The organism is Xanthomonas sp. SI (assembly GCF_014236855.1).
Lineage (GTDB): Bacteria > Pseudomonadota > Gammaproteobacteria > Xanthomonadales > Xanthomonadaceae > Xanthomonas_A.
This window is the reverse complement of the sequence record NZ_CP051261.1, coordinates 4004846-4115901: the sequence shown is the minus strand read 5'-3', so window position 1 is coordinate 4115901 and position 111056 is coordinate 4004846. Positions and strand designations below refer to the sequence as shown.

106 protein-coding genes and 2 pseudogenes (2 of these 108 running past the window's edge) are annotated in these 111056 nt (G+C 69.7%); 49 read left to right on the top strand and 59 right to left on the bottom strand.

Annotated features, from left to right (window positions below; all coding sequences use genetic code 11):
* The 4 genes from HEP75_RS17455 to HEP75_RS17440 all read left to right on the top strand — a co-directional run.
* Positions 1-175: the 3' end of a hypothetical protein gene (locus HEP75_RS17455; protein ID WP_185824349.1), read on the top strand. It extends 932 nt beyond the left edge of the window; the window shows 175 of its 1107 coding nt (coding positions 933-1107); its start codon lies beyond the left edge, outside the window; the stop codon is at positions 173-175.
* Positions 168-1232, top strand: coding sequence for a DNA methyltransferase (locus tag HEP75_RS17450; RefSeq protein ID WP_185824348.1), 1065 nt, complete (start codon positions 168-170; stop codon positions 1230-1232). Before HEP75_RS17455 ends, HEP75_RS17450 begins: the two co-directional genes overlap by 8 nt.
* 78 nt (positions 1233-1310) lie before the next feature.
* Entirely contained in the window at positions 1311-2042 is a 732-nt protein-coding gene (locus tag HEP75_RS17445; protein WP_185813857.1) for a DUF2242 domain-containing protein, read from the top strand.
* A gap of 142 nt (positions 2043-2184) precedes the next feature.
* Positions 2185-2553 (top strand): glycine zipper 2TM domain-containing protein, encoded by a 369-nt coding sequence (locus HEP75_RS17440; RefSeq protein ID WP_179567333.1) that lies wholly within the window; start codon positions 2185-2187, stop codon positions 2551-2553.
* 266 nt (positions 2554-2819) lie between these two features.
* On the opposite strand, the gene HEP75_RS17435 is transcribed toward HEP75_RS17440, so the two are convergent.
* Positions 2820-3707, bottom strand: a complete 888-nt coding sequence (locus HEP75_RS17435; protein WP_185824347.1) for a TIGR01777 family oxidoreductase — start codon at positions 3705-3707, stop codon at positions 2820-2822.
* Between the two features lie 214 nt (positions 3708-3921).
* On the opposite strand from HEP75_RS17435, the gene HEP75_RS17430 reads away from it, so the two are divergent.
* Together HEP75_RS17430 and gnd are read left to right on the top strand one after the other, a co-directional pair.
* The gene (locus HEP75_RS17430) at positions 3922-5235 is read left to right on the top strand and encodes a hypothetical protein (RefSeq protein ID WP_185824346.1); all 1314 of its coding nucleotides are present in this window, start codon (positions 3922-3924) and stop codon (positions 5233-5235) included.
* 69 nt (positions 5236-5304) lie between these two features.
* Positions 5305-6246: a phosphogluconate dehydrogenase (NAD(+)-dependent, decarboxylating) gene (gnd, locus tag HEP75_RS17425; RefSeq protein ID WP_185824345.1), complete on the top strand. Its 942-nt coding sequence runs from the start codon at positions 5305-5307 to the stop codon at positions 6244-6246.
* Between the two features lie 11 nt (positions 6247-6257).
* On the opposite strand, the gene HEP75_RS17420 is transcribed toward gnd, so the two are convergent.
* Complete coding sequence (locus HEP75_RS17420; RefSeq protein ID WP_185824344.1) at positions 6258-7301, bottom strand: oxidoreductase; 1044 nt, start codon at positions 7299-7301, stop codon at positions 6258-6260.
* 152 nt (positions 7302-7453) lie between these two features.
* Between HEP75_RS17420 and HEP75_RS17415 the strand changes: the two genes are divergently transcribed.
* From HEP75_RS17415 to HEP75_RS17395, 5 genes are all read left to right on the top strand, one after another.
* Positions 7454-7843: a BON domain-containing protein gene (locus tag HEP75_RS17415; RefSeq protein ID WP_185824343.1), complete on the top strand. Its 390-nt coding sequence runs from the start codon at positions 7454-7456 to the stop codon at positions 7841-7843.
* Between the two features lie 325 nt (positions 7844-8168).
* Complete coding sequence (locus tag HEP75_RS17410; RefSeq protein WP_255423892.1) at positions 8169-8408, top strand: hypothetical protein; 240 nt, start codon at positions 8169-8171, stop codon at positions 8406-8408.
* A 202-nt stretch (positions 8409-8610) separates the two neighbouring features.
* Positions 8611-10422: an ATP-binding protein gene (locus HEP75_RS17405; protein ID WP_185824341.1), complete on the top strand. Its 1812-nt coding sequence runs from the start codon at positions 8611-8613 to the stop codon at positions 10420-10422.
* A complete protein-coding gene (locus tag HEP75_RS17400; protein ID WP_179567317.1) occupies positions 10419-10859 on the top strand; it encodes a response regulator in 441 nt (146 codons plus the stop codon). The genes HEP75_RS17405 and HEP75_RS17400 overlap by 4 nt, the downstream gene beginning before the upstream one ends.
* Before the next feature lie 6 nt (positions 10860-10865).
* Positions 10866-12380, top strand: a complete 1515-nt coding sequence (locus HEP75_RS17395; RefSeq protein ID WP_185824340.1) for a hybrid sensor histidine kinase/response regulator — start codon at positions 10866-10868, stop codon at positions 12378-12380.
* 191 nt (positions 12381-12571) lie between these two features.
* On the opposite strand, the gene HEP75_RS17390 is transcribed toward HEP75_RS17395, so the two are convergent.
* Positions 12572-13411, bottom strand: coding sequence for a 20S proteasome subunit A/B (locus HEP75_RS17390; RefSeq protein WP_185822207.1), 840 nt, complete (start codon positions 13409-13411; stop codon positions 12572-12574).
* Positions 13412-13506: 95 nt separating this feature from the next.
* Between HEP75_RS17390 and folK the strand changes: the two genes are divergently transcribed.
* Positions 13507-14028: a 2-amino-4-hydroxy-6-hydroxymethyldihydropteridine diphosphokinase gene (gene folK, locus HEP75_RS17385; protein ID WP_185824339.1), complete on the top strand. Its 522-nt coding sequence runs from the start codon at positions 13507-13509 to the stop codon at positions 14026-14028.
* Positions 14029-14130: 102 nt separating this feature from the next.
* Here folK and HEP75_RS17380 read toward each other — a convergent pair whose 3' ends face one another.
* Positions 14131-14865, bottom strand: a complete 735-nt coding sequence (locus tag HEP75_RS17380; RefSeq protein ID WP_185824338.1) for a pteridine reductase — start codon at positions 14863-14865, stop codon at positions 14131-14133.
* 54 nt (positions 14866-14919) lie between these two features.
* Between HEP75_RS17380 and HEP75_RS17375 the strand changes: the two genes are divergently transcribed.
* The 3 genes and pseudogenes from HEP75_RS17375 to HEP75_RS17365 form a co-directional block, all read left to right on the top strand.
* Entirely contained in the window at positions 14920-16104 is a 1185-nt protein-coding gene (locus tag HEP75_RS17375) for an SAM-dependent methyltransferase (RefSeq protein ID WP_255423891.1), read from the top strand.
* Positions 16104-16511 carry a VanZ family protein gene (locus HEP75_RS17370; protein ID WP_255423890.1) on the top strand — a complete coding sequence of 136 codons (408 nt, stop codon included), beginning with the start codon at positions 16104-16106 and terminating at the stop codon, positions 16509-16511. The genes HEP75_RS17375 and HEP75_RS17370 overlap by 1 nt, the downstream gene beginning before the upstream one ends.
* Positions 16512-16852: 341 nt before the next feature.
* Positions 16853-17449, top strand: a pseudogene (locus HEP75_RS17365) (expansin EXLX1 family cellulose-binding protein); the annotation flags it as partial.
* Between the two features lie 363 nt (positions 17450-17812).
* Here the strand turns inward: HEP75_RS17365 and metK are convergent.
* Positions 17813-19024, bottom strand: coding sequence for a methionine adenosyltransferase (gene metK / locus HEP75_RS17360; RefSeq protein ID WP_185813843.1), 1212 nt, complete (start codon positions 19022-19024; stop codon positions 17813-17815).
* A 205-nt stretch (positions 19025-19229) separates the two neighbouring features.
* Here metK and HEP75_RS17355 point away from each other — a divergent pair, with 205 nt between their 5' ends.
* From HEP75_RS17355 to HEP75_RS17345, 3 genes are all read left to right on the top strand, one after another.
* Positions 19230-20948 (top strand): lysophospholipid acyltransferase family protein, encoded by a 1719-nt coding sequence (locus tag HEP75_RS17355; protein WP_185824335.1) that lies wholly within the window; start codon positions 19230-19232, stop codon positions 20946-20948.
* Positions 20945-21754, top strand: coding sequence for a UDP-2,3-diacylglucosamine diphosphatase (locus HEP75_RS17350; RefSeq protein WP_185824334.1), 810 nt, complete (start codon positions 20945-20947; stop codon positions 21752-21754). The genes HEP75_RS17355 and HEP75_RS17350 overlap by 4 nt, the downstream gene beginning before the upstream one ends.
* A 579-nt stretch (positions 21755-22333) precedes the next feature.
* Positions 22334-23407 carry a metal-dependent hydrolase gene (locus HEP75_RS17345; protein ID WP_185824333.1) on the top strand — a complete coding sequence of 358 codons (1074 nt, stop codon included), beginning with the start codon at positions 22334-22336 and terminating at the stop codon, positions 23405-23407.
* A 172-nt stretch (positions 23408-23579) separates the two neighbouring features.
* Here HEP75_RS17345 and HEP75_RS22315 read toward each other — a convergent pair.
* The 6 genes and pseudogenes from HEP75_RS22315 to HEP75_RS17320 form a co-directional block, all read right to left on the bottom strand.
* Positions 23580-23708, bottom strand: a pseudogene (locus HEP75_RS22315) (tRNA dihydrouridine synthase DusB); the annotation flags it as partial.
* A gap of 9 nt (positions 23709-23717) precedes the next feature.
* Complete coding sequence (gene dusB, locus HEP75_RS17340) at positions 23718-24716, bottom strand: tRNA dihydrouridine synthase DusB (RefSeq protein WP_185824332.1); 999 nt, start codon at positions 24714-24716, stop codon at positions 23718-23720.
* 100 nt (positions 24717-24816) lie between these two features.
* Positions 24817-27165, bottom strand: a complete 2349-nt coding sequence (locus HEP75_RS17335; protein WP_185824331.1) for a glycoside hydrolase family 98 domain-containing protein — start codon at positions 27163-27165, stop codon at positions 24817-24819.
* A 486-nt stretch (positions 27166-27651) separates the two neighbouring features.
* Positions 27652-28257 carry a DUF4893 domain-containing protein gene (locus tag HEP75_RS17330; protein ID WP_185824330.1) on the bottom strand — a complete coding sequence of 202 codons (606 nt, stop codon included), beginning with the start codon at positions 28255-28257 and terminating at the stop codon, positions 27652-27654.
* A gap of 100 nt (positions 28258-28357) precedes the next feature.
* Positions 28358-29311: a ribokinase gene (locus tag HEP75_RS17325; RefSeq protein WP_179569391.1), complete on the bottom strand. Its 954-nt coding sequence runs from the start codon at positions 29309-29311 to the stop codon at positions 28358-28360.
* 43 nt (positions 29312-29354) lie between these two features.
* Complete coding sequence (locus HEP75_RS17320) at positions 29355-30653, bottom strand: nucleoside transporter C-terminal domain-containing protein (RefSeq protein WP_185813833.1); 1299 nt, start codon at positions 30651-30653, stop codon at positions 29355-29357.
* Positions 30654-30854: 201 nt separating this feature from the next.
* Between HEP75_RS17320 and HEP75_RS17315 the strand changes: the two genes are divergently transcribed.
* The 5 genes from HEP75_RS17315 (at position 30855) to HEP75_RS17295 (ending at position 36188) form a co-directional block, all read left to right on the top strand.
* Positions 30855-31826 carry an aldo/keto reductase gene (locus HEP75_RS17315; RefSeq protein ID WP_185824329.1) on the top strand — a complete coding sequence of 324 codons (972 nt, stop codon included), beginning with the start codon at positions 30855-30857 and terminating at the stop codon, positions 31824-31826.
* A 188-nt stretch (positions 31827-32014) separates the two neighbouring features.
* Positions 32015-32215: a hemin uptake protein HemP gene (locus HEP75_RS17310; protein WP_009577197.1), complete on the top strand. Its 201-nt coding sequence runs from the start codon at positions 32015-32017 to the stop codon at positions 32213-32215.
* 177 nt (positions 32216-32392) lie between these two features.
* Positions 32393-34609 carry a TonB-dependent hemoglobin/transferrin/lactoferrin family receptor gene (locus HEP75_RS17305; RefSeq protein WP_185824328.1) on the top strand — a complete coding sequence of 739 codons (2217 nt, stop codon included), beginning with the start codon at positions 32393-32395 and terminating at the stop codon, positions 34607-34609.
* A gap of 6 nt (positions 34610-34615) precedes the next feature.
* Positions 34616-35212, top strand: a complete 597-nt coding sequence (locus tag HEP75_RS17300; protein ID WP_185824327.1) for a Hemin transport protein — start codon at positions 34616-34618, stop codon at positions 35210-35212.
* A gap of 46 nt (positions 35213-35258) precedes the next feature.
* A complete protein-coding gene (locus HEP75_RS17295) occupies positions 35259-36188 on the top strand; it encodes a DUF6607 family protein (protein ID WP_185824326.1) in 930 nt (309 codons plus the stop codon).
* 93 nt (positions 36189-36281) lie between these two features.
* Here the strand turns inward: HEP75_RS17295 and HEP75_RS17290 are convergent, their stop codons facing one another.
* From HEP75_RS17290 to HEP75_RS17280, 3 genes are all read right to left on the bottom strand, one after another.
* The gene (locus HEP75_RS17290) at positions 36282-36671 is read right to left on the bottom strand and encodes an endonuclease (RefSeq protein ID WP_185824325.1); all 390 of its coding nucleotides are present in this window, start codon (positions 36669-36671) and stop codon (positions 36282-36284) included.
* Positions 36672-36844: 173 nt separating this feature from the next.
* Positions 36845-39328 carry an FtsX-like permease family protein gene (locus HEP75_RS17285; RefSeq protein WP_185824324.1) on the bottom strand — a complete coding sequence of 828 codons (2484 nt, stop codon included), beginning with the start codon at positions 39326-39328 and terminating at the stop codon, positions 36845-36847.
* Positions 39325-39927: an ATP-binding cassette domain-containing protein gene (locus HEP75_RS17280; RefSeq protein ID WP_185824323.1), complete on the bottom strand. Its 603-nt coding sequence runs from the start codon at positions 39925-39927 to the stop codon at positions 39325-39327. Before HEP75_RS17280 ends, HEP75_RS17285 begins: the two co-directional genes overlap by 4 nt.
* A 125-nt stretch (positions 39928-40052) precedes the next feature.
* On the opposite strand from HEP75_RS17280, the gene HEP75_RS17275 reads away from it, so the two are divergent.
* The 3 genes from HEP75_RS17275 to HEP75_RS17265 all read left to right on the top strand — a co-directional run bounded on the left by HEP75_RS17275 (position 40053) and on the right by HEP75_RS17265 (position 42934).
* Entirely contained in the window at positions 40053-40718 is a 666-nt protein-coding gene (locus HEP75_RS17275) for an arylesterase (RefSeq protein ID WP_185813826.1), read from the top strand.
* A gap of 92 nt (positions 40719-40810) precedes the next feature.
* Positions 40811-41524, top strand: a complete 714-nt coding sequence (locus HEP75_RS17270; RefSeq protein WP_003481607.1) for a response regulator transcription factor — start codon at positions 40811-40813, stop codon at positions 41522-41524.
* Positions 41525-41653: 129 nt separating this feature from the next.
* The gene (locus tag HEP75_RS17265; RefSeq protein ID WP_185824322.1) at positions 41654-42934 is read left to right on the top strand and encodes a HAMP domain-containing sensor histidine kinase; all 1281 of its coding nucleotides are present in this window, start codon (positions 41654-41656) and stop codon (positions 42932-42934) included.
* Between the two features lie 114 nt (positions 42935-43048).
* Here the strand turns inward: HEP75_RS17265 and HEP75_RS17260 are convergent, their stop codons facing one another.
* From HEP75_RS17260 to HEP75_RS17235, 6 genes are all read right to left on the bottom strand, one after another.
* Positions 43049-44470: an efflux transporter outer membrane subunit gene (locus HEP75_RS17260; protein WP_185813824.1), complete on the bottom strand. Its 1422-nt coding sequence runs from the start codon at positions 44468-44470 to the stop codon at positions 43049-43051.
* Between the two features lie 4 nt (positions 44471-44474).
* Positions 44475-45647 (bottom strand): efflux RND transporter periplasmic adaptor subunit, encoded by a 1173-nt coding sequence (locus HEP75_RS17255; RefSeq protein ID WP_185824321.1) that lies wholly within the window; start codon positions 45645-45647, stop codon positions 44475-44477.
* Positions 45637-48849: an efflux RND transporter permease subunit gene (locus HEP75_RS17250; RefSeq protein ID WP_185824320.1), complete on the bottom strand. Its 3213-nt coding sequence runs from the start codon at positions 48847-48849 to the stop codon at positions 45637-45639. Before HEP75_RS17250 ends, HEP75_RS17255 begins: the two co-directional genes overlap by 11 nt.
* 133 nt (positions 48850-48982) lie before the next feature.
* Positions 48983-50437, bottom strand: a complete 1455-nt coding sequence (locus HEP75_RS17245; RefSeq protein WP_185813821.1) for a HAMP domain-containing sensor histidine kinase — start codon at positions 50435-50437, stop codon at positions 48983-48985.
* Positions 50415-51101, bottom strand: a complete 687-nt coding sequence (locus HEP75_RS17240; protein WP_185813820.1) for a response regulator transcription factor — start codon at positions 51099-51101, stop codon at positions 50415-50417. The genes HEP75_RS17245 and HEP75_RS17240 overlap by 23 nt, the downstream gene beginning before the upstream one ends.
* Positions 51102-51180: 79 nt before the next feature.
* A complete protein-coding gene (locus HEP75_RS17235; protein ID WP_185824319.1) occupies positions 51181-51891 on the bottom strand; it encodes an SGNH/GDSL hydrolase family protein in 711 nt (236 codons plus the stop codon).
* Between the two features lie 202 nt (positions 51892-52093).
* On the opposite strand from HEP75_RS17235, the gene HEP75_RS17230 reads away from it, so the two are divergent.
* The 9 genes from HEP75_RS17230 (at position 52094) to HEP75_RS17190 (ending at position 59440) form a co-directional block, all read left to right on the top strand.
* Positions 52094-52474, top strand: a complete 381-nt coding sequence (locus tag HEP75_RS17230; protein WP_185820934.1) for a diacylglycerol kinase — start codon at positions 52094-52096, stop codon at positions 52472-52474.
* Between the two features lie 39 nt (positions 52475-52513).
* Complete coding sequence (locus HEP75_RS17225; RefSeq protein ID WP_185820933.1) at positions 52514-53263, top strand: TerC family protein; 750 nt, start codon at positions 52514-52516, stop codon at positions 53261-53263.
* Positions 53264-53339: 76 nt separating this feature from the next.
* Positions 53340-53987: a LemA family protein gene (locus HEP75_RS17220; protein ID WP_185824318.1), complete on the top strand. Its 648-nt coding sequence runs from the start codon at positions 53340-53342 to the stop codon at positions 53985-53987.
* Between the two features lie 184 nt (positions 53988-54171).
* The gene (locus tag HEP75_RS17215) at positions 54172-55134 is read left to right on the top strand and encodes a TPM domain-containing protein (protein ID WP_185824317.1); all 963 of its coding nucleotides are present in this window, start codon (positions 54172-54174) and stop codon (positions 55132-55134) included.
* Positions 55134-55625, top strand: a complete 492-nt coding sequence (locus HEP75_RS17210; RefSeq protein ID WP_185824316.1) for a TPM domain-containing protein — start codon at positions 55134-55136, stop codon at positions 55623-55625. The genes HEP75_RS17215 and HEP75_RS17210 overlap by 1 nt, the downstream gene beginning before the upstream one ends.
* Before the next feature lie 303 nt (positions 55626-55928).
* On the top strand, positions 55929-56810 hold the full coding sequence (gene lgt, locus HEP75_RS17205; protein WP_185820929.1) for a prolipoprotein diacylglyceryl transferase: 882 nt from the start codon (positions 55929-55931) through the stop codon (positions 56808-56810).
* Complete coding sequence (locus HEP75_RS17200) at positions 56807-57601, top strand: thymidylate synthase (protein ID WP_185824315.1); 795 nt, start codon at positions 56807-56809, stop codon at positions 57599-57601. The genes lgt and HEP75_RS17200 overlap by 4 nt, the downstream gene beginning before the upstream one ends.
* Positions 57602-57708: 107 nt before the next feature.
* Entirely contained in the window at positions 57709-58203 is a 495-nt protein-coding gene (locus tag HEP75_RS17195; RefSeq protein ID WP_255423889.1) for a dihydrofolate reductase, read from the top strand.
* Between the two features lie 307 nt (positions 58204-58510).
* The gene (locus tag HEP75_RS17190) at positions 58511-59440 is read left to right on the top strand and encodes an IS110 family transposase (protein WP_185824313.1); all 930 of its coding nucleotides are present in this window, start codon (positions 58511-58513) and stop codon (positions 59438-59440) included.
* 44 nt (positions 59441-59484) lie between these two features.
* Here HEP75_RS17190 and HEP75_RS17185 read toward each other — a convergent pair whose 3' ends face one another.
* The 9 genes from HEP75_RS17185 to HEP75_RS17145 all read right to left on the bottom strand — a co-directional run bounded on the left by HEP75_RS17185 (position 59485) and on the right by HEP75_RS17145 (position 68825).
* The gene (locus tag HEP75_RS17185) at positions 59485-60411 is read right to left on the bottom strand and encodes a symmetrical bis(5'-nucleosyl)-tetraphosphatase (protein WP_185824312.1); all 927 of its coding nucleotides are present in this window, start codon (positions 60409-60411) and stop codon (positions 59485-59487) included.
* A gap of 10 nt (positions 60412-60421) precedes the next feature.
* Complete coding sequence (gene apaG / locus HEP75_RS17180) at positions 60422-60805, bottom strand: Co2+/Mg2+ efflux protein ApaG (protein ID WP_145705570.1); 384 nt, start codon at positions 60803-60805, stop codon at positions 60422-60424.
* Positions 60806-61020: 215 nt separating this feature from the next.
* A complete protein-coding gene (rsmA, locus tag HEP75_RS17175; RefSeq protein ID WP_185824311.1) occupies positions 61021-61815 on the bottom strand; it encodes a 16S rRNA (adenine(1518)-N(6)/adenine(1519)-N(6))-dimethyltransferase RsmA in 795 nt (264 codons plus the stop codon).
* A gap of 99 nt (positions 61816-61914) precedes the next feature.
* Entirely contained in the window at positions 61915-62892 is a 978-nt protein-coding gene (gene pdxA, locus HEP75_RS17170) for a 4-hydroxythreonine-4-phosphate dehydrogenase PdxA (RefSeq protein ID WP_185824310.1), read from the bottom strand.
* Between the two features lie 2 nt (positions 62893-62894).
* Positions 62895-64274: a peptidylprolyl isomerase gene (locus HEP75_RS17165; protein ID WP_185824309.1), complete on the bottom strand. Its 1380-nt coding sequence runs from the start codon at positions 64272-64274 to the stop codon at positions 62895-62897.
* The gene (lptD, locus tag HEP75_RS17160) at positions 64271-66664 is read right to left on the bottom strand and encodes an LPS-assembly protein LptD (RefSeq protein WP_185824308.1); all 2394 of its coding nucleotides are present in this window, start codon (positions 66662-66664) and stop codon (positions 64271-64273) included. Before lptD ends, HEP75_RS17165 begins: the two co-directional genes overlap by 4 nt.
* 61 nt (positions 66665-66725) lie before the next feature.
* On the bottom strand, positions 66726-67631 hold the full coding sequence (locus tag HEP75_RS17155; protein WP_185824307.1) for a histone deacetylase family protein: 906 nt from the start codon (positions 67629-67631) through the stop codon (positions 66726-66728).
* A gap of 34 nt (positions 67632-67665) precedes the next feature.
* The gene (locus HEP75_RS17150; RefSeq protein WP_179568257.1) at positions 67666-68220 is read right to left on the bottom strand and encodes a cob(I)yrinic acid a,c-diamide adenosyltransferase; all 555 of its coding nucleotides are present in this window, start codon (positions 68218-68220) and stop codon (positions 67666-67668) included.
* A 20-nt stretch (positions 68221-68240) separates the two neighbouring features.
* Complete coding sequence (locus tag HEP75_RS17145) at positions 68241-68825, bottom strand: hypothetical protein (RefSeq protein WP_185820920.1); 585 nt, start codon at positions 68823-68825, stop codon at positions 68241-68243.
* A gap of 185 nt (positions 68826-69010) precedes the next feature.
* On the opposite strand from HEP75_RS17145, the gene ubiH reads away from it, so the two are divergent.
* From ubiH to comJ, 3 genes are all read left to right on the top strand, one after another.
* Positions 69011-70225 (top strand): 2-octaprenyl-6-methoxyphenyl hydroxylase, encoded by a 1215-nt coding sequence (ubiH, locus tag HEP75_RS17140; RefSeq protein WP_185824306.1) that lies wholly within the window; start codon positions 69011-69013, stop codon positions 70223-70225.
* Entirely contained in the window at positions 70222-71400 is a 1179-nt protein-coding gene (locus HEP75_RS17135) for a UbiH/UbiF family hydroxylase (protein ID WP_185824305.1), read from the top strand. Before ubiH ends, HEP75_RS17135 begins: the two co-directional genes overlap by 4 nt.
* A gap of 78 nt (positions 71401-71478) precedes the next feature.
* Entirely contained in the window at positions 71479-71958 is a 480-nt protein-coding gene (gene comJ / locus HEP75_RS17130; protein ID WP_185824304.1) for a competence protein ComJ, read from the top strand.
* A 57-nt stretch (positions 71959-72015) separates the two neighbouring features.
* Here comJ and HEP75_RS17125 read toward each other — a convergent pair whose 3' ends face one another.
* From HEP75_RS17125 to HEP75_RS17115, 3 genes are all read right to left on the bottom strand, one after another.
* Entirely contained in the window at positions 72016-72417 is a 402-nt protein-coding gene (locus HEP75_RS17125; protein WP_185824303.1) for an EF-hand domain-containing protein, read from the bottom strand.
* A 48-nt stretch (positions 72418-72465) separates the two neighbouring features.
* Complete coding sequence (locus HEP75_RS17120; protein WP_185824302.1) at positions 72466-73188, bottom strand: hypothetical protein; 723 nt, start codon at positions 73186-73188, stop codon at positions 72466-72468.
* A 96-nt stretch (positions 73189-73284) separates the two neighbouring features.
* Positions 73285-74199 carry an SMP-30/gluconolactonase/LRE family protein gene (locus tag HEP75_RS17115; RefSeq protein ID WP_185824301.1) on the bottom strand — a complete coding sequence of 305 codons (915 nt, stop codon included), beginning with the start codon at positions 74197-74199 and terminating at the stop codon, positions 73285-73287.
* Positions 74200-74332: 133 nt separating this feature from the next.
* Here HEP75_RS17115 and HEP75_RS17110 point away from each other — a divergent pair, with 133 nt between their 5' ends.
* Entirely contained in the window at positions 74333-75448 is a 1116-nt protein-coding gene (locus HEP75_RS17110) for a Gfo/Idh/MocA family oxidoreductase (protein WP_185824300.1), read from the top strand.
* Positions 75449-75627: 179 nt separating this feature from the next.
* Here the strand turns inward: HEP75_RS17110 and rlmM are convergent, their stop codons facing one another.
* From rlmM to HEP75_RS17075, 7 genes are all read right to left on the bottom strand, one after another.
* A complete protein-coding gene (gene rlmM / locus HEP75_RS17105) occupies positions 75628-76668 on the bottom strand; it encodes a 23S rRNA (cytidine(2498)-2'-O)-methyltransferase RlmM (protein ID WP_179569387.1) in 1041 nt (346 codons plus the stop codon).
* Between the two features lie 34 nt (positions 76669-76702).
* A complete protein-coding gene (locus HEP75_RS17100) occupies positions 76703-77263 on the bottom strand; it encodes a nucleoside deaminase (RefSeq protein WP_179568229.1) in 561 nt (186 codons plus the stop codon).
* On the bottom strand, positions 77263-77643 hold the full coding sequence (locus HEP75_RS17095; protein WP_179568227.1) for a hypothetical protein: 381 nt from the start codon (positions 77641-77643) through the stop codon (positions 77263-77265). Before HEP75_RS17095 ends, HEP75_RS17100 begins: the two co-directional genes overlap by 1 nt.
* A 61-nt stretch (positions 77644-77704) precedes the next feature.
* On the bottom strand, positions 77705-77938 hold the full coding sequence (locus HEP75_RS22310; RefSeq protein WP_255423888.1) for an STN domain-containing protein: 234 nt from the start codon (positions 77936-77938) through the stop codon (positions 77705-77707).
* A gap of 215 nt (positions 77939-78153) precedes the next feature.
* Positions 78154-79107 (bottom strand): DMT family transporter, encoded by a 954-nt coding sequence (locus tag HEP75_RS17085; RefSeq protein WP_185824298.1) that lies wholly within the window; start codon positions 79105-79107, stop codon positions 78154-78156.
* A gap of 70 nt (positions 79108-79177) precedes the next feature.
* Positions 79178-80029 carry an AraC family transcriptional regulator gene (locus tag HEP75_RS17080; protein ID WP_345776768.1) on the bottom strand — a complete coding sequence of 284 codons (852 nt, stop codon included), beginning with the start codon at positions 80027-80029 and terminating at the stop codon, positions 79178-79180.
* An 81-nt stretch (positions 80030-80110) separates the two neighbouring features.
* The gene (locus tag HEP75_RS17075; RefSeq protein WP_185824296.1) at positions 80111-81865 is read right to left on the bottom strand and encodes a glutamine--tRNA ligase/YqeY domain fusion protein; all 1755 of its coding nucleotides are present in this window, start codon (positions 81863-81865) and stop codon (positions 80111-80113) included.
* A 98-nt stretch (positions 81866-81963) separates the two neighbouring features.
* Between HEP75_RS17075 and HEP75_RS17070 the strand changes: the two genes are divergently transcribed.
* Both HEP75_RS17070 and HEP75_RS17065 read left to right on the top strand, forming a co-directional pair.
* Positions 81964-82620 (top strand): glutathione S-transferase family protein, encoded by a 657-nt coding sequence (locus HEP75_RS17070; protein WP_185824295.1) that lies wholly within the window; start codon positions 81964-81966, stop codon positions 82618-82620.
* Positions 82621-82629: 9 nt separating this feature from the next.
* A complete protein-coding gene (locus HEP75_RS17065; RefSeq protein ID WP_010340670.1) occupies positions 82630-82857 on the top strand; it encodes a DUF2007 domain-containing protein in 228 nt (75 codons plus the stop codon).
* Positions 82858-82953: 96 nt separating this feature from the next.
* On the opposite strand, the gene HEP75_RS17060 is transcribed toward HEP75_RS17065, so the two are convergent.
* The 3 genes from HEP75_RS17060 to HEP75_RS17050 are packed head-to-tail and all read right to left on the bottom strand — an operon-like array spanning position 82954 to position 86017.
* Complete coding sequence (locus tag HEP75_RS17060; RefSeq protein ID WP_185820907.1) at positions 82954-83415, bottom strand: response regulator; 462 nt, start codon at positions 83413-83415, stop codon at positions 82954-82956.
* Positions 83412-85322, bottom strand: coding sequence for an ATP-binding protein (locus HEP75_RS17055; protein ID WP_185824294.1), 1911 nt, complete (start codon positions 85320-85322; stop codon positions 83412-83414). Before HEP75_RS17055 ends, HEP75_RS17060 begins: the two co-directional genes overlap by 4 nt.
* Positions 85319-86017, bottom strand: coding sequence for a LuxR C-terminal-related transcriptional regulator (locus HEP75_RS17050; protein ID WP_185824293.1), 699 nt, complete (start codon positions 86015-86017; stop codon positions 85319-85321). Before HEP75_RS17050 ends, HEP75_RS17055 begins: the two co-directional genes overlap by 4 nt.
* A 127-nt stretch (positions 86018-86144) precedes the next feature.
* Here HEP75_RS17050 and HEP75_RS17045 point away from each other — a divergent pair, with 127 nt between their 5' ends.
* Together HEP75_RS17045 and msrA are read left to right on the top strand one after the other, a co-directional pair.
* Positions 86145-86660, top strand: coding sequence for an SgcJ/EcaC family oxidoreductase (locus tag HEP75_RS17045; protein ID WP_179568209.1), 516 nt, complete (start codon positions 86145-86147; stop codon positions 86658-86660).
* Positions 86661-86786: 126 nt separating this feature from the next.
* On the top strand, positions 86787-87437 hold the full coding sequence (msrA, locus tag HEP75_RS17040; protein WP_185824292.1) for a peptide-methionine (S)-S-oxide reductase MsrA: 651 nt from the start codon (positions 86787-86789) through the stop codon (positions 87435-87437).
* A 69-nt stretch (positions 87438-87506) separates the two neighbouring features.
* On the opposite strand, the gene HEP75_RS17035 is transcribed toward msrA, so the two are convergent.
* The 7 genes from HEP75_RS17035 to ahpC form a co-directional block, all read right to left on the bottom strand.
* Positions 87507-88076, bottom strand: coding sequence for a type 1 glutamine amidotransferase family protein (locus HEP75_RS17035; protein ID WP_185824291.1), 570 nt, complete (start codon positions 88074-88076; stop codon positions 87507-87509).
* A 304-nt stretch (positions 88077-88380) separates the two neighbouring features.
* Complete coding sequence (tal, locus tag HEP75_RS17030; RefSeq protein WP_185824290.1) at positions 88381-89349, bottom strand: transaldolase; 969 nt, start codon at positions 89347-89349, stop codon at positions 88381-88383.
* 45 nt (positions 89350-89394) lie between these two features.
* Positions 89395-89823 (bottom strand): nucleoside diphosphate kinase regulator, encoded by a 429-nt coding sequence (gene rnk, locus HEP75_RS17025; protein ID WP_185824289.1) that lies wholly within the window; start codon positions 89821-89823, stop codon positions 89395-89397.
* Between the two features lie 98 nt (positions 89824-89921).
* Positions 89922-90716: a hypothetical protein gene (locus tag HEP75_RS17020; protein WP_185824288.1), complete on the bottom strand. Its 795-nt coding sequence runs from the start codon at positions 90714-90716 to the stop codon at positions 89922-89924.
* A gap of 103 nt (positions 90717-90819) precedes the next feature.
* On the bottom strand, positions 90820-91785 hold the full coding sequence (locus HEP75_RS17015; protein ID WP_185824287.1) for a LysR substrate-binding domain-containing protein: 966 nt from the start codon (positions 91783-91785) through the stop codon (positions 90820-90822).
* Positions 91786-91875: 90 nt separating this feature from the next.
* The gene (gene ahpF, locus HEP75_RS17010; protein WP_185824286.1) at positions 91876-93465 is read right to left on the bottom strand and encodes an alkyl hydroperoxide reductase subunit F; all 1590 of its coding nucleotides are present in this window, start codon (positions 93463-93465) and stop codon (positions 91876-91878) included.
* 201 nt (positions 93466-93666) lie between these two features.
* Complete coding sequence (gene ahpC, locus HEP75_RS17005) at positions 93667-94230, bottom strand: alkyl hydroperoxide reductase subunit C (RefSeq protein ID WP_039007575.1); 564 nt, start codon at positions 94228-94230, stop codon at positions 93667-93669.
* Between the two features lie 215 nt (positions 94231-94445).
* Between ahpC and prmC the strand changes: the two genes are divergently transcribed.
* A complete protein-coding gene (gene prmC, locus HEP75_RS17000; protein ID WP_185824285.1) occupies positions 94446-95282 on the top strand; it encodes a peptide chain release factor N(5)-glutamine methyltransferase in 837 nt (278 codons plus the stop codon).
* Positions 95283-95406: 124 nt separating this feature from the next.
* Complete coding sequence (gene pip, locus HEP75_RS16995) at positions 95407-96348, top strand: prolyl aminopeptidase (RefSeq protein ID WP_185824284.1); 942 nt, start codon at positions 95407-95409, stop codon at positions 96346-96348.
* Positions 96349-96475: 127 nt separating this feature from the next.
* Here the strand turns inward: pip and HEP75_RS16990 are convergent, their stop codons facing one another.
* The 5 genes from HEP75_RS16990 to HEP75_RS16970 form a co-directional block, all read right to left on the bottom strand.
* A complete protein-coding gene (locus tag HEP75_RS16990) occupies positions 96476-97165 on the bottom strand; it encodes a hypothetical protein (protein ID WP_185824283.1) in 690 nt (229 codons plus the stop codon).
* Between the two features lie 377 nt (positions 97166-97542).
* Entirely contained in the window at positions 97543-98436 is an 894-nt protein-coding gene (locus tag HEP75_RS16985; RefSeq protein WP_185813778.1) for a transglutaminase family protein, read from the bottom strand.
* Positions 98437-98513: 77 nt separating this feature from the next.
* Positions 98514-99314 carry an N-formylglutamate amidohydrolase gene (locus HEP75_RS16980; RefSeq protein WP_185824282.1) on the bottom strand — a complete coding sequence of 267 codons (801 nt, stop codon included), beginning with the start codon at positions 99312-99314 and terminating at the stop codon, positions 98514-98516.
* Positions 99307-99858: an NUDIX hydrolase gene (locus tag HEP75_RS16975; RefSeq protein WP_179568176.1), complete on the bottom strand. Its 552-nt coding sequence runs from the start codon at positions 99856-99858 to the stop codon at positions 99307-99309. Before HEP75_RS16975 ends, HEP75_RS16980 begins: the two co-directional genes overlap by 8 nt.
* Before the next feature lie 162 nt (positions 99859-100020).
* Positions 100021-100938 (bottom strand): LysR family transcriptional regulator, encoded by a 918-nt coding sequence (locus HEP75_RS16970; RefSeq protein ID WP_185824281.1) that lies wholly within the window; start codon positions 100936-100938, stop codon positions 100021-100023.
* 98 nt (positions 100939-101036) lie between these two features.
* Here HEP75_RS16970 and HEP75_RS16965 point away from each other — a divergent pair, with 98 nt between their 5' ends.
* Positions 101037-101870: an SDR family oxidoreductase gene (locus HEP75_RS16965; RefSeq protein ID WP_185824280.1), complete on the top strand. Its 834-nt coding sequence runs from the start codon at positions 101037-101039 to the stop codon at positions 101868-101870.
* 57 nt (positions 101871-101927) lie between these two features.
* Here the strand turns inward: HEP75_RS16965 and HEP75_RS16960 are convergent, their stop codons facing one another.
* Positions 101928-102851 carry a 5'-3' exonuclease H3TH domain-containing protein gene (locus HEP75_RS16960; protein ID WP_185824279.1) on the bottom strand — a complete coding sequence of 308 codons (924 nt, stop codon included), beginning with the start codon at positions 102849-102851 and terminating at the stop codon, positions 101928-101930.
* Complete coding sequence (locus HEP75_RS16955; protein WP_185824278.1) at positions 102848-103423, bottom strand: nitroreductase; 576 nt, start codon at positions 103421-103423, stop codon at positions 102848-102850. The genes HEP75_RS16960 and HEP75_RS16955 overlap by 4 nt, the downstream gene beginning before the upstream one ends.
* Before the next feature lie 155 nt (positions 103424-103578).
* Here HEP75_RS16955 and HEP75_RS16950 point away from each other — a divergent pair, with 155 nt between their 5' ends.
* The 3 genes from HEP75_RS16950 to HEP75_RS16940 all read left to right on the top strand — a co-directional run bounded on the left by HEP75_RS16950 (position 103579) and on the right by HEP75_RS16940 (position 109686).
* Positions 103579-105819, top strand: coding sequence for a DUF1631 domain-containing protein (locus tag HEP75_RS16950; RefSeq protein WP_185824277.1), 2241 nt, complete (start codon positions 103579-103581; stop codon positions 105817-105819).
* Positions 105820-106043: 224 nt separating this feature from the next.
* Positions 106044-108371, top strand: coding sequence for a DUF1631 domain-containing protein (locus HEP75_RS16945; RefSeq protein ID WP_185824276.1), 2328 nt, complete (start codon positions 106044-106046; stop codon positions 108369-108371).
* A gap of 235 nt (positions 108372-108606) precedes the next feature.
* Positions 108607-109686, top strand: a complete 1080-nt coding sequence (locus HEP75_RS16940; RefSeq protein ID WP_185820886.1) for an NAD(P) transhydrogenase subunit alpha — start codon at positions 108607-108609, stop codon at positions 109684-109686.
* Positions 109687-110164: 478 nt separating this feature from the next.
* On the opposite strand, the gene HEP75_RS16935 is transcribed toward HEP75_RS16940, so the two are convergent.
* The 3 genes in view from HEP75_RS16935 to HEP75_RS16925 are tightly spaced (at most 38 nt apart) and all read right to left on the bottom strand, a layout consistent with a single transcriptional unit that may run on beyond the window.
* The gene (locus HEP75_RS16935) at positions 110165-110647 is read right to left on the bottom strand and encodes a DUF3106 domain-containing protein (protein WP_185824275.1); all 483 of its coding nucleotides are present in this window, start codon (positions 110645-110647) and stop codon (positions 110165-110167) included.
* A 5-nt stretch (positions 110648-110652) separates the two neighbouring features.
* The gene (locus HEP75_RS16930) at positions 110653-111009 is read right to left on the bottom strand and encodes a hypothetical protein (RefSeq protein WP_185826637.1); all 357 of its coding nucleotides are present in this window, start codon (positions 111007-111009) and stop codon (positions 110653-110655) included.
* 38 nt (positions 111010-111047) lie between these two features.
* Positions 111048-111056: the final stretch of an RNA polymerase sigma factor gene (locus HEP75_RS16925; RefSeq protein ID WP_255423809.1), read on the bottom strand. Its footprint extends 504 nt past the window's final position; 9 of the gene's 513 nt are visible here — the last part of the coding sequence; its start codon lies beyond the right edge, outside the window; its stop codon occupies positions 111048-111050.

The window sequence follows — 111056 nt, the reverse complement described above, 5'->3', positions numbered from 1 at the left end:
GCGCATGGTCACCGCCGACGGCATGGAGGTGGTGTTCGAAACCTCCGACTATGCCGCCATGCAGGCGCGCCACGACAGCGGCGACATCTACAAGCTGGTGTTCTTCGCCGACGGCCGGCTGTGCGCGGGCTGGCAGCCGGACCGCGATCTGTTGTGGCAGGCCCGGCATGGATAGCCGCAGCTGGTGGACGCCGCCGCCGGACCCGCCCGAACACCGGCTGCCCGACGACCTGCGCCGGCGCGATCCGCTGGGCGCGCGCGATTGCGGCTGGGTCAGCCAGATGCGCCCGTTCGTGCGCCAGTTCAGTGCGCCGGACGCCTGCGTGCTGGATCCGTTCTGCGGCTTCGGCAGCACCTTGCTCGCCGCCGAACTGGAAGGCCGGCGCGGGCTGGGCCTGGAGATCGATGCCGGGCGCGCGGCGCTGGCGCGCGAGCGCTTGCAGCGGCTCGGGCTGCGCGCGCAGGTGCGGGTCGGTGCGCTGCCGCAGCTCGCGCTGGAGACACCGGTCGATCTGTGCCTGACCAACGTGCCGTACTTCGGTTGCGACTGGCCTGGCGCGACGGCACCGGGCCAGCTGTATGCCAGCCCTGACTACGCGGCGTATCTGGGCGGGCTGCGCGCGGTGTTCCATGCGGTGCGCCGCAGCCTGCGCGACGACGGCTTCTGCATCGCGATGGTCGAGAACGTGGAGGTCGGCGGCGTGTACGTGGCGCAGGCCTGGGACCTGGCGCGGGTGCTGGGCAGCCTGTTCGTGCCCTGCGCCGAACGCGTGCTGTGCTATCCGCGCGAGACCGCGCAGTCGCTGGCGCCCGGCGACACGCGCAGCGACCGCAGCCACGAGTACGCGCTGATCTTCCAGAAGCGGCGCGAACCGATCGACCTGCCGGGCAGCGCGCAGCTGCTGACCGCACTGCGCGCGGACGGGTTCGCCTACGCCGTGTACGGCAGCTATCCGGCCTGGCTCGCCGACCCCGACGCGGCCGCGCGCCCGCCCGGCGACGTGGACCTGCTGCTGCCGCGCGACCTCGGCCAACTGCAGCGGCTGATGGATTGGCTGCGCGCGCGCGGCTTCGCGCTCAGCCTGTGGGGCGAGCCGCTGGCGGCGCCGCCGACGCTGGCGCTGCTCGACGCCTACCACTACCTGCGCGCCGAACGCCGCGACTGCGGCGGCGGCCTGCTGCGGGTGGACCTGTCGCTGCAGCCGGCGCCGGGCTCGCTAACCGCGGGATGAGCGCTGGCGGCGGCATCAAGGCCGCCTCGACGCGCTTGCGGCTATCCTTGGCCGGTTCCTTCCTTTCGGTCCACGGCCATGTCCGCTTCGTCCAACGTCCTCGCCTTTCCTGCGCTCGTGCTGGTCGCGATCGGCCTGAGCGGCTGCTTCGCCCGCAAGCAGGACAACCTGGTGAAGGAGACCTTCAACTCCGACAACACCTATTCGCGCAGCTATCCGGTACAGCCGGGCCAGGCCTGCGAGTCGGCGCGGCGCGCGCTGCTGAGCCAGGGCTATGTGGTCGCCAAGGCCACCGCCGATGCGGTCGAAGGCACCAAGAACTTCCAGCCCAACCAGGATTCGCACGAGCAGCTGGAGCTTCGCGTGTCGTGCGTGGCGCACGGCCAGGACGAGTCCTGGGTGTTCGTCAGCGCGCTGCAGGACCGTTATGCGCTGAAGAAGAGCGCGACCTCGGCCAGCGTCGGCGTCGGCGTGCTCGGCTCGGTGTCGCTGCCGGTCGGCAGCAGCGACGACTCGCTGGTGCGCGTGGCCAGCAGCACGGTGCAGGACGGCGATTTCTACAAGCGCTTCTTCGAACTCATGGCGCAGTACCTGCCCAAGGCCAAGCCGGCCGCGCCGCCCGAGCCGCCGCCGGCGGCAGCGCCCAAGCCCGAGCCGGCCGCTGCGGTACCGGCGGCTGCACCGACGCCGCCGCCGGCAGCAGCGCCGCCGGCACCTGCACCCGCAGCAGTGCCGCCGACGCCGGTGGCGGAAGCTACGCCCGCGCCTGCTGCCGCGCCCGCGGTCAACGACGGCACCACGCCGCGCTGAGGCGTGCGTTCATCCGCGGCTACGGAAGCTGAATAGCGGCATTTCGCTTCACGATTCATTCGCAATCGCGGTGCAAAGGTGGCGCCGTCGGGAGTGCGATGCCTGTAACAGGTATCGGCTCCGCCACCCAGGAGCAACCAGCATGAACACTTTCAAATCCGCCGTGTGTCTCAGCATCCTCGCGATCGCCACTGCTGCCGCGCCGCTGGCGCAGGCGCAGCGCCATTACGGGCCGGAAGACGCCGGACGCCGCTTCAACGACGGCACCCGCGTGCATTGCAAGAAGGTCGCAGTGCAGAAGAACAACACCGACCCCAACCGCATCGGCGGCACTGTGGCCGGCGCGGCGATCGGCGGCCTGCTCGGCAACCAGATCGGCAAGGGCGACGGCAAGAAGCTGGCGACGGTCGGCGGCGCGGTCGCCGGCGGCGCCACCGGGCGCTACATCCAGGGCCAGCGCCAGCAGGCCAACGGCAACCGCCGCGTCGAGACGGTCTGCAAGCGCTACTGAGCCCACGCCGCGATCGGCCATCGCGGCGCGCTTTGCAAGTAAGTAAAAACGCCCTGGCGGACAGCATCCGCCGGGGCGTTTTGCGTTGGCGCAACCAGGGACTTGTGTGGACAGGTCGGTGAATGCCGCCGCGGGGCTCGCAGGCGCTTGCCAGGCCATGCCACGCTTTTCTGTAGGAGCGGCTTCAGCCGCGACAGACATCATCCGGCAAGACCCTGTCGCAGCTGAAGCCGCTCCTACAGAGGCAGGCTGCGGCGTTGCTGGCCCTAGCCGACAATGGCACTCAGTGCCGCCCCCAGCTCCGGATAGCGAAACACATAGCCTTCCTGCTGTGCGCGGGTCGGCAACACCCGCTGGCTGCCCAGCAACAGATCGGACATCTCGCCGAAGGCCAGGCGCAGCGCCGCGGCCGGTGCCGGCAGCAGCGCCGGCCGGTGCAGCGCCTGGCCGAGCTGCTGGGCGAAATCGGCATTGGTCACCGGTGCCGGCGCGGTGGCGTTGTAGGCGCCGTCGCCGCCGTGCTGCAGCAGCCACAGCAACAGGCCGACGTGATCGTCGCGATGGATCCAGCTCATCCATTGCCGGCCATCGCCCATGCGCCCGCCCAGGCCGAACCGGAACGGCGGCAGCATCCGCGACAACGCGCCGCCGTCGCGGCCGAGCACCACACCGGTGCGGACCAGGCTGGTGCGCACGCCCAGCGCATGCGCGCGCAACGCCTCGGCTTCCCAGTCCTGGCACAGCTGCGCGGAAAAATCCGCGCCGGCCGGGCTGCGTTCGTCGAGCAGGTCGTTGCCGCGGTCGCCGTAGTAGCCGATCGCCGAGCCGGACAGCAGGCAGGCGGGACGCTGCGCCGGGTCCAGTTGCGCGATCCAGTCGAGCAGGGCGCGGGTGGTGCCGATGCGCGAGGTGCGGAAGCGGCGCTTGCGTGTCTCGTTCCAGCGGCCGTCGCTGAGCGGTTCGCCGGCGAGATTGATCACCGCGTGCGCCGGCGCCGCACCCTGCAGGTCTTGCAGCGCCTGCACGCCGGGCAGCGCCCGCGTGGCGCGCGCCGCGTCGCGGCTGAGCACGCTGACCTGGTGTCCGGCCTGGAGCAGAGCGGGGCACAGTGCGCGGCCGATGAATCCGGTGCCGCCGGTGACGAGCACATGCATGACGAGGCTTCCACGAGCGGGGGAGCGGCAGTGTAGGGCCGGCCGGCATGGCAACCGAGTGAATATGCCTGCCGCTGACCGCCATGCGCATCACCGTGGCGCACGGTTTCGCAGCGCGTGCACCGCGCGCGCGTCACGCTGCGCACCCGCGTGTGCGTGCGCCGCGCGCCATGCCTCCTGCCGTGTCCTCTTTCGCATCTGCCATGCTCGTGCCATGACCGTCAGCATTCCGAACCCGCCAGTGCCGCGCCGATGCCGTTTCGCCGCGCGCCTGCTGCTGGCGCTGGCCTTGGCCGCGGGCGGTGCACTCGCCGCTCCGCCCGAACCGGCCGACCAGGCCAGCGCCGACTGCCTCGCCGCGCTGCTGCGCCAGCTCGGCTGGCGCATCGACAGCACGCCTGCCGCGCAGCCGCGGCTGCTGCCGGGCACGCCCTGCGAACGCAGCTCGCTGGCTGACGCACAGGCCCACGGCGACCTGCAGGCGGCCTTGCCGGCGCAGTGGAACCCGGCGCAACGGCGCGACGTGCTGCGCGCGCTGCTGGAGACGCCGGCCACGCAGTGCGGCTATTTCCTGTTGCTCGGCGCGGCCACCCAGCGCGCGGTGACGCGGTTGCAGGACAACCCCGGCTACCGCTTCAGCGCACTGCAACTGGGCTGGATCGGATTCGGCCCGGGCGGTGCGCGCCGGCAGGGCTGGCAGCGCTTCCGCAGCTTCGGCCGCGGCTATCGTCCGGCGCAGGGCAACGCGCGCGCGATCGAGGCGTTCTACAGCGGCCACGTGCGCTCGGAGTGCGGCGTCGGCCGGCAGATCGCGCAGCTCGCCACGCAGCGCGAGCTGTACGGCGATGCCGGCTTCGATCGCGCGTTCAGCGCCGGGGAACTGTCGATCGGCACCTTCCTCACCCTGCACGAGACCGACAGCATCCTGCTCGGCGCGCATGCCGGCGAGTTCCTCGCCGACGGCAAGGCGGCCAAGACCGCGCAACGCGGCGGCGCCGCCTTCCTCGGCGCGCCCGGTTTCATCGCCCATGTGTTCGAGCGACGCTACCTGGACGACATCAACAACCAGGCGGAGAACTTCGTGGTCGTTGCGGTCAGCGCCGACGCGGCGGCGGCGTTGCGCCGGCATGGCGGCTTCGCCCATTACGACGCCAGCAACCGGCGCATCTGGGAACTGGCGCAGGCGCTGCGCGGACCCGGCCGCGAGCGCTTCGAGAAACTGCTGTTCGAACGCGACCCCACGCTGCGCGCGACGCTGTCGCCGGCGCAACGCAGTGTCCTGGCACAGATCGACACGCTGCTCGATGATCCGTTCTACCGGGGCTTCGACGTATACGTGCATCCCAAGGGCACCAAGCCGATCGGTTACCACGTGGCGCGCCTTTTGGACCGCAATCCGCGCACGCCGTTCGCGATCGACCTGACCCTGCACAACCTGCATACCAACTTGTATCGGCGCTGGCGCGACCAGCAATTGCAGGACTGTGCGCGAGCGGCGCAGGGCGCTTCATCCGGACGCGTTCCTTAGCTGCGCGTCACGCCGCCGGCGCCGCTTCGTGCGACCCTAATGCTCCTCACTTCGAGCTAGGACAGACGCATGGAACTGGGACTTGTAGGCTTGGGCCGCATGGGCGCGAACATGGCCGAGCGGCTGGTGCGTGGCGGCCATCGCGTGGTCGGTTTCGACCTGGGCGAGGCGGCGCGCAGCGCGGCGCAGCAGCGCGGCGTGGAGACGGCGGACTCGATGGCGGCGCTGGTCGCGGCATTGCCGGCGCCGCGCGCGGTGTGGCTGATGGTGCCGTCCGGCAAGATCGTCGACGACACCCTGGCCGCCTTGCTGCCGCTGCTGACCGCAGGCGACGTGGTCGTGGACGGCGGCAATTCGTACTACAAGGATTCGATGCGCCGTGCCGCCGAGTTGGCCGCGCATGGCATCGCCTACGTCGATTGCGGCACCAGCGGCGGCGTGTGGGGCCTGAAGGAAGGCTACAGCCTGATGATCGGCGGCGACGAAGCGGCCGTGAGCCGGCTTAACCCGCTGTTCGCCACGCTGGCGCCGGCCACCGATGCCGGCTGGGGCCGGGTCGGTCCCAGCGGTGCCGGCCACTTCACCAAGATGGTCCACAACGGCATCGAGTACGGAATGATGCAGGCCTACGCCGAAGGCTTCGCGTTGATGGCGCGCAAGCAGGAATTCGAACTGGACCTGCACCAGATCGCCGAGGTCTGGCGCCAGGGCAGCGTGGTGCGCTCGTGGCTGCTGGACCTGTGCTCGGATGCGCTGGGCGACAACCCCACCCTGGCCGGGATCGCGCCCTATGTCGAAGATTCCGGCGAGGGCCGCTGGACGGTGGCCGAGGCGATCGACCTCAACGTTCCCGCGCCGGTGATCACCTTGTCGCTGCTGGAACGGCTGCGCTCGCGCGACGACGATTCGTTCACCGACAAGCTGTTGTCGGCGATGCGCAACCAGTTCGGCGGGCACGCGATCAAGCACGAAACGCCGGCCGTGCCGCCGTCCGGGACCGCGGCCGGATAAGCACAGGCGTTTCAGTCCAGCGCCAGCGTGCGGCCTTCGGCGGCGCTGCGCTGGCCGAGTTCGAGCAAGCGCATCACCGCCAGCGCCTGCGCCGCATCCACCGGCGCGGGCGCGCGTCCGGCCATCGCCTCGCGAAAGCCGGCATAACAGTGCCGATAGTCGCCGCGCTGCGTCTGCAGCGCGTGCGCGGTGGTACTGCCGTCGTCGGCAACCAGCGTCAGCTGGCCGGCGAGCGGATCCTCGCCCCACTGCGGCGCGGCCGGGGTGAGTCCGGCGCGCAACTGCGCCTCCTGCGTGTCCAGGCCGTGCTTGAGATAGCTGCCGCGCTCGCCGTGCACGGCGAAGCGCAGTCCGTTCGCCGCGACTAGCGAGCCGGCATGCAGCACCGCACGCAGCCGCGGGTAGCGCAGCACGGCGTGGAAATAATCGGTCGCCTGGGCGCCATGGCGCTGCTGCGCCAGATCGACCTGGATCGCCTCCGGCTGGCCGAACAGTTGCAGGGTCTGGTCGAGCAGGTGCGGCCCCAGGTCGAACCACAGTCCGGAACCGGGCAGCGCATGCTCGCGCCAGCGGTTGCCGACCTGCGGGCGATGGCGATCGAAGTGCGAGTGGAACTCGGCGACCTCGCCCAGCGTGCCCGCTTCCACCAGCGCGCGCAGGGTGAGGAAATCGCCGTCCCAGCGCCGGTTCTGGAACACGCTGACGATGCGTCCGGCGCGTTGCGCCCGCGCGATGAGTTGCTGCGCCTCGTCCACGTCCAGGGTGAACGGCTTGTCCACCAGCACGTGCTTGCCCTGCGCCAGTGCCGCCAGCGCCAGCGGCGCATGGGTCTGGTTCGGCGTGGCCACCACTACCGCATCGATCTGCGGATCGGCGAAGGCCTGCTGCGCGTCGGCGACGATGTGCGCCTGCGGATAGGCCGCGGCCGCCTCGTCGTGGCGACTGGAGACGATGGTGTGCAGACGCAGGCCCGGCGTGTGCGCGATCAATGGCGCATGGAACACGCGGCCGACGAAACCGTAGCCGAGCAAGGCGAGATTGAAAGTCTGATCCATGGCGTGCGGTGCAAGTGCAAGGGAGAACAGTATCCCTGCAACGTCCTTCATCTGGCGTGCACGCCTTTCACGCTGCCGCGATTTGACGGTCACGTCGCTTGTACGCCACCGCGCAGACACTCCGCCCCACACCTTCAACGGAGGAAGACATCATGAAAAAGTTAACGTCGCCCACGCTGCTCAGCGCCGCACTCGCTTTCGGTCTGACCCTGGCCGCCGGCCAGGCGCTCGCCGTCGATCCGCCGACCACCGCCGACAAGGACCATGCTGCCATGGCCCACAACGACGGCATGAAGCACGACTCCAAGGAGCCGGTCACCGACACCTGGATCACCACCAAGGTGAAGGCCGATCTGCTCGCCACCAAGGACGTCTCCGGCACCGACATCAAGGTCGAGACGCTCAACGGCACGGTCAAGCTGTCCGGTGCGGTCGGAAGCAAGGCGCAGCACGACAAGGCGGTGTCGGTCGCCAAGATGATCGACGGGGTCAAGAAGGTCGACTCGACCGGTCTGAAAGTGACTGGCGCAGCCAAGCACTGAGTCACGCCATCGGTGACGGTGGTGGGGCGCGCGACGAGGCGCGCCCCACCTCTGCACTACGACGCACTCTTCGGAGTGCGTTTTTTTTTGGCGACGCACTCGCGTGCCGGGAGCATCACGCGGCGTATTGCCGCGCTTCGCATTGCATTGACGCACGTTCAGTCATCATCCAGCCACGTTAGCTACCAGGCGAATTGCCATGTTGGATGCTTACTCTCCAGCCGCGCCAAGCCACGCGGCCACGCAACCCGCGCCGCTCGACGCGGTGGATACGGCGCTCTCCTCGACAGACGCGCCGCCGCGACCGTCCTCCCTGCTCCTGGCGATGCGCCAGCTCGAATCGAAGCTGGGCATGCTGCTGGTCACCTTCCACGACGACGCCGGGTTCTGGCGCGCCTTCGCCAGACTGATGCACGACCTGGACAAGGACCTGACCGCCGGCGAGCGCGCGCGCCTGCACAGCCATGCCGATTTCCTGCTGGTACGCGCCGGGATGTCGTCGTGGACGCTGATCGGCGCGGCGCACGACGCCGCTGCCCGCATGGCCCGGGCGTCGGCGCGCTGATCCGGGGTACGGTCGAATGGCCTGAACCGATGGGCGGCGCACAGCCGCCCATTTCTTTGTCCCCAATCGTTAAGATAAAGTCGCATTCAGGCGCCGCGATGGGGAGCTTGCGCGAAGCCTGAATAATTCATCGTGCGCTCGCGGGGATCGGCGACAATGCCGCCCCGCTGTCGCTGCCGTCTTCCATCTTCAAAGAACAGGTATGCAGATCACCGCCAAACATGACGCCTGGGACCGCTGGCGTTTGCCGCTGCTGGTGCTGGCGGTGGTCCTGATCGTGATCCTGCCCTCGTTGCTGTTGCGGCAGATGAGCGAAAGCACCTTGCGTGCGGCCGATTGGGTCAGCCATAGCCAGGAGGTCACGGCGGCGCTCAGCAGGTTGGAAGCGGACATGCGCGACATGGAGTCGGCGGCGATGGCGATGTCGCACGAGGTCGACTCGCCGATCCTGCGTGCGCGTTTCAGCGGGGCGCGCGCGGCGATCACCCCGACCATCGCGCGCCTGGTCGAACTGACCCGCGACAACCCCGATCAGCAGGTGCGCATCGGCCGCCTGCAGAGCACCCTGGAACGGCGCAGCCTGCTGGCGGCGCGCATCGCCGAGAACCGCGACCCGGAACGGATCCGCGCCTTGATCCAGGAGATGACCGCGGACAACCCGATCCGCGGCCTGGTCGCCGAACTGCAGAAGCGCGAGGATGCGCTGCTGGCCGAGCGTACCGCCGACGCCGACCAGCGGCGCATGCTGGCCTCGGCGATCAGCTGGGTGTCGCTGGCGGTGCAGTTGCTGCTGCTGGGCCTGGTGATCTGGCTGCTGCAGCGGCAGATCGGCCGGCGCCTGGACGCGGAGCGGCACATGCTGCGCGCCAATGCCCGCGCCGCGGCGGTGCTGCAGACGGTGCGCGAGCCGATCGTGCTGCTCGACAGCGAGCAGCGCATGCTGATGCACAACGCCGCGTTCGGCGAGCTGTACGGGCTGGACCCGGAGCGTCCGACGAAGATGCTGGCCGATGTCGGCGACGGTGTCTGGGAGGATCCCCTCGTACGCCAGCGCCTGGCCGACGTGCTGCTGCGCGGGCGCGAGCTGTGGGATTTCGAACACGAACAGGCCGGCGCCGACGGCGTCGGGCGGACCATGCTGCTCAACGCGCGGCGCATGCCGCTGCCGGACAGCGAGGACGAAGTGGTGCTGATGACGGTCAGCGACATCAGCCTGCAGAAGGCCTCTCAGCAGCGTATCCAGATGCTCAACCGGCAGCTGGAGGGCAAGGTGGAGCAGGTCTCGGAGGTCAATCGCGAACTGGAGGCCTTCAGCTATTCGGTCTCGCACGACCTGCGCGCGCCGCTGCGCCATGTCGCCGGCTTCGCCGACAAGCTGGCACGCCACCTCGGCGACGACGCCGACGAGAAGAGCCGCCATTATCTGGAAGTGATCGGCACCTCGGCGCGGCGCATGGCTTCGCTGATCGACGACCTGCTGGTCTACTCGCGACTGGGCCGCAGCGCGCTGCGCCTGCAGGCGGTGGACATGCAGTCGCTGGTGGCAGAGACGCGTTCGGTGCTGGACGCCAACTTCCAGTCCGATCATGCCGGCAGCGGCCACCGCATCGAGTGGAGCGTCGCGCCGCTGCCGATCCTGGTCGCCGACGAGAACATGATGCGCCAGCTGTGGCTGAACCTGCTGGGCAATGCGGTCAAGTACAGCGCCAAGCGCGAGGTCGCGGTGATCGAGGTCGGCTATCAGCTGCAAGCCGACGGCAACCACCACTTCACTGTGCGCGACAACGGCGCCGGTTTCGACATGGCCTACGCGGCCAAGCTGTTCGGCGTGTTCCAGCGCCTGCACAAGGCCAGCGAGTACACCGGGACCGGCATCGGCCTGGCCAGCGTGCGCCGCGTGCTCACCCGCCACGGCGGCCATATCTGGGCCGATGCGACGCCGGACCAGGGCGCGACCTTCCATTTCGTCTTACCTCCCGCGCTCGAAGCGCCTACCAACGAGTTGACCGCATGACCGCCATCCGCACCATCCTGCTTGCCGAAGACAGCCCCGCCGATGCCGAGATGGCGGTCGATGCGCTGCGCGACGCGCGCCTGGCCAATCCCATCGTGCATGTCGAAGACGGCGTGGAGGCGATGGACTACCTGCTGCGCCGCGGCGCCTACGCCGACCGCGAGGAAGGCCTGCCGGCGGTGCTGTTGCTGGACATCAAGATGCCGCGCATGGACGGGCTGGAAGTGCTGAAGCTGGTGCGCACCGACGAATCGCTCAAGCGCCTGCCGGTGGTGATCCTGTCGTCCTCGCGCGAGGAAAGCGACCTGGCCCGCAGCTGGGATCTGGGCGTCAACGCCTACGTGGTCAAGCCGGTGGACGTGGACCAGTTCTTCACTGCGGTGAAGACGCTGGGCACGTTCTGGGCGGTGATCAACCAGGCGCCGGACAAAGAGTAAGCGCCTATGCCTACGACCGGCACCAAGCTCGGACCGATCCGGATCCTCATGGTCGAGGATTCCCCGGAAGACGCCGAGCTGCTGTCCGACCAGTTGCTGGAGGCCGGCCTGGAGGCGACCTTCCGGCGGGTGGAAGGCGAGTCCGCGCTGCGCGTCGCGCTGCGCGAGTTCGCGCCGGACATCGTGCTGTCGGACCTGAGCATGCCGGGCTTCTCCGGACACCAGGCGCTGCGCGTGCTGCGCGAGCACAGCACCTCGGTGCCCTTCATCTTCGTCTCCGGCACGATCGGCGAGGAGACCGCGGTGGAGGCGCTGCGCGACGGCGCCAACGACTACATCATCAAGCACAACCCGACCCGCTTGCCGTCGGCGGTGGCGCGCGCGATCCGCGAGGCGCGCACCGAGCGCGAGCGGCAGCGGGTCGAGGGCGAACTGATGCGCGCGCAGCGGCTGGAGAGCCTGGCGATGCTCGCCGCCGGCCTGAGCCACGACCTGCGCAACATCCTGCAGCCGCTGCTGATCGTGCCGGAGCTGATGATCGGACGCAGCGACGACCCGCAGCTGCGGCACCTGGCCGAAGTCATCGCCGAGTGCGGCCGGCGCGGCCACGAAATGGCCGAATCGATGCTGTCGTTCGTGCGCGGTTCGCGCACCCCCAGCGAGCGGGTGTCCATCGCCGGCCTGTTCCAGGCGGTGCAGATGCTGCTCAAGAGCAGCCTGCCCGAGCGGGTCGGCCTGCAGGTGGAGGTGGCCGACGCCGAGCTGTCGATCGAGGCCAACTACACCGAGCTGCAGCAGTGCCTGCTCAACCTCGGCCTGAACGCGATTCAGGCGATGCCCGATGGCGGCACGCTGGCCATTTCGGCGGCGCCGGCGATCGGCGCCGACGGCAGCGAGCGGGTGCGGATCCTGGTCCGCGACACCGGCGTGGGCATGGACGCGGATACCCAGGCGCAACTGTTCAGTCCGTTCTTCACCACCAAGCCCGACGGGACCGGCCTGGGCCTGATCTCGTGCAAGCGCATCGTCGAAAGCTACGGCGGCAGCATCGGCGTGGACAGCACGCCGGGCGTGGGCACCTGCTTCGAACTGCTGATCCCGCTGCGCGGCCACGCGCCCTCGGCCGAGCCGGAGCCGGCGATGCCGATGGGCAAGGGCCAGCGCGTGCTGCTGGTGGACGGCGAGGCCACGCGCCTGTCGCTGCTCGGCAACGCCTTGTCCAGCCAGGGCTACCAGCCGCAGCTGGCCTCCGACGGCGCCGCGGCGCTGCGCGAGGTGCGCGAACACGGCATGCCGGATCTGGTGATCGTGGACAGCGACATCATCCTGCTGTCGGCGGTGAGCCTGCTGCTGGCGCTGCAGGATCTGGACTACCGCGGCCCGGCGATCGTGCTCGAGGATGCCGGCACCGCCCTGCAGCGCGACCACTTCCCGCGCGACATCGCCGTGCACGTGCTGCGCAAGCCGCTGGAGATGCAGCGCGTGTTCCGCGCGGTGGCGCATGCGTTGGAGAGTGGCTGAGGGGCCGGGATTCGGGATTGGGGATTCGGGATTCGTTTCAGGCAACAGCAAAGGCAACGCCGTTGCACGGACAGTAGAGCGCTTCAGCGCGGGCGATCAGAGCCTGGATGCGCTTTTGCGAATCCCCAATCCCTAAATCCCGAATCCCTGCTTCACAGCGAATCCCCAATCCCGAATCCCCAATCCCGGCTTCACTGCTGCGACGACTGGTCTTCCGGGTCGCGCCGGGCCGGCACGCGGCGTGGCGGCAGCGGCGGCAGGGTGCCGCGGGTGTCGGCGTCGCTTTCGGTGGTCAGCGCCGGCTCCCACGGGAAGCGCGGCAGGGTGCGCACCGCGTTTTCCAGCTTGCGCGACCAGGTGTCGTGGATTTCCGAATACAGCGGGGTGTCCGCTTCCAGGCGCAGGCGCTCGGTGACGCGCAGGTCGTTGCGGCGGATCACCGCCAGGTCGATCGGCATGCCGACCGACAGGTTGGAGCGGATGGTGGAGTCCAGCGACACCAGCGCGGTGCGCGCGGCGTCTTCCAACTGCATCTCCGGGCGGATGATGCGGTCCAGGATCGGCTTGCCGTACTTGGACTCGCCGATCTGCAGGTACGGCGTCTCCGGCGAGGTGGCGATGGCGTTGCCCAGCGGGTAGATCATGTACAGCCCGGGCCGCTCGCCGGCGATCTGCCCGCCCAGGATCAGGGTGGACTGCACGCTGACGCCGCTGTGCTGGGACTGGTCGGAGAGCTTGACCTGGCTGGAGACCAGCACCTCGCCGACGTACTCGGCGACCTCGAACAGGTGCTTGAACGAGCGCAGGCTGCGCGGCGCGTCCGGATCGTCCGCATCGCGTTGCAGCTTGGAGATCGCCAGCTGGGTGGTGGCCAGGTTGCCGGCCGACATCAGCACGAACACCGCCTGCCCCGGATACTCGAACACATGCAGCTTGCGATGCACGCGGACGTCGTCCAGCGAGGCGTTGGTGCGCGTGTCTGCGGCGAAGACCAGGCCTTCGTCCACTTCGATACCTACGCAATAAGTCATGTCGCTGCCGGAGTTCAATGCGTTTCGATTCTATGCGGGGGGGACGGGCTTGGCTACCCGTTGACGGTCGCGGCCGCGGCATGCGCGAATATCCCATGACCACCGTGCTCCTCAGCCTGGGCAGCAATCTGCGCCCGCAACAGCATCTGCCTGCCGCGATAGGTGCGCTGCGGCAGCGTTTCGGCCCGATCGCGGTATCCCCGACCTACCGCACCCCGGCGGTCGGATTCGACGGCTCACCGTTCCTGAACAATGCCGTGTCGTTGCAGACCGAATGGGAGCTGGAAGTGCTGGATGCCTGGCTGCATGCGCTGGAAGACGCGCATGGGCGCGACCGCAGCGGCCCGCGTTTCAGCGACCGCACCCTGGATATCGACGTGGTGTTCTACGGCGACCGCATCGTCGAAGGCCCCAGCCACCTGCGCATCCCGCGCCCGGAACTGCGCCACGCCTTCGTGCTCAAGCCGCTGGCCGACATCGCCGCCGACTTCGTCGACCCGCTCAGCGGCCGCAGCCTGGGCGCGCTGTGGCAGGCGCATGCGCAGTTCGGGGAGGCGTTCGAGGTGGTGCAGCTTGATGAAGCCGGGAATGGGGAATCGGGAATGGGGAATCGGTAAAGGCGGACGCCGGGTCGGTCTTCAGGCTGTCATGGCGCGGTAAGCAGTGGTTCCCAGCAACGACTGGCCCAGGCCCGCTTGCCTATTCCCCATTCCCAGCCTTCAAGAAAGGCCTCGGCCCCCGTCCACCCGCAACGTCTGCCCGGTGACGAAGCCGGCGTCGTCGAGCAGCCAACGCACCGCCTCGGCGATCTCCTCGACCTGGCCGATCCGCGCCAGCGGCGTGCGCGCCAGCAAGGCTTGCTGCGCGGCGCTGTCCTTGCCGGTTTCCGGCCACAGGATCGCGCCCGGGGCGATCGCGTTGACCCGCACCTGCGGCGCCAGCTCCAGCGCCAGCGAACGGGTCAGCATCGCCAGCGCCGCCTTGGCCGCGCTGTACAGCGGATGCGCGCGCAGCGGCTGTTCGGCATGCAGGTCGGTGATGTTGACGATCGCGCCGCGGTGCTCGCGCAGTTGCGCGGCCGCGGCCTGGGCCAGGAACAGCGGGGCGCGCGCGTTGACCGCGAACAGGTCGTCCCATTGCGCCGGCGTGGTCTCGGCCAGCGGGGTCGGGTAGAAGTTGGAAGCGTTGTTGACCAGCGCATCGAGCCGGCCGAAGCGCTGCACGCATTGCTCCACCAGCGCCGGCAATTGCGCGGCGTCGCGCAGGTCGGCGTGCAGGGTCAGGGTGCTGCCGGCGCGCACGGCTTCCAGTTCCTCGGCCAGCGCCTGCAGCTCGGCCTGCGAGGTATGCGCGTGCAACGCCACGCGATAGCCGGCCGCGTGCAGGTGCCGCGCGATGCCGGCGCCGATGCGGCGCGCGCTGCCGGTGATCAGGGCGACTTTGGTTTCGGTCATGTGTGCATTCCACGCTCGGCTATGCTGTGCATTGTCCACGCAATCCAGCGCCGCATGCCTATCGACTTTCCCACCCCCGACGCCGACGCGCTCGCCCACAGCGATCGCCTGGCCGCGCATCTGCGCGCCGAGATCGCCGCTGGCGGCGGCGCGATTCCGTTCTCGCGCTTCATGGAGCTGGCGCTGTACGCGCCGGGCCTGGGCTACTACAGCGCCGGCAGCAGCAAGTTCGGCGAGGACGGCGACTTCGTCACCGCGCCGGAGCTGGGGCCGCTGTTCGCCGCCACCGTTTCCAACGCGCTGGCGCCGGTGCTGCAGCAGCTTGGGCCGCAGGCGCGGATGCTGGAAGTGGGCGGCGGCAGCGGCGCGTTCGCCGAGGTGATGCTCAAGCGCCTGCTGGCGCTGGACGCGCTGCCCGAGCGCTACGCCATCCTCGAGCCCAGCGCCGACCTGCGCGAACGCCAGCGCGAGCGCCTGCAGCGCGCGCTGATCCCGCCGGTGTTCGACCTGGTGGAGTGGCTGGACCGGCCGTTCGAGGACGACTGGAACGGCGTGCTGTTCGCCAACGAGGTGATCGATGCGCTGCCGACGCCGCGCTTCACCCTGCGCGATGGCGAGGTGTTCGAGGAAACCGTGACCCTGGACGGCGAAGGCCGCTTCCGCCGCGGCGAGCAGCCGGCCGATCCGCTGCTGGCGGCGGCGGTGCGGCATGTCGAACGCTATCTGGAGAGGCCGTTCGCCGACGGCTACCGCTCCGAACTGCTGCCGCAGCTGCCGTACTGGGTCCAGGCGGTGGCCGGCGGCCTGCGCAGCGGCGCGATGCTGTTCGTCGACTACGGCTACCCGCGCGGCGAGTTCTACCTGCCGCAGCGCGACGACGGCACCCTGCGCGCGTTCTACCGGCACCGCACCCATGCCGATCCCTATCTGTGGCCGGGCCTGCAGGACCTGACCGCGTCGGTGGACTTCACCGCGCTGGCCGAGGCCGGCACCGGCGCAGGGTTCGAACTGGGCGGCTATTGCACCCAGGCCAGCTTCCTGCTCGGCAACGGCCTGGATGCGCTGCTGGCCGAGGCCGAGGCGCGCAGCGACGAACGCGGCCGCTTGCGCCTGCGCGAGCAGGTGAAACGGCTGACCCTGCCCAGCGAGATGGGCGAGCGCTTCCAGGTGATGGGCTTCGAACGCGATGTGTCGCTGGCGCCGGCGTTCCTGGTCGGCGACCTGACCTGGCGGCTGTGATGGCGGCGGTCCGCGCGTTCCGCCGGCCCTGGCTGTGGCTGGGGCTGTGGTGGCTGGGTGTGCTGGTGCTGATCTATGTGTGCATGATGCCGCACCCGCCGCAGCTGTCCGATCTGCCGGACACCGACAAGGCCGAGCATTTCACCGCCTACCTGCTGCTCGCGGCCGGTGCGGTGCAGATCTACGCCGGGCCGCGCGCCTGGCGTTGGGCGGCGCTGGGCCTGCTGCTGCTCGGCATCGGTATCGAGTTCGCGCAGGGCGCATGGACCGCCACGCGCTCGGCCGATCCGTTCGATGCGCTGGCCGATGCGCTGGGCGTGGCGGCGGGGATGGCCACCGCGCTCACCCCGCTGCGCGACCTGCTGTGGCGGTTGGAAACCGGCGCGGGGCGGCGCCGCCGCGGCTGAAGCCCGGGCGCGTTTCGCGCGCGCGGTGACGTCGGCCTGGCGCCGCGGTCTACGCCATCGGCCAAGATGCGGTTTCCCTGGTGGCGGTGCCGGTGTGTGGGCGGCGCCTGGCATAGAGTGCGTCGGCCCGCGCAGTGCCCGGGCCGATGCGCGGCGCACCGCGCACCTGGCGCATGGCCGGTGGCGGCACGCCAGCGGCCGGCGCCGCCTTCGCCGAGGAGAATCCCATGCCGACACGTCGCGCCCGCGCCTTGCGCAGCACCACCTTGTTCGCCGGGCTGTGCCTGGCCGCCATCGCCGCCCCCGCCGCTGCCGCCTGGGACGGGATCTGCAACGGCACGGCGACCTATACCGGTTCCGGCTACTCCGGCGGCGCCGTGCTGCTGGATCCGATTACAGCCGATGCGATGATCACCGCGCTGAATCCGACGCAGATGAACTACGGCGGCATTCCCGCCGCGCTGGCCGGTGCCTATCTGCAGGTGCAGGGGCCGCGCGGCACCGCCACGGTCTACGTCACCGACCTGTATCCGGAGGGCGGCGATTGCGGCCTGGACCTGTCGCCCAATGCCTTCGCCGCGATCGGTGACATCGGTGCCGGGCATATCCCGATCAGCTGGAAGGTGGTCGCCGCGCCGATCGACGGCAACGTCGTGTACCGGATCAAGGAAGGCAGTTCGCAGTACTGGGCCGCGATCCAGGTGCGCAATCACCTGTATTCGGTGGTCAAGTTCGAATACAAGAAGAACGGCGCCTGGGTCAGCCTGCCGAAGATGCCGTACAACCATTTCGTTGGCGAGCAGATGGGCGCGCAACTGCTGGAGATCCGCCTCACCGATATCCGCGGCCAGGTCGTGACCGATACGCTGTCGGCGTTGCCGAGCCAGGGCGACAAGGGCGTGTATTTCGTCGAGGGGCACGTGCAGTTCGCGAAGTGAGTGGGTCACGGCGATAGCGGCGTGTTGCGCCGTCGCCGGGCGATTCCTCGGGGTCTGGCGATGACAATGGCTCTGGCGCCAGCGACTTCGGGTAGCACGCTGTTTTGCAAGAGGGGCGTCTGCCCCGACAGCGCGGGGCATTCGCGGGTGCTCCGTGCTGTCGGTCGCGGCTGAAGCCGCTCCTTGTATTTGGACATGGCGCCTCTACAGGGGGCGGATTGCGCGCTGGATAAAGACCCTCCTTCAGCCGTCGCCGGGAATACTTTCCGGCTGCGGTGCGTGCGTCATCGCCCGCCGCCCCGAGCAACCAAAAAAAACGGGCCGCGATGCGGCCCGTTTTCGTGCAGGCGCCGAAGCGCCGGCTTACTTCAGCTTCGCGTCCGCGCGCAGCGCGTCGGCGCGGTCGGTCTTTTCCCACGAGAACGCCGTGGCGTTGTGCTGCGCGCCGGTGCCGTCGGTGTAGGTGAACGCCTTCGGGGTGCGGCCGAAGTGGCCGTACGAGGCGGTCTGCTGGTACATCGGGTGGATCAGGTCGAGCATCTGCAGGATGCCGAACGGACGCAGGTCGAAGTGCTTGCGGATCAGCTTCTCGATCTTGTCGTCGGCGATCTTGCCGGTGCCGAAGGTGGTGACCGAGATCGAGGTCGGCTCGGCCACGCCGATGGCGTAGGAGACCTGCACTTCGCAGCGGTCGGCCAGGCCGGCGGCGACCACGTTCTTGGCCACGTAGCGCGCCGCGTAGGCCGCGGAACGGTCGACCTTGGACGGATCCTTGCCGGAGAACGCGCCGCCGCCGTGGCGCGCCCAGCCGCCGTAGGTGTCGACGATGATCTTGCGCCCGGTCAGGCCGCAGTCGCCCACCGGCCCGCCGATCACGAACTTGCCGGTCGGGTTGATGTGGAACTTGGTGCCCTTGTGCAGCCACTTGGCCGGCAGCACCGGCTTGAGGATTTCCTCGCGCACGGCTTCGACCAGGTGCTTCTGCTTGACGTCCGGGTCGTGCTGGGTGGACAGCACTACCGCGTCGATCGCAGTCGCCACGCCGTCTTCGTAGCGCAGGGTGACCTGGCTCTTGGCGTCCGGGCGCAGCCACGCCAGCGGCGAGTTCTTCTTCTTGCGGACCTTGGCCTGCTGCTCGACCAGGCGGTGCGCCAGGTGGATCGCCGCCGGCATGAAGCTGTCGGTCTCGCGGGTGGCGTAGCCGAACATCAGGCCTTGGTCGCCGGCGCCCTGTTCTTCCGGCTTCTTGCGGTCCACGCCCTGGTTGATGTCCGGCGACTGCTTGCCGATCAGGTTGAGCACGCCGCAGGTCTCGCCGTCGAAGCCGACGTCGGAGCTGTTGTAGCCGATATCCAGGATCACCTTGCGGGTCAGCGCTTCCAGGTCGATCCAGGCGCTGGTGGTGATTTCGCCGGCGACGATCGCCACGCCGGTCTTGACCAGCGTTTCGCAGGCCACGCGCGCGCGCTTGTCCTGGGTCAGGATCGCGTCGAGCACGGCATCGGAGATCTGATCGGCGATCTTGTCCGGGTGGCCTTCGGAGACCGACTCGGAGGTGAAGAGATAGCTGGACATCGCGGCTATATCCTTGTATTCGGATGAAAAGATGGACGCGCATGATACACGGGCGCGCGGTGCTGTGCATTGTGGCCCCGCCGCCGTTGGGCAAGGTTAACCGGTCAGCCGGCGGGGCCGCGGGCGTCACTTTGCCGTAGTCATATTGCAAGATCGGTGTCGCCGCGGGGGCCGAAGCTGTGCGCAGTCAGCAAGGGGGCTTGCCGTGCTCGCACTCGAACGTCGTCTGCAGGATCGCTACCCGCACTGGTTCGCCGGGCGCCGCTCGCGGCTGGTGCGGCCCTTATTGCGTGGCCTGCAGAAATGGTCGGGCCTGGACGCGCTGGACGCGTTCCTGGACGCCAGCCAGGAGCTGCGCGGCTTCGCCCTGGTCCAGGCCGGGATGGATTTCCTGCAGGCGCGCTACGTGGTCGCGCCGACCCCCGCCGAGTGCATTCCGGCACGCGGGCGCCTGCTGATCGTCGCCAACCACCCCTCCGGCGCGCTGGATGCGCTGGCGTTGCTGGATTGCGTGGGCCAGGTGCGGCGCGACGTGAAGATCGTCGCCAACGACTTCCTGTGGGCGCTGGAAGGCCTGCGCGAGTTGCTGCTGCCGGTGCGCATCCTCGGCGGCGCGCCGTCGCCGGCCAGCGTGCGCGCGATCGAGCAGGCGCTGGAGCAGGAACAGTGCGTGATCGTGTTCCCGGCCGGCGAAGTGTCGCGGCTGGGCTGGGGCGGGGTGGCCGACGGGCGCTGGCGCCGCGGCTTCACCCGCTTCGCGCTGCGCACCGCCACCCCGGTATTGCCGGTGCGCATCCATGCGCGCAACTCGGCGTTGTTCTACGGCGCCTCGGCGCTGTTCAAGCCGGCCGGCACCGCGTTGCTGGCGCGGGAGATGTTCGCCCGCCGCGAGCGGCGCATCGCGCTGAGCCTGGGCCATGCCCGCGCGCTGCCGCAGGGCCAGTCCGACGCCGAACTGATGCGCGGCCTGCGCCGCGAGCTGTATGCGCTGGGCCGTGCCGGCGCCGACGCGCCCGCGCCGAGCGAGGAACCGCTGGTCGCGGCCGAGGATCCGGCCGCGGTGGCGGCGGAATTCGCCGCGCTGCGCAGCCTGGGCCAGACCGTGGACGGCAAGCAGATCCGCGTGGGCCGGCTGCGCGCCGGTTCGGCGCTGCTGCGCGAGATCGGCCGCCTGCGCGAGCTGACCTTCCGCGCGGTCGGCGAAGGCACCGGCCGGCGCCTGGACCTGGACGACTACGACACTTGGTACGACCACATCGTGCTGTGGGACGGCGCCGCCGCGCGCGTGGTCGGCGCCTATCGCGTGGCCCGCGGCGCGCCGGTGCTGGCCGAGCGCGGCCTGGCCGGCTTCTACACCGCCGGCCTGTTCCGCTACGGCGAAGCGCTGCTGCCGCGCATCGCCGCCGGCATGGAGCTGGGCCGCAGCTTCGTGGTGCCCGACTACTGGGGCAGCCGCAGCATCGACTACCTGTGGCAGGGCATCGGCGCCTACCTGCGCGACTACCCGCAGGTGCGCTACCTGTACGGCGCGGTCTCGATCAGCGCGGCGCTGCCGCGGCAGGCGCGCGAACAGATCGTGGCCTACTACGCGCGCTACTACGGCGACGCGCTGGGCGAAGCCGCCTCTGCGCGGCCGTTCGACTATTCGCAGGCGCCGCCGGCGTTCGACGCGCTGGACGCGGACACCGCGTTCAAGGTGCTCAAGGGCAACCTGGACGCGCTCGGCGCCGCGGTGCCGATGCTCTACAAGCAGTACACCGAGCTGTGCGAGCCGGGCGGCGCGCGCTTCCTCGCTTTCGGCGTGGATCCGGCGTTCAACGACGCGGTCGATGGCCTGATCGAACTGGATCTGCAGCGCATCCGCAGCAAGAAGCGCATGCGCTACCTGGAACGGCCACGTAGCGAAGCAGAGGTGACGGCATGAACAATGTGAGCAGCTTGTCTCCGCCCCCGCGCCGGGCGGTGTTCGTGTCCGACGTGCACCTGGGCGCGCCGCACTGTCATGCGCGCGAACTGGCCGATTTCCTCGGCGGCTTGCAGTGCAAGCAGCTGTATCTGGTCGGCGACATCGTCGACTTCTGGTGGATGGCGCAGCGCCGCGCGGTGTGGGGTGCGGCGCACCAGCGCGTGATCGATGCGCTGCACGCGCTGGCGCGCGGCGGCACCGAACTGATCTACGTGCCCGGCAACCACGACCGCCCGATCCGCCGCTTCTGCGGCCTGGCGCTGCCGGCGATGCAGGTGCGCCGGCGCGCGGTGCACGTGACCGCCGACGGCCGCCGGTTGCTGGTGGTGCATGGCGACGACTACGACGCGGTCACCCAGTTCGGCGGCCTGCAGGAGAAGTTCGGCGACTGGCTGTACTACCGCATCCTCACCGGCAACCAGCTGACCAACCGCGTGCGCCGCCGCTTCGGCATGCGCTACTGGTCGCTGGCCGACTACCTGAAGCGGCAGAGCAGCGCCGCCGAGCGCTACATCGAGCGCTTCGTCGACGCCGGCCTGGACGACGCGCGCCGCCGCGGCCTGGACGGCGTGGTCTGCGGCCATGTGCACCGCGCCGGCCTGTTCGAACGTGACGGCCTGGTCTACGCCAACGACGGCGACTGGGTCGAAAGCCTGACCGCGCTGAGCGAAGACCACCAGGGCCGGCTGCAACTGCTGTCGCATACCGGTCAGGTCCTCGAGACCTTGGCGCCGCGCGTGCTGCGCCTGCCGCAGGCGGCGTGATCGGGCCAGTTGCGATGGCGACATTCCCACCCGTCGCCAGGCGTTACCTGTAGGAGCGGCTTCAGCCGCGACAAACGACGCGGCAATGCTTGCCAGCCTGGATGCAGTCGGGACTGAAGTCCCTCCCACAAATGTGGGTTCGCCGCGCGGCGCTCCTTGTGGGAGCGACTTCAGTCGCGACGAACGGAGCGGTAGAACTTCCGGCGTCGTACGCCATCGGCGCCGAAGCCCCTCCCACAAGGCACCCAGCCGTCCTGCCGCACGCCCCTGTAGGAGCGGCTTCAGCCGCGACTAACGAAGCCAGAATACCTGCCGACTTCGGAACCAGTCTGGGCTGACGCCCCAAGGCCACGCAAAGCCCCTTCCCATAGTGCACCTGGCCGGCGCACCGCAAATCCTGTGGGAGCGGCTTCAGCCGCGACGAACGAAGGCGACATGCCTACCGGCTTGGGAACCGGTCGGGGCTGAAGCCCCTCCTACAGTGCACCCGGAGGATTGGCCGCAAGACCCTTGCAAGCAACAGGCGCGTGACGGTTTTCTTCAAATCGCCGATGCCCCATCGCCTGTTAGCATCGGCCGATGGATTCCCTCACCCAGATCGTACTTTGCGGCGCCATCGCCGCGGCCATCGCCCCTGCGGCGCATCGCCGCGCTGCATTGCTCGCCGGCGCCGCGCTCGGCACCGTGCCCGATCTCGATTCGCTGCTCCTGCTGCCGCTGACCCGCGATCCGGTCACGTTGATGACGGTGCACCGCAGCTTCAGCCATTCGCTGTTCGTGCTGCCGCTGCTCGGCTGGCTGATCTGGTGGCTGTACCGGCGCTTCGGCCATGGCCGCGTGGCCGCAGCGCCGCGGCGCTGGTTCTGGGCGATGCAGCTGGCGCTGATCACGCATCCGCTGCTCGATGCGTTCACCGTCTACGGCACCCAGCTGTGGTGGCCGCTGCGGCCGCCGCCGGCGATGTGGTCCAGCGTCTTCATCATCGACCCGGCATACACGCTGTGGCTGATCCTGGCCTGCGCCATCGCCTGGTGGGCGCGTGCGCGGCGCGTGGCGCAGCAGGCGCTGCTGGCCGGGCTGATCCTGAGCAGCGCCTACCTGGGCTGGTCGCTGCTGGCCAAGCACCTGGTCGATCGCGAAGCCGACCGTGCGCTGGCGGCGATGGGCCTGCAGCACGCGCCGCGCTTCTCGGTGCCGATGCCGTTCAACACGCTGCTGTGGCGGGTGGTGGCGATGACCCCGAGCGGCTACGTGATCGGCGAGCGCTCGCTGGTCGCCGACCACGGGCCGATGCGCTTCCAGGGCTATCCCTCCAACACCCAGGCGCTGGGCGAAGTGCGCGCGCTGCCGGCGGTGCAGCGGCTGGCCTGGTTCAACCGCGGCTTCATGCGCGCGCAGGTCAAGGACGGCGAGCTGATGCTCAGCGACCTGCGCATGGGCCTGGAGCCGGACTACAACTTCAACTTCGCGGTGGCGCGGCAGAACGGCGATGGCTGGCAGGCGATCGAGCCGCGCCAGCTGCAGGCGGCCTATCGCGCCCCGGTGGCGCGCGGGCAGATCCGCGCGGCGCTGGCGAAAATGTGGCGGCGGATCTGGGCCGAACCGGCCACAGCGACCCCGGTCGGTGCGCCGCCGCAGTCTGGCCCAGGCTGAGCACGGTGGGCACGGCGCAGTCCTGTCGCGCCGCTGTTCGGCAACATGCGGACCATGCCTGCTCGAGCGGAGGAACGCGTGCTTATCGCGCAAGCGCGCCTATTGCGGCAACTGCGCCGGTTCGATCCCGGAAATGCCGTCCGCGCGAATAATGCAAATTCGGTGGCGGCGCTCAGGCCGCCGTAGGCAACGCAGGCGGCACGCCGGCGATCGGCGCGTCGAAGTAGTCGGCGGTCAGCGCCAGCTGCGCCCGTGCAATTTCATCGCGGTTGACCGCCGCGCTGAACGGTCGCGTTCTCGGGATGGTCCTTCAGGCCGCGGCGGACAAGGACGGCGGTACGCCGGCGATCAGCGCGTCGAAGTAGTCGGCAGTCAGCGCCAACTGCGCCTGCGCGCTCTCGGCGCGGTTGACCACCGCGCGGAACGCCGCGTTCTCCGGGCGGTCCTTGGCATACCAGCCCAGGTGCTTGCGCGCGATGCGCACGCCCTGCGCTTCGCCGTAGAAATCGTGAAGGGCCTGCAGGTGGCCGAGCAGGGTGTCGCGCACGAACTGCAGCGGTGGCGCCGGCAGCAGTTCGCCGGTCGCCAGATAGTGCGCGATCTCGCCGAAGATCCACGGCCGGCCCTGTGCGGCGCGGCCGACCATCACCGCGTCGGCGCCGGTCGCGGCCAGTACCTGCGCGGCCTTGTGCGGCGAGTCGATGTCGCCGTTGGCGATCACCGGGATGCGCAACGCGGCCTTGATCTGCGCGATCGTGGAGTATTCGGCCTGGCCGCTGTATTGCTGGTCGCGGGTACGGCCGTGCACGGCCAGCGCGGCGATGCCGCAGTCCTCGGCAATGCGCGCGATGGCCGGGCCGTTACGGTGGTCGCAATCCCAGCCGGTGCGGATCTTCAGCGTCACCGGCACCGGCGAGGCGTTCACCACCGCGCTGAGGATGCGCGCCACCAGCGCCTCGTCGCGCATCAGCGCCGAGCCGGCCCAGGCGTTGCACACCTTCTTCGCCGGGCAGCCCATGTTGATGTCGATCAGCTGCGCACCGTGATCGGCGTTGTAGCGCGCCGCCTCGGCCAGTCGCTGCGGTTCGGTGCCGGCGATCTGCACGCTGACCGGGTCCGGCTCGCCGGCGTGGTCCATGCGCTGCAGCGACTTGCGGGTCTGCCAGAGGCGCGGGTCGGAAATGGTCATCTCCGAGACCGCCAGGCCGGCGCCCAGGCGCTTGCACAACAACCGAAACGGCTTGTCGGTGACCCCGGCCATCGGCGCCAGGATCACCTTCGGTTCGATCGTGTAGGGGCCGATGCGCATGCCGCCAGTGTAGCGGGGCGGCAACCGCGCCGCCTCCCGTGGCGCCCATGTCGAGGCGTTTCGCGGCGCGCCGGTTGCCCGGCTCGCCGCGAAACGCCCGCTAGTGCGACAGGCGGATGTTGTCCAGGTACAGCGCCGCCGGCCGGGCCGCGCTGGCGCGGAACTCGATCCGATTGCTGCCGGCATTCAGCGTCACCGGCTGCTGCAGCGTCGCCCAGTCGCTGGCCGAGGTCGTCTGCGCGAACGCCGGCGTGCCGGCCTTGATGCCGTTGACGTACAGGTCCACGTTGCCGATGCTCGCACCGGCGGTCGAATACCGGGTCTGCAGCTGGTAGGTGCCGGCGCTGGCGACGCGGACATCGTTGCGGATGCTGGCGCCGGCACCGGTGCCGAAGTCGACGTAGCCCATGCCCTGGTAGTTGCGCAGCGGGCCGGAGACGCCGTTGGCGACCAGGCTGCGGATGTTGCGGAAATCGAAGTTCTCCGCTTCGTACTGCTGCACGCCGGTGTAGGCGGGCGGCGCGTTCGGCGCCTGCAGGCTCGCGACCGGTGCGGAGGTCGCGCGGCCGCTGGCGTTGCCGGTGCAGTGCACGGTGATGTCCAGCGGCCCGTTGTGCGCCACGCTCAGCGTCAGCCCGTCCGCCGTCGCCACGCTGGTCACCTTGCTGGGTTGGTGATCGCCGCGATCGGCGAAGGTGTAGGTCGGGGTGGTGGTGGCGCCGTCGATATCGATCGTGTCCGTCTTCAACGCACCATCGGGGGAGTGGAAGTTGCTCAGGTAGATCGACAGCCTGTCGGGGAATTCCTTGATCACGCCGCTGCTGTAGGGCGCGTAGTTCACGCTGACCGCGGCGCAGCTGTTGTACTTGAGCGGGATGGTGCCGTTGGCGGCCTGGTTGGCCTTGGACGGGTTGTAGGTGACCCAGGTGTTGTCCTGCCGCCCGGCGTAGATGGTGCCGGTGTATTCCTGCGGGAACAGCGCATTGAGTTCGTCGAGCTTGGCGGACATGGTCGGCCAGCGCGTCGCATAGGCGGTCTTGGCGATCTGCACCTTGAACGACTTGGCGGTGGCGTCGGTCAGCTGCCAGACGGTGGGAATGGCCGGATAGCGTCCGGTCTTCTTGTACCAGCTGTGCTGGTTCAGGTAGGTGCCGTCGCCGTCCAGCAAGTACAACCCGGAGAACAGCGTTTCCGGCGAGGAATACAGGTTCCTGTCGTCGCCGGTGGTGGTGTCGTTGACGATCACGACCTTGGAGCGGTCGATCACTTCCTGGCGGCTGAGGATGCGCAGCGTGCCGTCCAGAATCTTGCGGTAGATGTCCAGCTGGATGTTGCGGAAATGCGGGTAGAACTCCCAGCGGCGGCTCTTGTAGCCATCGGCGGTGGTCGCGTTCGGCAGGGTGTGCACCGCATCCAGGGTGATCTGCTCGGGGCCGTCGAAGACGGTTTCGCCGGTGAAGGTCAGGTGCTCGATCAGGTGCGGCGAACCGGCCTGCACCGGATAGCTGCTGCCGTCGCTGCTGTACCAGCCGGTGCGGTCCGGGCGCGTGCCGTAGTGGCCCGCGTAGCCGGACAGGAACATGCCCAGGCTCACGCTCTCGTTGTCGTGATAGCCGTAATTGGAGGTGAATTTCTCTTCGATGATGAAATTCTTGGCATAGGCGCCGAGGGCGTTCCTGAATATCTGGTTGCGCTTGACCATGGCCAACGGATTGATGCCGGCGCCGTAGAAGCCGCCGGTGAAGCTCACGTCCAGATAGCCGCCGTACTTGTTGGTGAGCTTGAGCAGGTTGGCCCAATGTTCCCAGCGTTGCGCGGGCGAACCCGAGCAAGGCTGATCGAATCCCCAGAACTGTTCGGCGTAGTTGAAACCGATGAAGTTGGGGTAGTCGCGGAAGAATTCGCCGTAGGCCGTCGCTTCCAGGTCCGTATTCGGCGCGTAGTCGGGGAGGTGGCTGAAGCCGCCGCTGGAGGGCTGGATCATCGCCCACACGCCATTGGCCGCCGCAGTCTTGATCCAGGAGCGGGCGGTTTCCAGGCCGTTCTCCACCTGTATCCAATTGCATTGATTGCCGGTGGCGCCCTGGTGGTTGATGGACAGGGAGATCAGCAGCACGGTGTAAGGACGCAGGTCGGCCGGAATCAGGTCGATGATCTTCTGCGGATCGGCCTCGTTCCAGGTGTCGGCATGGATCAGAAACATCGGCTGGTGTGGCGACAGCGGCCGGCGCAACGACGTGTCAGGCGTGTCGCTGGTATCGGGGGAAGTGCTGCTTGGCGTGTCCGTCTTCGGGTGCGAGATCACCGACCAGGCGCTGGGCGGTGTCGTCGTCACGTCAGGCGCGGTCGCGTCGTCGCCGCCATCGATGTCGCCGCCGCAAGAACTCAACAGGACGCTGAGCAATGCGCAGGGCAACGCATACTGCTTCAATCCTCTGTACATCTTCATCGGATGATCCATTTAGGAAGAGGGGTGGTCGACGCGATCAGGCACGCAGAAGACGCTCGCCGTGCGCCAGAGGACGCGCGACTGCCGAGCGCCGGTGAATCTAGCAAGGACGCGTTGCCGCGAATGCGAATACCCGCACGTTCCGCATCAGTGTTTGCAAAATCGACCATGGATGCTTGCTGGGTAGTGCGTGGCGAGGCTGGCGGACGCGCACGAGCGTTGTGCGCAAGCGCATGCGCATGCGCATGGCAGCAATGCGATTGCGGCGAGACGACGCGTCAGCATTGCGTTGCGACGATGCGTGGGACGCCTGAATTGCGGTGGCGGCCGCACGCGACCAATGCCGCTGCAGCACGATGCCGCGATTCGATGTCAGCGCGATGTCACCGCAGTCGCGGCAGCGATGGCTGCGCGAAAAAAAACAATGCCCGGGCCATCGGACTATCGGCGCCGGGCAGGTGTTATGCGCGGCAATGGCCGCATGTTTCAGCGGATCAGCTGATACAGCTCGAAGCCCTTGGCGTTGCCGTCCAGGATCAGCAGCAGTTCGTCGGGTCCCAGCGCCACCAGGCGCCCGACACTGTTGCCATTGGTGCCGTCGGAGACGTTGCCGGGCGCGTAGTGGCCCTGCGGATCGTCGTTGACCGTGCTGGCGCCGAGAAACGCGAACTCGCGGCTGTCCTTGGCCAGCGGATACAGCGTGCCGCTGCGGCGCTGCGAGCCGCTGGTCTTGCTCAGGCGATAGCCGCACGGATCGCGCGCGATCTCGGCTTTAAAGTAGGGGTAGGCATAGGCGAAGCGCTGGTCGACCTGGATCGAGCGCACCTTCCAGCGGCCTTCCAGTTTGCCCGGCAGCTGCGGCGACTGCGCACGCTGCAGCAGCGTGCGCGCCAGTGCCGCGCCGTCTTCCTGGTCGGCATCGCCGTAGTGCGGCGCGATCGCCTGTTGCAGGCTGTCCGCGGAGACGGTCACCGCGGCGCGGTCGGCGTCGGCGGCAGTGCTGTTCCAGTCGCAGCGCTGCGCGGCGAGAGCGGACAGCGGGGCAAGCAGCACGCACAGCGCGCCGAACGACATGACGGAAAAACGGGGCATCGAAAACTCCTTGTCGAGGATGCGGGCCCGTCGCGGCGACGGGCGGTGGATTCAGTGGTCCGGGTGAACGGGAACGGATGCCGCCATCGACACGAACGGCTCAACCGGCGTCGGGCACCAGTCGCGGCATCGATGCGGCAGCGCCTTCGGCTTCGGTCGAACGCGCCGCGTAGTGATTGGCGAAGCGCACATGGGTGGCGAAGCTGGCGTTCGGCGATTGCGCCAGCGAGGCCGCCAGCGCGCCGTTGAACGCATCGCCGGCGCCGGTGGTGTCCACGGTCTGCGCGGCCTCGGCGCCGATGCGGTAATACGGCTGCGTATCGCCGCGCTGGCGCTCTTCGGGGTGCGAGATGAACGCGCCCACCGCGCCCAGCGTCACCACCACGGTGCCGCCCGGCAGCAGCTTGCGGCACAGCGCGTGCAGGCTGCCGCCATCGGTGGCGGCGACGTCGTCGGCATCCACGCGCTCGCCGACGTGGCGCGTCAGCAGTGCGGCGAACTCGGTTTCGTTCGGGGTCAGCACGTCGGCCAGCTTGAGCAGGCCGATGCTGGTCTGCGCATTCGCCGGCGCGGCGTTGAGCACGGTGGTCAGGCCGGTCTCGCGCGCCAGCGCCAGGGTCGCCTCGATGGTCTCGATCGGCGATTCCAGCTGCGCCAGCAGCACCCGCGCCGAGCCCAGCAGCGCGCGCTGCGCCTGCACGAAGCCCAGGCTCAACGCGGCGTTGGCGCCGGCGCCGATGACGATGGTGTTGCGGCCGTGGCCGTCGACGTAGATGCCGCCGGTGCCGGTCGGCTCGGTGCTGGCCTCGGCGGCCAGGTCGATGCCGTCCTGTGCCGCCAGCGCGCGCGCCATCGCGCCGCCGGCATCGTCGCCGAGCGCGCACACGAAGGTGGTGCGGGCGCCGGCGCGCGCCGCCGCCACCGCCTGGTTGAAGCCCTTGCCGCCGGGGCCTGTGCTGTAGCGGCCGGCGATGGTGGCGCCAGGGGCGGGCAGGGTTTCGCAGCGCCAGACGTGGTCGACATTGAACGAACCGACGACGATGACCGAACTCATAGGCATGTGCTGCTTCTCAACTACTGGGGAAAGGGACATCGCATCAGCCGAAGTGCGACAGCACGCCGGCGATGGTGGCGGTCATGAAGGTGGCGATCGAACCGCCGAGCACCGCGCGCAGGCCGAACCGCGCCAGGTCCTGGCGCCGCTCCGGGGCCAGCCCGCCGATGCCGCCGATCTGGATCGCGATCGAGCTGAAGTTGGCGAAGCCGCACAGCGCGTAGGTGGCGATCAGCCGGCCTTCCTCGCTCAGCTGCATGCCGGGGATCTCGCCCTTGACGATTTTCGACAGCTCGCTGTAGGCGACGAACTCGTTGATCACGACCTTCTGCCCGATCAGCGAGCCGACCGTGGTCGCATCCGCCCACGGCGTGCCGATCACCCAGGCGATCGGCGCCAGTACATAGCCGAAGATGGTGGACAGGTTGGTCGGGCGGCCGATCGCCGCAGCCAGGCCGGTGGCGTCGCCGAGCCAGGTCAGCGGTGCGTTGACCAGCGCGATCAGCGCGATGAACGCAAGCAGCATCGCACCGATGTTCAGCGCCAGGCGCAGGCCGTCGCCGGCGCCGGCGGCGGCCGCGTCGATGATGTTGCTGGTGGTCTTCTCCACTTCCATCTTGACCGTACCGCGGGTCAGCGGCGTGCCGGTTTCCGGGATCAGCAGCTTGGCCACCACCAGCGTCGCCGGCGCGGCCATGATGCTCGCCGCCAGCAGGTGCTTGGCGTAGAACGCCTGCTGCGCCGGATCGCTGCCGCCGAGCATGCCCACGTAGGCGGCGAGCACGCCGCCGGCGATGTGCGCCATGCCGCCGATCATCATCGTCAGCAATTCGGATTCGGTCATCTTCGGGATGTACGGGCGCACCGTCAGCGGCGCCTCGGTCTGGCCGATGAACACGCTGGCGCAGACGCTGGTGGTCTCCGCGCCGGACACGCGCATCACCTTGGTGATCGCCCAGGCCATCACCCGCACCACCGCCTGCATCACCCCCAGGTGGTAGAGCACGCCCATCAGCGCGGAGAAGAAGATGATCGTCGGCAACACCTGGAAGGCGAAGATGAAACCGTTGCTGGTGGTGTCCATCAGGCTGCCGAAGATGAAGTTGGAGCCTTCGTTGACGAAGCTCAGCACCTTCACGAACAGCTGTCCCAGCCAGTTGAAGACCTCGCGCCCGCCCGGCACCAGCAGCACCAGCGAGGCGAAGCCGATCTGCAGCACCAGGCCGGTCGCGACCAGCTTCCAATCCACGGCGCGCTTGTTGTTCGAGAACAACCAGGTGATCCCGATCAGCACCGCCAACCCGAACAGGCCGAAGCCGATCCTCCCCAAACCCTCGACCATCTGCTTCCCCTGGATCGCCGGACCAAAGAGAGGGAGCGTAGTGCAGGGGGTGACGGGCGGCAAGGTAAACCCCGTTCAGCGCCGGAAATGGGTTGCCGATCAAGGCGGCGCGTGGATTGCGGGCGCGTGCCGGCCGCCTCGCTACACTGTGCGGCCGCCCGCCGGCCACGTGCGCCGGCTCGCACCGCAGGAGGAATTCGCATGCATTACCGTCGCCTTGGCGCCACCGGCTTGCAGCTGTCGGCGCTGTCGTTCGGCGCCTGGATCAACTTCGGCGGACAGATCGGCCGCGACGAAGCGCGCAACCTGATCGCCGCCGCCTGGGACCATGGGGTCAACTTCTTCGACAACGCCGAGGTCTACGCGCGTGGCCGCGCCGAGCAGGTGATGGGCGATGTGATCGCCGACCTGCGGCTGCCGCGCGACGGCTATTGCGTGTCCAGCAAGGTGTACTTCGGCGCGGTCGACGCGCCGCGCCCGACCCAGCGCGGGCTGTCGCGCAAGCACGTCACCGACGCCTGCCATGCCGCGCTGAAGCGGCTGCGGGTGGACTATCTGGACCTGTACTACTGCCATCGTCCCGACCCTGACACGCCGGTGGAGGAAACCGTGCGCGCGATGGACGCGCTGGTGCGGCAGGGCAAGGTGTTGTACTGGGGCACCTCCGAATGGCCGGCCGAACGCATCCGCGAAGCGGCGCAAGTGGCGCAGGCGCTCGGCCTGCAGGGGCCGTCGATGGAGCAGCCGCAATACAACCTGCTGCATCGCGAGCGTGTGGAGCAGGAATACGCGCCGCTGTACGCAGAACTCGGCCTGGGCACTACGATCTGGTCGCCGCTGGCCTCGGGCCTGCTGACCGGCAAGTACAACGACGGCATCGACCCGGCCTCGCGCCTGGGCCAGGCCGGCAACGCCTGGCTGCACGACGAAGTGATCGGGCCGCCGGCGCAGCGTCGCGTGGAGCGCGCGCGCCGTTTCACCGCGCTGGCGGCCGCCGAGGGCGTGGCGCCGGCGGCGCTGGCGATCGCCTGGTGCCTGCGCAACCCGCACGTGTCCACGGTGATCCTCGGCGCCAGCCGTGTCACCCAGTTGCTGCAGAACTTCGACGCGCTGCCGCTGGCCGAGCGCGAAGATGCGGCGTGGTGGGCGCAGGTCGAGACGGCGGTGGCCTGAGCCGGCGGCGCCTTCGGCGCGAAGGCGGGCGCACGGTTCGCGAGAGCCGTGCGCAATAGCCGATTCGGCGGGACTGTCGAAGTTCGATTTTCTATTCGCAGCTTGAATCGCCGCAAACGAGAACGGCTCTTGCTTAATTATTGAGAATCATTATCATCCGTATCGACCCCTGTGTACGGAGCCCGACCATGACCGCTCAACCCGTCCTGTTGCGTCACCCAGAAACCCTGAGCCTGCGCGAGCGTGCGCTGCCGCGCGCGGTCCCGGTCGAAGAGACGATCAGTAGCGAAGCGCTGCTGAAGGGGCGTCGCGAAGTGCTGATCCAGCATGGCGATCGCGTGTATCGCCTGCGCCATACCAGCAACGACAAGCTGATCCTGACCAAGTAAACCGGCCGGCCGGCCGCGCAGCGCGCGGCCAGGTCACCCGCTCGACACTGCCGCCACCTGGCCGGACCCGATGGGTCCGCCGCGGCCGCCCGCAGTCGCGACCGTTTCTCTCCTCGGCCCTCGCGCCGGCTTGCGCCGGCGTGGCCGGGATTTTTTCGCGACCCACCGATGACTTCCATGATCCGTACCGCTCCGCTCACCGGCGCGCTGTGGCTGGCCCTGGCCGCCTGCGCGCATGCCGCACCCGTCGATGCCACCGATGCCGTCGATGCCGCCAGTTCCGCCACGCCGCGCGATTTCGACCGCCTGCAGGTCACCGCCACGCGCACCCAGCGCGCCATCGTCGATGTCCCCAGCAGCGTCGATGTGATCGATCGCGAGCAGATGGACCAGGAACTGGTCTACGACCTGAAGGACCTGCTGCGCTACAGCCCCGGCGTCTCGGTCACCGGCAACAGCGGCCGCTTCAGCGGCGTCGGCGGCATCCGCATCCGCGGCCTGGACGGCAACCGCGTGCTGATGCTGACCGACGGCATCCCGGTCGCGGACACCTTCAGCTTCGGCAGCTACCTCAACGCCAACCGCAATTTCGTCGACATGGAAACGCTCAAGCGCGTCGAGATCGTGCGCGGACCGGCCAGCTCGCTGTACGGCTCCGATGCGCTCGGCGGCGTGGTCGCCTACGTGACCAAGGATCCGGCCGACTACCTGGCGCCGGGCAAGAACAGCTACGTGGGCCTGAAGTTCGGCTACGAGAGCGAATGGGACGGCTTGTTCGCCGGCGCGCTGGTCGCGTTCGGCGGCGAGCGCTGGAGCGGCATGGCCGCGGTCAGCCACCGCCAGGGCCAGGAGAGCGAGACCCAGGGCGACAACCGCAGTACCGGCGCGGCACGCACCGCGCCCAATCCGCTCAGCAGCGACGGCCGCAGCCTGCTCAGCAAGCTGGTCTACGCGCCGAGCGCGAACCAGCGCTTCAAGCTGACCGTGGAAGGCAACGAGGACTATTCCAGCATCGATGCGCTGAGCAACGTCACCTCCAGCATCCTGTCGCAGCGCGGCCGCGACCATCAGACCCGCGCGCGCGTGTCGCTGACCCACGAAGTGGACCAGCTCGACACGCTGCTCGCCGACGACCTGCAGTGGCAACTGTACCGGCAGGACAGCGAGAGCCTGCAACGCACCGACGAGCGCCGCAGCAACAACACCTTGCGGCACATGGAGCACGACTTCGACCAGCGCCTGTACGGGCTTCAGGCCAACCTGCACAAGCAGGTGGACCAGGGCCGCGTGGTCCACGATGTCAGCTACGGCATCGAGCTGTCATGGAGCGACACCCACGAAAAGCGCGACGGCTACGCGCAGAACCTGAGCACCGGCGCGATCAGCAAGACGGTGGGCGTGGAGACGTTCCCGGTGCGCGATTTCCCGGTCACCGAGACCACCAAGGCCGGCGCCTACCTGCAGGACGAGATGCGCCTGGCCGACGGCCGCTTCAGTCTGATCCCGGGCCTGCGCGTGGACTACTACCGGCTGTCGCCGCAGGTCGATGCGATCTTCGCCGCCGATAACCCCGGCGTGGCCGCGGAGAAGGTCACCGACAGCAACGTCTCGCCCAAGCTCGGCGCGATCTGGCGCATCGACGATGCGTGGTCGCTGTACGCCAACTACGCGCACGGCTTCCGCGCGCCGCCGTACAACGACGTCAACATCGGCTTCACCAACCTGCAGTTCGGCTACACCGCCATCGCCAATCCGGACCTGAAACCGGAGACCAGCAAGGGCGCCGAACTGGGCCTGCGCTACACCGCGGCGGCCGGCTATTTCGGCCTGAGCGGCTACTACAACGACTACCGCGACTTCATCGAGTCCTACAGCTTCGTCGGCTACAACGCCGACGGCCTGATGCTGTACCAGTCGCGCAACGTCGACCACGTGGTGATCAAGGGCGTGGAGGCCAAGGCCGGCGTCGATTTCGGCGCGCTGTCCGCGCGCTGGGCCGGCTGGTCGCTGCACTCCAGCGCCGCCTATGCGCGCGGCGACAACAAGACCGACGCCACGCCATTGAATTCGATCGATCCGCTGCGCGGCGTACTCGGCCTGGCCTACGATCGCGAGACCTGGGGCGCGCAACTGGTCGGCAGCTTCGTGGCGAAGAAGAAGCGCCCGGCGTCGGCGACGTACTACACGCCGTCCGGCTATGCGACGCTGGACCTGCTCGCGCACTGGAACTTCACCCCCGGCGCGCGGCTCAACGTCGGCGTGTTCAACCTGGCCGATCGCCGCTACATCGACTGGAACAACCTGCCCAGCGCGACCCTGGCCAGCAACGCGGTGCTGGACCGCTATACCGGCGCCGGACGCAACGTCTCGGTCAGCCTGGCGCTGGACTGGTAGCGGCGCATGGGCAAGGCGGCGCCAGCGAGCATCGACGCGACCCGGATCGCCGCATCCGCGCCGCTGCCGCGTCCGGCGCAGCTGGCGGCGCTGGGCACCGTGCTGTGCCTGTACCGCGCGCAGCTGGGCACGGAACTGATGGGCTGGAACCATGCGCTGCGCGTCGGCGCGCAGCTCGGCGTGGACAGCGACGGATTGCTGGAAAGCCTGTGCTTCTACGATCGCCAGGAACGCTGCTGCTGGCGCCTGTACCTGCTGCCGGACAGCGATTTCGTCGCCTGGGATGCCTTGTTGTCCGCGTTGCCGGCAGTGCACAGCGGCAGCGCCGATGGGGGCGTCGCCGAACGCCTGTGGCGACGCGTGGCCGGCCGCCTGAGCGGAGACAGCTGGCGCGCGCGGGCGCTGCGCCTGCACGCCAGCGACGGCGAACTGGCGGCCAGTGTCGCCAGCGTGTCGCCGCTGGGCGCCAGCATCGCCCGGCGCATCGCGCGGCTGGAAGCGGCCGAGGGCGAAGTGCTGGTCGACGGCTGCTGCTGCGCCCGCGCCGGCCTGACAACCGCGCGCCACGATCCGCAACGGCCCTGGCCGCTGCTGCGCCTGTAGGGCGCGTTCCTCTCTTCTTCCTCAGCTACCGCAACCGACCACGACGATGAAATCACCGCTTCTGCTGCTCCTGCTCGCCGCTACCGGCCTGGCCCACGCCCAGGACGCCGATCCGCAACGCGACCGCACCAGCATCCTGGCGATGCAAGGCGAGTACATGGTGGATTTCGCCTTCGACGAGACCGTCCTGCTCAAGCCCGGCTACGAGCGCGCGCCGGCGATGCGCAGCGGCGCCAACGAAGTGGTGATCGTGGTCGAGGACAGCCCGCGCAAGGTGGTGCTGCAGCACCTGCTGGTCGACACCAAGAGCGGCCACGTGACCAAGCACTGGCGCCAGGACTGGAGCTACGAGGCGCCGCAGCGCTTCGAGTTCAGCGCCGACCAGACCTGGCAGGTGCGCCCGCTGGACGCGGCCGCGACCCGCGGCGCCTGGACCCAGTGCGTGTACGAAGTCAGCGACGCGCCGCGCTACTGCGGCACCGGCCGCTGGGACTACGCCGACGGCCACCCGACCTGGACCAGCGACCTGAGCTGGCGTCCGCTGCCGCGCCGCGAATACACCAAGCGCAGCGACTACAACGCGCTGGCGGTGATCAACCGGCACACCCTGACCCCGGCCGGCTGGACCCACGAGCAGTTCAATACCAAGGTGCTGCGCAAGCCCGACGGCAGCCAGCAGCCGATCGCGCGCGAATTCGGCTTCAACGACTACGTCAAGACCGGCGAGGTCGACTTCAAGCCGGCCTACGACTACTGGAAGGCGACGCAGGGCTATTGGGCCAAGGTGCGCGCGCACTGGGACGCCTTCCTCGGCAAGCCGCCGGGCGTGCACCTGAAGACCAAGCTCGACGGCATGGCGATGATCATGCCGCTGTTCGAGCAGGCCGAGGCGGTGCAGCAGGGCAAGCCGGTGGCCGATACCAAGATCGCCGCGGTGTTCGCGCAGTGGGTGGAGCCGGCGCCCGCCGAGCGTTGAACGCCGCTGTGACGCAGAGCCAGGGTGGGAAGGCGGCCGGGACTGGCGCCTTCCCTTTTTTGCCCGGCGCAGGCAGCGCGCCGCGGCGCCGGGCTACAGGTCGGTCACCAGGTGGTAGCTCAATCCCTTGCGCTCGGGCAGGGTGAAGATCCATGGAAAACCGACCGACAGCCCGCTGAGGTCGAGCCACTGCGGATTGAACGACTCGATCAGGCCGCGCTGCCAGCAATGGCTGAGCCGGGAGATCTCCGCGGCGCGCAGCAAGGCGGCCACTTCGTTCTCGCACTCCTCGTACCACACCGCGAGGATCGCGACCGGATCTTCGGTTTGCCCACGCACGCTGTTGCGCTCGCGCAGGGTCTTGCCCACGCCATCGAGCGCCTGCGGCGTCGGTGCGGTGGCGATGTAGTACTGGCCGCTGCGGGTCTCGGCCATGATGCAGGCCAGGTACGGCACGCCGTTGCGGGAGAGGGTGTCGCTCATCGGCCAGGCACGTTCTGCATGGGAATTGCGATTGTGCCGGCAAGCGGAGGCGGTTGCAGCATCCGTCTTGCGCGCTGTCGCCGGGTGCCGACGGTGGCGGCTGCGCACGCCTGCGGCCGCCTTGGCACTGCGCGCAGCGATTGCCACGCGCGCACCTTGGACTCAGCGCGCGCTCAGTTCTCGCGCAGCGCCAGCGCCGGCGGCGTGCGCAGGATGCGGCGCGTGCCCGACCAGCCGGCGAGCAGGCTCAGCAGCACGCCGCCGACCCCGCCCAGCAGCAGCGCCGGCCACGGCGGCGACAGCGTCAGTTGGAACGCTTGCTGCGCCACCACCACGCCGATCCCTGCCGCCGCGCCGACCGCCAGGATCGCCGCGAGCAGGCCGAGCGCGCCGAATTCCACCAGCACCGCGCCGCGCAACTGGCCGCGGCGTGCGCCCAGCGTGCGCAGCACCGCACTGTCGTAGCGGCGCTCGCCGGCGGTGGCCTGCAGCGCTGCCAGCAACACCAGCACGCCGGCCAGCAGGCTGAAGCCCATCACCAGTTGCACCGCCTGCGCCACCTGGTCGATCACCTCGCGCACCCGCCCCAGGATCGCGTCGATGTCCAGCAGCGACACGTTCGGATAGGTGCGGCTGAGCCCGCTCAATTGCGCCGCCGAACCGCGCGGCAGGTGGAACGCGGAGATCAGGTTGTACGGCGCGTCCTGCACCGCGCCGGCGTTGAGCAACAGGAAGAAATTGACCCGGAACGAATCCCAGTCGGCCTTGCGCACGCTGGTCACGGTGAAGCTGCGCTGCTGCTCGCCGAGCAGCAAGGTGATGCGGTCGCCGAGCTTGAGGCCGTAGCGCTGCGCCCAGGCTTCCTCCACCGAGGCTTCCGCAGCGGTGCTGTCGGCGGCCCAGAAACGGCCGGACAGCAGGCGGTTGGCGGCGGGGAATTCGTGCCGCCAGGAGAAGTTGATCGGTCGGTCGGCGCCATCGCCGTCGTCTTCCGGACCCTGTTCCTGGCGCTGCGGCGGCTTGCCGTTGATCGCCACCAGCTTGCCGGTGCTGAAAGGCTCAACCGCCGCGTCGGTGACGCCGAGCCCGCGCAACGTGCCGAGCACGTGCTCGGCCTGGTCGGGCTGGATGTTCATCAGGAAGTAGTTCGGTGTGTCCGCCGGCAGCCGGTCGCGCCATTGGCCGAGCAGGCCCGGGCCGATCACCGCCAGCAGCAACAGCGCACACAGCGACAGCGACAGCCCGACCAGTTGCACCACGCTCAGCGCGCGGCGCCGGGTCAGCGCGGCCAGGCCCAGCTTCCACGGCCCGCGCAGGCGCGATTGCAGCCGCCGCAGCAGGGCGAGCAGCAGGCCGCCGACCGCCGCGGCGAGCGCGGCCAGCAGGGTCAGCCCGCCCAGCACCCAGGCCGCGAGCACGCCGTCGCCGGTGGCGTACACCGCCAGCACCACGGTGGCGACCAATGCGGCGGCGTAGACCAGCAGCGAGGTCGGCGGCAGCGCGGCGAAGCTGCGGTTGAGCACGCGCATCGGCGGTACGTCGCGCAGCCGCAGCAGCGGCGGCAGGCCGAAGCCGAGCAGCAGCAACAGGCCGATGCCGGCGCCGGCCAGGGCCGGGGTCGCCTGCGGCAGCGGCAGCCGGTTCGGGATCAGGCTGCCCAGCGCTTCGACAAGGCCGATCTGCGCCAGCATGCCCAGGCCCACGCCGAGCGCGCAGGCGGGAATCGCCAGCAGCAACAACTGCAGCGCCAGCGCGCCGAGGATGTCGCGCTGGCGCGCGCCCAGGCAGCGCAGCACCGCCACGCTGTCGATGCGGCGCAGCGCGAAGCGATTGGCCGCCAGCGCGGTGGCGACGCCGGCCAGCAGCACCGCCAGCAACGCGGTCAGCGCGAGGAACCGGCCGGCGCGGTCGAACGCACCGCGCACGCCGCGCTGGGTGTCCTCGATGCCGACCAGGCGGAACGCCTTGGCGCGCGGCTTCAGCCATTCGCGCAGCGCGGCGATCTCGCCCGGCGCGCCGGCGAACATCAGCCGGTACGAGGCGCGGCTGCCGGGGCCAAGCAGGCCGGCGGCATCGACGTCGGCGCGGTTGACCAACAGCGGCGGCGACAGCTGCATCAGTTCGCCCGACGCATCCGGCTCGGCGCGCAGCACCCGGGTCACGCGCAGCGTGCCGGCGCCGAATTCCAGAGCGTCGCCCAGCTTCAGTCCCAGCGCCTCGAGCAGGCGCGGATCGGCGTAGGCCTGGCCGCGCGGCGGCGGGCCGGCGCGCTCGCTGCCGGCGCCGGCGGTGTCGCGCGCGACCCGCAATTCGCCGCGCAACGGATAGCCGACGTCGACCGCCTTGATGTTGGCCATCTGGCTGGCGTCGCCATGGAACAGCACGCTGGGAAAGCTGACCAGGCGCGTGTGGCGCACGCCGCGGCGCTGCGCTTCCTCGGCGAACGCGGTAGGGATGTCCTGGCGCCCGGTGACGCCGAGGTCGCCGCCGATCACCTCGGCGGCGCTGCCGGTCAGCGCCAGGGTGACGCGATCGACCAGGGTGCCGACCGCGGTCATCACCGCCACGCCCAGCACCAGCGCGGCGAACACGGTCAGCAGGTCGCCGGCGAACAGTTCGCGGCGCAGCGCGCGCGCGGCGTGGCGCAGCACGTTCATGCGTCGGCCACCGCTTCGGCCTGGCGCAGGCGCCCGCGGTCGAGCCGGTAGCGGTGCTCGCAACGCTGCGCCAGGCGCAGGTCGTGGGTGACCAGCACCAGGGTGGTGTCGCTGCCGGCGTTGAGCGCGAACAGCAGGTCGCTGATCTGCTGGCCGGTGGCCTGGTCGAGGCTGCCGGTGGGTTCGTCGGCGAACAGGATCCGCGGCCGCGCCACGAACGCGCGCGCCAGCGCCACGCGCTGCTGCTCGCCGCCGGACAGCTGCCGCGGGTAGTGCCGCGCCCGCGCGGTCAGGCCGACCGCCTCCAGCACCTCGCGCACCCGCGTCGGATCCTCGCGCCCGGCCAGTTCCAGCGGCAGCGCGATGTTTTCGGCGGCGGTCAGCGACGGCAGCAGGTGGAAGCTCTGGAACACGAAACCGACCTCGCGCGCACGCAGCGCGGCGCGTGCTTCCTCGTCCAGCGCATTGAGCGATTGCCCGGCGAGCACGATCTCGCCGCGCGTGGGCAGGTCCAGGCCGGCGAGCAGGCCGAGCAGGGTAGTCTTGCCGGAACCGGAGGCGCCGACGATGGCGACGCTGTCGCCTTCACCGATGGTCAATCCGACGTTGTCGAGAATGTGGACCGTGCCCTCCGGTCCGCTGACGGATTTGCCGACATCGCGTACGTCGATCGCGATGCCGGTGCGGGGAGTGGGGGCCAGACTGTCGATGAGGAAATCTCCGGATGCGTGGCAACGATACGAAAGGAACGCCTGCCTGGACGCGCAGCGCCTGGCTCCTGGCCTGTCTGGCATGGTGTCTGCTGCTGCCCGCCATCGCCTGTGCCAAAGGTGCGACGGGGCCGGTGCTGGTGGTCGGCGACAGCCTCAGCGCTGCGCACAACATCCCGGTCCAGTCCGGCTGGGTGGCGCTGCTGGAGCGCCGCCTGCAACAACAGATGCAGGCGCCACCGGCCGTAGTCAATGCCAGCATCAGCGGCGAGACCTCTTCCGGTGCGCTGACCCGGCTGCCGGCGCTGCTGCAAAAGCACCGCCCGGCGGTGGTGGTGATCGAACTCGGTGGCAACGATGCGCTGCGCGGGCTGACCCCGGCGGAACTGCGCGGCAATCTGGAGAAGATGATCGTGCTCAGCCGTAATGCCGGTGCGAAGGTGCTGTTGCTGGGGATCGACGTGCCGCCGAACTACGGGCCGGCCTACCGGCAGCGGCTGCGCGCGGTCTACGCCGACCTGGCCAAGCAATACCAGACCGGGCTGCTGCCGTTCCTGCTGGAGGGCGTGGCGCTGAACCCGGCGCTGATGCAGGACGACGGCCTGCATCCCACCGCCGCCGGCCAGCCGAAGGTCCTGGACAACGTGTGGCCCAAGCTCAAACCCTTGATCGGCGGGTAATTTTCGCGCCGCTCAGGCATATGAAGCGGTCTTCACGCGGTCACCACCGCGCTTCCGGCATGTTTCACAAAGCTGAAGACTGAGGAAGCTCTATGCGTCAGACCAAGGAAACCTCCGGACTCGTTCTGGTCGTCGAGGACAACCGCAACATCTCCGAAATGATCGGCGAATACCTGGAAGGCCGCGGATTCGAAGTGGACTACGCCTGCGATGGCTTGGACGGCTATCGCCTGGCGGCGGAGAACAGCTACGACGTGGTGGTGCTGGACCTGATGCTGCCACGCCTGGATGGCATCGAAGTGTGTCGCCGTTTGCGCAACGACGCGCGCAAGTCCACGCCGGTGCTGATGCTGACCGCGCGCGACACGCTCGACGACAAGCTCACCGGCCTGGGCTTCGGCGCCGACGATTATCTGACCAAGCCGTTCGCGATCCAGGAACTGGAAGCGCGGCTGCGCGCGTTGATCCGCCGCGAGCGCCGCCAGGTCGGCTCGGAAGTGCTGAAGGTGGCGGACCTGGTGCTGGATCCGGTGAGCATGCGTGCGACCCGTGCCGGCACCGAACTGCAGCTGTCGCCGATCGGCCTGCGCCTGTTGACCATCCTGATGCGCGAATCGCCGCGCGTGGTCACCCGCCAGGAGATCGAGCGCGAGATATGGGGCAACGGCCTGCCCGACTCGGATACGCTGCGCAGCCATCTGTACAACCTGCGCAAGATCATCGACAAGCCGTTCGACCGGCCGCTGCTGCACACCGTGCAGAGCGCCGGCTACCGCATCGCCGACATCGCCCAGCCGATGAGCTGAGCGGTACCGGCTGGCTTCGTTAAGAGGCCGGCGTTCGTTACGCAGCAGGCCCCGGCAACGGGGTCTGCTTGCACGGCGGATTCACGATTCGCCCTCCTATAATCGCGGCGACTTCACACGGAAGCTGTAATGCCGCACGGTTTGCCGCGCAAAATCCGCCTTGCCCTGATCGCCCGAATCCTGTTCGCTGGCTGCATCGTCGCGTTGGGCAGTTATCTGGTGGTCGCGGTCGTGCAGCACTCGCTGGTGGGATCGGTGATGCGCCAGGAAGCCGCGCACTACTGGCGCCTGTATGCGCAGTCTCCCGCGCAGCCGCCGCCCAACAGCCACACCTTGCGCGGCTATCTGGTGCCGGCCGGGCAATCGGATGCGGCGGTGCCGGCAAATCTGCGCGGCCTCGATCCCGGCCTGCACGAGAACCGCCCTGGCGGCGAGATGGTGCTGGTCGACGAGACCAAGGCCGGGCGCCTGTACCTGGTGTTCCTGCGCGCGCAGGCGCAGCGCCTCGCGTTCTGGTTCGGCATCGTGCCGGCGCTGCTGACCCTGATCGCGGTCGTGGTGGTGGGGTGGCTGACCCATCGCGCCTCGCGGCGCCTGCTGTCGCCGGTGAACTGGCTGGCGCGGCGCGTATCGCAGTGGGATCCGCGGCATCCGTCCACCGCCGACCTGGCGCCGGAAAACCTGCCGGCCGACGTGCAGGGCGAATCGCGGCAACTGGCCGCCGCGCTGCATGCGCTGGCCTTGCGCGTCACCGACCACGTGTCGCGCGAGCGCAACTTCACCCGCGATGCCAGCCACGAATTGCGCACGCCGCTGACCGTGATCCGCGTCGCCAGCGACATCGCGATGACCGATCCCGACCTGCCGCCGCGGCTGGGCCGCAGCCTGCAGCGCATCCAGCGCGCCGGCCGCGACATGGAGGCGGTGATCGACGCGTTCCTGATCCTGGCGCGCGAGGCGGACGTGGTGCCGCAGAGCGAGACCTTCGAGGTCGCCGACGTGGTCGAGTACGAAGCCGAGAATGCGCGCGAGCTGTTGACCAGCAAGCCGGTGACGCTGACCGTCAGCGTGCTCGCCGCCACGCGCCTGCACGCGCCGCCGCGGGTGCTGCACGTGGTGGTCAGCAACCTGCTGCGCAACGCCTGCAGCTATACCGATGCCGGCAGCATCGTGGTCGAGATCGGCAGCGACCGGATCAGCATCCGCGATACCGGCATCGGCATGTCCAGCGAAGCGCTGCAGCGCGCGTTCGAGCCGTTCTTCCGCGCCGAGCCTGACCGCCCGCAGGGCACCGGGCTGGGCCTGTCGATCGTGCGCCGGCTGTGCGAGCGCTTCGGCTGGCGGATTGGGCTGGAAAGCGTGGAAGGTGGCGGCACCACCGCCACCGTGCGCTTCGATCCGGCCAAGTGAGCTGCGGCGGTGCGAGCTGCTTGCGGCCGCGAGCAGCTCGCACTGCACGATCGCCATCGGGGCGGGTGCACGAACCGCGCGGCAGCGGGTTTGCCGAGCGCGCCTGGCGCGATGTCAGGCCTTTTGCTGCGTCGTCCATCCGCCGCCCAGCGCGCGGATCAAGGCGACGCTGGCGCGCAACTGGCGGGTTTCCAGGTCGATGACGCTGCGCCGCGCATCGAGTTCGGCGGTCTGCGCCTGCACCACGTCCAGGTAACCCGCCGCGCCCTCGCGGTAGTGGTTGAGCGCAAGATCGACCGACCGTTGCGCCGCCGCGGCCGCCGCGCGCTGATCGGTCAATGCCGTGCCCAGTTCGTGCAACAGGCTCAGGTTGTCCTCGACCTGGGCGAAGGCGGTGAGCACCACCTCGCGGTACGTCGCGCCGGCCTCGTCGGTCGCGGCCTGCGCCGCTTTCACCCCGGCCTTGCGGCGGCCGCCGTCGAACACGTTCAGCAGCAGCGTGGGGCCGATGGCCCAGAACCGGTTGGGCGCGGCGACCAGGCCGCCCCAGCGGTCGCTCTGCCAGCCGCCTTGCGCGTCGAGGGTCAGCTGCGGGAAGAATGCGGCGCGCGCGATGCCCACCTGGGCGTTCGCGGCGGCGGTGCGCCGCTCCGCGGCGGCGATGTCCGGACGGCGCTGCAACAGCGTGGACGGCAGCGCCAGCGGGATCGCCGGCACCGGCACCTGCGCAGTCTCGGCCGCGAGCTGGAAGCTGGACGCGGAATCGCCGACCAGCGCCGCGATGCCGTGCAGCACCAGCGCGCGCTGCGCCTGCGCCTGGGTGCGTTGCGACAGCGCGGTGGACAGTTGCGTCTGCGCGCGCGCCACGTCCAGGCCCGAGGCGATGCCGCCGTCGTGGCGCGACTGGGTGAGCTGCAGGGCCTTGGTGAACGCGTCGATGCTCTCGCTCAGCACGCGGATCTGGCGATCGTCGCCGTTGAGTTGCAGGTAGCTGTCGGCAAGCTGCGCTTGAAGGCTCAAGCGCGCCTGTGCGAGATCGGCGGCGGCTGCCGCCTGCTGCGCCTCGCCGGCGGCGACGGTGTCGCGTACCCGGCCCCACAGGTCCACTTCGTAATCGAGCTGGGCGCCGACGGTGTACCCGTCGTAATAGGCCGGCGAGGTGGCGCCGCGCAGCGGACGCGTGTCCGATTGGCGGTTCCGCACCGCGTTGCCGTTGAGGCCCAGGGTCGGGAAGTAGCCGGCACGCGCCTGCTGGGCGAACGCTTCGGCCTGCTGGTAATGGGCCAGCGCGGCGGCCAGCGTGGCGTTGTTGGCCAGCAGCTTCTCCTGCAGCTGGTCGAGCCGGCGGTCGCCGTAGACCTTCCACCAGCCGTCGCGGTCGATACGGTCGGCGGGCGCGGCCTCCACCCATGGCGAATGCGGATCGCCGTACTGTGCCGCCACCGGCACCTCGGGCGGGTGGTAAGTGGGCGCCAGCGAGCAGGCCGACAGGCCCAGCGACAGCAGGGCCGCCGTTACCGCAGTGCGTGCGCGCATGCGATCAGGCCTTGGCATGGTCGCCTGCCGCCTTGGGCGCGCTGATGCGCACGCGGTCGCCTTCGGCCAGGCCATCGGGCGGGCTCTCGATCAGGCGGTCGCCAGCGGCGACACCCGACCCGAGCTGCACCGTCTTGCCGAAATCGCGTGCGATGGTCACGGCCTTGAACGAGACCGTGTCGTGCGCATCGACCACGGCCACGCGCAGGCCCTTGTCGTCGAACACCAGCGCGCTGGCCGGCACGCGCAGCAGCGTGGCGTTGGCCGGAAGATCGAAGGTGACGCTGGCGTAGCTGCCCGCGAGCAGCTTGCCGTCCTGGTTGTCCACGGCCACCTGGACCAGTGTGGTGCCGGAGGCGGCGTTGATCGCTTCCGACGAACCGGTGACGACCCCGCTAAAGGTCTGGCCCGGATGCTCCGGCACCGTCAGGGTCGCACGGGCACCCGGACGCACCGACGGCGCGTAGTTCTGCGGCACGTTCACGTACATGCGCAGCTTGCGCGTGTCCGATACCACGAACAGCTCCTGGCCGCCGCCGCCGGCGTTGACCAGCGCGCCGACGTCGGTCTCGCGCGCGGTGACGGTCCCATCGAACGGCGCCACCAGCCTGGCGAACCCCTTCAGCGCCTGGATGCGCTCGAGGTTGGCTTGCGCGGCCTGCGCGAGCGCGCGCTTGGCGTCGTAGTCGCCGGTCTTCTCGTCCACTTCCTGCCTGGAAACGGAGTCGGCGTGGCCCATCGCCTGCCAGCGCTTGGCGGTGGTCTGCGCCAGCGCCGCGTTGGCGCGGGCGCTGGCCAGGTCGGCCTTGGCCTGGAGCAGCTGCTGGTCCAGGTCGGGGGTTTCGATCTCGGCGAGCACTTCGCCGGCCTTGACCTTGCTGCCGATGTCGGCCTTCCACCATTTCAGGTAACCGCTGGTGCGGGCGTAGATCGGGGCGCGGGCATACGCCTGCAGGCGTCCCGGCAGGTTGAGGTCGCCGTCGCCCTGGCCCGCTTCCGGCGTCACCAGTTGCACGGTCGGCATGGCCTGGTCGTCTGTCCATACGCGCAGCGTGCGCGCGTCGTTGGCGCGCGTGGCGACCCCGGCGACGACGATGGCCAGGACCACGATCAGCGCGATGATGCCGGCCAGGCGGAGGCGGTGCGGGGGCCGGGTGTGCGGGGTATCAGGCGACATGCAAGGACTCTCCGGAGGCGTTCGCCGGTGGGGAAGACGGATGGGCGCGGCGGCTGTGGATCATGCTGAAGACGACCGGCACGAAGAACAGCGTGGCGATGGTGGCGAAGACCAGTCCGCCGATGACGGCGCGGCCCAGCGGCGCGTTCTGTTCGCCGCCTTCGCCCATGCCCAGCGCCATCGGCGCCATGCCGATGATCATCGCCAGCGCGGTCATGAGCACCGGACGGAAACGGACGAAGCCGCCTTCCAGCGCGGCCTTCGCCGCGTCGCCGTGTTCGGCCAGGCGCTCGCGGCAGAAGCTGACCACCAGGATCGCGTTCGCGGTGGCCACGCCCATGCACATGATGGCGCCGGTCAGCGCAGGCACCGACAGGCTGGTATGCGTGGCGAACAGCATCCACACGATGCCGGCGATCGCCGCGGGCAGCGCGGTCACGATCACGAACGGATCGCTCCACGACTGGAAGTTCACCACGATCAACAGGTAGATCAGCACGATCGCGCCGAGCAGGCCGAAGATGAGTCCCGAGAACGCATTGTTCATCGTCTGCACCTGGCCGAGCAGCGCGGTGCTGGACGCCTTGGGCAGGAATTTCTGGTTGGCATCGACGATCTTCTGGATGTCGGCGGCGACCGCGCCGAGGTCGCGGTCCTGGGTGGCGGCGTAGATCTCCACCATCGAATTGATGTTGTACTGGCTGACCACCGCGCTGGTCGCGGTCCGCGACACCGTCGCCAGGCCGCCGAGGACCTGCGCGCCGCCGGTCCCGGCGCTGGGACTGATCGGCAGGTTCTCCAGGCCGGACAGGCTGTCGAGGCTGTACTGCGGGGTCTGCATCACGATCGGATACGACACCCCGTTCTGCGGATTGAGCCAGAAGGTCGGCGCGATCTGGCTGGAGCCGGCCAGGTTGACCCCCAGGCTGCTGGTGACGTCGCGCTCGGTGATGCCGACCTGCTGCGCGCGGCTGCGGTCCACGTTCACGTTGAAGCCGGGGCTGGCCTGCGATTGCTGGATGCGCGCGTCGGCCACGCCCGGCACGCGGCGGATCTCGCGCAACAGACGGTTGGCGTAGGCGTAGTTGGCCGCCAGGTTCGGGCCGCGGATCTGCAGGTCCACCGGCGCGGGCGAACCGAAGTTCAGGATCTGGCTGATGATGTCGGCCGGCGGGAACGAGAACACGACGCCGGGGAACTGCCGCGGCAGGGTCTGGCGCAGGCGCCGCACGTAGTCGGCGGTGGGCGCGTGGCCTTCGTTCAGCGCGATCTGGATGTCGCCATCCTGCGAGCCGATGGTGCCGGTGTTGTTGTAGGCGTTGTTGATGCCCGAGGACGACAGGCCGATGTTGTCGACGACGCTGGCGAGCTGCTGCTTCGGGATCAGCGTGCGCACCGCGCCGGTCACCGCGGCGAACAGGCGTGCGGTCTCTTCCACCCGCGTGCCGACCGGCGCGCGCACGTGCATCAGGATCTGGCCCGAATCCACCGCCGGGAAGAAGTTGCGGCCGAGCATCGGCACTAGCAGGAACGACAGCGCCACGCAGGCCACGAAGCCGGGCACGAACCCCCGGCGATGCGCCAGCGCGGTTTCGAGCAATGCGTGGTAGCGCGCGCGGAAGGCCTCGAAGCGTCGTTCGAAGCCGCGCTGGAAGCGCACCAGCGGATTGCGCGAAGGCGGCAGGCCGCCACCGTCGCCATGCAGGTCGGTGTGCGGCGCGTGCGGGTGCAGCAGGTACTTGGCCATCGTCGGCACCAGCGTGCGCGAGAGGATGAACGAGGCGATCATCGCAAACATCACCGCCTCGGCCATCGGCACGAACAGGAAGCGCGCCACGCCTTGCAGGAAGAACATCGGCACGAACACGATGCAGATGCACAGCAGGGAGACGAAGGCGGGCGTCACGATCTGCGCCGCTCCGTCCAGGATCGCCGTCTCGACGTTCTTGCCTTGTTCCAGGTGCCAGTTGATGTTCTCGATGGTCACCGTGGCGTCGTCCACCAGGATGCCGACCGCCAGGGCGAGGCCGCCCAGGGTCATGATGTTCAGCGTTTCGCCGATCGCCGACAGCGCGGCGATCGAACTCAGGATCGCCAACGGGATCGAGGTGGCGATGATCAGCGTCGAACGCCAGCTGCCGAGGAACAGCAGGATCATCAGGCTGGTCAGCGCCGCGGCGATCACGCCTTCGCGCGCGACCCCCTTGATGGCGCCGCTCACGAACAGCGACTGGTCGCCGATGGGGACCACCTTGAGGTTGGGCGGCAAGGCATCCTTCATCGCGGCGACGCGGTCCTTGACCCCGGCGATGATCGCCAGGGTCGAGGCCGAGCCGTTCTTCAGCACCGTCATCAGCACCGAGCGGTCGCCGTCGACGTGCACGATGTTGGTCTGCGGCGGCGCGCCGTCGCGCACGTGGGCCACGTCGCGGATGAACACCGTGGCGCCGTCGACCGCCTTCACCGGCAGGTTGCCCAGTTCCTCGATGTCGGACGGCGAGTTGTTCAGTTGCAGCGTGTATTCGTACCGGCCGATCTTCTGCGTTCCCACCGGGGTGATCAGGTTCTGCGCGGCGAGGGCGTTGGCCACGTCCTGCGCCGACAGTCCGCGCGCCTGCAGCGCCGGCGGATCGATGTCGATCTGCACTTGGCGGGTCTTGCCGCCGAACGGATACGGGATCGCCGCCCCAGCCACCGAGGTGAGCTGCGGACGGATGATGTTGAGGCCGAGGTCGGCCAGGTTCTGTTCGGTCAGGCCTTCGCCGGACAGCGCCAGCTGGATGATCGGCACCGTGGACGCGTTGTAGTTGAGGATCAGCGGCGGCGTGGTGCCCTGCGGCAACTGCCGCAGCATGGTCTGCGCGACGGCGGTGACCTGGGCGTTGGCGGTGCGGATGTCGGCGCCGGGCTGGAAGAAGATCTTGACGATGCCGAAGCCCTGGATCGAACTGGCCTCGATGTGCTCGACGTCGTTCACCGTGGTGGTGAGCACGCGTTCGAACGGCGAGGACACGCGCCCGGCCATCTGCTCGGGCGGCAGGCCGTTGTACTGCCACACCACCGCGATCACCGGGATCCTGATGTCGGGAAAGATGTCGGTGGGCGTGCGCAACGCGGCCAGCGGCCCCACGATCAGGATCAACAAGGCGAGGACGACGAAGGTATACGGTCGCGTCAGGGCGATCCGGACGATGCCAATCATGGGGGGGAGGGGTTCCGTGCGCGAATGTTGCGTCGCGGCGAATTCTGCGCCCTGGCCTGTCCTGGGCGTAGTTAAGATTTATTTAGACGTGGCGGCGGCCGGACACGTCGTTGCCGGGCCGACTGGTTGCCCGTCACTGCGCCAGCGGGCGGGCGTCCGGCAGCTGTCCGCCCGGCGCGCCGGGTTCGGCCGCGGCCGCGCGCGGTTCGGGCGGCGGGGCGGCGGCCGGGCAGATCACCGAGAACACCGCCCCGCGCGCGTCGCCGCCCACGCGCAGCGCATAGCCGTGCAGGCGCACGATGGCGCTGACGATCGCCAGCCCCAGCCCGCAGCCGGGTTTGGCGCGGGTCTGGTCGCCCCGGTAGAAGCGGCGGAAGATCGCTTCGCGCTCGCCGGGCGGAATGCCCGGCCCACTATCGGCGACGTCGATGCGCGCGTTGCCGGCCGCGTCGGTGTGCGCCGCCAGGCGGATCGTGCCGCCGTCGGGGGTGAACTTGATCGCGTTGCCGACCAGGTTGGCCAGCGCCTCGAACAGCAGATGCGGGTCGCCGCGCACGGACGGCAACCGCTCCAGCGCCAGTTCGAACACCTGCCCCCGGTCCTCGGCCAGCGGTGCGTAGAACCCGTGGACATCGTTCAGCAGCGCGCCCAGGTCCAGCGCCGCGAAGCAGGCGCTGCGCTGGCGGTCCTCCAGCTCCGACACCCGCAGCAGGGCGCGGAAGCGGGTCAGCACGGTATCGATCTCGCCGACGCAATCGTCCAATTGCTGGCCTTCGGGGCGGTCGGCGAACTGTTGCTGCAGGCGGTGCAGGCGCGTGCGCATGCGCGTGAGCGGCGTGCGCAGGTCGTGGGCGATATTGTCGGTGACACCCTTCACTTCGCCGAGCAGGCGCTCGATCTCGCCGAGCGCCTGGTTGACCGTGGCCGCGAGCAAATCCACCTCGTCGCCGCCGCGCGACACCGGCAGGCGCACGCTGAGGTCGCCCTGGCGGATGGGTTCCATCGCCTGCTGGATGGCGCGGATGCGGCGCGCGGGGCCGCGCGCGATGAGGATGCCGCCAAGCACGCCGGGCAGCAGGGTCAACGACAGCCCCCACAGCAGTCCGCGGCAGATGATCCCGCTGAGTCCGTCGATGACGTTGCTTTCCTTCGCCACCACCAGGCGCCGGCCGTCCGGCAGTTGCCGGGCGATGCCGCGCGCGCGCGTCTGGCTGCCGCGGCCGGTGTCGATCAGGCTGGCCTCGATGGGGCGGACCGTCCCGTCCTCGGCCATGCCCTTGGGCACCGCATCGATGTTGCCGGCGATGCGGCGTCCATTGGCGTCGAACAGGCCCACCCACATGAAGCCCTGGATGTCGATGGCGCTGGCCGCGGCCACCGTGTCGGCCAGGCGCCTGGGATCGGTGTTTTCCAGGTAGTGGATGCGCGCGGCCAGCATCTGGTCGACCACGTTCGACAGGTAGCGCGAGGACTCCCACTGCACCACGCCGAGCAGCACGACGCACCAGACCGCGAACAGCGCCCCGTAGATCAGGATCAGCCGCGCGGTGGCCGAACGCCAGGCGTCAGTCAGCGGGCGCAAGCACATACCCCGAGCCGCGCATGGTGCGGATGAGCGGCGGCTGGCCGTTGCCGTCGATCTTGCGGCGCAGGCGGCCGAGATGGACGTCGATCACGTTGGTCCCGGGATCGAAATGGAAGCCCCAGACGTGCTCGAAGATCATCTGCCGCGTCACCACCTGGCCGGCGTTGCGCATCAGGAACTCGAGCAGGCGGAACTCGGTGGGCAGCAGGGCCAGCGGCTGGCCGTTGCGCAGCGCGTTGTGGCGGACCAGGTCCAGTTCCAGGTCGGCCACGCGCAGGCGCGTCTGCGGCGTGGCGCTGGCGCTGCGACGGCGGCGCAGCAGCACTTCGGCGCGCGCGACAAGCTCGTCGGGCGAGAACGGCTTGGTCAGGTAGTCGTCGCCGCCGGCACGCAGGCCGCGCACGCGCTCGTCCACCTCCGACAGCGCGCTGATCATCAGCACCGGCGTTTCCACCGCGCGCTTGCGCAGTTCGGAAACGACATCGATGCCGTCCATGCCCGGCAGCATGCGGTCCAGGGTGATGATGTCGTAGCCGTCGGCCAGCGCATGGTCGAGACCGTCGCGGCCGTTGGCGATCCACACGGCGGTGAAGCCATGGGCGCCGAGCTCGGCGACGATGTCGCGGGCGGTCACTTCATCGTCTTCGATGACCAGGGCCCTGGGCATCCTGTGCTACTCCACGCGGGGGACAACGGAACGGGCCCGCCAAGGGTAGCCGGTCGGGAGCCAGGAAGGGCGCCACTGCCTACTTGCGCTGCAGATAGGGTCGCACGATGTCGCGCCACAGCGCATAGCCGGCGGCGTTCATGTGCAGATGGTCCGGGCCGAACAGTTCGCCGCGCGGTTGCCCGTCGGCGCCGAGCATCGGCGTGGCCACGTCGATGAAGTCCACCCGCTTCAGCCCGGCGGCGGCCTTGCGGATCAGCGCATTGGCTTCGGCCACCTGCGGCAGCAGCGCCGCGCGCGCCGGGCTGGGCTTGATCGAGATGTAGGCGATGCGGGTCGTGGGCAGGTCGCGGCGCACCCGCGTCACGAAGGCCAGGAAGTCGTCGCGCAGCTGCTGCGGGCTGCGGCCGCTGTTGAGGTCGTTGTCGCCGGCGTAGAACACCACCAGGCGCGGCCGGTACGGCACCACGATGCGGTCGGCATACCAGGTGCTGTCGCGGATCTCCGAACCGCCGAAGCCGCGGTTGAGCGTGTCCACGCCGGGGAAATCGCTGGCCAGCGAGGTCCAGAAGCGGATCGAGGAACTGCCGACAAACAGCACGCCGCCGGGCGTGGGCGGATGCGCGGCGTCGGCCTGGGCGAAGCGCTGCATGTCCTGTTCCCAGTCCGGACTGGAAACCTGTTCGGGGATCTTCGGTGCGGCGGCCGGAGTGAGCGCCAGGGCCGGATGCAGGCCCAGCAGGAACAGGCAGGTGGCGAGCAGCGCGGTGCGCAGCGGCGAACGGGACATGGTGCGTCTCCTGGATGCGGCGGAGCGGCGATGGTGCCGCAGGCGCGACGAGGCAGGCAAATCGGAGGCGTGCGGCGGTTCATTTCAGCGGCGAACGGGGGCTTGTGGCAAAATTGGCGCCTAGCCCGCTTCGCCATTGCCCATGACCGTTCTCTTCCGGCCGTTGCCGTTGCGTCCCCGTTCCGCAGGCCAGGCCTGATCCATGGCCGACCAATTCGGGCACCTGCCGCGCGGACCGCGCCGGATGCTGATGGCACTGCGCTGGTCGTACCAGGGGCTGCGCGCGGCCTGGCTGCACGAGTCCTCGTTCCGGCTGGAAGCGTGCCTGTTCGTGCTGCTGGCGCCGCTGGCGCTGTGGCTGGGGCAGGGGCCGGTGCAGCAGGCGCTGATGATCGGTTCGCTGCTGCTGGTGCTGGCGGTGGAACTGCTCAATTCGGCGATCGAGGCGGTGATCGAGCGCTACGGCCCCGAGCACCACGAACTGGCCGGCCGCGCCAAGGACATGGGCTCGGCGGCGGTACTGCTGATGCTGGCCAATGTCGTGCTGTGCTGGGGCCTGATCCTGCTGCCGCGCGTGCTGTGACGTCCGCCTGTCTTTTTTACCGTTAAAGGATTCGACCCCATGGCTCTCGAGTTTCTCGCCGATCCCAACACCTGGCTGACGCTGCTGACGCTGAGCGCGTTGGAAATCGTGCTGGGCATCGACAACCTGGTGTTCATCTCCATCGCGGTGGGCAAACTGCCCGAGGCGCAACGCCCGGCCGCGCGCAAGTTCGGCATCGCGGTGGCGTGCCTGACCCGCATCGCGCTGCTGGTGTCGCTGGCGTTTCTGGCGCGGATGCAGGGCGAGTTGTTCAGCGTCGCCGGCATGGGCATCTCGGTGCGCGACCTGGTGTTGATCGTCGGCGGCGTGTTCCTGCTGGTGAAGGGCACGATGGAGATCCGCGAGATGATCACCGGCGGCGAAGACGCCGATCCCACCACCAGCAAGGCCTCGGGCGTGTTCTGGATGGTGATCGCGCAGATCGCGGTGATCGACATCGTGTTCTCGCTGGACTCGGTGATCACCGCGGTCGGCATGGCCCAGCACATCCCGGTGATGGTGGCGGCGGTGCTGCTGGCGGTGGCGGTGATGCTGCTGGCGGCCAACCCGCTGGGCCGCTTCATCGACGCCAACCCGACGGTGAAGATGCTGGCGCTGGCGTTCATCCTGATGATCGGCGTGGTGCTGATCCTGGACGGCCTGGACGTGCACGTGCCCAAGCCCTACATCTACGCGGCGATGGGCTTCTCGGTGCTGGTGGAATGGCTGAACCTGCTGATGCGCCGCCGCGCCGCCGCGCACCACGTGCCCGGCGCCGGCAAGTGGTGAACGGCTGACCCAGGCGCGGCTGCGTTTTCACGGGGGGCGTGGCAAGCTGCGCCCTGTCTTCATGCCGGAGAGCGCCATGCGCCTGTTGTCCCGCTCGTTGTTCCTCGCCGCCGTGGTGGCGCTGTTGTCCGGTTGCGGCTACAACGCGATCCAGCAGAAGGACGAGGCGGTCAAGGCCGGCTGGTCCGAGGTGCTGAACCAGTACAAGCGCCGCGCCGACCTGATCCCGAACCTGGTCAACACGGTCAAGGGCTATGCCGACCAGGAGCGGCAGGTGCTGACCGACGTGACCAATGCGCGCGCGCGGGTCGGCCAGGTCCAGGTCAACGCCGACGATGCGGCTTCGCTGCAGCAGTTCCAGCAAGCGCAGGGCCAGCTGTCCAGCGCGTTGTCGCGGCTGCTGGTGGTCACCGAGAACTATCCGAACCTCAAGTCCGACCAGTCGTTCCGCGACCTGCAGGCGCAGCTGGAAGGCACCGAGAACCGCATCACCGTGGCGCGCGGCCGCTACATCCAGGCGGTGCAGGACTACAACACCTTCATCCGCTCGTTCCCGCAGGTGATCACGTCGAAGATCTTCGGCTACAAGGAAAAGCCGAACTTCTCCGTGGCCAACGAGGCGCAGATCTCCGAGGCGCCGGCGGTGAATTTCGGTGGCCAGCCGGCGCAGACTGCGCCGCAAGCGCAACCGCAGCAGTCGCCACAGCCGGCACCTGCGCAGTAAGCGCGTTGCAGCGCCTGGCGGCGTCGACGATGGCGCCGCTGCGCGCCGGCCCGCACTGCGGGGAGCTGCCAGCTTGTGCAGCCGGGCTGGCGGCGTAAGCCAGCGAACCGCTTCCCGGGCCACGCCGCCGCTGCGGTTTCTTCCCTTCGATGCCGCCGCGCGATTGCGTCGGCAGGAGTCTGCAATGCGCGATACGACCATCCGCCACTGCCGCGCGCGCCGCGGCCGGCTTGTCTGGCTCGGGATGCTGCTGGCGCTGGTGCCGCTGCTGGCCTGGGCGCAGGCGGCCAGCGAGGCGCCGATCCCGGCGCTGGACACGCCCGTGGTCGATACCACCGGTACCTTGCAGCCGACCCAGCGCCTTGCGTTGGAGCAGCAGGCGGTGCAGTTGCAGCAGCGCAAGGGCAGTCAGCTGCAGGTGCTGGTGGTCGCGACCACTGCGCCGGAGACGATCGAGCAGTACACCCAGCGCGTGTTCGACACGTGGAAGATCGGCCGCAAGGGCGTGGATGACGGTGTGCTGCTGGTGGTGGCCAAGGACGACCGGCGCGTGCGCATCCAGCCCGGCTACGGCCTGGAAGGCGCGATTCCCGATGCCACCGCCAACCGCATCATCCAGGAGTACCTGGCGCCGCGGTTCCGCGCGGGCGACTACAGTGGCGGCATCGCCGAGGCCACCGCGATGCTGGTCAAGCTGATCGACGGCGAACAGCTGCCGCCGCCGGTGAGCACGCACGCGGCCGAATCGCGTTCCGGCGGCAAGCTGCCGTTGGGTTTCTTCGGTGGCCTGTTCGCCGCCTTCGTCGCGCAACTGCTGTTCGCACGCGCGCCGCGTCTGCTGCGCGGCGTGCTGGCGGCGCTGGCCGGCGGTGGCGTGGGGCTGCTGCTGAGCCTGTCGCTGTTCGTCGCCGCGCTGACCGGCGCGATCGGGCTGGTGCTGGGCCTGCTGTCGGGCGTCTCGCCGGGCCGCTCGGTCGGCGGCGGTGGTGGCGGTGGTTGGGGCGGCGGCGGATTCGGGGGCGGCTTCGGCGGCTTCGGTGGTGGTGGTTTTGGAGGAGGCGGTGGCTTCGGCGGTGGAGGCGGAGGCGGCGGCTGGGGCGGAGGCGGCGGCAGTTCGGGAGGCGGTGGCGCCTCGGGGAGTTGGTGATGCGTCTGCTACGCCATCTGTTCGCACCGGCGGCGCGCACGCTGTTCCCCAACGCCAGCCTGGAGCGCATCGGCGCGGCGATCGCCGACGGCGAGCGGCTGCATCGCGGCCAGGTGATGTTCGCGGTCGAATCGGCGCTGGCACCGGCGGCGCTGCTGCGCGGCATGGCGCCGCGCACGCGCGCCGAGCAGGCCTTCGCGCAATTGCGCACCTGGGATACCGAGGCCAACAACGGCGTGCTGATCTATCTGCTGTTGGCCGACCATCGGATCGAGATCGTGGCCGATCGCGGCCTGCGCGGGCGCGTCGACGCCGCGCAATGGCGCGAGGTCTGCGCGCTGATCGAGCGCGACATGCGCGCCGGCCAGCCCGAGCAGGCGGTGATCGCCGGGGTGGCGGCGGTATCGGCCTTGCTGGCCACGCATTTCCCCGCGCAGCCGGGCCAGGCCGAGCCCGACGAATTGCCGAACATGCCGCAACTGCTGGATTGAGCGCCGCCGCGGCATGGTCGCTGCGATGCGGGTCGCGCTGGCCCGCAGATGAAGCGGTAGCGCCGCTGCCCGTCGCGACTGCGGCGGCAGCCGGCGCCGATGGCGGACGCTCGCGCCTGCCTGCAGATGAAGCCTAGTGCAGTCCAAGTCGACCAAGACCACGGCGGCAGCCGGCGCCGATGGCAGACGCTCGCGCCTGCCGGCAGATGAAGCGGAGCGTCATCCAAGTCGACCGAGACCACGGCAGCAGCCGGCGCCAGTGGCAGAATAGGCGACCCTCGCCCTCCGGCCGACGCTCCCCGCATGACCTATCTCCACCAGATCGACCCCATCGCCTTCTCGCTCGGTCCGGTAAAGGTGCACTGGTATGGGCTGATGTACCTGGCCGCCTTCGCCTCGGCGTGGTGGCTGGGCCGGCTGCGCATCCGCGCCGGTCGCCTGCCCGGCGTGGACATGGAGGGATTCTCCGACCTGCTGTTCTACGCGATGCTCGGCGTGGTGCTCGGCGGACGCATCGGCTACATGCTGTTCTACGCGCTGGGCGATTTCCTCGCCAACCCGCTGCTGATCTTCAAGGTCTGGGACGGCGGCATGAGCTTCCACGGCGGCCTGATCGGCGTGCTGGTGGCCGCGGCGTGGTGGTCGCGCAAGTCGCGCCTGCATTTCTTCGACACCATGGATTTCGTCGCGCCGCTGGTGCCGCTGGGCCTGGGCTTCGGTCGCGTCGGTAATTTCGTCGGCGGCGAGCTGTGGGGCAAGTTCACCAATGCCGGTTGGGGCGTGATCTTCCCGCGGACGCCGGAGTTGCAGGACTGGCCGCTGGCGCAGATCCAGGCGCAGTACGCCAGCGGTGCGCTGGACAAGTTCGCGCGGCATCCCTCGCAGCTGTACGAGGCGGTGCTGGAAGGCTTGGTGATGTTCGCGATGCTGTGGGCGTTCTCGCTGCGGCCGCGCCGGCGCTATGCGGTGTCCGGCCTGTTCGCGCTGCTGTATGGCGTGTTCCGCTTCGCGGTGGAGTTCGTGCGCGTGCCCGATGCGCCGATCGGCTACCTGGCGTTCCATTGGCTAACCATGGGCCAGATCCTGAGCACGCCGCTGATCCTGCTCGGCCTGTTCCTGCTGTGGCGCTCGCGCCGCGCGCCGGTGTTGCAGCCGGCACCGGTCGCAGTGGACGCCAAGCCATGAAGGCCTACCTGGACCTGCTGCGCCACGTACTCGAGCACGGCGCCGAGAAATCCGACCGCACCGGCACCGGCACGCGCAGCGTGTTCGGCTGGCAGATGCGCTTCGATCTCAACGCCGGCTTCCCGCTGGTGACCACCAAGAAGCTGCACCTGCGCTCGATCGTGCACGAGCTGCTGTGGTTCCTGAAGGGCGAAACCAACATCGCCTACCTCAAGGACAACAAGGTCAGCATCTGGGACGAGTGGGCCGACCCGCAGGGCGAACTCGGCCCGGTGTATGGCAAGCAGTGGCGGCGCTGGACCGGCGCCGACGGCGGCGAGATCGACCAGATGCAATGGCTGGTGGACGAGATCAAACGCAATCCCGATTCGCGACGTTTGGTGATCAGCGCCTGGAACGTGGCGGAATTGCCGCAGATGGCGTTGATGCCGTGCCACAGCCTGTTCCAGTTCTACGTGGTCGACGGCAAGCTCAGCTGCCAGCTGTACCAGCGCAGCGGCGACATCTTCCTCGGCGTGCCGTTCAACATCGCCAGCTACGCGCTGCTGACCCACATGGTGGCGCAGGCCACCGGCCTGGGCGTCGGCGATTTCGTACACACGCTGGGCGACGCGCACCTGTATTCGAACCATTACGACCAGGCGCGCGAACAACTGTCGCGCACGCCGCGGCCGTTGCCGACGCTGCGCCTGAATCCCGTGGTCACCGATCTGTTCGGCTTCACCTACGACGACATCGCGATCGAGGGCTACGACCCGCATCCGGCGATCAAGGCGCCGGTGGCGGTGTGAGCGGCGGGGAGTCGGGAATGGGGAATGGGGAATCGGAAAAGGCGGCTGTAGCGGCGGGGACGGATGTGGGCGCGTCCCACGTCCCAGGTTCCAAGCCCCGGCTCACCTTGATCGCTGCGCTCGATCGCGCCAACGCCATCGGCCGCGACAACGATCTGCCGTGGCGCTTGCCGGACGACCTGAAGCGCTTCAAGGCGCTGACCCTGGGCAAGCCGGTGCTGATGGGGCGCAAGACCGCGCAGTCGCTCGGGCGCGCGTTGCCGGGTCGCTTGAACCTGGTGATGACGCGCTCGGGGCAGGTGCCGTTCGAGGGCATGCAGGCGGTCGCCTCGCTGCAGGCGGCGATAGAGGCGGCCCAGGCCAGCGGCGCCGAAGAGCTGTCGGTGATCGGTGGCGGCGACATCTTCGCGTTGGCGCTGCCGCACGCCGAGATGCTGTATCTGACCCACGTGGACACCCTGGTCGAGCGCGCCGATGCGCATTTCCCGGCGTTCGATCCGGCGCAGTGGGAGGTCGTGGCGCGGCAGGCGCATGCGGCCGATGCCAAGCATGCGCTGGCGTTCGAATTCGTCGATTACCGGCGCAGGCAAAGCGCGCCGTAGCGGATTCGTGCGGGCGGCGCGGCGTCTGTTGTAGGAGCGGCTTCAGCCGCGACCGGGCGTTACCGGCGAGATCCTGTCGCGGCTGAAGCCGCTTGTGTCTAACGCGGGTATATCGTTGAGGTGAGAGCGGAGTGCGGCAGGCCGCTAAGTCGCAGTGCCTCACGAGCACGAGTAGGAGTCAGGACCGCCGCACTCCGATTCTCCTGCCCCAAAAGCCCGAACAGTTGCCTGAGCCGCGAGCTCGAACCTACAAGCATGGGCATCGGCAGGAGATCTCTCGTCCCTGAGTCTACTGCGGAGAACGTCTATGTCCATACAGCGCTTTGTCGGGATCGATGTTTCCAAGGCCGAACTGGCCATGCATGTCTTGCCGGACGGGCTGGCCTGGACCCAAGCCAATACGCCCGAGGGGCACGCCTGCCTGGCCGAACACCTGGCCCAGATGGGATGCGAGCGGATCGTGCTGGAAGCCAGCGGCGGCTACGAACAGGCCGTGCTGCAGGCGCTGACGCAGGCCGGTCTGCCCGCGGTCCGGTTGCCTGCCCACCGGCCCCGGGCGCTGGCGCGCGCCTTGGGCCTCAAGGCCAAGACCGATGCGCTGGATGCGCGCTTGCTGGCCATGGCGGCCCAGTGCATCCACGCCCAGCCCACCGCGGTGCTCCCTGCACCGCTACAGGCGCTGCGCGAACTGCTTCACCTGCGCAGCACCCTGGTCGCCCAGCGCGATGCGCAGCGCCGGTGCCTGGAGCACGTGACCTGCGAGGCGGTGCGCGACCAGTGGCGCGAGGTAATCGCGCTACTGCAGCAGCGCATTCGTGAGGTGTCCCGACAGATCGCGCAGGCGGGAGCGACCTGCTCTGATCTGCCCAAACTGCCCGGGCTTGGCCCGATCCTGCGCGCCACCCTGGCCGCGCGGCTTCCCGAACTGGGCACCGTGCCTGCGCGCAAGATCGTCGCCCTGGTCGGGCTGGCGCCGTTCAATCGCGATAGCGGCCGCTGGCGCGGCCAACGCCGCATCCAGGGCGGACGCGCCGACGTGCGGCGGGTGCTGTACATGGCCACCTGGGCATCGATCCGCACCGGCTCCCCGCTGGCGCACACCTACGCCCGTCTGACTGCCGCAGGCAAACCCGCCAAGGTCGCCATCGTCGCGTGCATGCACAAGTACCTGCGCTGGCTCAACGCCATCGCGCGTGATCGAGCACCGTACGCTCCTCCTGCCATTGCTGCTGCATGACAGTTGACTCCTACACGTGGCAGCCTGCCTGCCGGCAGCCATCATTAGTCTTGAGCGGGCGGCGGCGGTGTAGTGGCACCGCCACCCGCACCACGCCCACCGCCGGACCTGCGCCGCGGCGGCCGCGCACGCGGTACCGGCGGCGGCCCTTCGATCGGGCGCCCCGGCACCTGCACCACCTGCAGGTCTTCGCTGTCCAGGCGCAAGGCGGTGAGCTTGCCGCCCCAGACCGCGCCGGTGTCGATCGCGTGCACGCCCTGGGTGATGGTCAGACCCAGCGTGGACCAATGGCCGCAGACGATCTTCAGGTCGCGCTCGGCGCGGCCGGGCACTTCGAACCACGGATACAGGCCCTGCGCCTGGGTGCCCGGGGTGCCTTTCTCCTCGATCGCGATGCGCCCGCGCGGGGTGCAATAGCGGGCGCGGGTGAACAGGTTGATGATCGCGCGCGAGCGGTCGTAGCCGGTCAGCCCCGGCGACCAGGCCGGGCGGTCGCCGTACATGTTGCGGAACAGTTTGCGGTAGCCGCTGCCGTGCAGCTGCTGCTCGACTTCGCGCGCATGCTTCTCGGCCAGGGTGGTGGTCCACTTCGGCGCCAGGCCGGCATGGATCATCATCCAGCCCAGTTCGCGGTCGGCGTGCAGCAGTTTCTGCATGCGCAGCCAGGTCAGCAGTTCGTCGCGGTCCTCGGCCAGCACGATGCGCTGCAGGTCCGGATTGACCTTGCGCTGCTCGTCCGGGCTGCGCTCGCCGATCGCCAGCAGCGACAGGTCGTGGTTGCCCAGCACCACCTCGCTGTGCGCGCGCAGCGAGTGCACCAGGCGCAGGGTTTCCAGCGACTGCCCACCGCGGTTGACCAGGTCGCCGCAGAACCATAGCCGGTCCACCGCCGGGTCGAAGCGGATCTTTTCCAGCAGCCGCTGGGTGATGTCGTAGCAACCCTGCAGGTCGCCGATGGCCCACACGCTCATGCGGGCGCCATCAGTGCAGCGTCCGCGGCACGGTCAGCACGAATGGCGCGACCGGCGCGACGAAGTGGGTGCCGTCGTCGGCTTCCATGTCGTAGTGGCCGCGCATCGTGCCGTGCTCGGTTTCCAGCATCAGCCCGGAGGTGTAGCGGAAGTCCTCGCCGGGACGCAGCCGCGGCTGTTCGCCGACCACGCCGTCGCCGTCCACGCGCTCCACGCGGCCGTTGCCGTCGGTGATTTCCCAGTGCCGGGCGATCAGCCGCGCGGCGACGCGGCCGCGGTTGTGGATGCGGATGGTGTAGGCGAACGCGTAGCGTCCGTCCTCCGGCGCCGATTGGTCGTCGAGGAACCGGGGCGACACTTCGACCTCGATCCGATAGGGGGCGTCATCGTTCATGCCTCACAGTGTAAGCAAAGCCGGCGCAGGAATGGACTGCGAGTCGTCTATGAGCGCGCTGCAAGCAGCGCGTGCTGCGGCCGCTGCGCGCCGTGCCGCGTGTCGTGGGCCGGCCGCGCAGTGCGATCCGCGCTGCTGCGGCCTTCGTGTGGGTGCGTTGGCGTGCGCGTGGAGCGGAGAGATGCGGATCGCGCTGCGACGCGCGGCCCCGTGGCTCAGGCCTGCGCCACGTTGGCCAGGCGCACGAAGTCGGCGACCTCCAACTGCTCGGCGCGGGCATCCGGGCGCACCCCGGCGGCCTCGAACTGGGCCGCATCGCAGACTCCGCCCAGCGCATTGCGCAAGGTCTTGCGGCGCTGCCCGAACGCCGCGCGCACCACGTCGGCGAAGCGCCGTCGGTCGGCGATGCCGATGTCCTGCGGCGCATGCGGCACCAGCCGCACTACCGCCGAATCCACTTTCGGCGGTGGCCGGAACGCGCCCGGCGGCACCACGAACAACGAGGTCACCTCGCAGTACGCCTGCAGCATCACGCTGAGCCGGCCGTAGACCTTGCTGCCCGGCCCTGCGGCCATGCGGTCGACCACTTCCTTCTGCAGCATGAAGTGCATGTCGGCGATCGCCGCAGCATGGTCCAGCGCATGGAACAGGATCGGCGAGGAGATGTTGTAAGGCAGGTTGCCGACCAGGCGGATGCGGCCGCCGCCGGCCAGTTCGGCGAAATCCACCGACAGCACGTCGCGGTTGAGGATGGTCAATTCGCCGACCCCTTCCGCCGCGGCGGTCAGCGGCGCGATCAGGTCGCGGTCGAATTCGATCACGGTCAGGCGGCCGTGGCGGCGCAGCAGCGGGAAGGTGATCGCGCCCTGGCCGGGGCCGATCTCGACCAGCAGCTCGTCGGGCTTGGGATTGACCGCGCGCACGATGCTGTCGATGTAGTCGCGGTCGCTGAGGAAGTGCTGGCCAAGCGATTTCTTGGCCGGGGCGCTGAAGCCGGAATAGGAAGTCATGCGGGCATCTTATCGGGATGGCGCGCGCGGCGCCCTGTAGGAGCGGCTTCAGCCGCGACCGGGTGTTGCCGGTAAGTCATGTCGCGGCTGAAGCCGCTCCTACACAAGCGCGCGGCGTGCGGCCAGTTGCGCGCATTGCGCGACCGCGGCGAACAGGCTGGACGGGTCGGCGATGCCGCGGCCGGCCAGCTCCAGCGCGGTGCCGTGATCGACCGCCACGCGCGGGTAGGGCAGGCCCAGGGTCAGGTTCACCGCCTGCTCGAAGCCGCTGTACTTGAGTACCGGCAGGCCCTGGTCGTGGTACATCGCCAGTACCGTGTCGAAGCCGGCCAGTTTCTGCGGCAGGAACGCGGTGTCGGCCGGCAGCGGGCCGACCAGATGCATGCCCTCGGCGCGCAAGGCGGCGAGGACCGGCGCCATCACCTCGATTTCCTCACGGCCCAGATGTCCGTCCTCGCCGGCATGAGGGTTCAGCCCGAGCACCGCGATGACCGGCGCGGCGATGCCGAAGTCGCTGCGCAGCGCGGCGTGGACGATGCGCAGGCAGCGCTCCAGCAACGCGGGCGTCAGCGCGTCGGCGACCGCGCGCAGCGGCAGGTGGGTGGTGGCCAGGGCCACGCGCACGATGTCGTTGGCCAGCATCATCACCACCTCGCGCCCGGCGTGGCGGGCGAGCAGTTCGGTGGTGCCGGTGTAGGCGATGCCGCCGTCGTTGATCGCCGCCTTGTGCACCGGGCCGGTGACCAGGCCGGCCAGTTCGCCGCGCAGGCAGGCGTCGGCGGCCTGGGTCAGCGCGCCGATCACCGCGGCGGCATTGGCCGGGTCGGTATGGCCGAAACGGCTGGGCACGGCATTGCCCACCGCGCGCAGGCGCAGATCGCCAGGTACCAGCGCGGGGGCGGATTCGGGAAGCAGCTGCAGCGGCAGCGACAGCGCCGCTGCGGCGGCGCGCAAGGTGTCGGGGTCGGCGAAGGCCAGCAGTTGGCAGTCGCGTCGCGGCTGTTGGGCCAGCCGCACGCACAGTTCCGGGCCGATCCCGGCCGGCTCGCCCGGCACCAGCGCGAGCGAGGGCAGCACGGTTACGGCTTGGTGGCGGCCGGTGCCGGGGTCGCCGCCGGCGCGGTGGCGTCGGCAGCGGGCGCGGCGGAGCTCTCGGCACCGCCGACGCGCAGGTTCACATAGGCTTCGCCGCGCATTTCCTGCAGGAAGCGGTTGTACTCTTCCTCCAGCTTGCGGCGGCCGATGGTCTCGCGGACCTGGGCGCGCTGGGTGTCGCTGGTCACGTCGGTCTGGCGCGTGGCGACGCGCTGCACGATGTGCCAGCCGGCCTCGGTGCGGAACGGCTGCGAGATCTGGTTGTCGGTGAGGCCTTCGATCTGGTGGCCGAAGTCCGGGCCGAACGCGTCGGCCGGGAACCAGCCCAGGTCGCCGCCCTGACCGCGGCTGTTGGCGTCGTCGGAAGACTCCTTGGCCACGGCCTGGAAGTCGGCGCCGCCGGCGATGCGCGCACGCAGGGTCTCGATCTTGGCCTTGGCGGCCGCATCCGGCTGCGCCTCGTTGACGCGGATCAGGATGTGGCGGGCGTGGTACTCGGTGACCGTCTTCTTTTCCGGGTTGGCCGAGGCATCGCGGATCTCGACCAGCTTCAGCAGCTGGAAGCCGCTGGGGCCGCGCAGCGGGCCGGCGACCTGGCCCGGCTTCATGTCGCGGATCAGCTGCGCGAAGGCGTTCGGGATTTCGTCCAGGCTGCGCCAGCCTAGGTCGCCGCCTTCCAGCGCGTTGGGGCTGTCGGAATAGCGCACCGCGGCCGCGCTGAAATCGATCTCGCCCTTGTCGATCAGGGTCTTGACCCCGTCGATCTTGCCCTGCCCGGTCTTGATCTGGTCGGCGGTGGCGCCTTCCGGCAGGCCGACCAGGATGTGCGCCAGATGGTACTGGGCGCCGGTGGTGGCCTGCTGCGCCAGCGCCGCATCCACTTCGCTCTCGCTGACGTTGATGCGGCTCTGCGCGAAGCTCTGGCGCAGGCGCTGCACGGTGATCTCGTCGCGCACCGAGTTGCGGAAGTCGTCGAACGCCATGCCGTCGGCGGCGAGTTTCTTGCGCAGGCCGTCGACGTCGGTGCCGTTCTGCTGAGCGATGCTGCCGATGGCACGGTTCAGTTCGTCGTCGCCGACGCGGATCCCGGTGCTGTTGGCGCGCGCGACCTGCAGCTTGACCAGCACCAGGCGCTCGAGCACCTGGCGTTGCAGCACGTTGTCCGGCGGCAGCTGCGCCTCGCGGCCGGAATACTGCGCCTTCACGTTGCGAACGGCACGATCCAGTTCGCTCTGCAGTACGACATCCTCGTCGACGACCGCAGCGATGCGGTCCAGTGGTTGGGTTTGTTGCGCGGCAGCCGGAGCGGACACGCCGGCGATCGCCAGCAAGGTGACGAGGAAAGCAGAGAGGGTATTGGTCATGGAATCAGGTTCGGATCGTAAGCGTCCGGATCGGTCGTGGTGTTGCTGGGCGGGACCAAGTACAGGTCGTCGCGGTTGTAGCCGAGAATAGCACGGCGCAGAACGCGGTCCGTGTCCTGGCCAAGCGAGGAGAGTCCCTTCAGCACGAACTCGACCTGGAACGCGGTGTCCAGATCGCCTTCGCGGTTGCGCACGTAGCGCCGTGCCAATGCGCGCACGGCCAGGCAGCAGCTGTCCCACTGCACGCCGGCGATGATTTCCAGCGGCTTGCTGTCTTCCAGCGAATAGTAGTGGCGCCCGACCAGGCTCCAGGTCGGGTTGATCGGGTACAGCACCGACACGTCGGTCTGCTCCAGCAGGTCGCGGCGGAAGCGGTAGCTGACGTTGATGATGCCGTCGCCCGGCAGCAGATAGCGGGTGCGGAAGCTGGCCAGGTCCTTGCGCCGGTACTTGGGATCCCACTGGTAGGTGGCGCCCATTGTCCAGCGGTCGTTGATCATGTAATTGGCGTCGGCGATCCATGCCGACTTGCCCTGCTCGATGGTGGTGTTGCTGCCGGGCAGGCTGACCCTGGAGTCGTTGAAGTACAGGATCTGGCCGAGGCTGACCGACAGCTTTTCCTTGCCGTCGTCCTGGCGCAGCAGGCGCGAGCTCAGCGCCAGGGTCATCTGGTTGGCGTCGTTCTGGCGATCGGCACCGGTGTAGCGCGAATCGCGGAACAACTGGCCCCAGCTGAAGGTGAATTCGCGCGTGTCGAAGATCGGCAGGTCGTCCTGGTTGCGGTATGGCGTGTACAGATAGAACAGCCGCGGTTCCAGGGTCTGCAGGTAGCTGGTGTCGCCGAACTTGGCGTCGCGGTCGAAATACAGACCGGCATCGACGGTGGTGATCGGCAGGCTGCGCGTGGGCGAGGTGTCGCCGCCCAGCGTGGCGGCCAGATCCTTGTCCAACTGATAGGCGGTGTAACGCCAGGCCACGGTCGGCTTCAGGAACCACGCCGCGCCGGCCAGCGGCATCGAGATGTAGGGCTTGAGGTCCAGGCGGGTGCCGCCGGGCATTTCGGTGGTCACGCCGGTCCGTTCGTACTCCGCGTCCTTGGCATGCACGTCGTCGTGTACGAAGCGCACCGCTTCGCTATAGATGCCGGCTTCGAACCACTTGCCGAACGCCTGGTCCCAGTTGAAGAAGGCGCGCGGCTGGCGGTTGTAAGGCAGCGCGCCCTCGGTCAGGGTGTAGTCGGTCAGCTGCCAGCGATCGGCCATCAGTCCGGCGGTCCAGGTCTCGCCGGTGCCGTAGATGCCGACCGTACTCTGAATATTGGACACCGAGTTGCCGAGCAGGCGGTTGGAGAAGTCTTCCGTGTAGCGCTCGTCGCTGACCCAGGCGATGGAGGCACGCGCCTGCCAAGTGCTATCGAGATTGTGATAGCCCTGGTATTCGAACTTGCCGCGGTCCTTGTCGCGCAACTGGTCGTCGGGCATGTAGGTTGCCTCGATCTCGCCCTTGCCGCCTTCATACAGGTAGCGGAACTCGCTGCCGAGCATGAAGCCGCGCGAACTCATGTAGCGCGGATACAGCGTGGCATCGTAGTTCGGCGCCAGATTGAGGTAATACGGCTGCATGTAATCGAAGCCGTTGCGCCCGGACATGCCGATCGCCGGGAACAGAAAGCCGCTGGTGCGACGGTCGTCGATCGGGAACTTGAACCACGGCGCGTACAGGATCGGCACGTTGTAGATCTTCAGGATCGCGTTGCGCGCGGTGCCGAAGCCCTCGTCGTTGTCGACGTCGATCTCCGGCGCGTGCAGCTCCCACACCTGCTGCGAGGGATCGCAGGTGGTGTAGGTGGAGCGGTGCATCTGTCCCAGCGCGCCCTGCAGGTCGACCGAGTCGGCCTTGCCGTTGCCGCGGCGCTCGATCAGCTGGTAGCGGATGTTGCTGATCTTGTGGGTGTCGGTGTCCTGGTTGCCTTCGGCGCGGTCGGCGATCATGCGAATCGACGAATCCTGGTAGCGCACGTGGCCCTCGGCAATGTAATTGCCGGTCTCGGTATCCACACGCAGGCTGTCGGTGCCCATGAACTGGTCGCCGCGCTTGAGCGCGACGTTGCCGGTGTAGTTGGGAATGGTGGTGGTGCCGGACAGCTTGTCGCCGACGATGTCGGTCGGCTGCTGATCGCGGATCGCGGCCATCTTCGGGTCGACCTTGGGCGCGTCGTCGAACTTGGGCAGCACGTCCGGGGTCGGGCACAGGCCCCAATTGGGCGGCTTCTCGGCCGCCATCGCCGGCAGGCAGAGAGCGATACTGAACGGAAGGGGTAGCAGGCGGAGGGCTCGGCGCACGCGCGTCAGGTATCGGGCTAAAACGACCGCTAGCTTGCCCCATCCCATGCATGGGGGCAATGAAGACGTCCCCCGCTCGGGGGACGGGGTTCATCCGCCCGCGCCGGCCTCAGCGCAGTGCGTCGACGTGGGCGACGCTGCATTCGCGCAGCGCCTGCAGGTCGTAACCGCCTTCCAGCAGCGACACCACGCGGCCGCGCGCATGCCGTTCGGCCAGCGCGCGCAGCTCCGCGGTGAGCCAGCCGAAGTCCTCGGTTTCCAGCATCAGGTCGGCCAGCGGGTCGCGCATGTGCGCATCGAAACCGGCCGAGATCAGCAGCAGCTGCGGCTTGAACGCGTCCAGCAGCGGCAGCATCTGGTCGGCCCAGGTGTTGCGGAAGCGGAAGCCACCGCTGCCCGGCGGCAGCAGCGCGTTGTGCAGGTTGCCGACGCCGCGGTCGTGGACCCCGCCCGAGTTGGGGAACAGCCCGGACTGGTGGGTGCTCAGGTACTGCACGCGTGGGTCGCGCTCGAAGATCGCCTGGGTGCCGTTGCCGTGATGCACATCGAAGTCGACGATGGCGATCCGTTCCAGGCCGTGCGTGTCGCGCGCGTGGGCGGCGGCCACGGCGACGTTGTTGAACAGGCAGAAGCCCATCGCGGTGGCGGCGGTGGCGTGATGGCCGGGCGGGCGCACCGCGCAGAAGGCGGTGTCGGTCTCGCCGCGCATCACCGCGTCCACTGCGGCCAGGCCGGCGCCGGCGGCGCGCAGCGCGGCGGCGCGCGAGCCGGGCGAGATCACCGTGTCCATGTCGAGCATGCGCTTGCCGTCGATGTCGGCCAGGACGCTGTCGATCAGCTCGCGCTCGTGGACCCGGGCCAGGTCGCCGAGCTTGGCCAGCGGCGCCTCGCGCCATGCCAGGTCGGGAAAGGCCTCGCGCAGCGCCATGGTGACGGCCAGCAAGCGTTCCGGCCGCTCCGGGTGCTCCGGGCCGGGTTCATGGCCCAGGCAAGCGGGATGGGTATAGATCAGCATGCCTGCCGCCCGGTCCGCGCGTCGCCGCTGCCGCTCAGGCCTGGCGGCGGTCGTGGCGCCACAGCACTTCGCCCTGGCCATCGGCCCGGGCCAGCACCCGCGCCAGCACGAACAGCAGGTCGGACAGGCGGTTGAGGTAGCGCACCGCCTCCGGCCGCACCGCGTCCTGGCGCGACAGCGCCACCGTCTCGCGTTCGGCGCGGCGCACGATGGTGCGCGCCAGGTGGCAGCGCGCCGCAGCCTCGCCGCCGGCCGGCAGGATGAAATCCTTCAGCGCCGGGAGGGTGTCGTTGTAGCGGTCCAGGTGCTGCTCGAGCGCGTCGATGTCGGCGTCGTGGATCGCCGCATGGCCGGGGATGCACAGCTCGCCGCCCAGGTCGAACAACTGGTGCTGGATCGCGGTCAGCAGGGTGCGCACGTCGTCGGCCAGCGCACAGGCCAGGACCACGCCGATCGCCGAATTGGCCTCGTCGACGGTGCCATAGGCGGCTACCCGCGCCGAATCCTTGCCGACCCGGTTGCCGTCGCCCAGGCCGGTGCTGCCGTCGTCGCCGGTGCGGGTGTAGATCTTGGAGAGACGATTGCCCATCGTCGGAACCGGGCCCCGGCTCAGTGGCCGGCGGGCTGGCCGCGCTGGCCCAGCCGCGCCAGCTGCTCGACCCCGACCTGGACCGCCGCGGCCAGCGCTGTGTACAGCGCCGCGCTGCCCAGGTACGGCAGCAGCCAGTCGCTGTAGTTCTGCCACCAGCCGGCGATGGTCGGGTTGGGCACGCTGCGGCTGACCCAATAGAAGCTGCCCTGCGCGATCAGGTGGCACACCGCCACCGCCACCACCAGGCTGGCTGCGGTCAGGCCCAGCGCACGCCAGTCGGCGCCGCGGTAGCGCCCTGCCAGCCAGCTGCCGCCGGCCCACAGCGCGAAGTAGGCCGGGATCAGGCACCAGTACGCCGGCGACACGCAGTAGTGCTGCCAAAAATTCAGGCCCTGACCACGGATCACCAGGTAGTCGACCAGCACCGCCAGCGCCATCAGTCCCGGGAACGCCCAGCGGGTCCAGCCGCGCAGATAGAAGCCGCCGACGAAGAACACCGCCCAGGAGGCGTCCGGAATCGCGCCGAAATGGTTGATGCGGGTCGCGGCCAGCAGCGCGGCCAGCAGGAGCAGGGCGGGAAGGCGGTGGCTGGAAGGAGTCATGGCAGGCGGGCACCGGTACGGAGATCGCCGATTCTACTGGAAGCGGCGAGCCTGGGGCGCGGGCCGGCGGCGGGCAGCGCCAGGGCGGCGGCGACCTGGCCGCGGCGGCGCGCGGGACAAAGCGGGCGCAGCTGGCATGTCGTTGCGATCACCGACGATTCGGGCGCCGGTCGTATCATGGCCGGATGAGCAAACGACATGACGTAGTGATCGTCGGCGGCGGCCTGGTCGGCGCCAGCCTGGCCATCGCGCTGGACCGCCTGGGCGTGGACGTGGGCCTGGTCGAGGCCGCGCCGCCGGGCGCGCTGCCGCCGGTGTTCGACCAGCGCAATCTCAGCTTCGCCGCGGCCACGGTCAACGCGCTGGGCGCGCTCGGGGTGATGCAGCGGCTGCGCACGCCGACCGGCCCGATCCGGCGCATCCACGTCAGCCGCGAAGGTGATTTCGGCCGGGTGCGGCTGGAGGCGGCCGACTATGGGCGCGAGGCGTTCGGTCAGGTGGTGGTGGCGCGCGATTTCGGCGAGGCGCTGGAAGCTCGATTGGCCGAAGCGTCCCACGTCAGCCGCTACCGGCCGGCGCAGTTCCTGGCGCTGGAAGCCGGCGAGGACGCGTCGTGGCGCGGCGTGCGCATCGCCCAGGACGGCGCCGAACAGGTGCTGCAGGCGCGGCTGCTGGTCGGTGCCGACGGCAGCGCCAGCGCGGTGCGCGGCGCGCTGGGCATCGATGCCGCTCGCCACGATTTCCACCAGACCCTGTTCGTGGCGCGGGTGCGCGGCAGCCGCCAGCCCGACGGCACCGCCTACGAGCGGTTCCGCGACGACGGCCCGAGCGCGCTGCTGCCGCGCGGCGACCGCCATTACGGCGCGATCCACGCGGTCGCTGCCGAGCAGGCCGACGCGGTGGCCGCGCTCGACGAGGTCGCCTGGCTGCAGCGCCTGCAGGAGGCGCTGGGCTGGCGCGTCGGCCGCCTGCTGGGCAGTGGCGAACGCAGCGCCTATCCGATCGTGCAGGTGCTGGCCGAGCGCCTGACCGATGCGCGCGCGGTGCTGCTCGGCAACGCTGCGCAGACCCTGCACCCGCTGGGTGCGCAGGGCTTCAACCTGGGCCTGCGCGACGCGCTGACCCTGGCCGAGCTGATCGAGCGCGACCGCGCCGATCCGGGCGCGCCGGCGCTGCTGCAGCAGTACGCGCAGCGCCGCGAGCAGGACCGGCAGCGCACTGTCACCTTCTCCGGCGGCTTGGCGCGGTTGACCGCCAACCCGGCGCCGCTGTTACGCCCGCTGCGCAGCCTGGGCCTGCTGGCGGCGGCGCAGGCCGCGCCGCTGCAGTCGTTCCTGGTCGGCGGCGCGATGGGATTTCGCGGCGAAGTGCCGCAGCTGTGCCGGGAGATGACGCCATGAGTCGGCGCGGCGTGCTGGACGTGGTGGTGGTCGGCGGCGGCGTGGTCGGCGCCGCCTGCGCGTTGGCGCTGGCCGCCGAAGGCCTGGCGGTGGCGCTGGTCGAGGGTCGCGAGCCGCCGCGCTGGTCGCCGGCCGAGCCGGACCTGCGCGTGTACGCGTTCGCCCCGGACAACGCCGCGCTGCTGCAGGCGCTGGGCGTGTGGCCGCAGGTGCTGGCGCGGCGCGCACAGGCCTACCGGCGCATGCGCGTGTGGGATGCCGGTGGCGGCGGCGAGTTGGACTTCGATGCCGATGCGCTGGGCCGCGATCAGTTGGGCTGGATCGTCGAGCATGCGTTGCTGGTCGAACAATTATGGGCGGCGCTGCCGGCGGCCGGGGTGCAACTGCACTGCCCGGCGCGGGTCGAGGCGGTGGAAATGGCGGAGGAGCGCGTGCGCCTGCGCCTGGACGACGGCAGCCGGCTCGACGCGCGCCTGGCCATCGCCGCCGACGGCGCCGATTCCACGCTGCGCGGCCTGGCTGGGCTGGACGCCCCGGCGCACGACTACGGCCAGCGCGGCGTGGTCGCCTTCGTGCAGACCGACGTGCCGCACCAGGACACCGCTTGGCAGCGCTTCCTGCCCGGCGGCCCGCTGGCGTTCCTGCCGTTCGCCGACGGCCGCAGTTCGATCGTGTGGACGCTGCCCGAGGCCGAGGCGACGCGGGTGCTGGCGCTGGACGACGCCGCATTCGGCGCCGAGCTGACCCAGGCCTTCGGCGCGCGGTTGGGCGCAGTGCGCGCGCTGTCGCCGCGGGTCGGTTTCCCGCTGCGCCGGCAACTGGTGGAGGACTACCACCGCGGCCGCCTGCTGGTGCTGGGCGATGCCGCGCACGTGGTGCATCCGCTGGCCGGGCAGGGCGTCAACCTCGGCCTGCGCGACGTCGCCGCGCTGGCCGCGCAGGTGCGCCAGGCGCAGGCACGGCGGGTCGACTGGTCGGCGCCGCACCGGCTGGCGCGCTGGGCGCGCGGCCGCCGCAGCGACAACACCGTGGCCGCCTACGGCTTCGATGCGATCAACCGGGTGTTCTCCAACGACGAGATGCACCTGACCCTGCTGCGCGGCCCGCTGCTGGGCCTGGCCGGCAAGCTGCCGCTGCTGATGCATGGATTCTGGAAGCGCGCTTCGGGGGTGTAGCGCGGTACGCCCGCCGTGCGCCGGTGGAGCCTGGCAGAGCGAAGGACGCGGAGGCCGAATTTGAAACGAGGTTCATTGGTGAAAAGCAATGCGCAAACCGTCGATCTATTGATCTCCCACAGCCAGATCCAGTTCCGCGCACGGGCTTTCGACGAGGCGGCGTGCCGGTGGGGCAAGCTCAATCTGGAGCAGGGGGCGATTCTGCATCGCGACTATGTGGTGTTCGACCCGTTGCCCGAGGACGCGTTCGGCGCGAACGTGCACCTGAAACTGGAGGCCGCCTTCAGTCCCGATCCCGGCGCCCAGCGCTGCATCGTGGCGCCGTTCCATGTCGCCGATGCCGAGCACGTGGAAGTCGCATCCGCGGCCGAGCGGTTCAAGCTCGATCTCGCGCTGGAGGCGCGCGACTATGCGCTGTACTTCGAGGTCTGCGAGGGCGAAGAGATCTTCTACAGGATCACCCTGGTCCCAGCCGACGGCCACGTCGCCGCCCGATACCTGCTGGACGACCCGTGGGGCGGCGAGAAGGACAAGCCACTGCTGGAAGGGCTACGTTAGGCGCGCTGCCCGCAGCCCCGCCGCGACGGTATGGGTTGGCTACAAGTGCCTGCTTGACTACTTGAGCCAGCCGGTCAACTGCTCGCGGCTCAGGCGTCCGCGCCGTTGCGGGTCCATCGAATCGAATTCGTCGGCCAGTGCCGGATTGGCCTGCGCTTCGCTGCGGCTGATGTAGCCGTCGTGGTCGCTGTCCAGCGCGTCGAAGTCGATGCGGTAGTTGCCGGCGACGTTGTCGGGCTGGACCGTGCGCACGGTGACAGGCGCCTGGCCATGCGGGACGTCGAGTCGCACCTGGTGGGTCACCTCGCCGCTGCTCAGCGGCTGCGCCTGCACGATGCTCGCCGGCACGTCGCGCAACGGTTCGGTGACGACGCTCGAGGTGGCGTTGAGGTTCTGCGCGGCGGCCGGGACGATGGCGGCGGCGAGCAGAAAGGCGGCGAGGGACGAACTGTAGTGCATGGACACAACGGACTCCGATGGTGCGAATGATGGGACGGCGCGGCAGGTTCAGCCAGGGATGAACGGGAACGCCAGTTTCAGCAATCCCTTCAGCCCGCCCTCGGCGGTGCTGGCGATGGCCTTGGCACCGAGACTGTTGAGCGCGCGGCGCACATCCTCCCAGCGTAGCTTGCCCACGTCCTTCTTCAACAGGTCCGCCACTTCCTCGGCGGTCGGGGTGAGCTTTTCCAGCTCGCGCGCCACCTTCTCCGGCTCCGGCTGCAGGTAGCCCCAGCGCTCGGCGATCTTCAGCAAGGTGTCGAAGCGCACCGCGACCACGTCGCGGTTGCGCTCGTACACGGGCATCGCGCCCACGTCGACGATGGCCTGCTCGAAGCGCTGCTGGTCGTCCGGATGCTCGATGCGGATCGCCAGGAAGCCTTCCTTCTTGCTGCGCTCACTGACGTGCTTGGCCCCGGCGCGCAGGTTGTCTTCGGTGAGCACCGTCGCCACGATGCGCTCCAGGGCCGCGTCGCCGTCTTCGGGCACCAGCGCGCGCCAGCGCGCATAGCCGTCGCGGCGCAGGCCCTTCACCTTGGCCGGGGTCACCCGCAGGCGCAGCGCCACCGCGTTGTTGGAATCGCTGCGCGAGATCGCGCCGTCGCGTTCCAGCAACACGAAGATCAGCAACTCCAGGTCGCGCTTGGTGAGCGACTGGAATCCTTGCAACAGGGTCAGGCGCAGGAATTCGTCGGCGAAGCCGGCCGGGTCTTTCAGTTCGATCGGCTGCATGTGCGCGGCTCTCCAGTCAGTGCAGGCAGGATGCCCGATCGCGATTGCGCGGACTGAGACGACGATGCGATGCGCATCCCAGCGACATTGTATGGACTAACGCCCGTATTCGCGCCCGGGCCGATCGCTGCGGAAGGTCTCGATCGCGCCGCGATCCTGCAGGGTCACGTACACGTCGCGCCCGTCCTTGCCGCCGAAGGCCACGTTGGTGGGCTTGCCGCCCTTGGTGGCGATCGTGTGCAGGACCTTGCCGGCTGGATCGAGCACCAGCACCTTGCCGGCGTCGTAGCGGGCCAGGTACAGATTGCCGTCGGCGTCGCAGCGCATGCCGTCCAGGCCGAAATCGGGGAACGCCAGCAGCAGGCGTTTGTTGGACAGCGTGCCGTCGCCGGCGCGGTCGTAGACCCAGATCTTGCGCTGCACGCTCTCGTCGACGTACAGGCGCTTGCCGTCGGGGCTGACCTCGATGCCGTTGGTGGTGCCCATGCCGGTCTCGATCAGGTGCGCGCTGCGGTCGCGGTCGATGCGCCACAGCTGGCCACCGTTGCCTTTCCAGTCCGGGTCGCTGGCGTACAGGGTGCCGTCCGCCGCCATCGCGATGTCGTTCGGCTGGAACGCGCCGGGCAGCGTGGCGTAGACCTCGATGCGCTTGCTGTCCAGTGCGATGCGCAGGATGCGGTGCTGGGCGTAGTCGGCCACGTACATGCGCCCGGCACGGTCGAAGCGGATGCCATTGCCGATGCTGCCCGCGGGCAGGTCCACGAACAGCGCCGCCTGTGCACTGCCATCGGTGGCGAAGCTGATCCGGCCGATGCTGCCCTCGTGGCCGAAGTTGACCACGTACAGCGCGCCGTCCGGGCCGCTCGCCGGGCCTTCGATGCCGTGGGTGAACACGCCGTCGCCGATCAGGTCGCGGGCGCGGAACAGGTCGGCATTCGCTGCGGAGGCCGTGGCGCAGGCGAGCAGCAGCGCCGCGCCGGCAGCGGCAAGAAACGGCAGGCGAATGGACATGGAAAGACCCGGAGCGATGCAGGGCCGGGCAGTGTGCCAGACGTGCCGGCGCGGCCGGGATGGCGCTCACAACGGCGGGCGCTGGATGCGTTAAGGTTCGGGCGATCCGTGTCCGGCCTTCAGGGAGATCCGCATGTCGCTGTCCTCGCCGAATCGTCGCCGTGTGCTTGTCGCCGGATTGTCCGCGGCGGGCGCAGGCCTGTTGGGATCGCCGCTGTGGGCGGCGCCACGCGGCAAGCCGAAGAAACCGCTGGGGGTGGCGCTGGTCGGGCTGGGCGACTACGCCAGCAACCGCCTGGCACCGGGCCTGGCGCTGACCAGGCATTGCCGGCTGGCCGGCATCGTCACCGGCTCGCCGCACAAGATTCCGCAGTGGCAGTCGCGCTACCGCATTCCCGATCGCAACGTCTACAGCTACGACGAGCTGGAGCGCATCGCCGACAACCCGGACATCGACGTGGTCTACGTGGTCACGCCGACCTATCTGCATGCGCCGCTGAGCCTGCGTGCGGCCGCCGCCGGCAAGCACGTGTGGTGCGAGAAGCCGATGGCGATGCATGCCGACGAGGCGCAGTCGATGATCGCCGCCTGCGCGCGCAACAAGGTGCGGCTGAGCATCGGCTACCGCATGCAGCACGAGCCGAACACGCGGCGGATCATCGCGCTGGCCGGCGAGCGCCCGTTCGGCGCGCTGCGCACGGTGCGTGCCGAGGCCGGCTACAACGGCTACGGCGACACCGATCCGGCGCAGCGGCCGTGGCGGCTGCGCGCGCAGTTCGGCGGCGGCGCGATGTACGACATGGGCGTGTATTCGCTCAATGCGGCGCGCTACACGGTCGGCGCCGAACCGCTGGCGGTCAGCGCGCACCGTTCCACCGACCGGCCGGCGCTGTTCGACGAGGTCGACGAACACATGCAGTTCAAGCTGGAATTCCCGCACGAAGTGCTCGCCGACTGCGCCACCAGCTTCGGCCGCAGCATGAACCGGCTGCGCGCCGAGTGCGAGCGCGGCTGGTACGAACTGGCGCCGTTCCAGAGCTACGACGGCATCCGCGGCAGCGCCAGCGACGGCCGCGTGTTCGACGCGAAGGTGCGCCACCAGCAGGCGCTGCAGATGGACGAGGACGCGCTGGCGATCCTCGACGGCACGCCGCTGCGCGCGCCGGGCGAGGAAGGCCTGCGCGACATGCGCGTGATCGACGCGATCCAGCGTTCGGCGCGCGAGGGTGGCAAGCGGATCGTGCTGTAGCGGATAAGGTGGTTCTGTGCCCGCGGTCGAGCGATGCCTGGGCGCTTTTCCTCGCGGCTGTTTCGATTCCCTGTAGGAGCGGCTTCAGCCGCGACAGGATCTCGCCGGTAACGCCCGGTCGCGGCTGAAGCCGCTCCTACAGGAGGCGCTGTTGGCGGGCGCAGCGGGCGCCCGCAACGTCAGGCCGGCATCGCCAGCACGGTGATCTCTTCGCGGTCGTGGTAGAGCTGCTTGGCGCGGATCTGCAGCGGGCGCTCGGCGCGTTCGGCGAACAGGTCCAGGCACAGCTGGGTCTCGTCCCAGCGCTTCTTCATCGGCAGCTTGAGGTTGAAGATCGCGTGCCGGCACCAGCCTTCGCGGAACCAGGTGCCCATGCGTTCGGCGACGCGGCGCGGCTGTTCGACCATGTCGCAGACCATCCAGTCCAGCGCCTGCGGCGGCTTCCAGTGGAAACCGTCGGCGCGCAGATGATCGACCAGGCCGCTGTCGAGCACGTGCTGGCGCAGCGGGCCGTTGTCGACGCTGGTCACGTGCAGGTGCTGGCGGGTCAGCACCCAGGTCCAGCCGCCGGGCGCGGCGCCCAGGTCGGCGGCGCGCATGCCGGGCTTGAGCAGCGCCTCGCGCTCTTCCGGCGCCAGCAGCGCCAGCAGCGCTTCTTCCAGTTTCAGCGCCGAGCGCGAGGGCGCCTCCGACAGCAGCTTCAGGCGCGGAATGCCCAGCGGCCACGGCGCGCTGTCGTCGCTGTCGGCGACGGCCAGCAAGGCGTGGGTGCCGGCGAGGAAGCACACGTGTAGGCGCGGCAGCTTCGGCTGCGGCTTGTCGCTGAGCAGGCCGGCCTTGCGCAGCGCCGGACGCAGCGCATTGCCGAAACTGCGCGCCAGCCCGGACAGCTGCTTGCCTTCGTCCGAATCCGGGTGCTCCACCCACAGGTCGCCGAAGCGGCTGTGCCCGGCCAGCGCCTGCAGCATCGGCGCGATCCGGTCGGCTGGGTCCAGTTCGCGCAGTTCGGCCAGCAGGCGCAGTTTCTGCCGCGCGAAGATCAGCCCGCGCCACGGCAGCGCGCGCGGCGGCAAGGCGGTCTCGCAGACCAGCAGCGCGTAGCCGCTGTTGCGTTCGGTGCGCGCGTAGGCCGGCAGGTCGGCGCGCGCGGCGCGATCGTTCAGTTCGGCCGCCAGTTCGGGCTCGAAGCCTTGCCGGCAGTAGCACAGCAGGCCGTTCAGGGAGGACATGGATGAAGCCTTCGCCGGGCGGCGGTCAGTAGCGGGGGCTGTCGAGCTCGCCGTAGCGGCGCAACACCGCGCAGGCGGCGTCGCGATGCAGGCCGCGCACCACCTCGATGCCGCGGCGCTCCAGTTCGCCGATCCAGTCCGCCGGCAGCGGGCCTTCGTCGAACGGGGTCAGCGCCATCACGTCCTCGGCACTGGCGCCGATCAGCAGGCGGTCGATGCCGGCCCAGATGGTGGCGCCGTAGCACTGGCAGCACGGTTGCGCCGAGGTCGCCAGGGTCACCGGCGACAGCGCCGCGTTCAGCCGCGGCGTCTGCAGGCGCTGCTGCGCGAGCATGTAGGCCATGTTCTCGGCGTGCGCCAGCGAGGTGGTCTGCGGCACCACCCGGTTCACCCCGACCGAGATGATGCGGTGGTCCGGGCCGAACACCGCCGCGCCGAACGGACCGCCGCTGCCGGCATCCACGTTCAGCCGCGACAGTTCCACCGCCAGCGCCACCTTGTCGGCATCGCCGGGATAGACCGCCTGCGGATCGACCGCCTCGTGGATCCAGGCGGGCAGGGTGAGGTGGACTTGCGCGTAGAGCATCAGCGGACGGGTTCGGCAGGCTGGGGGTCGCGCAGTGTATCGGCTTGCGCGCCCTTGGCGCTGCATTGCCCGGCCACGCACTGGCAGCCGCTGATTGCGCGCGAGCCGCACACGCTCATGCGGCCGCTGGCCTGGCATTGCGCCATCACGCCCTGCGGATCGGTGGGGCTATCGCGGTTGACGCAGGCCGGCATCGCGCCGCAGCAGTTGCCGACGTCCTTGACCGCGCAGTCGGCGTCGCTGCGGCAACTGGTGTCCACCTTCACCGGCAAACCGGGCGCGGCGGGCTTGGCGCCTTCGCTGCGCGCGCAGCCGCTGAAGACGAGGGTGCCGGCGAACAGGCACAGGCAGCACAGCAACAGCGCGAGACGAGTGGACATGGCGACCTTCCGTGCGAGAGACCGCTGCCATCCTAACGCGCATGGCCGCGGCGCCGGCAACTCAGCGGCGGCCGACGGCGATCGTATCGGCGGTTTCCTGCTTGACACGGATCGCGGTGCCGTCGATGGCCTGGTGGATCGCCTGGCGGATGCTGATCCGGCCCTTCACCGCATTGACCTGCACCGGCGACAGCGACTGGTCGTCGTAGACGATGCCGCAACCGGTGGCATGCGCCAGCTGCTGCGCGGTTTCGTCGAAGCGTGCGGCCGGCATGTCGTAATCGTGGTCGGGCATGGCGTCGCACTTGCCCTGCGCCGCTGTGGATGGAGATGCAGATGCCGCAGTGGGTGCCGGCGTCGCGGCGGCTTGCGAGGGGGCGGAAGACGGCGCCATGTCGCAACCGGCGAGCAGGGCGAGCAGCGCAAGGCCGAGGCAGGAGGTGCGCAAAGCAGCGGACATCGGGAGTTTCCTGGGGTAAGGAATGACGCCTGCAGTCTAGGCGGCGTGCCTTAACCCAAGGTTGCATCCGGCTTGCGCACCGGCGCAGGCGCGTGCAGCCAGGCGCACCCCAGCACGCCCACCAGCAGGCAGGCGATCGCCAGGGTCTCCAGCGGGGTGGGCCAGCGCGCCTCCCACAGGAAACCGTAGAGCAGCGCGAAGACGGTTTCGAACACGATCATCTGCCCGACCAGGGTCAGCGGCAGCAGCCGGCTGGCGTGATTCCAGCAGGCATTGCCGATCACCGAGGCGAACACGCCCAGCACGATCGCCACGCCCCAGAACCGCGCCCAGTCCGCCGCCGCATGGCCGTGGCCGAACGCGAACGCGGGGATCGCCAGGGTCAGCGCCAATGCGCCGGTGACCACGCCGGTCAGCATCGACCAGTCGCGCCCGGAGATCTCGGGCCGGCGCGCGAGCCAGCCGGCGTTCTTGACCGAATACGCCGCCCAGCACGCCAGCGCGCCAACCGCGCACGCCAGCCCGGCCGCGCGCGTGCCCACGCTGGTCTGCGCCGGGTGCGCGGCGTCGAGCGTCTGTGCCGCGACCAGCGCCACGCCGAGCACGCACAGCGCGCATGGCGCGGCCAGCCGGCGCAACCGCATCGCGCCGGCCGCGCGCGAACCGAGCACGGTGACCACCGCCGGCAGCAGGCCGATGATCAAGGCCGTGGCCGCGCCGCCGGCCCATTGCACCGCGCTGCCCAGCAACACGTAGTAGACGATGTTGCCGAGTAGGCTCAGCCGCAGCAGCGCCCACCATTCCGGCGCCCCGAGCGCAGCGGTGGCGGCGCGCCAGCGCGGCGCGAGCAGCAGCGCGGCGACCGACCCGTAGGCCAGGTAGCGCGACACCGACAGCTGCAGCGGCGAGAACCCGGCCAGCAATTGCGGCGCCAGGAACACCAGTCCCCACAACGCGCCGGCCGCCACGCCGCTGCCCACTCCCGCCCACAAACGCTTGCGCATGCCGTGTCCTGTTGCTTCGTTGCGTAGTGCGCCAGCATGGCCTGCGCGTGCCGCCCCGGCTTGTCCCAGGCTACTGGTCCGGCGCCACGGTGGCCGCCCGATGGCGTCGGCGATAGGCGGCAGGCGTGTGTCCGGTCTGGCGCCGCAGCGCGCGGGTCAGCGCGCTCTGGTCGGCATAGCCGCTGTCCAGCGCCAGTTGCGCGATCGGGCGCTCGCCATACGCCAGTTGCCGCCGCACCCAGTCCAGCCGCCGTGCCGACAGCCATGCCTGCGGCGTGCGCCCCAGCGCTTCGCGGAACAGCGCATGCAGGCGGCTCACGCTCAGGTGCGCGGCCTGCGCCATGCGTTCCACCGGCCACGGCTGGCCCGGGGCGTCCTCGATGCGCAGGCACAGTTCCTGCAGCCGCACCCATGCGCGGCGCTGCGTGCGCAGCTGGCGCAGCGCCAGCGCTGCGCAGGCCGCAGCGCCGGTGCCGGGCTGCACGGGGTCGAGCGAGGCCAACAGGCGTTGCAGTTGCGGCGGCAGGTCGAGGAAGGGCGCGCGCTGCAGGCGTTCCAGTGCGTCGTCGTCGAACGCGGCCGCATCGCAGTCCAGCACCAGGAAGCGGTTGTCGCCTTGTGCCGACTGCGCGTGCGAGGTGTGCGGTGCGACGACGGCCGCGCGGAACGCATCCAGGCGGCTGCCGCGTCCACCCACCTCGATCTCCAGCTCGCCCTGCAGCGGCAGCACGATCTGCACGTGGGCGTGCTGGTGGGCATGGCCGTCGCGGCCGTAGCTGCGCAGGCTCAGGGTGGGGGCGGGCGACATGGGCGCTACGCTAACGTGCCGGCAATGCCGTTGGAAAGCGCGGCGCTGGCGGCTGTGGCAACTGTGGCGCCGAGGCGGCCGCAGCGGCCCACGGCATGCGCTCAGGCAGCGCATGCCGGAAACCGCGTCCGTGGCGCGGCGGGTCGCGGCCGCATGGCGGCCGCAACGGGAAACGGCCGGCGCGGCGCGCTTGCGTCAGGCTGCGCCGTGGCCACCGGTCCAGGTGTCGCGCAGGGTCACGCTGCGGTTGAACACCGGCGTGGTGGCGTTGTGGTCGTAGCGGTCGGCGACGAAGTAGCCGCTGCGCTCGAACTGGAACGCCTGCTCCGGCGCGGCCTGCGCGGCGGCCGGTTCCACGTAGCCGCGCACGCTGCGCTTGGAGGCCGGGTTGAGGTGGTCGCGGTAGGTCTTGCCGTCGGATTCGTCGTCGGGCTTCTCCACCGAGAACAGGCGGTCGTACAGGCGGATTTCCGCCTCCAGCGCATGCGCCGCGCTGACCCAGTGGATGGTGCCCTTGACCTTGCGGTTGGCGCCTTCCATGCCGGGACGCGATTCCGGATCCAGCCAGCCGCGCAGTTCGACGATCTCGCCGGCGTCGTTCTTGATCACCTCGTCGACGCGGGCGATGCCGGCGCCGCGCAGGCGCACTTCGCCGCCCGGCACCAGCCGCTTCCAGCCCTTGGGCGGGACCTCGGCGAAATCCTCGCGCTCGATCCACAGTTCGCGCGAGAACGGCATCTCGCGCTGGCCGAAGCGCTCGTCCTTGGGATGGTTGGAGAACACCAGCGTCTCGCTGTGGCCCTCCGGCAGATTGCCCAGCACCAGCTTGAGCGGGTCGATCACCGCCATGCGCCGCGGCGCGGCCGCATCCAGGTCCTCGCGCAGGCAGCCTTCCAGCACCGAGAAGTCGATCACCGAGTTCTGCTTACTGATGCCGACCCGGTCCACCAGCAGGCGCAGCGCCGCCGGCGTGTAGCCGCGCCGGCGCAGGCCCTGCAGGGTGTACATGCGCGGATCGTCCCAGCCGTCGACCAGCTGCTCGGCCACCAGTTGGGTCAACTTGCGCTTGCTCATCACCGTGTAGTTGATGTTCAGGCGCGAGAACTCGATCTGCCGCGGCTTGGCCGCCTCGCGCGGCAGGCCCTTGTCCAGCAGCGACTGCAGCAGCTCGGGATGGCCGGTCAGGTCGACCTTGTCCACGCACCAGTCGTACAGCGGGCGGTGGTCTTCGAATTCCAGCGTGCACAGCGAGTGGGTGATGCCTTCCACCGCGTCGCCCAGCGAGTGCGCGAAGTCGTACATCGGGTAGATCGGCCAGGCGTTGCCGGTGTTCTGGTGCTCGACGTGCTTGATCCGGTACAGCGCCGGGTCGCGCAGGTTGATGTTGCCGCTGGTCATGTCGATCTTGGCGCGCAGGGTGCGTGCGCCATCGGGGAACTCGCCGGCGCGCATGCGCCGGAACAGGTCCAGGTTCTCTTCTACGCTGCGCTCGCGGTACGGCGAATTGCGGCCCGGCTCGGTGAGCGTGCCGCGGTATTCGCGCACCTGCTCGGCGGAGAGGTCGCAGACGAAGGCGTGGCCGTCGCGGATCAGCTTCTCGGCAGCCAGGTAGTACACCTCGAAGTAGTCCGAGGCATGGCGCAGTTCGGCCCATTCGAAGCCCAGCCAGCGCACGTCGTCCTGGATCGCGGCGACGAACTCGGGGTCTTCCTTGGCCGGATTGGTGTCGTCGAAGCGCAGGTTGCAGCGCCCGGCGAACTCGGCGGCGATGCCGAAATCCAGGCAGATCGCCTTGGCGTGGCCGATGTGCAGGTAGCCGTTGGGCTCTGGCGGGAAGCGGGTGCGGATGGCCGCGTGCTTGCCGCTGGCCAGGTCCTCGCGGACGATCTGGCGGATGAAGTCTTTCTTCTCGGCCGGGGCGGTGGCGTCGGTGGCGGGGGTCTCGGACATGCGCGCTTCAGCAGAAAGTAAAGCGCAAGTTTAGCCGAGCTGGCCGCTGGCCGCCCCGCCGCGTACGCTGCGGGTCCGTCCATCCCCGAGATCGCGTCATGCCGCTCCCCCGTCTGGTCATCGGCGACAAGAACCTGTCCTCGTGGTCGCTGCGGCCGTGGCTGCTGCTGCGGCACTTCGCGGTGCCGTTCGAGGAAGTGCCGCTGCCGCTGGACACGCCCGAGTTCGCCGCGCGCATCGGCGCCTACTCGCCGACCGGGCGGGTGCCGGCGCTGTGGGACGGCGAGTTGCAGATCTGGGATTCGCTGGCGATCTGCGAGTACGCCAACGAGCGCTGGCTGGGCGGCCGCGGCTGGCCGGCGGCGCTGGAGGTGCGCGCGCAGGCGCGGGCGGCGGCCTGCGAGATGCATTCCGGGTTCCTGGCGCTGCGCCGGCAGCTGCCGATGCAGGCCTGCCGCCAGCCCGACGGCGAGCACTGGGACGCCGAGGCGCGGGCCGATATCGCACGCATCGTGCAGCTGTGGGCGACGCTGCGCGAGACCCACGGCGGCGGCGGGGCGTTCCTGTGCGGCGACTTCGGCATCGTCGATGCGATGTTCGCGCCGGTGGCGGTGCGTTTCGCCGGCTACGGGGTGGCGGTGCCGGCGGCGGCCGCGCAGTACATGGCGGCCCTTGAGGCCTTGCCGGCGATGCGCGAATGGCGCGCCGGCGCGGCCGCCGAAGTCGCGCTTGCCGACGTCACGGCGCGCGGCTGAGGGCGGAGCATGCAGATCGCCTATCGCGCCCAGCACCTGATCGATGCGCACCTGGCCAAGCACGCGCTGGAGGATGCCGGCATCACCGCGTTCGTGTTCGGCGAGGCGCTGCTCGGCGGCGCCGGCGAACTGCCGTTCGGCGTGGTGCAGGTCTGCGTGGCCGACGAACTGCTGGAGAAGGCGCAGGAAGTGCTCACGGCACTGGGCCTGGGCGGCCAGGTCACGCGGGCGATGTAGTTGAGGGGCCGGGATTCGGGATTGGGGATTGGGGATTCGAAAAAGCGGGCATGCGGCTCTTGCGAATCCCCAATCCCGAATCCCCAATCCCGGCCCTCAATCGGCGCGCCAGCCTGGCGGCGCGGCGTCCGGATCGGCCAGGGCGCGCAGGCGCTTGAACAGCACGGTGGTCTCGGCCACGTTCCAGACCCGCAGCGCGACTTCGAAGGTGTCCAGCGGCTTGGTCAGGAAGTCCTTGGCGCCCAGGCCGAGCGCGCGGTGGCGCGCGCTGCGGCTGGGGTCGGCGGTGAGCACGATCACCGGCAGGAAGCTGGACGCGCCGGCCAGCCGCGACAGCTGTTCCAGGATCGCGTAGCCGTCCAGCTCCGGCATCATCAGGTCGAGCAGGATCAGGTCCGGCGCGAACGCCGAGACCAGGCCCAGCACGCGTTGCGGATCGGTGGTCGCCACCACCTGCTGGAAGCCTTCGCGCTGCAGCAGGTCTTCGAGCAGGCGGACGTTGGCCGGTTCGTCGTCGACGATCAGGATGCGCGAGGCGAGGACATCGTTGCGGGTCATGCGAGGTGTCGGTCCAGAACGGTGAAGAATTCGGCCACGTCCAGCGGTTTGGTCAGGTAGGCGCGCACGTTGTCGCCCTGCACCCGCGCCAGCGTGGCGGGCGTCGCGTCGGCGCTGACCACCACCACCGGGATCGCCGCGGTGTGCGGCTGCTCGCGCAGTTGCCGCAGCAGGTCCTCGCCGTTGCCGTCGCTCAGGTGCAGGTCGAGCAGGATCAGGTCGGGGCGGGCCTGTTGCAACTGCGCGCGCGCCTGCGCCAGCGTCGCCGCCTCGTGCAGGCGCCAGTGCGGGCGGCGCTCGGTCAGGGTGCGGATCAGCGCCTGGTTGGAGGGATTGTCCTCGACGCTGAGCACGCTGCGCTGGCCATCGCCGGCCGCGGTCGCGGCGATCGCCGGGTGCGGTGCCGGCGCGTCGGCGGGCCGGTCCAGCGGCAGCGCGATCCAGAACCGCGAACCCTCCGGGCTGCTTTCCACCACGATGCGCCCGCCCATCGCTTCGGTCAGGCGCTTGCTCAACGCCAGGCCCAGGCCGGTGCCTTCGATCGCCGAGCGCTCCGCGCCGAGCCGCTCGAACGGGGTGAACAGGCGCTGCACCTGCTCGGCCGACAGGCCGTGGCCCTGGTCGTGCACGGCGATGCACAGGAACTCGCCCTGCTGCTCGGCGCTCACCCGCACCGCGCCGCCGGGGCGGTTGAACTTGATCGCGTTCGACAGCAGGTTGATCAGCACCTGGCGCAGGCGCTGCGGATCGGCGCGCACGGTCCAGGCGGGCGGGACCTGCAGCGGTTGCAGGGCGATGCCGCGGGTCTTCGCCTCGGGCGCGACCAGGCCCAGCGCTTCCTCGATCGCCGCGCGCACCGGGACCGGCTGCGGGCTCAGGTCGAGCTGGTCGGCCTCGATGCGGGCGATGTCCAGCAGCTCGGTGATCAGCCCGAGCAGGTGCCGCCCGGCGCCGAGGATGTGCTGCAGCTGGCCGCGCTGCGCGGCGCCGGGCAGGTCCATCTCCAGCACCTGCGCATAGCCGAGGATGGCGTTGAGCGGGGTGCGCAGCTCGTGGCTGCTGCGCGACAGGAACTCGGTCTTGGCGCGGTTGGCGGCCTCGGCCTCGCGCCGCGCCGACTGCGCTTCGGCGGCACGCGCGGCGAGCAGGGTGCTGGCCTGGTCCAGGCGTTGCGCGACCTGGCCCAGTTCGTCGCCGGTGCGCAGTTGCGGCGCCAGCGGCAGGCCTTCGCCCAGGCGGTCGGCATTGGCGGAGAGCACGCGCAGCCGCCGCGACAGCGAGGAGGCGAACCAGGCCACCGCGAACACCGCGCCGAGTCCGCCGAGCATCGCCGCGCACAGGGTGATCAGCAGGTTGCGCTGGCGCAGCGCCTGCGCCTTGGCGGTGCGGACCTGCAACTGCGCGGTCTCGTAGTTGCGCAGTTCGCGCAGTTCGGCGCGCAGGATGTCGAGCTTGACCTTGCCTTCGCTGAGCTGGCGGATCTCTTCCTCGCGGCTCAGGTCCGGCGCCAGCAGCCGGCGCCAGCCCTGCATCTTCTCCGCGAACAGCGGCTGGATGCGGGCGAAGCGCTGCGCCTGCCGCGGATCGGTGATGCGCTGCGCCAGGCGCTGCACCACGGTCTGCAGGCGCGGCTCGGCGTCGCGGTACGGGGTCAGGAACGCGTCCTGCCGCACCAGCCGGTAGCCGCGCACGCCGGCCGCGGTCTCGGCCAGCAGCGCATGCGCCTCGTACAGGTCGCTGAGCACCTCCAGGGTCTGGCGCACGTCGTTCTCGGCGGCGATGTTCTGCCGTTCCACGCTGTAGATCGCCACCAATGCCGCCAGCAGCAGCAACAGCGGCAGCGCTACCACCGCCAGGCTCTTGCGGGTCAGCGGCCAGTCGTTCCAGCGCAGCGTGGCCGCGCTCACAGCGCCATCCCCGCCTGCACCGCATACACCGCCGCCTGGGTGCGATCGGACACCTGCAGCTTCTGCAGGATGCGCTCCACGTGGACCTTGGCGGTACCGGCGGAAATGCCCAGTTCCGCGCCCAGCCCGGCGTTGGTCAGGCCGCGCGGCAGCAGCGCCAGCACCTGCCGTTCGCGCGCGCTGAGCGCGCCGAGCCGGTCCGGTTGCGCCGGCTTGCGGCGCCGCGGCGCACGCGCCGGTTCGGCCACCGCCGGCGCCAGCAGCGCGGCGATGGTCGCGATCGCCTGCACGTCGCCCGGTGCCGGCGCCATGCGCGCGTTCCAGCCCAGGCACAGCGTGCCCAGCGTGGCGCCCAGCGCGGCGATCGGCACGCACAGCTCGGCCGCTTCGCCCGCGCGCGCGGCCAGGCGCCAGGACAGGGCAGGGCCATCGGTGGCGACGCTGGCGCCGGGCGGCAGCGCGTCGCCATGGCTGGCCAGCACCAGGCTGCGGCTACCGCGCAGCGCCAGCACCGCGGCGTGCGGCGCATCCAGCAGCTCGCGCGCCAGACGCAGCGCTTCCGCTCCGGCCTGCTCGGCGCCCGCGGCGCGAGTCACCGCGTCGGCGGCGTCGGCCACCGCCTGCCAGCGCGCGCTGTCGGCCGCTTCGCGACGCAGTTCCTGCCGCCATTGGCCTGCATTTAGAGGGGCTTGCATGCTGTTCTCCGATATGCCGATCGGCATATTGGAGGATATGCCGCCCAGCGGATTTTACGCAAGCCGCCGCTGCCAATACTGGCTTCGCCCCGAGACGGCATTCCCTCATCCACAGCGGAGATCCACCATGCGTCGCATCCTGTTCACCCTGGTCCTGAGCCTGTCCGCCACCGCCGCGCTGGCGGCCCCGGCGATGCACTACGACGCCCGGCCGTCGCTGCCGGCGGCGGGCGAGGAGCGCGAGATCGCCGGCCTGTTCGACCGCTGGAACGCGGCGCTGGCCACCGGCAACGCCGACCGCGTCGCCGACCTGTATGCCCGCGACGGCGTGCTGCTGCCGACCGTGTCCAACCAGGTCCGCGCCAGCCGCGCCGAGATCAAGGACTACTTCGACCACTTCCTGGCGGCCAAGCCGCGCGGCGTCATCAACTACCGCCAGGTGCGGCTGCTCGACGACGACAGCGCGGTCGATGCCGGCGTCTACACCTTCACCCTGACCAATCCGGACGGCAGCACCCGCCAGGTGCAGGCGCGCTACACCTTCGTCTACGAGAAGCGCGACGGCCGCTGGCTGATCATCAACCACCACAGCTCGGCGATGCCGGAACTGGCGGACGGCGGCAGCAGGACCGCAGCGCACTGACCTGGCGGACGCGTGGCGTGGGCCCGTGGCGGCCCACCGCCACGGAAGGGCGCCGCACGCACCTTGAAAGCCGGTGCCGGCAGCGCCATCCAGGAGGCATCCCTTTCGATGCCAGGAGTCCGCGCCATGTTGGGAATCGGTGCCTTCAAGCAGCGCCTGCCGCGCCCAGGCGAAAGCCTGCCCGGCCGCGCGGAGCCGCTGCCGCTGCACAACCGCCACTTCGTCAATGGCCACCCGCTGCGTGACGCGTTCGCCGGCCTGCAACAGGTGCAGTTCGGCCTGGGCTGCTTCTGGGGCGCCGAGCGCAAGTTCTGGTCGCTGCCGGGCGTGTTCAGTACCGCGGTCGGCTACGCCGGCGGGCAGACGCCCAACGCCACCTACCGGGAAGTGTGCTCCGGCCAGACCGGCCACACCGAGGCGGTGCTGGTGGTGTTCGACCCGCAGGCGGTGGGCTTCGAGCAGTTGCTGCAGACTTTCTGGGAGAGCCACGATCCGACCCAGGGCATGCGCCAGGGCAACGACACCGGCACCCAGTACCGCTCGGCGATCTACTGCAGCACGCAGGCGCAGTACGACGCGGCCATCGCCAGCCGCGACGCCTACCAGCAGCGCCTGCGCGCGGCCGGCTACGGCGAGATCACCACCGAGATCCTGTTCCCGGCGCCGCCGTTCTACTACGCCGAGGACGAGCACCAGCAGTACCTGGCAAAGAACCCGGGCGGTTACTGCGGATTGGGCGGTACGGGGGTCAGCTGCTCGCTCGGCCTGGAGGCCTGAACCGGCCGCGCAGCGCCCACGCGCTGCGCGGTCGTCGCGTGAGCCGGGTCCAGGCCGGCGCGCGCTGCGTCACACGAACTCGGCAGCGAACATCTGCCGCATCTGCGCGATCTGTTCTTCGCGCTCGGGATGCAGTTGGCGCAGGCACTCCAGCGCGAAAGTGACCGGGCTGGTGCCGGGTGCGGTGATCAGCCCGCCCGCATTGACCGCTTTCTGCTCGAGGTAGTGCGCGGTGCCGGCATAGACGCCCACGTGCTCGCGCAGGAACGCCTCGGAATTGCTGGTATGCGCCCGCGTATCCAGCAGTCCGGCATAGGCCGGCGCGATGGTGGCGCCGCAGATCGCCGCGACCGCGCGGCCGGCGTCGATGCGTTGCTGCAGCAAGCCGCTGAGTCCGGGAATCTCGCCGGCCTGCCAGCGATCGCTACCCGGCAGCAGCCATAGATCTGCCTCCAGCGGCGCCAGGTCCGACAACGCGTACTCCGGATGCAGGTTCAGTCCGCCGATCGAGGTCAGCGGCTTGCCGTCGATGCTGGCGATCCTGATCTCGTCGCCGAACCAGGCCCGCGCCGCCGGCAGGATGGTGCCGATCTCCCAGTCCGCCACGCCATCGACCATCACTACCGCGATCGTTGCCATTTGCCGCACCTGTGCTGTGGAGCGCGCAGCTTAGCCGGCGAAAAGTTGTGGCGGCGCCAACGCGGTGTCGAAAGCGGCGTTGGCAATACGGGCTGAGTCTGTGCTTGTCTTCAGCGTTCGGCGTTGTTGGCACAGCAGGCGTCGCGCAGCCTCACCGCCTGCACCGATAGCATCGGATCGAGCCGTGAATCGGCAGCGAGACGGCCCCTGCATTCCCCATTCCCCATTCCCGTTTCCCCATTCCCGGCACCAAAAAAAGAGCGGCGTTGCCGCCGCTCGGAGGTCGTGCCATTACCAGCTGCGGTCAGATGGCCAGCTTCTGCCGGATCGTGTCGCGCAGCGCCTGCAGGTCCTTGGCGAAGGTGTCGATGCCGCTGGCCAGCTTCTCGGTCGCCATCGGATCGGCGGCCAGGTCGGTGGCGAACTGCTTGGCATCGATCGGCGCGATCTGCGCGCCGTCGGCCTGGCCGGGCGACAGTTTGCGCGGCAGCTCGCCATGGTCGGCGTCGAGCTTCTCCAGCAGGTCCGGCGAGATGGTCAGGCGGTCGCAGCCGGCCAGCGCCTCGATCTGCGCGGTGGAGCGGAACGAGGCGCCCATCACCACCGTCTGCGAACCGCGGCGCTTGAACTCGGCGTACACGCCGCGCACGAACTGCACGCCCGGGTCTTCGTCGATGCTGGCCGGGGTTTGCCCGTTGGCCACGTACCAGTCCAGGATGCGGCCGACGAACGGTGAGATCAGGAACACGCCGGCCTCGGCGCAGGCCAGCGCCTGGGTGCGGTTGAAGATCAGCGTCAGGTTGCAGTCGATGCCGTCCTTCTGCAGCTGGCGCGCGGCCTCGATGCCTTCCCAGGTCGCGGCGACCTTGATCAGGATCTTGTCCTTGGATACGCCGCGTTCGGCGTACATGGCGATGAACTTGTGCGCCTTGGCGATGGTCGCGGCGGTGTCGTGGGCCAGGTCGGCGTCCACCTCGGTGGACACGCGCCCGGGCACCAGCGCGCTGAGCTTGCTGCCCACGCCGATGGTCAGGCGGTCGGCGATCTCGTCGACCAGGGTGGCGTGATCGCCGTCCTGGCTGCGCGCCCAGGCCAGCGCCTCGTCGATCAGCTCGGCGTAGACCGGCAGGTCCAGGGCTTTCTTCACCAGGGTCGGATTGGTGGTGCAATCGACCGGCTTGAGCCGCTTGATCGCATCGTAGTCGCCGGTATCGGCCACGACCACGGACAACTCGCGCAGCTGAGCCAGTTTGGAACGAGCGGAAGACGTCATCGATAGTTCTCGGAACGGATGGAATGGAGGATAAGCCCGCGCACGTTAACCCGCCGCGTGCACGAAGTCGCTTGCCGGCTGCACCGCGAGCACGCGCAGCCGCAGCGCGCGGCCGCCCGGGCCCTGCCAGTCGATCGACTGGCCCACGGCCAGGCCGAGCAGGGCGCTGCCGACCGGCGCCAGCACCGAGATGCGGCCTTGCGCGGCATCGGCTTCGTGCGGATAGACCAGGGTCAGTTGGTGGCGTTCGCCGTGCAGTTCGTCTTCGCATTCCACGCGCGAGTGCATGGCGACGATGCCGGCGGGAAGTTGCTCGGGCGGCACCACCGTGGCACGGCCGAGTTCTTCGCCCAGCGCGAGTGCGGCCGGGTGCTGCTTCAAGGCGGGGGACTCGAGCAAGGCCTCCAGACGGGCCAGGTCGTGGCTGGATACGATCAGTGAAGGGGGCAGGCCGCTTTGCGGTTGAGAGGACATGGCAAACTCCTAGGGTCATGAAAAAGGCGGCGCTGCGAGGCGCCGCCCGGATGGCGCTGGCTGTCGCGTGGCATCGGCCGCAGGGCCGATGGCCGCGCTCAGACAGCAGTGACGTGCGGCTGCGTGGGCAGCAGTTGCTCCAGCACCGCCAGCAACAGCGGGCCGTCGAACAAGGCGGTGTAGCTGACGCTGACCTTGCTGCCGCCGCGCAACTGGAACTGCAGGCGCGAGGTCCATGCCGACACGTCCATGGCGACGATGTCGTCGATGCGGATCTCGTTGCCGGCGAAGGCCAGGCGCTCGCGGCTCAGCTGCACCGTCTCGAGCGGGCCGCGGGTGAAACCCTTCATGTTGACCGCGAATTCGCGGCGGATCGCGCCGGCGGTGGTGACCATGCGGAAACTCAGTGTCTGCCCGGCATCGAGCTTGGCCATCAGCACCGGCACGCGCGCCTGCAGGTAGCCGTGCATGAAGCGGTCGAGGAACTTGTAGTAGCCGCCGATGTTGCCGTTGGCGGCCTGCCACTGTTCCTGGCCTTCGCGCCGCCAGCCCAGGTTGACCGACAGCCCGGCGCGGTAGAACTGGCAGGTCTCGACGATGTCGCGATAGAGGTAGGTGCCGTCGCTGCGCTCGGGAAACTGGCGCACGCCCAGCTCGCCCTGTTCCCAGCCGCCGCGGCGGATCGCCCAGCCCAGCAGGAGCGTCAGCACGCCGACCAGCGCCAGGCCGAGCATGATCCATTGCAGCGTCTGCGCCGCTTCCGGCGCGACCTTGTCGCGCACCGCGAACAGCAGTACGCCGCAGGCCAGCAGCGCCAGGCCGAACAGCATGACCAGGATCGACAGCGTCGCATTGTTGCGATGGCGGCCGAGCACGGTTCCGATAGACGTCATCCGCATTCCTCTACACAGGTAATCGCGGGATTGTCGCACCGACGGCCGTAAACCGGGCGTTAGCGTCGCCCGCGCGCCTTGCGCCACCGGCGCGGTGCTGCGCTCAGAGCGTCGCCACGCGCGGCAGCGCAGCGGCCACCGGGGCGAGCGCCGACGGCGCGGCCTTGGCCGACAGCAGCGCCTCGGGCAGCGCCTTGAACAGTTTCGCCAACTGCTCCAGGAAATCGCTCATCGCCGAACTGCGGCGCCACAGCATCGCGATGCGCCGGCTCGGGCCGGAGGCGTCGTCGAAGCGCAGCAGGTGGATATTGGACGAGTTGGTCACCGGCGGCTGCACCGCCAGCAAGGGCAGCAGGGTCACGCCGACATTGGCGGCCACCATCTGCCGCAGCGTTTCCAGGCTGGTGGCCTGGAATTCGGCTTTTTCCAGCGCGCCGGACAGGTGGCACACGTCCAGGGCCTGCTCGCGCAGGCAATGGCCGTCCTCAAGCAACAGCAACCGTTGCTGGTGCAGCTCGCTCAGGCTCAACGAATCGCGCTTGGCCAGCGGATGGCCATCCGGCACCGCCAGCACGAACGGTTCCTCGAACAGGAATTCGGTATGCAGTTGGTCGTCGTGCAGCGGCAGCGCGAGCAGCGCCGCATCCAGCCGGCCTTCGCGCAACCGGGTCAGCAGCACGTCGCTCTTTTCCTCGATCAGCAGCAGTTCCAGTTGCGGGAAACGCTCGCGGATGCCCGGGATCACGTGCGGCAGCAGGTACGGGCCCAGCGTCGGGAAGATGCCCAGGCGCACCGTGCCCGCTTCCGGATCCTGGCTGCGCCGCGCCGCTTCCTTCATCTGCTCGATCTCGGCGACGATGCCGCGCGCGCGGCTGGCCGCCTCGCGCCCGGCCGGGGTCAGCATGACCTTGCGCGGCGCACGCTCGACCAGCGGCACGCCCAGTTCGTCCTCCAGCTTCTTGATCTGCGTGGACAGCGTCGGCTGGCTGACGAAACAGGCCGCCGCGGCACGCCCGAAATGCTTGTGATCGGCCAGCGCCACCAGGTATTTCAGATCACGCAGGTTCATCGGCAGGTTCCTTGGCGGTGCGGGCTGTGCTGAGAACAGCATAGACCCCGCGCCGGGTCGCGGTGCGGGGTCTATGCGGGCGTGACGGGATCAAGCCGCTTCGGCGACCGCGCTGCTGACCGGTGCGCTGCTGCGGATCAGGTGGTCGAACGCGCTCAGCGCCGCCTTGGAGCCTTCGCCCATGGCGATGATGATCTGCTTGTACGGCACCGTGGTGGCATCGCCGGCGGCGAACACGCCGGGCAGCGAGGTCTGGCCGCGGTCGTCGACCACGATCTCGCCGCGCGGCGACAGCGCCACCGTGCCCTGCAGCCATTCGGTGTTGGGCAGCAGGCCGATCTGCACGAAGATGCCTTCCAGCGCCAGGCGGTGGATATCGCCGCCGACGCGGTCCTTGTAGACCAGCCCGGTGACCCTGCTGCCGTCGCCGATCACCTCGGTGCTCTGCGCGTTGACGATGATGTCCACGTTGCCAAGGCTGCGCAGCTTGCGTTGCAGGACCTCATCGGCGCGCAGCTTGGCGTCGAACTCGACCAGGGTGACGTGGCTGACGATGCCGGCCAGGTCGATCGCCGCTTCCACGCCGGAATTGCCGCCGCCGATCACGGCCACGCGCTTGCCCTTGAACAGCGGGCCGTCGCAATGCGGGCAATAGGCCACGCCCTTGTTGCGGTACTGGTCCTCGCCGGGCACGTTCATCTGCCGCCAGCGCGCGCCGGTGGACAGGATCACGCTGCGGCTCTTCAGCGACGCGCCGTTGGCCAGCCTGATCTCGACCAGGCCGTCGGCGCCGGCCGGAATCAGCTGCTCGGCGCGCTGCAGGTTCATGATGTCCACGTCGTACTGGCGCACGTGCTGCTCCAGCGCCGCGGCCATCTTCGGGCCTTCGGTCTCCTGCACCGAAACGAAGTTCTCGATCGCCATGGTGTCCAGCACCTGGCCGCCGAAACGCTCGGCCGCCACGCCGGTGCGGATGCCCTTGCGCGCGGCATAGATCGCCGCCGCCGCGCCGGCCGGGCCGCCGCCGATGACCAGCACGTCGAACGGCGCCTTGGCCGCGATGCTGGCCGCATCGCGCTTGGTCGCGCCGGTGTCGAGCTTGGCCACGATCTGCTCCAGGCTCATGCGGCCCTGGTCGAACACTTCGCCGTTGAGGTACACGGTGGGCACCGACATGATCTGCCGCGCCTCCACCTCGTCCTGGAACAGCGCGCCGTCGATCGCCACGTGCTTGATGTTCGGGTTCAGCACCGCGGCCAGGTTCAGCGCCTGCACCACGTCCGGGCAGTTCTGGCAGGACAGCGAGAAATAGGTTTCGAACACGTACTCGCCGGGCAGGTTGCGCACCTGCTCGATGACCTCGGCGGTGGCCTTGGACGGATGCCCGCCGACCTGCAGCAGCGCCAGCACCAGCGAGGTGAACTCGTGGCCCAGCGGCAGCCCGGCGAAACGCAGGTGGATGTCGTGGCCGGGGCTGGTCAGCGCGAACGACGGGGTGCGTTCGGCGCTGTCGCGGTGCACGTCCAGGCTGATCTGGTCCGACAGCAGCACCAGGTCTTCGAGCAGGTCGAGCATCTCGCGCGACTTGGCGCCGTCGTCCACCGACGCGGTGATGTGGATGGGCCGAACGACCCGCTCCAGGTAAGCCTTCAACTGGGTTTTCAGATCGGCATCCAACATGGCGGACTCCTGACGATGGGCAAAGCGAGGGGAAGGCGTTGCTGCCGCAGGGGCAGACCGCCGTAGAGAATTGGGAGGAGGGGTGAACCGCAGCCGGCGCGCGCTGCCGGTGGCTGGCGTGAGGCGGGCGTAGCGGCCGCGACGCGGGCTGCGGTTCACCCCCACCCCCGCCGAAGCGGCGGAGATGGGAGTGGGGACGACTTAGATCTTGCCGACCAGGTCCAGCGACGGCTTCAGCGTCTTTTCGCCTTCCTTCCACTTGGCCGGGCACACTTCGCCCGGATGCGAGGCGACGAACTGCGCGGCCTTGAGCTTGCGCAGGGTCTCGGTGACGTCGCGGGCGATCGCGTTGTCGTGGATTTCCAGCGTCTTGATCACGCCTTCCGGATTGATTACGAAGGTGCCGCGCAGGGCCAGGCCTTCCTCGTCGATGTGCACGCCGAACGCGCGGGTCAGCTGGTGGGTCGGGTCGCCGACCAGCGGGAACTGCGCCTTGCCGACGGCCGGCGAGGTCTCGTGCCACACCTTGTGCGAGAAATGGGTGTCGGTGGTGACGATGTAGACCTCGGCGCCGATCTTCTGGAACTCGGCGTAGTTGTCCGCGGCGTCTTCCACTTCGGTGGGGCAGTTGAAGGTGAAGGCGGCCGGCATGAAGATCAGCACCGACCACTTGCCCTTCAGGTCCGCGTCGGTGACTTCGATGAATTCGCCGTTCTTGTAAGCGTTGGCCTTGAACGGCTGGACCTGGGTGTTGATCAGAGACATGGAGTTTCCTCGTGGTTGTGAAGGGGGACGGGGGATAGAACGAGGCTCATCATAGGAGGGGTCGATAGATATCTCAAATCGATTGATGGAATTAAATAGATAGGTTTTGTCTATCGCTATTCAAGCCTGGCTCTTTGCTGCGCTGCGGGGGAAGCACGCAGTCGCAACGTTCTACCACGTTGGCTTTTCCGGACCGCTGCGGCATCGTGACGTCGATGAACGCCCCCACCACCCCCGAGTCCCTGCTGCGCGCGGCCTGCGCACAGATCGACCGCGCCGATGCCGAAGCCTTGCTGATCCATGCCCTGCAGCGCGACCGCGCGTGGCTGTTCGCACATGCCCGCGACCCGTTGCCCGCGGATGCCGCCGAACGCTTCGGCGCCCTGCTGGCGCGGCGCGCGCAGGGCGAGCCGGTGGCCTACCTGACCGGCCGCCGCGGCTTCTGGACCCTGGACCTGGCGGTCGGCCCGGCCACGCTGATCCCGCGCGCGGACACCGAGCGCCTGGTGGAACTGGCGCTGGAGCGGCTGGACACGGCGTCGGGCCGCCGCGCCGCCGACCTCGGCACCGGCAGCGGCGCGATCGCGCTGGCGCTGGCCAGCGAGCGGCCGCAGGCGCAGGTGCTGGCCACCGACCTGAGCGAAGCCGCGTTGGCGGTGGCGCAAGCCAATGCGCGCACGCACGGCCTGCACAACGTCCGCTTCGCCCACGGCGCGTGGCTGGCGCCGCTGGCCGGGCAGCGCTTCGACCTGATCGCCAGCAACCCGCCCTACATCGCCGCCGGCGACCCACACCTGGCGCAGGGCGACCTGCGCTACGAACCCGCCAGCGCATTGGCGTCCGGCGCCGACGGGCTGGACGACATCCGCGTCATCGTCGCCGGCGCAGCGGCGCACCTGCAGCCGGACGGCTGGCTGCTGCTGGAGCATGGCTGGGAGCAGGGCGAGGCGGTGCGCGCGCTGCTGACGGCGGCGGGCTTCGACGGCGTGGCGACCTACCAGGACCTGGAAGCGCGCGACCGGGTCACTCTGGGGCGCTGGCCGGCCGGCTGACGTGGTCGCAGACGGTTGCGTCTGGACGGATGTCGCACGCGTGCCGGCCGCGCAAACAGCGCCCGTGAACGCGGGCAGGGCCGCGCCTTCCCCGCTAAAATCAGGTTTTTCCGCAGGAACCGCCATGCGCACCCTATATCCCGAGATCGAACCCTTCGACAGCGGCATGCTGCCGGTGGACGCGCGCCACACGCTGTACTACGAACAGTGCGGCAACCCGCAGGGCAAGCCGGTGGTGCTGCTGCACGGCGGGCCGGGCGGCGGCTGCAATGCCAAGATGCGGCGCTTCCACGATCCGGCCAAGTACCGCATCGTGCTGTTCGACCAGCGCGGCTCCGGCCGCTCCACGCCGCATGCGGACCTGGTCGACAACACCACCTGGGATCTGGTGGCCGACATCGAGAGGCTGCGCGAAACGCTCGGCATCGAACGCTGGCAGGTGTTCGGCGGCAGCTGGGGCTCGACCCTGGCGCTGGCCTACGCGCAGAGCCATCCGTCGCACGTCACCGAGCTGGTGCTGCGCGGCATCTTCATGCTGCGCCGCTGGGAACTGGAGTGGTTCTACCAGGAAGGCGCCAGCCGGCTGTTTCCCGATGCCTGGGAGCACTACGTCGGCGCGATCCCGCCGGTGGAGCGCGCCGATTTGATCTCCGCGTTCCATCGCCGCCTCACCAGCGACGACCAGGCCACGCGCCTGGCCGCGGCGCGCGCGTGGAGCGTGTGGGAAGGCGCCACCAGCTTCCTGCACGTGGATGCGGATTTCGTCAGCGGCCACGAGGACGCGCAGTTCGCGCTGGCGTTCGCGCGCATCGAGAACCACTACTTCGTCAACGGCGGCTTCTTCGAGGTGGAAGACCAGCTGCTGCGCGACGTGGGCAGGATCGCCGACATCCCCGGGGTGATCGTGCAGGGCCGCTACGACGTGGTGTGCCCGCTGCAGAGCGCGTGGGAACTGCACAAGGCCTGGCCGAAGGCGACGCTGCAGATCACTCCTAGCGCTGGCCATTCCGCGTTCGAGGTGGAGAACGTCGACGCCCTGGTGCGCGCCACCGACGCGTTCGCCTGAGGCTGGTATGCCGTGTGCCGTATTCGCGGCGCACGGCATGCGGCAATGTCCGCACTGTCGGCCTGGATCGGACCAGGTTGCGACGCGTCCGCCATCGGCCTGCGTCTTGCTGTCTCCCGTGTCCGCTTCAACCCTTTCGTTTTGCCGCGTTTCCGCGGCGATACACCCGATCGACTTCGAACACGCCGCCGCGCTGCGATTCGGCATGGCCTTCGGCACGGATGTGCACCCGCAGGCTGTCCGCATCCTGCGCATCGGTGGTGTAGCGGTAGGACACGCGGATGCCGTTGCTGGTGCTGATTTCCACCAGCATGCCGTCGGGATTGTCGTGCAGCAGCGCCTGCACGCCGGGTGCGATCTGCACGCGCGCTCCGGACAGCGGCAGGATCACCATGTCGCTGCTGTCGGGGCGGCCGAACACCACCGATTCGCGGGTGCGGTACAGCAGGAGCGTGTCGGTCAACGGCGCGGCGAACTCCATCTCCGGACGCAGCATCTGCAGCGGACCGCTGGCGCGGCGTGCGCCGGATCCACCGCCGGGAGCACCGCCCGGCGGGCCGCCTTCGCGGCCTTGACCGCCCGGGTCTTCGTGACCGCCGCCCGGACCTGCGCCGTCAGGCGCGGGTCCGCCAGCGGCCTTTTGCCGCGGCAGCGCGCGCTCGGCGGCCTTTTCGGCCTGCTTGGCGGCTTTCTTGTTGGCCTTGGCGTCGGCCTGCCATTGCGTCGGCGGGTCGGTGGCCACCTGTTGCGCGAACGCCGGGACCTGCAGCATCAGCACCAGCAGCAGAAGAGGGGGACAGCGACGGCGAACGGGCACGGCAAGACTCCGACTGGCGACGAGGCCGACGATGCTACGGCGCGGCGTTCGCGCGCTCTTGCCGTGGTGTGTCGTCGCCGGCCACGCAGCGCGCGCCGCTTCCTTTCCCTGCGGGACCATGCTGCCTTTTCGGGGGAAGGTGCCCGGCGGGGGGATGAAGGCGCGGGCGAAGTCCTGGAAGTTCGCTGCAGTCGGGATTGAAGTCCCTCCCACAACATGCCGGCCGGTTCATCGGCTGGCCCAATGTCCCTGAAAGGGTGGCCGTGATGGTTTCGGAGCGTCGGTCGCGACGGACGTTCCAAGTCCTGCCCATCGCGACCGATGCTCCGATCCCGCAAGTCACTGCGGAATGCAGCTGTGCCTGGGGCGAAATCGCCCTACAGGTAGAGCCCCTCGGTCCGCAGCGCCGCGGCGCCGTTGCCGGCGACCCCCGCGGCGCTGGCAGGACGCGGATCCAGCCGCGCCTGGTCGGTTTCGTCGGTCCACACCACGAACGACTCCAGCGTGTTGTAGCCGAAGGTGTTGCTGATCGCCACGTCGGCGGCGTCGCGGCCGCGCGCGATCAGCACCCGGCCGATGCGCGGCAGGTTGTGGCGCGCGTCGAAGGTGTACCACTGCCCGTCCAGGAACGCCTCGAACCAGCCGGAGAAGTCCATCGGCGCCGCCGAGGCGGGCACGCCGATGTCGCCCAGGTAGCCGGTGCAGTAGCGTGCCGGGATGTTCATGCAGCGGCACAGCGCGATCGCCGAGTGGGCGAAGTCGCGGCACACGCCGCGGCCTTCCTGCAGCGCCTGCGCCGCGCTCTTGGTCGGGCGCGCGTGTTCGTAGCCGAATTCGATCTGCGCATGCACGTAGTCGCAGATCGCCTGCACTCGCGCCCAGCCGGTCGGCGCGCTGCCGAACAGGTCCCAGGCCATGCCGCTGAGCAGGTCGGTCTCGCAGTAGCGGCTACCGAGCAGGTACATCAGGGTGTCGTCCGGCAGGTCCTGCACCGGGGTCTGCGGCGCGTCGTAGCGGTACTGATCGGGCAGGCCGCTGTCGCGCACCACCGCATCGGCACGCAGGGTCAGCACGCCGGCCGGGGCCAGCATGCGCGTACAGCTGTTGCCGAACTGGTCGCGATAGCCGCGCAGCGGGATCGCCGGTTCGGTCTGCAGCGCGGTGGCCACGACGATGTCGGTGCGGCGGCTGTCGTGTATGTCGAGCATCGCCAGCACCGGGGTGGGCTGCAGGAAACGGTAGCGGATCTCGTAGCCGAGGCGGATGAGCATGGGGGCAGGGGGTCCGGTGCTTGCAGCGAGGGGGCGTCCGAACGGACGGCGATGCACCGAGAGTGCGCAGCCTGCGCTCAGCCCGGTGTGAAGGCAGCTTGCAACCGATTCAGCATGCTGAGCAAGCGCTGCGCCCATTGCCGCTGTCCTGCGGGGTCGGCGATCAGGTCCTGGCGGATCTCCAGTTCCACGTGCGCCAGGCCGCGCGCCTCGGCGTGTACCGGGATCGCGTAGTCGGTGGCATCGCTGACCGAATACGGCTCATTGTCGCCGACCACCAGGCCCGGCTCGGCGCGCAATTCGGCCAGCAGCGCCTGCGCGAAGCGCGCATCGCGCTGGTACAGCACACCGGCATGCCAGGGCCGGGACACGCCCGCCATCGACGGAGTGAAGCTGTGCATCGCGATCAGGATGGTTGCCAGGCCGGCGTCGCGGCGCCGGTCCAGTTCCGCGGCGATACGCGCGTGGTAGGGAGTGAAGATCGCGCTGGCGCGCGCCGCGCGCGCTGCGGCGTCCAGGCCCTGGTTGCCTGGCACCACGGTGCCGTCGCTGACCTCGGCGATCGACCCCGGCGCCGACAATGGCCGGTTGCAGTCGATCACCAGTCGCGAATAGGTCTGCACGATCGCGAACGCATCCAGCGCCTGCGCCAGTTCGGCGGTGACCCCGGCGATGCCGATGTCCCAGCCGATGTGCCGGTCCAGTTCGTGCTGCGGCAGCCCCAGGTCGGCCAGCGCCTGCGGCACCTGCTGCCCGGCGTGGTCGGCGATCAGCAGGTAGGGCGAACGGCCCCGCGCCTGGAGCACGCGGTAGGGCGGTGGATCGCCTGCGCCGAGCAGGGGCTGGCTGGCGGCCGCGCGCGCGGTCGGCTCAGCCACGCGGGGTGCCGTCCAACTGGTGCTCGATCATCCACAGCCCGGCCCACAGCTTGGCGTCCAGCTCGTAGCCTTCGCCCATCTTCTGCACCAGCCAGGCCGCGGCGCGGGCGCGCGGCACCGTGTGCACGGTGATGTCCTCGCTGGCGTCGCCGCCGCCGTCGCCGACCTTGCGCAGGCCGCTGGCACGGACGAAGGCGACCTTTTCGTTGCTGGCGCCGGAGGAGGTCGGGCCGATCATCAGCACCTCGGCGTGGTCGGCGGTCCAGCCGGTCTCTTCCTCCAGTTCGCGCACCGCCGACACCTCGATCGATTCGCCCGCGTCGATGTCGCCGACCAGCCCGGCCGGCATCTCGATGGTCCGCGCCTGCAGCGGCACGCGGAACTGCTCGACGAACAGCACCTCGTCGTCCGGGGTCACCGCGACGATGATCGCGGCCAGGCCGCCGGCGTGCACGCGTTCGGAATATTCCCAGGTGCCGCGCACCACCATGCGCTGGTATTTGCCTTCGTAGACGATGCGGGGCGGGGAATCGTGGCGGGTCATGGGTAGCGTTCGCTCTGCTGAGGAGGAAGGAGGTGGGCGCCGCGGATCGCGATTGCCGGATGACCGAAGTGTAGGGCCATCGACGTCGCGACGATGCCATGGCGCGGCCCGCCGCGTGCGGTGTTGGATCCGGCGAAAGGCCCAGGCGCCGCGAGCGGCGCGCTACTGCGTCGCCGGGAAGGCATGCGCGGCGTCGTGCTCGCGCAGCACCTCGATGAAGGCGCGCAGCGCGGCGGGGACGTGGCGGTGGCCGGGGTAGTAGAGGCAGAGTCCCGGGAACCGCGGGCACCAGTCTTCCAGCGCGGCGACCAGCGCGCCGTGCGCGAGGTGCTGGGCGATCGAGGCCTCATGGGTCCAGATCAGGCCGACACCCGCCAGCGCGGCGTCGATCAGCAGCGCGGAATTGTCTAGCGTCAACATGCCTTCCACGTCGATCAGTTGCTGCTGTCCGCGCTTGGCGAATTCCCAGCGATACACCGCACCGCCTTGCGGATAGCGGCTGCGGATGCAGGCGTGCCCGCGCAGATCGGCCGGCGTGCGCGGCGCGCCGTGGCGGGCGAAGTAGGCCGGCGCGCCGGCCACGATGAAGCGCAGCGGCGCCGAACAGGGGATGGCGACCATGTCCTGCGGCACCAGTTCCGCCAGGCGGATGCCGGCGTCGAAGCCCTCCTCCACGATGTCCACCAGGCGGCCGTCGGTGACGATGTCCAGCCGCACCTCGGGGTATCGCGCCAGAAACGCCAGGATCGCCGGCATCAGCAGGCGCGCGGCGCCTTCGGAGGTGTTGAGGCGCAAGGAGCCGGTGGGGCTGTCGCGGAACGCATTGGCGTCCTCGATCGCCGCATCGATCTCGCGCAGCGCGGGCGCGATGCGGGCAAGGAAGCGTTCGCCGGCCTCGGACAGCGCGACGCTGCGGGTAGTGCGATGGAACAGGCGCACGCCCATGCGCTGTTCCAGCGCGGCGATCGCGTGGCTGAGCGCCGATGCCGACACGCCCAGCACGATGGCGGCACCGCGGAAGCTGCGCTGCTTGGCGACGGCGACCACCGCCTGCAATTCGCTCAGGGCGGGACGGGGCATTGTGCGATCCTGTTCAGTACTGCATGCGGGATTGGCCGGATTGTCTCATGTGTTGGGCGGGTCGATCATGGCGCTACACCCCCACCCAAGGAACCGCCATGCCCAACCCCACCGTCTTGATCACCGGCGCCTCGTCCGGTTTCGGACTCGCCAGCGCGCAGCTGTTCGCCGCGCGCGGCTGGAACGTGGTCGCCACGATGCGTGACCCGGCGGCCGGCGCGGCGCTGGCCGGCCCCGAGGTGCTGGTCGCGCGCCTGGACGTACAGGACCGCGACAGCATCGCCGCGGCGATCGACGCCGGCATCGCGCGCTTCGGCGCCATCGACGCGCTGGTCAACAATGCCGGCTTCGGCCTGTTCGGCGTGTTCGAGTCGACGCCGCGGGAGAAGATCCAGGAACAGTTCGACGTCAACGTGTTCGGCGTGATGGACGTGACGCGCGCGCTCCTGCCGCATTTCCGCGCCCGTGGCGCCGGCACGATCGTCAACGTCAGTTCCGGCGCGGGCGTGTTCGGCCTGCCGATGATCTCGCTGTACAACGCCAGCAAGTTCGCCCTGGAAGGCTTCTCCGAATCCTTGTCCTACGAGTTGCGGGCGCTAGGCATCGCGGTACGCATCGTCGAGCCGGGCGGCGTGTTGGACACCGGTTTCGGCCAGCGCTCGGCGCAGGAGGCCACGTCCGGCGCCGCGCCGCCGGAGGCCTACGCCGGTTTCGTGGCGCACAGCGTCAAGGTGTTCGAAGGCCTGCGCGCCACGCGCCTGGCGACCTCGCAGGAGGTGGCGGAGACGATCTTCCAGGCGACCACCGATTCCGGTCCGCGGCTGCGCTACGTGGCGACCCAGGACATCGTGCCGCTGCTGGCGGCGCGGCGCGAGACCTCGGAGGAGCGCTACATGGCGCTGATGCGGGCGCAGTTCGATGCGGCGGACTGAGCGCTAGCGGCGACGCCCGGCCGACCTTGCCGCGTCCCTGGCGGCGCCAGGGCTCGGCTATTCGCCGACCGTCGCCAACCCCGCTGCCTGCAGCAAGCGGCGCCGGGTCAGCGGGCCGAAGCGCAGCGCTTCGCACAGGCCGTGCAGCATGCCGGGGTCGGCCTGGCCGCGGGCGAAGCCGGGTGCGGCCGAATGCAGCGGCGCGTCCAGCGCGATGGTGGCCAGTTGCCGCCACAGCAGCGCGTGTTCGCGCTGCTCGCGCAGGCGCACCGCCATCTGCGCCGCGCCGCGCAGGCGCAGGAACGCCACTTCGTCGATCCGCGCCAGCAGCGTGTCCAGGTCGCCGAAATGCGCCAGCAGGATCGCCGCCGACTTGGCGCCGATGCCGGTGACGCCGGGAATGTTGTCGATCGCATCGCCGGTCAGCGCCAGGTAGTCGGCGATCTGGTGCGCGTGCACGCCGTGCCGCGCCTTGACCCCGGTCGTGCCCCAGCGCTGGCCGCGCGCGTAGTCCCACTGTTCGTCGAAGTCGAGCAGCAGCAGTTGCGACAGGTCCTTGTCGGCGGACACGATCACGCCGTGGAAGCCGCCGCCGCGCATGCTGTGCAGGGCGCTGCCGATCAGGTCGTCGGCCTCGTAGTCGTGATGGGCGAGCACGCCCAGGCCGAGCGCCGCGCACAGCGCCTTGCAGTGCGCGAACTGGCGCCGCAACGCGTCCGGCGCCGGCGCGCGGTTGGCCTTGTAGGCCGGGTACAGGCGATTGCGGAAGCAGCTGTCCAGCGCTTCGTCGAAGGCGATCGCGATGTGCTGCGGGCGCTCGCGTTCGAGCAGGTCCAGCAGGAAGCGGGCGAAGCCGTGCACGGCGTTGGTCGGCCAGCCCTGCGCGTCCTGGAACTCGTCCGGGATCGAGTGCCAGGCGCGGAACACGTACAGGCTGGCATCGACCAGGTACAGCGGCCGCGTCGGCGCCGCTGCGTTCACGGCGTCCAATCGCTCAGCAACTGCTGCGGATCCGGACGCTCGCGCTCCGGCACCTGAATGCGCGGCGTGCCGATATGGATGAAACCGGCGATGCGTTCGTTCTCGGCCAGGCCCAGCCGCGCCGCCACCGCTTCGTCGTAGGCCATCCAGGCGGTCAACCACTGCGCGCCGAAGCCGTAGGCCTGCGCCGCCTGCAGCAGTGCGAAACAGACCGAGCCGGCGGTCAGCCATTGCTCGATCTCCGGCACTTTCGCCTCGCGCTGCAGCCGCGCGATCACCGCGATCGCCAGCGGCGCGTGCGCGAAGCGTTCGCGGTCCTTCTCCACCGCGGCGGACGGGGCGCCCGGGTCGCGCTGCAGCGTGCACTCGGCCAGGAAGTCGCCCAGCGCCAGGCGCGCCTGGCCGGCGATGCGCAGGAACCGGAACGGCACCAGCTTGCCGTGATCGGGCACGCGCACCGCCGAGCGCAGCATCGCCAGCAGGGTCGCCTCGTCGGGTCCCGGCTCGCCCAATTGCTTGGACGGCACCGAGCGGCGCTCATCCAGCGCTTGCAGCGAGTGAAGTGTGCGCATAGTCTCGATTCCGTGGGGCGGGCGCCGAATTATAGTCGCGTGCCCAAAAGCGGCAGCGGATGCCGCGGTTACACGGAGAGTCAAGCTTCATCCTCGATCTGCCGCTAACTTCCGAATTGACGTCGGTCTCACTTGCGCTTGCGTATCACACTGCCATGACAATCGCCGAATATGCCGAGGAGCTGCTGCCCAGCCGCAACTCGGACCTGCTCGACCAGGTCCGGGACGTGGTGTCGGTGCCGCTTGCCGAGGCGTTCGGCGAGGTGCTGGACGTGCTCGCCGATGCGCTGTTCCGCATGGCCGAGCGTGCGGGGCCGACCCAGAACGACTATTTCGAGGCGATCCAGTTGCTGCGGCAGCAGCGCGAACCGATCGCGGCGCGCTTCCGCGGCCACCTGGCGCAGGCCTGGCAGGCGCTGGAAGCCGGCCGCCCGCTGTCGGTGGAACGCACCCTGGCGCGCGAGCGCGGCGACCTGAGCCTGGTCTCCGAACAGGAACTGGACGTGCGCCTGGCGGTGCGCAACCTGGCCGGCGCGATCCAGCACCGCTGGCGCCCGGAACTGATGCGGCTCAACCGCTTCCTCGGCTTCATCGCCGGTGGCCAGCGCATCGATGCCGACAACAACCCGTTCGGTCCAGAGCACATCGGCGCGGCGGTGTATGCGGCGCTGCACGGGCTGGTGCTGGCGCCGCAGGTGCAACTGGCGATCGTCAAGATCTGCGAGCAGGAACTGCAGGAGCGGGTCGGCGAGTTGTACGCGCGGCTGGAGCAGCGCCTGGATCAGGTCGCGCGGGCACGTTCGCTGCCGCTGGGGCGCACCCGCCGCCGCGCCATCCCGCGCAACGGCGCCAGCGGCGACGACGCGGCGCCGGACTGGATCAGCCGCTTCTTCGAGAGCTGGCATGCCGCCGTGCCGCTGTCGGCCGCGCAGCGCCGCGCCGCGCGCGTGCTGGACGCGCACGCCCGCGACGACCATGAGGTGCTGCCGCCGGCGCTGCGCGCCTTGCTGCACGAGGCGCAGCCGGTCGCGCCGGAATCCACCGCCGATACGCGCCGCAGCCTGTCGCCGCGCGAGCTGCTGTCGGTGCTGTCGCTGCTGCAGACCACGCCGCTGGCCGGCTTCGCCGCGATCGTCGAACACCGCGAACCGCTGGCGCAGGGGCTGCGCCGGCAGGTGGTGGCGATCGGCGCGTCGCTGGGGCTGGATCCGGCCAGCACGCGCCTGGAGCCGGCCGATGCGGACACGCTGGACCTGGTCGGCCTGCTGTTCGAGGTCATGCTCGACGAATGCCTGCTGCAGCCGGCGCAACGCGACCTGCTCGGGCAGATGCTGGTGCCGCTGGCCAAGGTGGCGCTGATCGACGGCCGCCTGTTCGTGCGCGATGGACATCCGGCGCGGCGCCTGCTCAACCTGCTGGCCGACGCCTGCGACGGCAATGCCGGCGACAGCGCGATCGAGCAGGTGCTGCTGGCGCAGGCGCAGGGGGTGGTGGAACGGGTGGTGAGCGATTTCGACGAACACCTGGCGGTGTTCCTGACCCTGGAGGCGGAATTCGGCAGCGCCTACGAGCAGTACCGGCGCCGGGTGGAGATCGCCGAGCGCCGCGCGGCCGAACTGCAGCGCGCCGAGGAGCGCCGCGACAAGGCACGGCGCCTGGCCGCACAGGCCGTGGACGAACGCGTGCAGGGCGACGCGGACGGGACCGCCTTGCCGGAACCGATCGAGACCTTCCTGCGCCAGCCGTGGTGCCAATACCTGCAGCAGTCGGCACTGCGCGACGACGGCCATGGCGCGGCGGTGAGCGCGGCGCTGGCGCTCGGCGACGCGGTGCTGGCGCAATGCCAGCAGGCGCAGACCGGCGGCGGCGTGCCGGCGGGCGGCTGGCTGCAGACGCAGCGCGCCGAACTGCTGCGGCTGTGGACCAGCGTCGGCCTGGACGCGGCCGCCGCCGAGGCCGCCTGGCTGGGCTTGCAGGCGGCCCTGGACGATGTGGCGCATGCGCGTCCGCTGCAGGTGCCGGCACCCGCGCCTGCGGTCGTCGCTGCCGAGACGCCGGCGGCCGAGTCCGTGCCGGCATTGCCCGAGCCGGCGCAGGCGACCGATTTCGACCACACCACCGCCGAGTATTTCCGCACCCTGGCGATGGGCACCTGGCTGGACTTCGTCGATCGCGAAGGACGCGTGCAGCCGGGCAAGTTGTCCTGGGTCAGCCCGATCTCGTCGCGGCTGATGTTCGTCAACCGCCGCGGCGGCCGCCTGTGCGTCGCCTCGCCGGAGGCGCTGGCGATGATGGTGCAGCTGGATCGCCTGCGCCTGCATCGCGACGACGATGCGTTCTATAGCGCGATGCAGGGGGCGGTGGACCGGTTGGAGCGGGTCGCGGTCGCGGCCTGAACGCGCCCGCGCCCCGGACGTTTGGCACGGTCTTGCAGGTGGCGTTACGCAAAGACCGCCTAGGATGACGGACGAGGTCACGTTCCGGAGCGTAAAATGTGTAGCGCGTCACGGTTGCTGTTCAGGTACCTTGCCTACCATGCAGAGGCGGAAACAGGGGCCGTGTCCGTTCGACTTCCTTTTACTCTTTTCCTAGCGCCGTTCCCGGCGCGGAGCCTTCGCGCATGAGTTTCAGCCCCAGCTCGCCGCACGCACATCCCGCGCGCGACCCGCATCTGCTGATGCAGGCGCGCGACGGCATGCTGCCGGTGCTGGGGCAAGCGTTCGCCGCCGCGCTGGCGCATTTCGACGATGTCCTGTTCGATCGCGCCGAGAGCGCCGGCTCGTCGCAGCTGCTGTTCCTGGACGGCATGCGCGAGCTGCGCCGCCGCCGCGACGAAATCGGCGTGCGCTTCCGTGCGCAACTGGACCAGGCCTGGCAGGCGCTGGAAGCCGGCACGCCGCTGTCGGCCGAAGTGGCGCTGGCCGGCTACGGCCAGGGCCTGAGCCTGGTGTCCGAACACGAACTGGAATCGCGGTTGGCGGTGCGCAACCTGGCCAGCGTGCTGCTGCGCGAGTGGAAACCGGTGCTCAGCCGCATCGACCGCCGCTTGGGCTGGATCGCCGGCGGCCTGGAACTGGACGCCGACACCAATCCGGTCGGCCCCGAACACATCGGCGTCGCCGTGCATGCCGCGTTCTCCACCAGCGATTTCGCGCCGGAAGTGCGGCTGGTGCTGATCAAGCTGTGCGAGCGCGACCTCACCGGCGGTATCGGCAAGCTCTACCAGGAGCTGGACGACAGCCTGGCGCGGGCCGGGGTGATGCCGGAAATCTCGCGGCCGCGCCCGCCACCGCCGCCGCGGCGCGCGCCGCCGCCGGAAGAGCGCCAGGCCCGCGGCGACAACTCCGGGTTCGGCGAGGACGGCGGCGCTGCCGGCGAGGCAGGCGAGTACGACGAGCAGTACGCGCCGGCCTGGGCCAGCCGTTTCGTCGACCGCTGGGCCGAGAGCCGCGGCCGCCTGCAGGCCACCGACGGCTACGCCGAGGCCGGCGCCAACCTGCCCGGCGGCAGCCAGGGCGTGCTGCTGGAGGCGCTGCACGAACTGTTGCAGCAGACCCGCAGCGTGCGCGAGAACGCCACCTCCGCGGCCAGCGCCGCGGTCGGCCAGCAGCGCTCGTTGAGCCAGCGCGAGATGATCTCGGTGCTGTCGCTGCTGCAGGCCACGCCCAGCGCCACACTGCGCGCGGCGATCGGCGACGACGGCGAATCGCTGGCGCAGCGGCTGAAAAGCGAAGTGCTGTCCAACGCCACCCAGTTCGGCGTGGACCCGGCGCATGCGCGGCTGGATCCGGTCGACGAAGATGCGATCGATCTGGTCGGCATGCTGTTCGACGTGATGCTCGACGAGCGCGACCTGGAAGGGCGCTCGCGCGAACTGATCGGGCGCCTGGTGGTGCCGTTCGTCAAGGTCGCGCTGCTGGACCGGCGCATGTTCGTGCAGAAGACCCACCCGGCGCGGCGCCTGCTCAACTCGCTGGCCGAGGCCTGCGAGGGCAATACCGGCGAGAGCCCGGCCGAGCGCGTGCTGATGGGCAAGGTCGAGGAAATCATCGAGCGGCTGGTCGCCGAGTTCAACGAGAACCTGGCGATCTTCCTGACCCTGGAAGAGGAATTCCGCGAGTTCCTGGCCCAGCACCGGCGCCGCATCGAGATCGCCGAGCGCCGCGCCGCCGAGACCCAGCGCGGCCAGGAAAAGCTGGAACTGGCCCGGCAGCGCGCCGAGGCCGAACTGCAGGTGCGCTTGCAGGGGCGGCAGCTGCCGCGCGCGCTGGACGACTTCCTGCGCCAGCCGTGGCAGCACCACCTGACCATGGCGGTGCTGCGCGAGGGCGAGGACGGCGCCGGCGTGCGCGACGCGCTGGCGCTGGCCGACGGCCTGCTCGAGGAAGCGGCCGAGGCGCAGCGGCACATCGTCGGCAAGCCCTGGCTGCAGGCCTGGCAGGGACCGTTGACCAAGGTCTTCGCCAGCGTGGGCCTGCATGCCGAGGCCGCCGCGTCGGCGATCAACGTGCTGCACGACACGCTGCAGGCGGTCGCCGAGCTGCGTCCGGAACTCGAGCGCCCGCTGCCGGAACTGCCGCAGGTGACGCTGCCGCAACCGCCGGTGCAGGAGGCGCAGCCGGTGGAGGTCACCGCCGCGGAGACGGTCGAGGATTACGACAACGCCGACGCCGACCGCTTCCGCGCGATGCCGATCGGCACCTGGCTGGACTTCATCGACCGCGACGGCAAGGTGCAGACCGGCAAGCTGTCGTGGGTCAGCCCGATCTCGGCGCGGCTGCTGTTCGTCAACCGCCGCGGCGTGCGCTTCTGCGTGGCCTCGCCGGAAGAACTGGCGGTGATGGTGCGGCTGGGCCGGCTGCGCAGCCACATCAACGACGGCGCCTTCGACAGCGCGATGCAGGGCGTCATCGACCGGCTCGACCCGCAGAACGCGACGCTGCACTGAGGGCCGTTGGCGCGAGGCGGATGGATCCTGCCTCGCCGCCTTCCCAGGCTCCGCGCGCGCTGCGCATGCCCTTGTAGGAGCGGCTTCAGCCGCGACCAGGCTTTCTGGGGAATGCTGTCGCGGCTGAAGCCGCTCCTACAAATGCCGTCGACGAACCGTTCGCCCGGCGCTGCCATCGCCGCGCGGACCCTGTAGCATCGGCGCCGACTAGGGCGGGCAACGCATGGGGAATCGCATGGCAGTGCAGGTGCTGGTGGTGAAGGAATCGGCGCACGGCGAACGCCGCGTGGCGGCGACGCCGGAGACGGTGAAGAAGCTGGTCGCGCTCGGCGCGCAGGTGCATGTCGAACCCGGTGCCGGCGTGTCCGCCGGCTTCGTCGATGCGGCCTATCTCGCGGCTGGCGCGCAGCTCGCCGATGCCGCGACCCCGGCGCAGGCCGATCTGGTGCTGTGCGTGCAGCCGCTGCCGGTCGTCGCACTGAACCAGCTCAAGCCCGCCGCCGGCGTGGTCGGCATCCTGCAGCCGCAGGCCGATCCGGCGCGTGCCGAGGCGATGCAGGCGCGGCAGCTGGTCGCCTTCCCGCTGGAGCGGTTGCCGCGCACCACCCGCGCCCAGGCGATGGACGTGCTCAGCTCGCAGGCCGGCATGGCCGGCTACAAGGCCACCCTGATCGCCGCGCAGCTAGCGCCGCGCTTCTTCCCGATGCTGACCACCGCCGCCGGCACCATCCGCCCGTCCAAGGTGCTGATCGTCGGCGCCGGCGTCGCCGGCCTGCAGGCCATCGCCACCGCCAAGCGCCTGGGCGCGCAGGTCGAAGGCTTCGACGTGCGCCCGGAGACACGCGAGCAGATCGAATCGCTGGGCGGCAAGTTCCTCGACCTGGGCGTCAGCGCGGCGGGCGAGGGCGGCTATGCGCGGCAGCTGACCGAGGAGGAGCGCGCCGAGCAGCAGCGGCGCCTGGCCGAGCACCTGAAAGGCATCGACGTGGTGGTCTGCACCGCCGCGGTGCCCGGACGGCCGGCGCCGAAGATCCTCAGCGCGGCGATGGTCGAGGGCATGAAGCCGGGCAGCGTGGTGGTGGACCTGGCCGCCGAGACTGGCGGCAACTGCGAACTGACCCGCCCCGGCGAAACCATCGAGCATGCCGGCGTGGTCGTCGCCGGCCCGCTCGACCTGGCCAGCATGGGCGCGGTGCACGCCAGCGAGATGTATGCGCGCAACGTCTACAACTTCGTCGCGCTGTTCCTGAAGGACGGCGCGATCGCCTACGACTGGGACGACGAGTTGCTGACCAAGACGCGCTGGACCGGTTGATCGGTCGATCGGCGCTGTCGGCCGCGTGCCGCGCCTGGCACGGCGGTCGGCACCGCGGCGCGCCGATGCGAACGTTGCCGGTGGCTCCAAGCGTTTTCTCCCGACATTCGCCGCATCGTGCAGGCCCTAATGACCTAATGAGGCAACGGTCAGGCGTCAGGCGACCTGCGGGAGCCAACTGTAGGAGCGACTTCAGTCGCGACGGGCATTACCGATAGCGCCTGTCGCGAACGATGGCTCAGGAGCCACCCGCAATCGCTCCCGCCACTGCAAAATCTCCCCGGGGGCAAGCCCCTGAGCCCACATGCTCGCGCATCCCGACTCCGACGATGGCGCGATGCAGACTGCTTTTCTATCGCGACGGATTCGATCGGCGGCCCGTGTCGCGATCGATGCTGCAGACCGGCCTTCAGTCGCGGCGGCGGCCTGCAGACAGCATGTAGAAAAGCATTGCCGCCTCGATGCGCTTACAGAACGGTCACCTGGAACCCGGCGCAGGCCTGGTGTCCTGGCTGGCATTGGCCTTGATCCAGGCGTCGCGCTGCTGCGGGGTCATCGCTTCCCAGCGATCGCGCAGCGCCTTGCGTTGCTCCGGCGGCAGCGCGCGCATGCGTTCGAACAGCACCCGCGCCTCTTCGCGCTGCTGCGGACTCATGTCTTCGTAGCGGCGTGCGCCCTTGCGCGCGCGTTCGCGCTGCTCCGGGGTCATGCTCTGCCAGCGTTGCGCGTGCTCGAACATCCTGCGCCGCTGTTGCGGAGAGTCGTTCCAGCGCTGGCGCATCGGCGCGATCAGCAGTTCGCGCTGCTGCGCGCTCAGGTGCTCCCAGTCCGGCAGCGGCGGACCCGCATCGGCGTCGGCATCCGACGGCGGTGGTGGCGGTGGCGGCGCGGCGAACGTCGCCAACGGGGTGGCGCCGGCCAGCAGGGCCAGCGCCAGGGACATGCGGATCAGGCGCTTCATCGTGTTCATTCCATCGCCAGCGAAGTATCGGAACCCAGCCACAGGTACAGGTCGGGGTTTTCGTCGAGCAGGCCGGCCACGGCGTCGTCGCTGTCGCCTTGCGCAGCGACGCTCGCCGACACCGCGGCCGCGGCGGGAACGCTGGCGACGCTCGCCGCCTGGACCGCGACCGGCAGCGTCGGGCGCAGCAGCAGATGCAGGCCGAAGGTGGCGCCTAGCAGGGCTGGCGCCGCCGCCAGCAGCCAGCCCCAGCGCCGCGCCGGGGCGGCGTGGGGGCGGCTGGCGGCGTGGCGGGCGGCGCGCAGTCGCGCCAGGGTCGGTGCCGGCAACGCCTGCAGCGAGGTCTGGTGCGCGCGGCGCATCTGCGCGTCGAACGCGGCCGAATGTGTGGGGTCGGGTTTCACCGGAC

Coding starts and splice junctions, on each gene's coding strand:
- HEP75_RS17200 (WP_185824315.1), top strand. CDS start 56,807: ATGAAGGCCTACCTGGACCTGCTGCGCCACGTACTCGAGCACGGCGCC.
- ahpC (WP_039007575.1), bottom strand. CDS start 94,230: ATGTCTCTGATCAACACCCAGGTCCAGCCGTTCAAGGCCAACGCTTAC.
- HEP75_RS17070 (WP_185824295.1), top strand. CDS start 81,964: ATGCCGCTCCCCCGTCTGGTCATCGGCGACAAGAACCTGTCCTCGTGG.
- HEP75_RS17210 (WP_185824316.1), top strand. CDS start 55,134: ATGCGTCTGCTACGCCATCTGTTCGCACCGGCGGCGCGCACGCTGTTC.
- prmC (WP_185824285.1), top strand. CDS start 94,446: ATGAACGCCCCCACCACCCCCGAGTCCCTGCTGCGCGCGGCCTGCGCA.
- HEP75_RS17335 (WP_185824331.1), bottom strand. CDS start 27,165: ATGAAGATGTACAGAGGATTGAAGCAGTATGCGTTGCCCTGCGCATTG.
- HEP75_RS17095 (WP_179568227.1), bottom strand. CDS start 77,643: ATGTCCACTCGTCTCGCGCTGTTGCTGTGCTGCCTGTGCCTGTTCGCC.
- HEP75_RS17135 (WP_185824305.1), top strand. CDS start 70,222: ATGAGTCGGCGCGGCGTGCTGGACGTGGTGGTGGTCGGCGGCGGCGTG.
- HEP75_RS17430 (WP_185824346.1), top strand. CDS start 3,922: ATGACCGTCAGCATTCCGAACCCGCCAGTGCCGCGCCGATGCCGTTTC.
- rsmA (WP_185824311.1), bottom strand. CDS start 61,815: ATGACTTCCTATTCCGGCTTCAGCGCCCCGGCCAAGAAATCGCTTGGC.
- ahpF (WP_185824286.1), bottom strand. CDS start 93,465: ATGTTGGATGCCGATCTGAAAACCCAGTTGAAGGCTTACCTGGAGCGG.
- HEP75_RS17245 (WP_185813821.1), bottom strand. CDS start 50,437: ATGTGCTTGCGCCCGCTGACTGACGCCTGGCGTTCGGCCACCGCGCGG.
- rnk (WP_185824289.1), bottom strand. CDS start 89,823: ATGTCCTCTCAACCGCAAAGCGGCCTGCCCCCTTCACTGATCGTATCC.
- HEP75_RS17295 (WP_185824326.1), top strand. CDS start 35,259: ATGAAATCACCGCTTCTGCTGCTCCTGCTCGCCGCTACCGGCCTGGCC.
- HEP75_RS17395 (WP_185824340.1), top strand. CDS start 10,866: ATGCCTACGACCGGCACCAAGCTCGGACCGATCCGGATCCTCATGGTC.
- HEP75_RS17290 (WP_185824325.1), bottom strand. CDS start 36,671: ATGAGCGACACCCTCTCCCGCAACGGCGTGCCGTACCTGGCCTGCATC.
- HEP75_RS16975 (WP_179568176.1), bottom strand. CDS start 99,858: ATGACCCGCCACGATTCCCCGCCCCGCATCGTCTACGAAGGCAAATAC.
- HEP75_RS16940 (WP_185820886.1), top strand. CDS start 108,607: ATGGCAGTGCAGGTGCTGGTGGTGAAGGAATCGGCGCACGGCGAACGC.
- HEP75_RS17250 (WP_185824320.1), bottom strand. CDS start 48,849: ATGATTGGCATCGTCCGGATCGCCCTGACGCGACCGTATACCTTCGTC.
- HEP75_RS17270 (WP_003481607.1), top strand. CDS start 40,811: ATGCGTCAGACCAAGGAAACCTCCGGACTCGTTCTGGTCGTCGAGGAC.
- HEP75_RS17020 (WP_185824288.1), bottom strand. CDS start 90,716: ATGACGTCTATCGGAACCGTGCTCGGCCGCCATCGCAACAATGCGACG.
- pip (WP_185824284.1), top strand. CDS start 95,407: ATGCGCACCCTATATCCCGAGATCGAACCCTTCGACAGCGGCATGCTG.
- HEP75_RS17100 (WP_179568229.1), bottom strand. CDS start 77,263: ATGCTCTACGCGCAAGTCCACCTCACCCTGCCCGCCTGGATCCACGAG.
- HEP75_RS17380 (WP_185824338.1), bottom strand. CDS start 14,865: ATGACCGAAACCAAAGTCGCCCTGATCACCGGCAGCGCGCGCCGCATC.
- HEP75_RS17420 (WP_185824344.1), bottom strand. CDS start 7,301: ATGGATCAGACTTTCAATCTCGCCTTGCTCGGCTACGGTTTCGTCGGC.
- HEP75_RS17350 (WP_185824334.1), top strand. CDS start 20,945: ATGAACAATGTGAGCAGCTTGTCTCCGCCCCCGCGCCGGGCGGTGTTC.
- HEP75_RS17410 (WP_255423892.1), top strand. CDS start 8,169: ATGCGCCAGCTCGAATCGAAGCTGGGCATGCTGCTGGTCACCTTCCAC.
- HEP75_RS17220 (WP_185824318.1), top strand. CDS start 53,340: ATGCGCCTGTTGTCCCGCTCGTTGTTCCTCGCCGCCGTGGTGGCGCTG.
- HEP75_RS17050 (WP_185824293.1), bottom strand. CDS start 86,017: ATGCAAGCCCCTCTAAATGCAGGCCAATGGCGGCAGGAACTGCGTCGC.
- HEP75_RS17415 (WP_185824343.1), top strand. CDS start 7,454: ATGAAAAAGTTAACGTCGCCCACGCTGCTCAGCGCCGCACTCGCTTTC.
- HEP75_RS17230 (WP_185820934.1), top strand. CDS start 52,094: ATGGCCGACCAATTCGGGCACCTGCCGCGCGGACCGCGCCGGATGCTG.
- HEP75_RS17120 (WP_185824302.1), bottom strand. CDS start 73,188: ATGCAGCCGATCGAACTGAAAGACCCGGCCGGCTTCGCCGACGAATTC.
- HEP75_RS16955 (WP_185824278.1), bottom strand. CDS start 103,423: ATGCGCACACTTCACTCGCTGCAAGCGCTGGATGAGCGCCGCTCGGTG.
- HEP75_RS17185 (WP_185824312.1), bottom strand. CDS start 60,411: ATGAGCGTGTGGGCCATCGGCGACCTGCAGGGTTGCTACGACATCACC.
- HEP75_RS17225 (WP_185820933.1), top strand. CDS start 52,514: ATGGCTCTCGAGTTTCTCGCCGATCCCAACACCTGGCTGACGCTGCTG.
- HEP75_RS16945 (WP_185824276.1), top strand. CDS start 106,044: ATGAGTTTCAGCCCCAGCTCGCCGCACGCACATCCCGCGCGCGACCCG.
- HEP75_RS17310 (WP_009577197.1), top strand. CDS start 32,015: ATGACCGCTCAACCCGTCCTGTTGCGTCACCCAGAAACCCTGAGCCTG.
- HEP75_RS17255 (WP_185824321.1), bottom strand. CDS start 45,647: ATGTCGCCTGATACCCCGCACACCCGGCCCCCGCACCGCCTCCGCCTG.
- HEP75_RS17190 (WP_185824313.1), top strand. CDS start 58,511: ATGTCCATACAGCGCTTTGTCGGGATCGATGTTTCCAAGGCCGAACTG.
- HEP75_RS17440 (WP_179567333.1), top strand. CDS start 2,185: ATGAACACTTTCAAATCCGCCGTGTGTCTCAGCATCCTCGCGATCGCC.
- HEP75_RS17045 (WP_179568209.1), top strand. CDS start 86,145: ATGCGTCGCATCCTGTTCACCCTGGTCCTGAGCCTGTCCGCCACCGCC.
- lptD (WP_185824308.1), bottom strand. CDS start 66,664: ATGGGATGGGGCAAGCTAGCGGTCGTTTTAGCCCGATACCTGACGCGC.
- HEP75_RS17155 (WP_185824307.1), bottom strand. CDS start 67,631: ATGCTGATCTATACCCATCCCGCTTGCCTGGGCCATGAACCCGGCCCG.
- HEP75_RS17370 (WP_255423890.1), top strand. CDS start 16,104: ATGGCGGCGGTCCGCGCGTTCCGCCGGCCCTGGCTGTGGCTGGGGCTG.
- HEP75_RS17165 (WP_185824309.1), bottom strand. CDS start 64,274: ATGACCAATACCCTCTCTGCTTTCCTCGTCACCTTGCTGGCGATCGCC.
- HEP75_RS17235 (WP_185824319.1), bottom strand. CDS start 51,891: ATGTCCCGTTCGCCGCTGCGCACCGCGCTGCTCGCCACCTGCCTGTTC.
- HEP75_RS17435 (WP_185824347.1), bottom strand. CDS start 3,707: ATGCATGTGCTCGTCACCGGCGGCACCGGATTCATCGGCCGCGCACTG.
- HEP75_RS17240 (WP_185813820.1), bottom strand. CDS start 51,101: ATGCCCAGGGCCCTGGTCATCGAAGACGATGAAGTGACCGCCCGCGAC.
- HEP75_RS17015 (WP_185824287.1), bottom strand. CDS start 91,785: ATGAACCTGCGTGATCTGAAATACCTGGTGGCGCTGGCCGATCACAAG.
- HEP75_RS17450 (WP_185824348.1), top strand. CDS start 168: ATGGATAGCCGCAGCTGGTGGACGCCGCCGCCGGACCCGCCCGAACAC.
- metK (WP_185813843.1), bottom strand. CDS start 19,024: ATGTCCAGCTATCTCTTCACCTCCGAGTCGGTCTCCGAAGGCCACCCG.
- HEP75_RS17285 (WP_185824324.1), bottom strand. CDS start 39,328: ATGAACGTGCTGCGCCACGCCGCGCGCGCGCTGCGCCGCGAACTGTTC.
- HEP75_RS17345 (WP_185824333.1), top strand. CDS start 22,334: ATGGATTCCCTCACCCAGATCGTACTTTGCGGCGCCATCGCCGCGGCC.
- HEP75_RS17405 (WP_185824341.1), top strand. CDS start 8,611: ATGCAGATCACCGCCAAACATGACGCCTGGGACCGCTGGCGTTTGCCG.
- HEP75_RS17305 (WP_185824328.1), top strand. CDS start 32,393: ATGATCCGTACCGCTCCGCTCACCGGCGCGCTGTGGCTGGCCCTGGCC.
- HEP75_RS17320 (WP_185813833.1), bottom strand. CDS start 30,653: ATGGTCGAGGGTTTGGGGAGGATCGGCTTCGGCCTGTTCGGGTTGGCG.
- folK (WP_185824339.1), top strand. CDS start 13,507: ATGACCACCGTGCTCCTCAGCCTGGGCAGCAATCTGCGCCCGCAACAG.
- HEP75_RS17390 (WP_185822207.1), bottom strand. CDS start 13,411: ATGACTTATTGCGTAGGTATCGAAGTGGACGAAGGCCTGGTCTTCGCC.
- HEP75_RS17445 (WP_185813857.1), top strand. CDS start 1,311: ATGTCCGCTTCGTCCAACGTCCTCGCCTTTCCTGCGCTCGTGCTGGTC.
- HEP75_RS17065 (WP_010340670.1), top strand. CDS start 82,630: ATGCAGATCGCCTATCGCGCCCAGCACCTGATCGATGCGCACCTGGCC.
- HEP75_RS17115 (WP_185824301.1), bottom strand. CDS start 74,199: ATGTCCATTCGCCTGCCGTTTCTTGCCGCTGCCGGCGCGGCGCTGCTG.
- HEP75_RS16950 (WP_185824277.1), top strand. CDS start 103,579: ATGACAATCGCCGAATATGCCGAGGAGCTGCTGCCCAGCCGCAACTCG.
- HEP75_RS17275 (WP_185813826.1), top strand. CDS start 40,053: ATGCGTGGCAACGATACGAAAGGAACGCCTGCCTGGACGCGCAGCGCC.
- HEP75_RS17330 (WP_185824330.1), bottom strand. CDS start 28,257: ATGCCCCGTTTTTCCGTCATGTCGTTCGGCGCGCTGTGCGTGCTGCTT.
- HEP75_RS17265 (WP_185824322.1), top strand. CDS start 41,654: ATGCCGCACGGTTTGCCGCGCAAAATCCGCCTTGCCCTGATCGCCCGA.
- HEP75_RS16965 (WP_185824280.1), top strand. CDS start 101,037: ATGCCCAACCCCACCGTCTTGATCACCGGCGCCTCGTCCGGTTTCGGA.
- HEP75_RS17215 (WP_185824317.1), top strand. CDS start 54,172: ATGCGCGATACGACCATCCGCCACTGCCGCGCGCGCCGCGGCCGGCTT.
- HEP75_RS17375 (WP_255423891.1), top strand. CDS start 14,920: ATGCCTATCGACTTTCCCACCCCCGACGCCGACGCGCTCGCCCACAGC.
- dusB (WP_185824332.1), bottom strand. CDS start 24,716: ATGCGCATCGGCCCCTACACGATCGAACCGAAGGTGATCCTGGCGCCG.
- HEP75_RS22310 (WP_255423888.1), bottom strand. CDS start 77,938: ATGCCCGACCACGATTACGACATGCCGGCCGCACGCTTCGACGAAACC.
- HEP75_RS17400 (WP_179567317.1), top strand. CDS start 10,419: ATGACCGCCATCCGCACCATCCTGCTTGCCGAAGACAGCCCCGCCGAT.
- HEP75_RS17060 (WP_185820907.1), bottom strand. CDS start 83,415: ATGACCCGCAACGATGTCCTCGCCTCGCGCATCCTGATCGTCGACGAC.
- HEP75_RS16970 (WP_185824281.1), bottom strand. CDS start 100,938: ATGCCCCGTCCCGCCCTGAGCGAATTGCAGGCGGTGGTCGCCGTCGCC.
- HEP75_RS17150 (WP_179568257.1), bottom strand. CDS start 68,220: ATGGGCAATCGTCTCTCCAAGATCTACACCCGCACCGGCGACGACGGC.
- HEP75_RS17260 (WP_185813824.1), bottom strand. CDS start 44,470: ATGCGCGCACGCACTGCGGTAACGGCGGCCCTGCTGTCGCTGGGCCTG.
- msrA (WP_185824292.1), top strand. CDS start 86,787: ATGTTGGGAATCGGTGCCTTCAAGCAGCGCCTGCCGCGCCCAGGCGAA.
- HEP75_RS16935 (WP_185824275.1), bottom strand. CDS start 110,647: ATGAAGCGCCTGATCCGCATGTCCCTGGCGCTGGCCCTGCTGGCCGGC.
- HEP75_RS17145 (WP_185820920.1), bottom strand. CDS start 68,825: ATGACTCCTTCCAGCCACCGCCTTCCCGCCCTGCTCCTGCTGGCCGCG.
- HEP75_RS17325 (WP_179569391.1), bottom strand. CDS start 29,311: ATGAGTTCGGTCATCGTCGTCGGTTCGTTCAATGTCGACCACGTCTGG.
- HEP75_RS17085 (WP_185824298.1), bottom strand. CDS start 79,107: ATGCGCAAGCGTTTGTGGGCGGGAGTGGGCAGCGGCGTGGCGGCCGGC.
- HEP75_RS17075 (WP_185824296.1), bottom strand. CDS start 81,865: ATGTCCGAGACCCCCGCCACCGACGCCACCGCCCCGGCCGAGAAGAAA.
- gnd (WP_185824345.1), top strand. CDS start 5,305: ATGGAACTGGGACTTGTAGGCTTGGGCCGCATGGGCGCGAACATGGCC.
- HEP75_RS17110 (WP_185824300.1), top strand. CDS start 74,333: ATGTCGCTGTCCTCGCCGAATCGTCGCCGTGTGCTTGTCGCCGGATTG.
- HEP75_RS16930 (WP_185826637.1), bottom strand. CDS start 111,009: ATGCGCCGCGCGCACCAGACCTCGCTGCAGGCGTTGCCGGCACCGACC.
- HEP75_RS17315 (WP_185824329.1), top strand. CDS start 30,855: ATGCATTACCGTCGCCTTGGCGCCACCGGCTTGCAGCTGTCGGCGCTG.
- tal (WP_185824290.1), bottom strand. CDS start 89,349: ATGACGTCTTCCGCTCGTTCCAAACTGGCTCAGCTGCGCGAGTTGTCC.
- ubiH (WP_185824306.1), top strand. CDS start 69,011: ATGAGCAAACGACATGACGTAGTGATCGTCGGCGGCGGCCTGGTCGGC.
- apaG (WP_145705570.1), bottom strand. CDS start 60,805: ATGAACGATGACGCCCCCTATCGGATCGAGGTCGAAGTGTCGCCCCGG.
- HEP75_RS17300 (WP_185824327.1), top strand. CDS start 34,616: ATGGGCAAGGCGGCGCCAGCGAGCATCGACGCGACCCGGATCGCCGCA.
- HEP75_RS17035 (WP_185824291.1), bottom strand. CDS start 88,076: ATGGCAACGATCGCGGTAGTGATGGTCGATGGCGTGGCGGACTGGGAG.
- HEP75_RS17080 (WP_345776768.1), bottom strand. CDS start 80,029: ATGCGCTGCCTGAGCGCATGCCGTGGGCCGCTGCGGCCGCCTCGGCGC.
- lgt (WP_185820929.1), top strand. CDS start 55,929: ATGACCTATCTCCACCAGATCGACCCCATCGCCTTCTCGCTCGGTCCG.
- HEP75_RS17125 (WP_185824303.1), bottom strand. CDS start 72,417: ATGCACTACAGTTCGTCCCTCGCCGCCTTTCTGCTCGCCGCCGCCATC.
- HEP75_RS16985 (WP_185813778.1), bottom strand. CDS start 98,436: ATGCTCATCCGCCTCGGCTACGAGATCCGCTACCGTTTCCTGCAGCCC.